This is a genomic window from Methanohalophilus sp. RSK, from assembly GCF_003722075.1.
Taxonomy (GTDB): Archaea; Halobacteriota; Methanosarcinia; order Methanosarcinales; family Methanosarcinaceae; genus Methanohalophilus.
Window position 1 is genome coordinate 1 of the sequence record NZ_RDSK01000012.1, and the last position, 112,399, is coordinate 112,399.

The following is a 112,399-nucleotide window of genomic DNA, read 5'->3' on the forward strand; positions in this document are numbered from 1 at the left end:
CGGATGATTCAGGCATATCGTCTTTAAGTTCGTCCACACCGGCCTGCATGGCTTCTGCAGCCATCATAACATGTGGAAGGAATAATTTACCCCTTTCAAAAAGGGTACCGACTTCATTCATACCTGCTGCAAGACCATTCTCAATGATGTCGGGAGCCTCGAGTTCACCACGGGCTTTTTCGACAGCAGCAAGAACCTGGTCCTTCTTGCAACTTACAATAGCGTCAGACAATTCTTTGTATAATTCTTCTTTTGTCGTTGTTACAACCTCCTTAAAAAGTTCTATAGTGGAACTATAGAAAAAACACAATCAGCGATGGATATTGGCATGTGAACACCCACCTGCCAACTCCATCAACTGCTTAATATCTATATATATTTTACGTTTTAAAGTTTAGAATTTAGATACCCAGGTCCTTGCCTGCCAGAGTGCCAGAAAGGCAATAACCAGTACAACTAACATCCACACATATTCCCCTGCAGGGACATGTGAAGAGCCAAAGAATGCTGTATATGCTTCCATTTGTGTCATTTACAAAGCCTCCTTAGATTGCGTACATACATGCATCGGAAAGTCTGGCTTTTCCATCTTCAGTGATTACATACTTGTGCAGAAGGAATCCCTTCTTGTAAGCACCTTCATCGTCGACCTTAAGATCGACTTCCTTGATGAAACCTATTGCTGCGAGTTCAATCAGGTCCATGTTCAGAGTGTCACGAGCAAAGTCACCCTGCATACCATAATCCTGCATTGCCTGCTTGATGGCCTCATAATTCCAGTATTCATTGCCATCCTGCATAATTTCCATCAATCTAATCTTTCTTGGTAAGTTAGACATTCTTGCTACCTCCTGATCACCTAAGTGTTTCGAGTTCCAGACTCTCTTCGGAGAACATTATGAAGCTACCAGCAATACAGAGAGCACCACCAACCAGCACAGTCCACTGTGGTACGTCACCGAAGAACAAAATGGTGGAAATCACAGCAAACATACCGTAGAGGTTTGCAATACCCTGACCACGTCCTACACCGATAAGTGGGAAGGATTTGTACCAGGAAACATAACAGAATCCGAAAGTGATTCCTGCAAATATGAACATGAGTATTGTCAGAGGCTGGAATACCTGGAATGCATATGTGAAGACCGGGTAACCCATGATTGCGAGCAATGGCAGCGCAATGATTATCCAGATGGCAAGTTCAGAGATGAAACGCAGATGAAGTCCGACATCGGCATTTGCAACGTCAAGACCCTTATCGGCAACAGCACCTTCAATACCCCATCCTGTTGCAGCCATAAGGCCACCAACACATCCTATCCAGCCAACACTACCGGCCTGGAGTTCGGAAATCACACCGCCACCAAAGATGGTAATACCACCGGCGATGATAACAATAATACCCATTGCTGCCCTCTTACTGATCTTCTCCCCATGCCATACATTGGCAAGTGCGGAACCAACAACAGGATAAAGCAATGCTGCAACCGCTGCGAAAGCTCCTCCGACAAATCCCATTGCCATAAAGGAACCAAGAATTGCAACCGGTCCGCCAAATACAGATGCAAATAAGAACCACTTGGAACAGGGCTGGAATGACTTGGCTGTCCTTACCATTTCACCATAGTTACCAAGCACACCATTCCATACGAACAGTGCAAGTACAACTGTCACAGCATTTAGTGCAGTAATCAATACTGCAGTAACTAACAATGCCATACTGTCGCCGCTTGTTGATGCGACTTCAGTGTACATTTCTACGAAGGGTGCAAGACCCCATACGACGGTACCTGGTATATACCAGATACCCCAAAGTACAGCACAGAAAAGTGCCCACATATATCCATTGCGGATACGTCTTCCATGTTCTGCTTGTCTTAATGCTTGTAGATCTACCAAACAAACTCCTCCAGTTCATTTACAAATATTTATAGTTGATATGGCAAATATATATAGATATTAGAGAGGTTATAAATTTGTGGGTGTATTAAACAACACACCCACGCACATCAACGGAATTATTCCATTGCTGCCTTACATTTGGTGACTGCGTCAGCTGCGTTCTCGGCGTAGATGTCTGCACCGATCTTGTTTGCCCAATCCTGAGTAACAGGTGCTCCACCGACCATTGTCTTGACGCCGTCACGTAAACCAGCTTCCTTGAGCTGTTCTTCTATCTGAGTCTGAAGGACCATTGTGGTGGTCATCAGGGCAGAAGAACCAATGATATCTGGTTTATTTTCTTTTACAGCGGTGACGTAGTCAGCTATTGGTATATCTCTTCCGAGATTGATTACATTGAAACCAGCGATCTTGAGCATGGTTGCAACGATATCCTTACCGATGGTGTGAATGTCACCTTCGATGGTACCGATTGCGATTGTACCTTTGTCTTCGGATTTTGCGCCGAGTTTCTCAAGTTCGGGGGTCAGAACTTCAACACCTGCACTCATTGCTTCGGATGCAGCAATGACGTGGGGAAGGAAAAGAGTACCCTGCTCGAACTGGTCACCGATTTCGTTCATTCCGGCTGTGAAGCCTTCCTGAATGAGTGCGACCGGATCAAGTCCTGCGGAGATACATTCTTCTGCAACTTCTACAACTGCTTCGTCATCAAAATCCATGACTGCAGCTTTTCCTTTTTCTTGTAACTCTTCCTGTGTAGCCATTTTTATTCTCCTAAAAATTTAAATTGAAACTAAATTACATTGCGTTCCTGACGTCTTCGTCTGCCCTGTCCATGACAGCCTTCATGTCTTTCATGAGGTCAGCATCTACAGGTGTAACTTCATGGTTCTTCATGACGTCAACTACCTTTTCGTGAGCAACGGTTGCAATCTCTTTGGAACCTGCTGCTTCCCAGTCACCGAACATGTCCCTGTTGATGACTTTTGGATCAGATACTCTGTCGATATAGTTCCTTGTCTGCTTGTGTGCAAGGAAGTTATTACCAATTCCTACCTTCTGGATGGATTCTACACCAAGGGTCAGTTCGTCAACAGGAATTCCCCTCATTGCGGACTTGGTCATCTCGATCATGTCATTGTCGAATACGAGCTGCTCAAGAGAGAAGGTCATACCGAGTTCAAGCATACCTGCACCATAAAGGGTGTTACATCCGGCAAATGCAGGAAGCAGGGTAGTCATTGTCTTCTCGTGACCTGCCTGGCCATCTGGGACCTTGGCATCTGCCTAGGTACCTGCAACAAAGGACGGGAGGCCATAGAACTGTGCAAGTTTACCAACTGCCGCACTGATAAGACCAAGTTCTGGTGCACCTACTGGAGCAGTACCCCTCTTCAGGTCGAAGGTTGTGGTGGAACTACCATACCATACTGAAGTACCTGGTACTACAAGCTGTGCAAGTACGATACCTGCAAGGACCTCTGCATTGTGTGTAACAAGGGTACCAGCACGGAATACCGGGGAAGAACCGCCGGACATAGCCATACTCAGAACATTTACAGGGATACCAAAGCGTGCACCCTTTATGATAACCTGACATGCGTTGCTGCTGAGTTCAAGAGGGCTGGTTGGGCAGAGAAGCATGGAGAAAATTGGTTTCTTACGGGCTTCTTCTTCGTCTCCACCATAGTAGGCATGGACCATGTCTCTGTAGTACTCAACACTATCACCGACAGGGTCAATGTGGTGGTAATGCTTGGAAGTGTTGGTCAATGGTGTGAATGTTTCGTGAACATCCTGTGCACCCTTACCTGCCCAGTCTCTGGCAGATACTGCGAGGGAGTAGTAGTCAATGTTGTCTGCCCAGTCACAGAGTTTGGCAGTGTCTGCTACATCCTGTTCAACGGAATCGACAGTCTTGTACTTACCTGGTGCTTCATAATTGCACATCTTGACACCGGTACCAAAGCAGGTCCAGTTGACCTTACCCTTATGCTCCTGCACAGTATTGTGTTTCTTATCCCGTCCCCAGAGAGTAAACTTTGAGGGACAGTCCATAAGAGCTCTGTTTACAAGGAATTCAGGGATCTTTACGACCTGATTCTTTTCATCGACTTCACAGCCGGCTTCCTTGAAAACCTGTCTTGCTTCAGCATCAGAAACCTGAATACCAGGGTTCATGAAACTTTCCATTGTTGCATAATGGATCTTTCTTAAGTCCTCTTCGGAGAAGAGATTAAGTTCGACACCTTCCAATGGGCGTGCGCCTGGATAGTAGTGTTCTTTCATTTCCTTTCGCTCCTATATTTATTCGATGTTTCGCGGTTTGGTGGATAGCCACCAACACAGGTTTACATCGGACCAGGAGATGGGTGATCCGCATCCCATGCAATTTTTTAGCCAACAAATTACGGGAAGGTAAATCCAACCCTTATTCATTGGCAAACTTACAACCTCCATAGTAAACATAACAAACTTTGCCGAATATCCGTCAAATTTGCAGTGCTGTAAGTTCCATCTCCATTACTAGCTGTCATAATCTGATTTTTAATACGCCCATATATATTTGTCGGTGAAAAACAGACTAGGGGGTCACCATTAATTATCACAAAAGGGAAAGAATAGTAGATATTATTCGATTCAGGATCTATAAATCAACTGAAAATCAATTCTATTTGTCATCGTCCCAATGTTATCAATGTTGAATCATCAATGATAACGGACACTGTTTATATCAAATCAATTTTGCAACAAAATTACATTACAAAAACAAGGCAATTTGCTCCAAAACCCCCAATAACACACAAGTATTATCCAACATATTAATATTGATTATAAAGACAATGTTGTTTCTAAATATCAATTTAGAGTACAATAGGAATACAGAATTATAAGTGACACAAACGGAAATTATAAATAAGAAGAAAAGCGCGCTCCACACGCGCCTGCTAAAAAAGAGAGATATCAGATTGTTTTGATATCAATGTCTATGTAATGAATTGCGTCCACCGGACAAATTGCAACACAGCGATGGCAGGAAGTTCCAAGGCATTTTTCACTATCATAATGCACATATTTCTTACCGCCTTCTTCCAGCGCTATAATAGCATCCTCAGGGCATTCCTCCTCACACTTACGGCAAAGAATACATTCCGGAGCCTCCTCTTCTATTACGATTCCTAGATTGCTCACAACTTCAAGGCCTTCTTTGCCTACTTCATCAATATCCTTTACAACCCTCTTTTCAATTACAGGATCCTTATAAGGCTCAGGTAATGTCGGAAGACCATACATTTCAAGCATCTGATTGTATGTTTCAATGGGCATTCCCTGAGTCCAGTAAGAAAGTTCACAAACATAGAAACTCGAAAACGTCTTGCTCTCGGCCATCATCAAATGATCGGCCTTTATTCTGTTGGCTACTTCCTTAACTTCCTCGAGACGACCTCCATCAAATACAAGCTCCCTTGCAAGTGAGATAGAAGTGTTACCAAATTGCACGATTGATTTGGAGAAATTCGGGCAGGACCCCAGTATTCTGGCTTTATCCGCATCAATATATGCACCTGTTGCACCGGACATATACATATAATCAAGGTCTTCATATGCAAGACCTGCTTCAACAAGTAAAGTCAGGTGTGCAGCACGTATCGCACCAATAGCTTTGCCTGCTTCTTCAATATCCCTGTCATAAATTTCCACACCATCGGCCAGGATAATTTTACCGTTGGGTAGATTTGGAAGTTTCTTGATTAATCCAGTATCCAGGGCAACCGAAATTGCCGCAATTACACCCGTACCGGTAATCCCTTTTGCAATTATGTCACTGGATTCTTTTACATCACCGTTAGTCGGATCAATCAGATGGGCTTTACGGGGAGACATATCCTCATCCAGAATAGTAATTCTCCAATAATCACCCTCAGGATTTACGTCGGATATTGCACCGGGACTTGCAAGCATACCACAGGATATACCCTGCCCCTCAATTGCAGGACCCGCAGCTGCACTGCCAGTAATAATCTTTTCCCCTATTTTCAGCGCCATTTCGGCATTTGTACCATAATCTGTTACAAGAGAAGGTTTTTCCTGCTCATAGAAATCAGTCTTAATCATCATTGCCAGTGCATCGGCACCTATTTCATGCTTGATTGCGGGAGGGACTATGATTTCACAATTTGGAAGAGAGATTACACCATCAAATATCTCAGAAGCATTGAAAACCCGGGCATCACGCACCACATTTTCGACACCAAGCTTCTTTTGCTTGTTTTTACCTGCATAAGCCAGATCGCGGATTTCAATGTTCTGGAAAATTGAAAGCTGTATAGGATTTCCACATATAGCAATACGTCTGATATCTGCCGGATCAACATCAAATCTTTCGATTATTTTCTTTACCGTATCCATCATTATTTCATGTGAAATATCGGGACCTACCTGAATGGAAAAATCCAGATGATCCATCACATTTCCGCCCGGCAGTGGATGGCGCATTGTAATAGCAGTCTTTAAAACATCCTTCGTATCAAGATCGATCAATTGTGCCCGAAAGCCACTTGTTCCCAAATCTAGAGCAATACCATACATGTTATACACCTCTGTTAATGCAGAAAGTAATGTAAAGAGAAGATAAAATCCGAAGATATATAAGGTTTTGTGAAGTGATCACAAAACCACACTGTTACATAATAATTAAATTGCTATACGCTGTAAATCAGCTTTTGTTCTCAAAATCAAATCCCAGCAGGAATGTACCGCTCCCACATTCGTTCTTCTCATACATCCTTTCTTTAATGTATTCATCAGTCGGGGGTGAAGGAGAAGCCAGAATTGCATCACTAACGCCTTCAATACAGCCGACAGATTCACATTCTTTAGGTGGGAGGACAACTACAAGCGGCTCCTTACTGCTATTGGCCTCCATAAGGACCCCCTTATCATAAATGATGATATTGCCTATTACAAGAGAATCAGCGGACTTTTCCACTTCTTCAAGCCTTTCAGCATCCTCAGTATCTTCACCTACTTTTTTATCTTTATGCTTTAAGATTACATTTGGGCCACAGGGCCATTCATAATCCATGTCCGTAAGGAAAGACACAAGTACGTCCATATCAAGTACTTTTTTCACACCCTGATTATCACCTCTACCCAGACCCATTAAAGTCATCTGATCAGCCTTTTCCTCCATTTTCCTTATGGTATCCCTGTCCTCTGAAGAAAGTAACTTTGTAGCACCTACACCTTTTACCTGACCCAGTTTTTCAAGAACCTGTTCTGTTATTTTATCTCTATCCAATTTGTATCCCTCATAAAAGAATGAATTTAATCTTTTTAATAGACTGCTAATAATCTCTTTCTTTTGGATATTTAAGGATGTCGAATTATTACCACTGAAAACTATAGCTAGGAACATAACATAGTGGTTTTGTAAGAATCGTGCATAACTATTATATAAGACCAGCAAACATAATTATCAGATAGAAGCATCAATCTTAACAGGAGTGAAAATATGACAGAAGTTACTGTAAACTCAAGAATCTGTGGTTACAAACATAAAATTAACGCAGAAAAAGAAGGTAAAATGATTAACGTCGATATTGCCAGTCCCTGCAAAAAAATACAGGGAATGTCAAAGATGGAAGTACCCAGAATGGAAATTTTTGACATCCGGGACAACTACATCACCAAAAGGGCACAGGAAGCACACACATGTCCGACCTGTATCGTACCCAGTGGAGCAATTCATGCCTGCCATCTGGAATCAGGATTTATTTCCAAAACACTGGCAAAAGAATCAGGTAGCGTCAGTATCGACTTTGATGAAGAAATTGATGATTAACCCAACAATACAATTATTCTCTAAAAGGAGATAAAGAATAGAATGACAATAATACCAGTTGCACCGGTTGGAAGAGTAATCAGAGAAGCAGGTGCAGAGAGAATTAGTGAAAATGCAAGTGCAGAGCTTGCCAGGATACTGGAAGAATATGGCATAAAAATATCGAATGAAGCCATTGCTCTTGCCAGGCACGCAGGAAGGAAAACCGTTAAAGAAGAAGATATAAAAATGGCAGTTGATATTGCACGCAAGACACGTGACTAAAGTTTAAACTATAAGATCCATAACACCAATCCCCACCAGTGTGGATATGGTAACTATAAAACCGGCAATCATGACCCCTGCCAGAATGGCAATAAGAGCGTGTCTGAATTTTATTCCAAAAACAAAAGCTGCTGCACAGCCGGTCCATGCACCGGTAATCGGAAGCGGGATGGCCACAAACATTACCAGTGCCATGGTCCCGTATTTTTCAAATCTCTCCGAATGGTTACGATGGGTGCGTGCAAAAAGCCACCCAAAAAACCTGTCTAAAATGTAAAAACGCCTGAGCCGGAATGAAACGGGCTCAAGAAACAATAAAAGAGGCACCACTGGAAGCATATTACCAAAAACAGCCAGAAAATATGCTTCCAGAGGGGACATATTGTATAAACCTATAGCTATTGGAACTGCACCCCTGAGCTCGGCTACCGGCAAAGCAGCCATTACTATGGTAGCAAGCCAGGAAGGCACAGTACCCAGTAAATCGATAAGATGGTTACCAAAAAGCATTCAATAACCTTATTTCTCACCTTCGATGGAGAGATGGGCAAGTAAAGCATCCAGCTGGATGCGCTCGTCAGCCCCTTCAGTTATCCTGAAATCGATTTCACCCAACACATCGACAATTGAGACAAGTTTCCGGGCAGGCATGTCAATGTCAAAGAGTGACCTGTAAACCTGACCTACAACGTCTTCCCCCGACAAACCCCTTAAAACCATTAAATCGTCGAGTTTTTTGCGAGATGAAACAAAGTTGCCTCCAAGAGCACTTTCCAAAAGGGCCTTTATTTCTTCAGGATGGGCCGTGGCAGTAATCCGATAAATACTGTCCGCATGGATACTGGTATCAAACATTGAAGCAGCCTGAACGGCGTTTATTGCTTTGCGCATATCCCCTTCTGCAACATATTTGATGGCTTCGATACCATCATCTGCAATATCCAGACCTTCCTTTTCTGCTATATGCCGACAACGTTTGCCTATTGCATCATCGGAAAGAGGACGGAACCTGTAAACCGCACATCTGGATTGGATTGGCTCAATGATCTTGGAAGAATAGTTACATGAAAGAATAAATCTGCAGTTGTTCGTATAGCGTTCCATAGTACGTCTCAATGCAGACTGTGCATCAGGCGTAAGAGCATCGGCCTCGTCAAGAAAGATTATCTTAAAATCCGCTCCACCTATTGGAGAAGTTTTTGCAAAATTCTTTATTTTGGTCCTGACCACATCAATACCGCGCTCATCCGAGGCATTCAGTTCAGTGAAATTTTCCCGCCAATCATCCCCAAAGAGTTCTCTGGCAATTGATACGGCAGTAGCTGTTTTTCCTACACCGGGCGGACCTGAAAAAAGTAAGTGTGGAAGATTATTGGTTTTTATATAGGACCGCAATCTTTCAATTGTATCTGATTGTCCCACCACATCTTCAAGCCTGTAAGGCCTGTATTTTTCAATCCATATTTCTTCTTTCATAGCTATCCTCCAAATACAAAGAGCAAGGGGGAGCAAGAATAAGAGTTAATTAGAGTTTAAATTTTCGCAAAACATGAGAGAAGATGAAGCCAGAAGTGACTTCATCTATAAATCTTTTCATAGGCAAGTTTTCCTGAAAAAGGCAACCTGAACTTTGCACCCCTCCATGCCATAATTACAAGAACAAGTGTCAGGAAGAGGGAAAAGAATCCTGCAAAATCAGCAAGCAACCAGCCTACATATGGAATCCAACCAATAAGGTAGATACCTATAGAAAGAGGCAAAAAGGTCAGCATAGACTGCAATGCATGGAATTGTACAAACCTGTTCTCCCTTTCTATAAGAAGGAATATAAGACCTGTGATCCAGAAACCTACATAACAAAGCACAGCTTCAACGTTTTCATCCAAGCCGGTAACTGTTGAATAACCAAGACGACCCATCAAATCACCTCATTTCAATACAGCCCTGTGGGCATTTTTCCACGCACTTACCACAGGATATACATTTTTCCTGATCGATCTCTGCAAGGAATTTGGTTACATGTACTGCATCCACAGGACATGCCTTCTCACAAAGTTTGCAACCAATACAACCATTTTCACATACTGCTTTTACAGTCTTTCCCTTGTCATGGGACATGCAAACTACATGCACCTTTTCAGATTCCTTTGCAAATACAAGGATATCGTTGGGACAGGATTCAATACAAAGACCGCAACTTGTACACAAATTCTTGTTAATTTTAGGTAACCGATCCTCTCCGATATGGATAGCATCGAATGGACAAGCCCGTACACAGGTTCCCCTACCCATACATCCGTAGTTGCAACCTTTTTCACCTTCAGAAAGCATCATTACGGCTTTACAATCTTCAATACCCTCATAATTGAACCGGTCTACACAGTGCACACCGCCATTGCATCTAACATAAGGGTATTCAGCTTCACCTTCGGAAACTTCCTTTCCCAGAATACCTCCTATTTCCTTTGCTACATCAAAACCGCCAACCGGACATCCGGTAAGTGGGGCATTGTCCTCCACCACATGTTCAGCGAAGTCAGAACATCCGGCATAACCACATGCACCACAATTCACGCCCGGCAGGATTTCAGTTACTTCTTCCACAAGAGGATTTACATCAACCTTGAATTTTTTGGAAGCAACAATCAACATGACACCGATTGCAAGGGTAAGGCCTCCAAGAATGGCCATTGACTGGATTAGCAGGGTTGGCATGCTCATAAGGGTATCACCTTGAAGTAATTAACAAAAGCCATCGAAAGCATTGCAGCAATCAGGAATGCCTGCGGAAGTCCCCTCATTGCAGAAGGTACAGGAAGAATTGTGGTTTTTTCCCTTATACTTGACATCATTACCATGACGATTGTATAGCCCAGCCCTGCCGATATACCAAATACAAGACTCTGCAGGAATGAATATTCATTCATAACGTTCAGCAAAACCACACCCAAAACCGCACAGTTAGTGGTAATAAGAGGGAGGTAGATACCAAGTGACCTGTACAGGGAAGGGATATTCTTCCGCACTACGAATTCAACAAGCTGCACAAGAGCAGCAATTACTACAATGAAACTGATAAGTCTCAAAAACTGAAGATCCAGTGGAACGAGAATGAAAGTATAAATTACATATGAAACAATTGAAGCCATTGTCATTACAAAAATAACAGCTCCGGACATACCTGCTGCACTCTTGGTATCTTTGGTTACACCCAGGAATGAGCACAGTCCAAGAAACTGTATTAAAAGAAAGTTCTTTATGAAAAGACCATCCATGAAAACGGCAAATAGAGCTTTTTCTACCATTTTATTCACCTCTTGCAAGTTTTTTTGCACGTCTGTGGTTGATAATAGCCATAAGAATACCTATTGTAAGGAAAGCTCCCGGAGGCAATATCATATAAGAAGCTGGAGACATCATTGGAATGCTCACTATCATCTGGCCAAACACCACAATCTGACCTGTACCCAGAAGTTCACGGATACCACCTATTGTAACCAGAGCCAGCAGGAAACCTGCAGAAATTCCCAACGCATCTATCAGGGAATAAAACATGTTATTCTTATTAGCATAAGCCTCTGCACGTCCAATAATTATACAATTTACAACGATCAAGGGAATAAAAACACCCAGTGCTGCATATAAAGGAGGTGTATAGGCCTCCATAACCATGTCCACGATTGACACAAATGTCGCAATGATCAGGATAAAGATCGGAAGCCTTACAGTGGATGGAATATAATTCCTCAAAGCAGAAACCATTAGGTTGGCTCCAACCAATACAAAAGCTGTACCAGCAGACATTCCTATCGCATTATCAACCGATGTGGTTACCGCCAGAGCAGGACATAAACCCAGTACAAGGCCAAATGTAGGATTGTCTTTTGTAATTCCACGAATGAATTCGTTGAATGCTTTACTCATACTATCACCTGTTTTACGTTTCCTGCTCCTTTATTTCATCGATCTTTGCATTAAGGGCATCCACCACAGCCTGCGAGGATATTGTTGCACCTGTAATAGCATCAACTGAACCACCGGCACTGGAAAGCTGAAGGTCACTTATGGGGAGTTGCCGGAACTGGCCCTTAAAGTGCTCTTCCATAATTTTAGCACCAAGACCAGGTGTTTCGGATTGCTTCATTACTTCCATTCCTGTAACTTTATTGAAAGAAGTATCTACCCCCCCTGCCAGTTGAATCACATCCTGAGCACCGGATTGAGTCTTGAAGAAAGCATAACCTACCACATTACCCGATGAATCCAGTGCTTTGTAATAAAGAATCTTGCGATCTCCTTCCTCACTTACCTCATTGCCATACACTGGTTCAAAATCAGAAGCAGAAGGAACTACCTGGGAGAGAGCCTCTTTTTTGGCTGCTATTTCATTCTTCTCAAGCTGCTCCTGCGTAGGTACATAGGTCAGGCCTAGCAGTAGAGATGCAATCAGACCAACAAGAACCAGCTTTCCTATGATTACTGCAATGTCTTTACGGGACTCAGTCATCAATTTTCACCCCCAGTTTTTCAAGGGGTATTTTATTCATCATTAAGCGGTATTTACGTTGAAGTAAGGATTCTTCCCCGAATGAGCGAGGCAGAGTGCTATTATCAATAAATGATGCTACACAGTTTGCCAGGAATATACCATAGAAAACCGCAAATACATAGTTTGCAAAGTGACCATATATCACAGTCAACAGGCCACAGAGAATACCATAAATTATTCTTCCGTTCTTTGTCACGGGAGATGAAGGAGAATCAATTGCAAGGAATAACACACCAAATATAAATGCACCGGTTACCACATGACCGATCTTATCCCCAATCAACAGGGCAAGCACAAGAGTTGTCAACGCATAAAAAAGCGGGATCTTCCATTCCACATATCTTTTTAAAATCAGGTATAATCCGCCAGCTAAAGCAATCGGGGATACACCGACAAGCATACCTGCTCCATTTTCAAGAAACAGATCGGATATGCCACCCAATTCGGGGAAAGATGCAGGATGCATGGCAGACCAGTAAGCCAGCTGCAGGAAAACCCAGGCAACAAGCACAGGATTGAAAATGTATGAACCTATACCGCCAAAGGCGTGTTTTCCAATAGCCACTGCAAAAAAGGCACCGACGATCGGAATCCATATAGGAGCTTCACCCGGCACCAGCAGGGCAACCATTAGCCCGATCAGTGCGGCATGGCCATTGGTTACTGTTACTTCCTTTTTGAAGGCTTTCTGTATTACCACTTCCGTAACTACCGCCATACCAATCCCTGCAAGGATAAGGGCAAGGGCATATAGTCCGAAAAAGTAAACCGATACAAGACTTACCGGCAGAAGAGCCAAAAATTTAATCCAGGTTATTTTTCTGAATGTGGTATCTTGCTTGATATGAGGGGGAGCCGATATTGTAAGAGTCATGTTATTCACTTCCGCATGCACATCCTGATTTAAGATTCGATGATTCCTTTTCAGACAGATCTTCATATGCTTTTGCAATGGCTTCCTTGGAATATTGCAACAACTGCATTATGTGTATCTTGCTGGGGCAGACCGAGGAACATCTACCGCATTCTATACAATTTTCCACATACATCTGCTTGCATTCATCAAAACGACCCTGATTTGCAAGAGCTGCTATCCTGTTTGGGATCAGGTCTACGGGGCACACATCGACACAACGGGCACAATGGATACATTCCTTTGAGATATCCTTTAGTACTTCATCTTTGCCCTGAACTATAATCGAGGTAGTCATTTTGGTAACCGGGACTTCTTCCTCATACTGTGCCACTCCCGTGATTACGCCATTTGAAATCAGTTTCGCAGGTTCACCCCTATAACCCCCACAGGCTTCGATGACATCTCTGAAAGGAGTGCCTATTTTTACCAGTAGATGCTGAGGATTATTCACCTGACCGGATACAGTGACCACGGTTTCTATATATGGCATTCCGGTATTGACCAGGTCATGAATGGCTTTTGCGGATTTTACCCCACATATAGCAACCCCTGCACTGGCCGGTGTGCAACGGAAAGGTACTTTCCTGCCTGTCACATTATAAGTGAAATATTCAAAAATATTTTTGCCGTATATCTTGTCCTGTGAAACTACGATAATATCAGTATCCTGGTCATTGAAATAATAATCAACCCTTCTTTTACCGATAAGAGGGGCCACCATTATAGTTTTACCTTCATAATCCAGCCCATCAAAGGCATCGATTGAATCCTTATCATCATTTCTCAGAACAATGACCCCCCGGCTGGCACCGGCAGCTTCCATCAACAAACGGAGCGAATCAAGCATCTGTGATGCGTATTCCAGAGGAGTTTCATAGCTATGCCCAACCCATTCAGATGCAGTGGCATTGACCAGGACTGTATCTATATCACAATCAGGAGGATTCAATACCAGTTGAGTGGGAGTACCGTAATTTTCCACGATACCTGCCTCTTTGATAGCCGAGATTAACTGTTCCTTACCGGAATCTTTGAAGGGAATGAAACTTTCACATTCTGTTTTTTCTACCGGATGGATTATCACGCTGTTTATCCTGTTGCCGGATGGATGTGAACTTTCCTCAACTGAAACCACTTCCCCGCAGACACTGGAATGGATTGCAGCACATTTATCGGAAGGACACTCACCGATCTTCTGGCCAACCTTAACAACGTCCCCCTTACTTACAAGAGGTTCACAAATATCCCCATTGTGCTGCTTGAGAGGAATTATCATTTTTTCAGGGATTGTTTCCATTACATTAATTTCTGTCATCTGGTACCAGCTCCTTAGAATGCGGGCTCCCTTTCTACCTCAGGTGGCTTTGCGCCGGGTATTGTAATATCTATGGTCTTTGCGGAGAAATTGGTTGGAGGATCGGTTTCTGCAGGATCGCTGTCATATCCCAGGGCTGCCCAATCAACCACAGGCCGCACTTCATGACAGGTCAGGCAATCCGGCCTTACCTCAAAGTGGACTTGCTGAAGGGTTTCCGAAGCAGGGACTCCATGACAGTCGTCACACATAAGGGGCTCTGCCATTCCGGTTTCGGGACCTGCTATATTGTGCCCCAGTTTATAGTGAAGATCAACCTGCCTCAGGACAGCATTCGGGTAATCCGGTGTACCGTCATTGTCACCATCATAAGTCTGCATTTCCTCAGAAGTCACATTTCCATCACCATTGGAATCAGCTGCCTTTACCTCGGGTATCGGTATCGGATCACCCTTTGAGGCACTGGTATCCGGATTGGCAAGGATATCGGGATCCTGGCCTGCGTCCCACCAGCTGCCTGTTACCACATTGAAAGGAGCAAGTTTGACATTACTGTCATTCTTGCTGTCAGGTACCTTGATCTCACTTTCCTGCACACCATCTGACCAGGCAAGTTGTGGAGTAAAGTTTTCCATTCTGTAAGAATCCACACGTTCACCTGACGACCAGTTAAAGGACTTAAGTGGTGGAGTTGTCCCGGGCAATTTCCCCCCGGGCAGGGCTGGAATATGGCACGACTGACACTCCAGGAATTCCAGGTGTGCATCTGCAATTGGGCCGTGAGAGATTCCCTCATGACAACCCGCGGCCTCACAACTTTTCATGGAACTCAGCTCACCGTGCACCGACTCTCCCTGTTCACCATTAATCTGATCGTTATCTGTTGCCGGTACGGGTATTTCACTTCCGGCAATGTTGTGTTCTTCTGTGTTGTGGCATTCCACACAGTTGACTTCAGAATGCACATCGTATTCTTCATAATCCTCTGAAGCCCACATCACAGCAGTTGTCGGGACATTCATCTCATGACAGCTGTCTATGCATGAAGTCCTGGTCGGAGCTGCGTTCACAGCATCATGGAAAGTTACAAGCATAGGCAGAGGCGTTAACACATCCAGGGTATAGGTGGCCACATGTAGAGGGTCTTGCTGGACCACAGGAATGGCGTCTTCCATAGCAGCATCGTTAGCAGCGGAGAAATTACCTGATTCAAAAGCCATTGCTCTCTTTTCAGCATCATATAAACCATATTGTTCATGACAGCTCATACAATCGATATCAACGCCGTATTCTTCCAGTTCACCTCCGCCCGGATTATATCGACCATATTCTTTGACCCACTGTTCTTCTCCCTGGACATCAACATTGTAATTGGTTAGGGGTTCCCACTGGGCGATATCCCTCTGTACATGAGAGGATTCGGCAACTTCTTCATACACACCCATATGACAGCCACCACAACTTGAGTCTGTCCATTCTCCATCTGTCATATAGTGCTGTGCAAGAAGATCGTTTCCACTGTATCCCAAATACAGGTTTATCCCTGCTAATACAAGGACTATAAATGAAACCGCAACGAGACTTGCTTTCAAACTTGCCATAAAGATCACACATTATAATTTTGCAACTTCTTCAGATACTGGTCATAATACCAATCGAGTCATTCAGGCAACAATATATTCCTTCTATATAACCTGCTTTCACATCAGACATCCGCCATTGTAGCGAGTATACAACCATAAAGCAGGAATGATGACATAGTCGTGATTTGTTATTATTAAGGCAGAACTGACCAATTGAATATATTTATAGATTTCGAATTAAGTTTAAAATAAAACACCTCATTTCCCTTCGCATGAACCCGAAATACCTGTTGATTCTTACATTAATAATCATTATAACTGTTGGGTTTGCATTCGTGCAATCCACCTCAGATGATAATTCTGAAGGATACCGTACATATAGCCAGACAAGAATGTTGATGGACACAAGTGTCACAATAACGGTTGTGGACAACAATGAAGTACATGCATATAACAGCATTGAAGATGCTTTCATGAAAATGCAAAGAGCATCCAACCTGCTTGATTCCTATAACAGTAGCAGTGAGGTCTACATTCTCAATGAGAACAAGAAAATAAAAAATGCCAGTGATGATCTAATATACGTAATCGAACGTGGAATGTACTATTCACAGATCAGCGACGGGGCATTTGACATAACTGTAAAGCCTGTACTGGACCTGTGGGCAAGCAAATTCGGACCTGATAAACCTAATATTCCCCCTACAGAAAAAGAAATAAACAACACACTTCCCCTCGTAAATTCCTCGAATATTACTATAAAAAATAACACGGTATATATTGGGAAGAATATGGGAATCGTTCTGGGAGGAATCGCCAAGGGATATACCGTGGACAGGGCAATAGAGAGCCTGCAGGAAAACGGAATTGACGACGGATTTGTCAATGCTGGTGGAGACGGACGATATATAGGAGAAAAACCTGATGGACAGGAATGGTTTGTCGGGCTTCAGGACCCGGATAAAAAAGCAGAACCTATAACCAGAATAAATGCCCGCAATATAGCTGTTGCGACCAGTGGCAACTACGAACGCTATTACAACAAATCCGCCAGCGCATCACACATAGCAGATCCTCGCACAGGCTACCCGGTTTCACACCTGATCAGTGCAACAATAATAGCTCCTACAGCCACAGAGGCAGATGCACTTGCAACTACCGTTTTTGTGATGGAGGAAGAAAAGGGACTTGAAATGATAGAAAAACTGGAAGGAGTGGAATGCCTCCTTATAAACAGTGAGAGAGAAATTACCAGATCAAGCGGGTTTGCTAAATACGAACAACTTAAAGATTGAACTGCCGAAGGGTTTCGTATACAGGCCCTTCTGGCGTCAATATACTTTTTTTCAACCTGAAATTGTCAACCGTAAATTTCCCGAATTCGACATCCTCCATCTCCTTAACGATACTGGCAAACTGGTTCATGTTGGAACGAGGAATATGTCTTATTCGTGCAATGGTTGCATGAGCGGTAAACTCGCGTTTATCAGGTTCAAAACCTTCTTTTTCAAGGTAGTATTCAACCTGCTTGTGTAAAGAATTAAAATTGCCTTCGATACCAAGCCACAATACACGCGGTCTTTTGACGCTGGGAAATACCCCCACCCCTTTAATAAGGCATATGAAAGGCTCACAGGAAATATTTTCAAGTGATTGTTCTATGTCCGCAATTTTGCCTTCATCAACTTCCCCCAGGAATTTCAAGGTGACATGAACCAATTCCGCAGGGACAATTTTCATCTTTCCCAGTTCCCTGAAACTTTCCTGTACTTCTATTACTATCTGCGTAAAATCCACAGGGAACTCCACAGCAACAAATATCCTTACCAAACAAAATCACCATAGTCAAATTAATGGTATTCTTTAATAGAATAACGACACAGAATACTAAACCTTATTTTATTATATAGACAAAAATTAATAGTAGCAAAAATATAATCTGAATAAAAGAAAATGGGGATGAAATGGACACCGCTGACATACTTGTAAAATCCGCACTTGAAACTGCAACACAAATTAAAGCCTCTGCAATAATCGTATCAGGAGATGTTGACAGGAATTTATTTCGTTGTGACCTGCCCGTCTACTTTGCTGCTAATCCATCAAGAAATGCTGTCGAAAGCCTGATACCTCTTGATGAAGAAGAAGGAAGGTTAAAACAAATTGTCAACCAGATCCAGAGAGATGCCGCGGTTTCCATAGAAGATGTAGAAAATGCAGCAGCTATTGAGCAGGCAATCGGGAATATCAAAAAAGGAAAGGTTGTAGGACTGATAATTACAGATGATTCAGGTGCTGTGATTATCCACAATATTTCAGGGAATCCACTATTAAAAGCGCTGGAAAAATTTGAACAGAGGGTCTCCCCTGAAGTAATAAGGGCAGTTCTTAAAATTGCTCTGGAAATTGCTTCCACGGGCAGGGAAGGCAGTCCCGTAGGTACAGCTTTTATAATCGGTGATCTTGAAGAAGTGATGCAGCGCTCCCACCAGATGATCCTCAACCCTTATTCAGGCCATCCTGAAGATGAAAGGAACATCTTAAAGAAAAACAACCGGGAATCCATAAAAGAATTTGCTCTACTTGATGGTGTATTTATAATATCTAAAGAAGGAGTAGTGCATGCCGCAGGTCGTTATCTGGATGTTGATGCAAAGGACATAGGGATAAATAAGGGACTGGGAGGCAGGCATGTATCAGCAGCTGCGATCACCCGGGACACCGTGGCAGTTGCAATAACTGTTTCAGAAAGTGGTGGTACTGTCCGGATGTTCATGGACGGCAAGGAAATGGCCTCTATAGAGTGTAACGACAGGGCCATCCGCAAACACTAATTAAACTTTAAATCTCAGGAGTGCGGCAATTCCACCAAGCGCTTCCAGTTTTTGCCCTGGTTCAAACTCTGTACTGAAAACCACAAGCTTGCCCTGAGAGTATTCTACATTCCTTATGAAAGAATCAATTCCTCCCCCTTCGCCTTTCTCCCGTTCATGCAGCAGGAATTCATCGGAAATGAGAAGCGTTTCAATTGAACCGTAATTGTTTGCCCGCTTAACTTCCTCTGCCCCGTAGGCAACTTTGCCATCCATAGCCATTTCCTTGAGCAGGGAATCCATGAGGGATGCTTCCCGGGCTATACGTGATTGTTCCATTATCCTGTCAACCGCACCCCTGCGCAGCACTTCCTGGAAACCAGATGTGCCTATCGAAGAAGTGTCCTCCACGATAATACCCGCCGCAAGCTCAGGATCGTTTGATTCAACATATTTGAGAAAATCATCCTTGGTAAAGCCGGGTCCTGCAACCACGACAGACTGGGAATCTGAAACCACATATTTAAGCTTGTCAAGAACCTCATTGAAAAAGACCTCTCTTAAAGTGCCTTCCCCTTTACCCGAAGACTGGCATATATGGGCATAGGATTCCACACCATAGTGGCGCACAAGCCCGATGTCGGCATCCCCCTCCTCGACTGCAACAATTATTACGCCCGGTTTTTTCGAGGATGCCTCGGCCTCATTGATCCTTTCAACCTGGTCCTTTTTCCAGCGCTTTATTATGGAAATATCAACGCCGTCCTCGACATTCAGGGTATGATAAGAACCGGCATCCATTCCGTGCTCAATTGGACCATGAATCCTGAGACGATTGGAAAACTTATGGAATTCCAGGTTTTCGACCCTGATACCAAGCCGCACAGTCTTCTTCTCGGTTTTTTCAGGGCGTATCTTGTCGTTTGAAGAATCGGATTTGCGTTTGGTCAAGGCAAATACAAGATCCCCCTTCTCGATTATGTACTTAAGATGCCAGAGGTCATCCAGGGTCTCCGGAACAACGGTGATCTCCCCTTCATTTCCTTTCAGGTTTTTTTTGGTTACTCTCATACAATCACGATTCACTCTTTGATATCAGATTCACCCGGAGGCAGTACATTGGCAATCTTGTCAGGGGATGCTATCTGTTTTACAAAATGTACATCCTTTAACCTTTCTACATATATACGGTATATTTTCTTTGCTATATCGTTCTGGTTGAATTTGCCGGGTGTCAGTTCTACCACGTGTTCACCCCACGCTTTCACAGCCGAGACAGGACCCCCAATTGCCCGGGTCTCTGGTTTGAGTTCCAGGCCCACCGCAGCCCTGACAGGCACATCACGGTAATAATTACGCTCACCACGAATAATAAAGGAACCTTTCTTGAGATACTCTCCGGATTCCGGCGTCTTTGTGACCTGTTCGGGATAGATCCAGTAGCAATCCCCGCTAAACTGCCCGCCTTTCCAGATACTTGAAAATGAAACCACGAACTCCGCTGCTTCCTGCAAGGTTGTGTCGGGAATGTCCTTTCCCTCTGTCTTGACAACAGTAATCGGGGCACCCGGTGCCTGAGTATGGAATACGAGGTCCCGTTTTTCCATGTACTTCTTTACAAGTTCCTCGTTGGTTGTGGCATCCCTGCCACCTACCACCAGGAAACCATCTGAAGAAAAGAACCATCTGAAACGTTCATACCAGTGTTTCTTATGCACCACCTTGAAATGCTTTTTAGGTGCAGCTTTTTTCTTTTGCATTGCCTTTTTCGTATCCTCGATTGCAGCAAGGGCCCCTTTACGCTTCTTTTCCAGTTTCTTGGCTTTCTCGTAATAGCGCATGGCATTCTGGGGGACTGTCAGCCGTACATCAATATTCACCTTCTTGCCGTCAAGGTCAAGCAGGACAAGACCCTGTGATCCATCGATGTTTACTATTTTTTTAGCCGTAGGCAATTCATCCTTTGCATCCGAAATTATTGACTGGATTTCTTTCCAGGAATAATCTTTTTCACGGGCACCAAGCAGGGTTTGCAGTAATTGCTCTATGTCCTGATAGTGCTCATATATCTTCTCGGCAATGGAGGTGTTTTTCTCTATATCCTTCTCAAACTTCTTAATGGCACCCTCTTGTTGTTTGAGCCTGCGCTGGAAAACATCTTCTGTTTTTTCTTTCACAGTAGCTTCCTTTTTTTGTTCCAGGGATTTTGCAGCCCTTTTGCCAAAGAAATCATCCAGTGCCTTGTTGAATGAATCATAGTAATTCTTTTCAAAATCCGTATATTTTTCCAGATCAAAAGGTACTACATCAAAAGTTTCCTTTGAATCGGGTTTGCTGACAGTACAGGGTTTTAACTGCCCTTTTTCCAGAGGGGAGAATAGGACACCGATTGCTTCAATCAATTTAGAGGCGACCTGCGGATTAACTTCCGAGGCAGGAAGGGTTTTGTCGACAACACTTCGCAAACAGACTTCTTCTGAGAGGATGCCTCCCAGATTAAAACGCGTTGCCAGGGTTCGTACTACATCCGAATCGGAATGGGAAAACACTTCACATAACTGATCCTCATTCACATCAAGAGGTGTCAACTGCGCTTCAGGGTACTGGTATATCTCACCGCTCCTGATGCGTCTGCCCTTAAAAGTAACAGGGTTCATAGGCAGAATGATTTTTCTATCGGAGTCAAGCAATATTATATTGCCCTGCCCAAATATCTCTATGACAAGAACGGTCTCATCGTCCCCTCTTTTTATACCAATCTCAATAATACGGTCAAAATCATATTGCCTGAAATAAGTTATACGCCCACCCATTATATGTTTACGTAAAAGCATAGGAAAGGATTGCGGGTTTTTAGGACTGGGAGGAATATATTCACTAAGGTGCAACCTGCTTCCGGCCTCAATTAAAAGATTGGCCTTACCTTTCTTAAAAATATAGAGGTGGATACGCAGAAGGCTCTCACCGGGCTGATAAATCTTGCCGATCTTGGAGTCGACCAGGGAATCCTCCCCTGTGCCAAGTTCCGTTGCCAGTGCTGCCACATCCGCACTTGTCATCTCTTCTTTCATAAACTGTACTAATTGGGGAAGGGGCTATAAAGTTTTGTGCAATAGATTAATATCCCCGATAAAAATTAGAGATGGAGAAGGCACTGAAGATGAACACATCAACAAAACGCTATCTCAAATCAAGGTTCCATGATTATTACAGGGAAGCAAAAATACATGTTCCCCATTCCCTGACCAAACGTGAATGGGGATTCATATCGTATGATTCCATGCCTGAAACCATGATGTACAGGCATAAAGCATTCGGTACGGGAGGAGAACTCAGAGATTATCTTGTATCAATGCAACCGGCCCATGTGTATCACTCGGTTGCCCTTTATGATTATCCCGATGCACCTACTATGAAAGAGAAAAAATGGAAGGGCGCAGACCTTATTTTTGATCTGGATGCTGATCACTTGCAGGATGCACCTACTTCCTATGCAGCAATGCTGGAAATGGTTAAAGCAGAATCGCTGAGACTGCTGGATTTTCTGGTAGATGATTTTGGTTTTGACGAAGATAATATAAAAGCCGTCTTTTCCGGCGGAAGAGGATATCATTTCCATATAACTGATCCTCTTATATGGGAACTGGAGAGTTCCCAGAGAAGGGAAATTGTGGATTACGTGGGAGGAAAGGGGATTAAATCTGAATATTTCTACCAGAAAGAATTCATGATCGGAGACCATGGAACCGGCACACGAACCTTCAATGATCGAACGGAGATACTTTCCAAGTATGTCATCAAAAATCCCGATACAGGATGGGGGAAAAGACTTGCTGAGTATATTGCCTCATATCTTGAAGAAGAAGGACAAAAGGAAGAAAAAGAACGATTTGCGGATATAAAGCACATAAAAGGATTCGGCAAAAAAACACAGCAACAGATGAACCGGATATCCAAAGACAGTAAAGCCCTGGAAGACATACGCAGAGGGAGACTGGATTTTGGGAAAATCAGGGATTTTAAAGCTATAATGGCCCGATTTTTTGATAATACGATAGACCAGCATCGTGTCACTTTGGCAGGATCGGCACAGGTGGATGAACCGGTCACCGCAGATATAAAGAGATTGATACGATTACCGGGTTCCCTGCATGGCGGCTCCGGAATGAAGGTAATTCCATTAAGTCTGGAAGACATGGAGGATTTCAAACCACTTCAGGATGCTGTTGCTTTTTCGGACAGGCCGGTAACGTTAAAAGCCATAAAACCTTTAGAAGTACAAATGATGGATCTGGATATCCGGGTTGAAGAGGGAGTACAGGAACTTCCCGAATATGCAGCGGTGTATTTAATGTGCAGAGGGGTTGCCGAATATGGATCGTACTGAACTAAAGAGTATTCTCCGCCAGGAAAACAGCTCGTCTTTAAATTCCCTTCCCTACGATTTTTATGAAAAAGTTGATGAATATATACGGGAATTGGAAGAGGAGATCAAAAAGATCAACAATCCGCGATCGGTCGAATCAAAGATTCTAGAAGACGAAATGCAAAGTGCCCTCAATGATGTGGAAACGATCTTTATCAGGAGAATCCGTAAAATAACATCCAGAGCAACCTCAAATGCATTTTCCAATATCTCATCCAGACAGGACCTTGACAAGCTCCTGGAATCCGAACACAAAGTTTTTGAGGCCACCCTTTCAGCAATTCAGGTTGCAAGATCCGAATTACTCGAACCTATCATGAACCCGCAGGATCGGCAGGACAAGGGGTTTGTGGAAGAAAGTGTAATATCCGATGAAGCACATGAAGAAGAGGAAATCGGGACCATCTCGCAGGAACTCCCTGCAGAGGAAGAAACAGGCAAAAACAATATAAGTAAGGAATACTTTGTTGTCCGAATATTGAAAGACCTTCCTACCATAAAAGCGATGGATAATCTCAATTATACACTTGCAGCAGAAGACGTTGTGGTTTTGCCTTCCATGAATGCTCAGGGACTGGTTAAACGCGGTGCTGCATATCCAATAAATCAGGAATAAAAATCAACATTAAAGGTGTGAAGATAATGAAGATCCCAAAAAGGTTCAGAACATACTGCCCTTACTGCAAAACCCATACAGAACATGTTGCTGAAAAGGTTAAAAAGGGCAGGGAATCAATGACCACACGTATCAGAAGGCAGAAGAAAAGGCATACTGGTATAGGAAACAGTGGGAAGTTCTCCAAGGTCCCCAGTGGTGACAAACCAACAAAAAGGATTGCACTGCGATACCGTTGCAGCAAGTGCAACAAGGCACATCAGAGACCCTGCTTCCGTGCAAAGAAATTCGATTTCAAGGAGTGAGCATAAATGGCCGAACCAAACAGCAGATTTTTGAAAGTAAAATGCAATGATTGCTCCAATGAGCAGGTTATTTTTGGCAGTGCAAGCCAGAAAGTAAACTGTCTTGTATGCGGCAGGACCCTTGCAGAACCAACTGGTGGAAAATCTACAATTACAACACATATACTGGAAGTACTCGAATAAAGGGATATTAATGGACAACAACAAATGGCCTGAAGTCGGTGATTTTGTAGTCTGTGCGGTAAAAAATGTCACTGACTTTGGCGCCTACACGACTCTTGAGGAATACGACGGAAAAGAAGGATTCATCCATATATCTGAGATTAAGGCAGGATGGGTCAAATATGTCAGGGATCACGTCAGGGAAGGACAGAAAATTGTCTGTAAGGTCCTGAGAGTAGATACCTCACGTCGCCATATTGATCTTTCCCTCAAAGATGTAAACGAACATCAGAAAAGGTCAAAAATACAGGAGTGGAAGAACGAACAGAAGGCTGACAAATGGCTGCAGTTCGTCGCAGAAGAAGCAAGACTCGACAAACAGCAACTTCAGGAAATAGAAGATTCTTTTTACACAGAATTCGGAAGCAAATATTCTGCCTTTGAAGAAGCTGCCATGCGCGGGGAAGATGCCTTTAGCAATCTCAAGATCAATAAAAACGTTGTTGAAATCATTGTTAAACTCGCACAGGATAATATCAAACTGCCGTTTGTGGAGATTGCCGGACATATAGACCTTACAAGTTCTGCACCGAACGGGATCGAGATCATCAAGGAGGCCTTACGGGCCGCCAGTGAAGTGAAGATGGAAGATGTCCGTCTGGATATAACATATACCGGTGCACCCAGATACCGCATAAGGGTGATCGCTCCCGATTATAAGGTTGCAGAATCTGTCCTGAAGGAATCTGCAGAAAAAGCCATCGAGAAAATAGAATATCTTGGCGGAGAAGGTGCCTTCCACAGGCATGCGGAAACTGCCAAGGCGTGATTACGATTGGGTAAAAAAATTTTGAAATGCATTTCCTGTGGGGAATACACCCTGCAGGAAACGTGTCCCAAATGCGGGGAAAGGACCATCAAACCTTCGCCTGCACGCTATTCTCCCCGTGACCCATACGGGAAATATCGCAGATTGAGCAAAAGGAATTGATTCCAATGCAGAATACAAAAATCGTGCGTCAAAATACTGAGATTGAAATTCAGGATTCTACCCTGCTTGTCGGCCTGCCGGGTGTGGGGCATGTAGGCAAACTTGTTGTTGATCATCTCATCGAGCAATTCGAAGCAGAAAAACTTCTGGAGATATATTCCACCTCATTCCCGCCCCAGGTACTTGTGGATGAAAATAGTACTGTGAGACTTGTAAGTAACGCATTCTATACATTTCAGGTAAATGGCAAGGATATTCTGTTACTTGCAGGCGACCAGCAGAGTACAAGTTCAGATGGGCATTACGAACTGTGTGACCTGTACCTGGATATTGCCGAAGAGTACGGAGTTTCCAAAATCTTTACCCTCGGAGGATTCCCAACGGGACAGCTGGAGCATGTTGATGAAGTCCTGGGTGCCGTGAATCAGGAAGACCTTACAGAAAGTCTAAAAGAGCACGGAGTTACCTTCAAGGAAAAAGAACCCAACGGCGGCATTGTTGGAGCTTCTGGACTTCTTCTTGGCCTGAGCAAATTCAGGGAGATTGATGCTGCTTGCCTTATGGGATACACATCCGGTTATCTTGTAGATCCTAAAAGTGCCCAGTCACTGATCGCTGTGCTGAGCAGTATACTTGATATCGAGGTTGATATCAGTGAACTTGAGGAACGTGCTAAAGAAATGGAGAAAATCGTGGCCAACCTCGTAGAAGCCAAGCAGCAGCAACAACAGCAACAGATGCTTCCGGAAACATCACCGAATGATGAGGACCTGGGTTATATCGGATAAGCATGTTGATCAATGCCGACCTGCACCTGCATTCCAAATATTCCATGGCCTGTTCCCCAAAGATGGAACTGCCGGTAATGGCCCGGGAAGCCGCTAAAAAGGGAATCAATCTTGTGGCAACAGGAGATTGCATACATCCCAGATGGCTTTGTGAGATCAAGGGATATGCACAGGATGACGAGACGGTCGCCATTGATGATACTTCTTTTATTCTTACAACTGAGATTGAGGACAAAAACCGGGTACACCATCTGCTGCTGGTTCCCTCCATATCCAAAGCAGAGGAACTGGCAGAAAAGATGGCCGGATACGGGGACCTCGCCGTTGACGGCAGGCCAACTCTGAAACTGGACGGAGGCCAGATCGCAGAGATTGCAGCCGATGTCGGAGCCCTCATCGGCCCCTGTCATGCGTTTACCCCCTGGACTGCCATGTATGCCTACCATGACAGCCTGGAAAGTTGCTACGGGGATATGACCGATAGTATTGCCTTCCTGGAACTGGGCCTGAGCGCTGACAGTGATTATGCGGACAGGATAGAAGAACTGCAGGATCTGACATTCCTTTCAAATTCGGATGCCCATTCCCCCTGGTCCAACAAACTGGCCCGGGAATTCAACCGCCTGGAAGTCCCTGAGGTATCCTTTGAAGGTGTGGAAAAGGCAATCCTGAGGAAAGAGGGGTATGGCTGTGTGCTCAATGTGGGTTTCTTCCCGCAGGAAGGCAAGTACAACGAGTCGGCCTGTATCAGGTGTTACCGGCATTACCCGAGGGAAGAAGCAATGAACCTGGACTGGAATTGCCGGGTTTGTGGTGGCCAGATCAAGAAAGGAGTGGCAGACCGGGTGAACGAACTGGCCAACCATGATACCCCGACACATCCTTCCCACCGTCCGGATTACCTGCACCTGATACCCCTGGCAGAGATTATCATGATGGCCCTGGGTCATGCAAGCATCAATACAAAGGGTGTGACCACTGCCTGGAAGGCTCTGGTGGAGCGTTTCGGCAGTGAGACCGCTGTGTTGCTGGAGGCCGACATCTCACAGCTGGATTTCGTGGACCCCCGGATTGTGAGAAGCATCGAGGCCTTCAGGAATGAGGACGTGGTCCTGCACCCCGGCGGAGGGGGCAAATACGGCTGGATAGAGCTGCCCGACAATTTGAAAGCAAACACAAAATCCAGTTCCCATAAAGCCGACCCCGATGACCCGACACCAGAGGCAAAGAACCAGAAAAGCCTCTTTGATTTCTAATAATTGCGCCCTTCGATACCTTTTTAAGCCATAAACTCCTTCAAGCCAAGCACATTGTGCCGGGGTGGCAGAGCGGACTAATCCAACGGCTTACAAAGTTGCCGCGGAGTCCAAACGCGGCAGGCTCGAGACCTGTTTCCCCTAACGGGGTGCTTGGGTTCGAATCCCAACCCCGGCGCTCAGACTATTTTTGAATGATTTTGAGACTGTCGGAAAAGTGGTGAAATCGAAACATTTCAAGCAATGGCTGAAAGTAAAACGCTATGCTGTGTTGCACTGTATTTAATGAATATGTTATAATTTTCTTGAATATGGGCTTTTCCGACAATCTCTCTATTGAGATTACTATTGGAAATAATGGATAAATTCAAAATCTACTTATACCTTATATTAAAAAAGTGAAAGTGATTAATGCAAAGCAGAGGATAAATTAACCACACTGCTTTCATCGGAGTTTACTACAACTGGTTTATCCCCTTTATTTTTGACAGTTTTGAACATCATTTCTACTTTTCGGGGTTTGTTTATGCAGGTGTATTCTTTATCCGAATTTTCCAATCTATAAAGGAATTGTTGTGCAAAAGATCGGCTGATACTCTGAACATCCTTAAAATCGATTGTTATATTGCCCGCATCATTTGTTTGTTTAAGTTCATCAAAGAACTGATTTGCAGAATCCCTAAGAGATAAATGTGCACTCAATTTATCCTTGATGTTAATCCGTTCTGCTTCCAGCATATTCATTATCATAACCTCTTATTCATGCAATATAATCATAAATGTTTACTTTACTTATCGGATAAGGTATCCTTAAGGACACTAAAGTACCACTAAAAGTATATAATCCTTCTGTGTTATAAAATGTTTCATCTATTTTTGATTTATGCCAGGCTCCATTTCTGGAAACTATAAAAAATTGGGCATTACAACCATTCACATAAAGGTTTGTAGTCGTGGCTAAGCCATATCCTCTTTCATCACTTTTTGTGGAACGGCCCTTCATGGCCTCTTCTATTGCCTGACAGTCATTTTGTATTGGAATATCGTGTTTTTCAAAACAAAAGGGTATCGACAATCCATCGTCATAAATCGTAATTTCAACAAATCCCAGTTTCTCATAGCGTTGTGCCATTATACTTGCATTTTCGAATTGTGAATGTTGGTAAATGTTGTCTATTAGTTCACCAATCATATAATTAAAAGCATCTTGTCCACCATAGTCAATACCGTTATTATGATGCTTACGTAATATTTCAATTACCTCTTCTGCTTCTGAATATTTTTGTGGCAAATATATTGGTGGAACATATGTTGCATTTTCAGAATATCCCTTTTTATCAACGATTGACATGTATTTTTCTACATTATAGGGCGCTGAAACGTATTCCATATCAGGGTTGTTATTTATGAAATTGATCAAAGGAAGCAAACATGTAGGGCACAAAAAAGAACAACCAGACAGATCTATAATGTTGTTTTTACGAGCAAAATCTCGAATTACACAATACTTTTGGTATTGCTCCATTATTCCAGAAGACATTGAAATTAAATAGAACGCTTGCTTTAAAATGATTGTGATATTTTGAATATGAACTGCTCTATAAATCCACTCTTTCCTTTTTTACTTTCACTCGGCTTACTATATACTTAATATTTTTATTATGACAATAAACTACCAAATTTCGACTGATGAGTAAAATGTTTATTCGGACAAATTGCCCTCATTGCAGAAGGGCATCCTATCATGAGGTAGTAGTTAAGTCTATGGAATACAAACTCACGTTTAATGATGGCAGCCAGATGTTGAGTTATCTGATAAACAATATGAAAGTAAATTTTACTTTTTAAACTCCACAAAAAACCCATTAAAAATAATGCCAGACCCCGCAATAGGAGTCCGGCATCCAGATCATCCATCCTCACTCAAACACATTATCGGTCTGCAATTCAAAGGAATCCTGCACACCATTCACATCCACGGTGTAGTTACCCTTCTCCAGACCATAGACATCAAGGGGTACGTTGATCTCGAAGGGCACGAGGGCCTGGGTACACATGGCATCCTTAGGGCGTTTGGTCGGGATATCTATATTGAAAGTGTTCCCTGTTTTTTCAGTTGTGATATTGGCCTCATCTATCACGGTACAACCATCCGACAGGTAGCCGGTGGCCTGGACACTGATCTGGACCGGGAAGGATTCCATGACCAGAATTTCTATGTTATCCACATTGGCTGTGCCGTAGATATACTCAACATCATCGCCATCAACTTCCAGTGTCAGGCTGAAAGTGTCTTCCTCACCCGTGACGTTTTCCCAGGGACGCTTGTAGATGGCATCAATCTGCTGTTTTCCGTTTTCCATTATCCTGAAGGTCCATATATGGAAACCTGCTGCACCCACAACATCCTCATTTGCCGGCGGCTCAAACTCATCTTCTACGATTTTGATGCCATCGGAGGTTGTCAGGTTCCACTGATACCCTGTTGAAGGGTTTTCCTCCAGGCGTATTGAGAAGGAATCCCCGGTGGAAGCATTCACTGTGCTGCCGTCCCACTGGCCGGATAATTCCATACCGTCGTTCAACGTGTGGGCATCCACACTTTCATTCACACCTGTACCACCATCATCCGCACACCCCAGGGAAAGGACAACTGCGGCCACCACAACGAAAAAGGCAATCAAAAGCAAGCCTGCTCCTGCATAAGTGTTAATCTTCAAGTAACCATCTCCATGTGAATACATGGCGCTTACATTATATATTTATTTTTTAAGCTGCGGACCTATTCGAACCTTTATCACTGGGTCCGCAGGGCTTCCACGGGATCGAGTTTCGAGGCCTTGTTGGCAGGATAGAGACCCGCAACCAATCCTATGACCAGGGCAATCAGGAAACCCACAACTATGAGATAGAATGGGAAAATATAAGGTAAATCCAAAAAGTAACTTACACCATAGGAAGCAGCAACTCCTAAAACTGTACCCAGCACGCCCCCGATGACACTCAGGACCACCGATTCTATGAGGAACAGGGTCAGTATATTCACACGGGTAAAGCCCAGGGACTTGAGCAAACCCACTTCCTTTGTCCTTTCAGTCACGCTAACAAGCATAATATTCATAATACCTATCGAACCCACAAGCAGGGCAATCAGTGCTACAGAGGTCAAGAGGGTTGTCAGGGCACTGGAAAGCTGATTCAGGTTATCCAGGATATCCGCCTGGTTGAAGATTGAATAGGGTTTCACATCCTCATTATCCAGTTCTCTCTCCGAAACGCCGAGACTTCTGGCAAGCCTGCGATCCACTTCATCCGAAACCTCCCTCACTGAACGGGATTCGTCAACGGTTGCGGAGATGCCCCCATAATCCTCAAGGCCCAGCATGTCATTCATTGTGTCTATCGGAATGAAAATCCGCACATCGGATTCTGCCCCGCTCTGGATGAAAGTTGTCTTGGGACTGTCAATGATCCCGATAACCTTGAAAGAGCGGGAAACTTTTGTTCCGTCCCTGCGTACAAACTCAACATCAATGGAATTATGATTGGATACTTTCTGGTCGAATTTCTCATAAGCCACATCCGAACCCAGCACTGCAACGTACTTATCCTTGTCACTGAGAAAAGTGCCTTCCGCAAACTGTATGTTCCCAATTTGCTTATAATCCGCCGAACAGCCCTGTATATCAATTTGGCGCACTGTAGAGAGATAGGTCACACTGGCAAGCTGCTGCCGGATGCCGGATACACCCTCTATTCCCGGTACACTACGTACAACTTCCAGCTGGTTGTCATAGAAAATATCGATGTCCTGACTGTAAATGACAATAAAATTCGATCCCTGCGTACCCAGTTCCTCTACGAAGAACTGGTTGAGGCTGGCACCCAGAGACACATTGGCAATAACGGCAGCAACACCTATGATGATGCCAAGGGTCGTGAGGGTGGAACGCATCTTGGAACCGCTGATGCTTCCCAGGGAAAGCCGCAAAGCTTCCTTGAAATTCAACATCTTCTGTCCACCTCACTCATAGTGCAATGCCTCCACAGGATCCATTTTTGCGGCTTTGTTGGCTGGGTAAACACCCGAGATCAGACCAACGGCAAATGAGATGCCAAAGCCCAGCAGTATGAGACTGATCGGGAAAATATTAGCAATATCAAGATAACTGTTCACCGCCATTGAAGCCGCCAGACCCAGCAATACTCCAAGGATACCCCCAAAAAGACTGATCATAACAGATTCCACGATAAAAAGGGTCAATATATCAAAATAATTGTAACCCAGAGCCTTCATCAGCCCGATCTCTTTTGTTCTTTCGGTAACCGTCACAAGCATAATATTCATGATACCTATAGAACCCACAATAAGGGATATAAGCGCAACAGCAACCAGTATGGATGTCAGGGCACTTGATAGCTGGTTTATCTGGTCCAGGATATCCTGCTGGTTGAAGATTTCATAGGGTTTGGCGTCCTCGTTATCAATATCCCTGCTGGGCACTCCCACCGAACGGGCAAGGTTTTCATCCACATCATCGGTAACCCTATCCAGGATTTCAAGGGAATCCGCCTTAATGAAAAATCCCCCTATATCGTCCCTGTGCTGCATCTGCTGCATGACAGCAAGAGGAATAAAAACACGTCCAGAAGGATCCACTTCAGGAGCTACGAAGGAGGCATCCGGGTCCTGTATGATACCCTTTACACGAAACGTCCGTGTACTTATCCCCCCATCCACATTTCTTATACTTACTTTTATGAAATTCTTGACAGATAGATTCCGGTCAAACTTATCATAGGCCACATCCGAACCGATTACAGCCACATTTCCGTCCTGACCGGTCAGAAACTGGCCATGTTCCATATTTATATTCCCCACTTCCTCATAATCGGGAAGGACCCCACTGACAGTTGCGGTACGCTCCGCTGATTGGTACTTCAGGGTCGCTGATTGCTGGTTAATAGAGGATACCGCAGCAACACCATTGGTATTCTCAACCACATTGAACTGGGAATCTCCGAATACATTGTTTTTCTGGGTAAATATAACGATAAAATTAGTACCCGATGCCCCTATTTCCTCTTCGAAGTACTGCCCGAAACTGGCCCCCAGGGATATGTTGGCAATCACAGCGGCAACCCCTATGATAATACCCAGGGTAGTCAGGGCAGAGCGCAATTTCGCACTACCTATGCTGGCAAAAGCTAACTTTATCGCCTCTGAAAGCCTGACCATACAAGATTACCCGATCATTCCTTAGGATTCCATTTCCTGCGATACATATAGACAGCAACTACCAGCAGGACAAGCCCCAACACAGCAGCCACGCTTATGGCCGTATTATTATCTTCCTGTACTTTCTCGAATTTCAGGGACCGCTCACCTGCAACAAACTCATGTTCGTTGAGACCATTACGGAAACTGGCAATAATTGTAACATTTTTGGTGCCTGTAAATTCCTTCTGGTCAGATTTGGCATCTATTTCTATAGTGAATAGTTCATCAGGGTCCATTGAACCCACGAAATAGTTAGAAGGAGAGAAACTAACCCCTTCTGCCTCAAGGCTTACGGCTACTGAGGAGAGAGCATTCGGATACACATTAGCCACATCAAATTCAAGTGTACCCTGCCCATTTTTTATTGTAAGAGGCTTTGAAGGTATCACTTCCAGTGAATCGGAATCCACCACTATCGGTACACGCCAATTATTGTTGAAGGAATGTGAGTTACCTATTGTCAAAAGGTCCAGGTAATAAGTCCCATCTTCTATATTTTTATCCACTTCGACATTATATGTTACCTGTACTGAATCCCCCGGACCGAGGACACCTTTACCTTCGTATGGTTGACTTGTTACTTCTATCAGGTCAGTTCCCTCAAGGGTTGCGGACTGGACCCTTGCATAAGTATCATAGGTTTCACCATCAATTACTATGGTGTTGGACTGGGCGTTATTCTCCAATGTAAAACTTACGGAACCCTCATCACCGGGCATGAAAACCTGGGGGTCTGAGATGACATTAGATAGTTCGACGGTTCCTTTACTGTCAAAAGTATTTGAACCCACCTTTATATCGAAAGATTCCTTTACCCATGAAAGATCACTATCTGCCCGGTAAAGCACATCGAAACTCCCCGTGCCGGTTTTAGCATTTTCGTCAACATACAACCTGTATTCATGGATTGCTGTGCGGTCGGGAGGAATCCTGCCAAAATTCTGGATTGCATTTGTTTCAGAATCCAGAGAGAGAGGATATTCCGGTTCTATTTTGATTGAAACATCCTCAGCTTCTCCAGAGGCGTAGTTTTCAACTTTTACCCACACCGATACATAATCCCCTATATCCGCAGGATACGGTTCATATTTGAGTACATCTACCCTCAGGGTCGAACTTGATGAATCTTCCGCAGCAGTAGCAGGAATCACAGCTATTGCAGAAAACATCAGCAACAAAGAAAATACAAAAAGTATCAAAAATCCGGATTTTTTCATGGTTATACCTCTATTAAGCAGCATTGGGCATAGTAACCCTGTCATCAATTAAACCGTCTTTCAAGTAAGCTACCCGGTCTGCATATTTATTAGCAAGTTGTAAGTCATGAGTGATCATAATGACCGTACGCCCCTTTCGATGAAGATCTGTAAAAATATTCATTATCCCTTCCCCTGTTTTTGAATCCAGGTTGCCCGTGGGTTCATCGGCAAGTATTATGGAAGGGTCATTCACAAGCGCCCGGGCTATTGCCACCCTCTGGGACTGACCCCCCGACAACTCGGTAGGTTTGTAATCCATACGCTCAGAAAGCCCTACTAGGTCCAGTAGTTCCCTGGCCTTACTCCTTACATCAACCCCCGGCCTTCTGTTGGCATAGGTAGGCAGTTCCACGTTTTCCAGGGCACTTAATCGTGAAACCAGATTGAAACTCTGGAACACAAAACCAATCTCCATTCCTCTCAATTTTGCAAGTTCACTATCGGAGATGCGGTTCACATTCTTTCCCATAATATAAACTGCACCACAGGTGGGCCTGTCCAGACATCCGATCATATTCATCAGGGTACTTTTACCCGACCCCGACGGACCCATGATAGCTACAAACTCCCCCTTCCTGACAAGCAGATTCACATTACTGAGTACCTTGATTGTCATATCCCCTACTTCATAATCCCGGCAAACGTTTTCAGTTCGCACGACTATAGCATCCTGCGGAGGATTTTTTTCCAGTACCATCATCCTGTTATTCAAAAGTCACAGCCCTCCGATTGAAAAATACTGATAGGATATATGGAATGATTCATAGGAATAATATCGAAGATAAAAGTCGGAGAAACACCTAGATTCGATGTGATCATTTTGTACCTCCTTTTAGCATAAAAATATGAAGAATTACCCACCATTTCTTTTTTGCACTTTTCCCTTTTAATAAAACTGTGATTGAATGGATATAAACATTTTTCTACAAGATTTTCTGAAAGGATATTTGAACTACTCCACGCTTACGCATGGAGATTCCTACGAGTTGTTATATCATTCATTGGATGCATTTGGGATACATCAAACGTCAATAACCCTGTTTGTCGTAGATTATGAGCAAAATGCTCATAGCCTGTCCAAGTGGCATAATTGGATAGGTAACGTATCATGATATTGATAGCACTGTTTCTATCTCTATCAATAACGTTACCACAATCACATGTCATATCACGTCTATATAATGGCATATTATGTTGTTTTCCACAAACATAACATGTTTTTGACGTATATCTTTCATCAATTTTAACTACTTGTTTACCTATAAGTTCTGCTTTATAGGTGAGAAATTCGATGAAACGTGATAAATAACCGTTGTTTTGTGTAGAACGATTCAACGTTTTGTTTTTCGATTTACCCATGTTTTTAACGTTGAGTTTTCCTACAATAATTGTATTGGCTTTGGTATTTTCTAACATTGATTTAGATAATTTGTGTTGCCAATCTTTTATCTGATTATTTTTCCTTCTTACCATAGTACGAATAGTTTTGTTTAATCGATGCCATTTTTTACTGTATTTTTTGCAATGGTCACGTCTTGATTGAACTGCACTGATTTTAGAATCCCAATATAAATCATATCGTGGATTGGTTATTTCAAAAAATTTTCCTTTATCATTTATCGCAGTAATCGTTTTGGTAATCCCTAAATCAATTGCTTGAAAATGATTATTTTGAACATAAGGCACATTGATTTCAGGTTCATGAGTAATGGCAATAAAAAAGTCTCCATTACCCCTTTTATCGTCATTGAATATTTCAATTTGTTTGATTTTCAAACTTGAAACATCATGACCAATATCAATTATCAAATCTTCATTATTCATTTTATGTGAAAACTGAATGGTATTCCCAACTACTTTGAAACCACTTTGATTATATGTTATTGTAAAAAAGTATTTACGACTTCTAAATTTCGGTGGTCTTGCTTTTTTGTCCCCATTTTTGTGAAGTCCAAAAAATGATTTGTAGTTGGCATCTAATTTACGCAAAACCATCTGACATGTTTTAGAATAAAGAATATCTACAACAGAGTATTGTTTTTTTAATTGTGGCAAATAGTTTTGTTGTCTTGTATATGAAATGGATTTTTTTTCATTTTTCCATGCGTCTTTTCTTTCAGATAATGCAATATTATAAAGATATGTACATGCATTGGATAACTCCCAAAGCATATTCTTTTGTAATTCCGTTGGATGAATTTTGTATTTTTTTGTTAATTGCATTATTTGCCCTGATTATCAACATATTTTTTCAACATATCCAGCGTAACCTGTCCAGTTGTAGCCAAAAAATATGACCTTGACCAGAATGCATCTTTCCCCAACTTCTCTTTTACTTCTGGAAAATTCCTTCTAATCTCTCTTGATGAAATTGTTTTGATTGCATTGATATATTTGGGTATATCCAATGTTTGTTTTGCTTTGAATATCATGTGAAAATGGTCTTTATCACACTCAATGTTGAGAATATCTACTTCATAAGTTTTACTTACATTGTATATAGTTTTTTTCAAACAATCAACTACAAGAGGATTCACCAAGGTATCTCTTCTATATTTTACACATTGTACAAAATGATATTGTAATGAATATAAAGAATGGCTACCCTATCCAGATTGTAGTTTATAGTTACAAATATATAAATGTAAATAACTTATGCAATTATATTATTGTAGCACGGCTTTCATCCCCTAACTTATGGAAGGGGATTTCTCGCCTGTTAAGTTAAATACCATTAAAACAAATCAAAACAGGATGGCCTGGAAAACTAAGTATTATATTTTTGTAACCACAGTATTGTTGCTATTAATTATCCCGGGGACAGCATCTGGAAAAAGCGATATTACTATTGAGGAAGTCTACAGTGACGTGCAGAGCTGTGATGTCAGGATAATTTCAGAAACCACCTATAATAATCTCACAATAGAAGCATCATTGTTACATGAAGGAGTTGTCATTGATACACAATCAATTGATATAGAAATGTTAACACCTGCTTCTGCGCTTACCAGAGTATTCTACTGGGAAAATGCAATACGGGACGATGGGGCTTATGAAGTACAGGTAATCGTCAAAGACGAGAATGAAGTATTTGCCCAACAGGAAAAAACGTTTGTGCATGGCCATCAGATACTTCCTGCTATAACAATTGACAGTCTGACACCCACACCAATTGGAATCGAAGCCATAATAACTCCTTATAAATCCACTCTGGTAGATATTGAATATATGCTGGTGGATGGCAACAAGGTAATAGACACAATAGAGGAAAAAGCCATTCCTGTGCATACACAACCTATCGCCCTGGACAAAAAATGGAACGTGGTACTTAAAAATAAACATGTATATCAGGGGAGACTAAAAATCAGTATAAAAGACCCCTACAGTATATCATTGCTCAAAAGCCGCTCTTTTGTGGCAGAAGAAGATGTGGAAATCAGCGATATTTACAAGGATGAGATCGGTGCAAGTGCTACGATATCAGGCATGTCCCAGGTACCTTTCAGGGGTTCAATAAGATTCACTGTTTTTGATAACAATGGAAAACCAGTAGAAAATATCGTCCAAAAATGTCCGGTCCTGCTTGCAGAAGATGATGAAACTGTAGAGGCAATCTGGGAAAATAAACTTGATCGTGGAGAATATACACTGCTAATCGAGGCTATCGGGGAATACGGAAAAGTCATAATATCAAAAGAAAGCATAATTGATGTCGAAAAAGACATTGGACCTGCCACAATAAATGAAAAAAAAGAAGAACAAACCAATGCTACACCTGCAATTGGTTCTCTTGTTTCAATAGTCCTGATTTTTCTGGCATACCTGACAAAAACAAAATATTGATCCAACCATGCCATTGAAATTTGAGCTTTTTGTTGCATTAAGGCACATTGTATACAGGAAACGGCAGACCATACTTTCCGTAGGTGCTATAGGAATTGCGGTCATGATTCTTGTTGTGTCCAATGCATTCATGGCAGGTTTTACCGATAAATTGTATGAATCAACTGTCAATGATATGGCCCATGTAACCGTTACACCGGAAGAAGACAGTGAATATATCCACCTATACAAAAATCTCCAGAGTGAACTGTATCAAATTAATGGTATCAAAGCAGTGTCCCCGTCCCTTTCAGGAGGTGCGGTATTACGCAATGAAGATAATATTAAAAACGTCTTATTAAAAGGAATTAATCCCCGTGACGAAGATGCAGTATTATCCACCAATGAGGACATAATAGGAGGAAGTTTATTCGCCCTGGCTACTTCAGGCAATACAATTGTAATCGGGGATGACCTGGCAGATGAACTTGAGGTCACCCTTGATGACACCATAGAAATATCCTTTCCGGGCTCTGAAACTAATCTTTATCGTATCATAGGGATATATGATACAAACACTCCCCTGGATTCCACACTGGTCTACACTTCCCTTCAAACAGCCCAGTCATTCTACGGAACATCTGATGTTGTCAATAGTATCAGCATAAAACTTTATGACTTCAATCGAGATAGGGAGATTGCACAGCAAATTGAAGACAAAGGTTATTCTGCAGAAGGATGGACGGAAACAAATCCTGAAATCCTACAGACCATTGCAATTGAAACCATTTCCAATAATATCATGCTGGGCTTTATTCTCCTGATAGCATCATTTGGCGTCATAAGTGCCCTGAACATGGTAGTAGTGGAAAAAACAAAGGAGATAGGCATTCTCATGGCCATGGGAACGGGCAAATCAGGCATAAGGAACATATTCATCCTTGAAAGTGGAATTCTGGGTTTTCTCGGGGCTGTCACAGGAACTATTGCCGGGATCGCAATCGCACTGTCAATCGGCAGCTATGATGTGCCCTCTGAACTTTACCACATAGATTCCATACCGGTGGTTATACGATATAATGATGTGTTACTAACCATCATCGCGGTTTTCATACTAAACCTGATTGCAGGGGTATATCCGGCAAGCAGAGCCGCAAAAATGGATCCTGTAGAAGCAATAGCAACACATTAAGCCATAGAAACAGAGGGAAAAGTGTATATACGAGACTTGCGTTAGGTTGTATAGATGAGCGGGTTTTAATCCCTTTTTTAGTACCCCCACTCCCCAGCCCGCTCATACCACCCCATTAAGCAAGCATTTTGGTATAGTAAATATAGGAGATATTAACATATATACTCTTTGCTTCTGAATTTTAAGTATGTTTAAAATTTTCAAGCGCACTTATTGCAGGGACTCAAACAGATTCTTTACATAACCTGCTAATTGTATACTTATATCTACAGAAGACATCATCGTATCAGTTTTTACTACACTGCAAGCCATACTTTCAAAAGAATTACAAAACTGTGGCTCACGGATATCTGTTACAAACACATCCAGAAAGTCATGGTAGCACCTTGCAACTTCATCTGAAGAAATACCATAACCACATGCATTCATAAGTTTACCTGCAGGACCGCTAACCGGTTCATTCCCGATAATAGGACTTATTGCAACCACATTTTTACTTTTAAGGATTTCAGGCATTCCATCAAGGGATATGATGGGCCCTATGCTTGTTATCGGATTGCTGGGGCCAATCAGGACATCGCTGTCTTCCCGAAGCTTTTCCATTACAGCAGGGGATACAGAAGCTTCACCAATTCCAACCATCTTAACTTCAAGTACATCGGGCTTGCCCTTATGCTTAATCCAGAAATCCTGGTAATGCATCCAGCCCTGGGGTGTGCGGATCATGGTGGATACCGGATTATCTGACATCGGCAGTATATTGGCCTTGATACCAAATCTTGAGCAAAGATTTGCAATTGCTTCACTAAGGGTAGCCCCATTGCGAATCATATCAGATCTCATGATATGTGTGGCCCGATCCCGGTCCCCCAGCATCATCTTCTCATCATAACCACAATCCTTCATAGCATTGAAAGTGCGGAATGTATCACCTGCTATACCCCACCATTTATCCCGGTCAATCATACCGGCAAAAAGGTAGAGTACTGTATCAATATCCGGTGTTACAAGATTACCTGATACCCACAGATCTTCGGCGGTATTCACGACAACTGTAATTTCTTCTTCGTCCATTGTCCGCATCAGGCCATCAAGGAGCTTGGGGGTACCGGTTCCACCGGAAAATATTATCATGATATTACCTCAACATTTCGCTACCAAAATCACAACATCATTATAATATGAACGGTTATTTAAAAACATGAAGGTCATGAGGGACCCCGTACACGGTCATGTTGAACTTGACGAACTTGCAGTATCCCTTATGGATACACCCCGTATGCAACGTCTCAGGAGGATACACCAGCTCGGATTGTCTAATCTGGTATATCCCGGTGCCAACCATACTCGTTTTGAACATTCACTGGGCGCACATCACCTGGCTACGACCCTTGCGGAAGAAATTGATTCCGTACAGCAATCTGAAATCGATGAACTCAGGGTTGCTGCAATGTTGCATGATATAGGACACGGCCCCCTTTCACACGTTACAGAAGGTGTCATCAAAAAATATACCCGCAGGGAGCATGAAGATGTAAAACACCTGCTGCGCAAAGGGGATATAGCAGAAGTTTGCAGCGATGCCGGCCTCAACATCTCAAGGATCGCAGACCATATTCTAGGCAAAACCTCCCTTGGACAGATAATAAACAGTGAGATTGATGTTGACCGTATGGATTACCTCATTCGTGATGCACATTACACAGGTGTTGCATACGGTCTTGTAGATCATAGCCGCCTGATCCACAAAATGCAATTCTACGAAGATAAACTGGTTGTAACAGAAGGCGGACTCAATGCGGCCGAGTCCCTGCTTGTATCACGTTTTTTAATGCATCCTTCGGTATATTTCCATCATGTGACACGCATTTCAGAAACAATGATAACAAGAGGCATCGAATATTTGATAGAGCAGGAGAAACTCAATCCCTCCAGCCTTCAGGACATGGATGATTACCGCCTGTTTGAAACCATGCGCCAGGATGGCGGTTACGCCGGTGAGATGATCAACAGGATTGATGAGAGAAAACTGTACAAACGTGCCCTCTACGTAGGGTTTGATGACGTTGATGAGAAGGTTTTGAACTATCGCAAAGCCATCCAGAGGGTAGAAAAAGAAATAGCAGAAGAGGCGGGAATTGATGAAGAAGAAATCCTCATAGATATTCCGAAATTGCCCCGGATAGAGGAGATGAAAGCATTGATCAAGGTCAATGGAAAGAAAATGACCCTTGATAAAGCCTCCCATCTTGTAGCAACTCTTGAAAAAGCACACCGTGACAACTGGAAACTTGGGGTTTATACCCCCAGGGAACACAGGGACAAGGTGAAGAAAATAGCAAACGATTTTTTCGAGGTCAAAAAACAGACCCGACAATACAAGTTAACGGATATATAAGGGGATATAAGTGGAATTTATTGAAAAAGAAACTGGGGGAAGGAAACTATCTCTAAAATGGCGCAATATTGGAGACGGTTTGCTTGTAACACTTACAGGCGGCGATGAGCATATAGGAGCAGTTGCTGTGGGCAATTCAGGTGCTTCCTCGGTCATTACCCTGCCCGGACACAGGGATGACGAGATTGCACACAGACAGGCAGGCCGCATTAACAGGAAAACCGGCAATGATACTGTTTTCCTTGTAGGGATACATTTCAACAACATACAGCCTGATGAGATCAGTAAAATCTGCGATACCGCAGAACTTATGGTTGACGAACTTATAGATATAATTGAGGAATAATATGGAAGTTGTAGTGGGAATCAGCGGGGCCTCCGGGGCACAGTACGGGATCAGGTTACTTGAAATATTTGCAGAAAAGGGAATTTATACACACCTGGTAATAACCTCTGCAGCCAGGCAAATAATACATATAGAAACAAACTGGAAGATCGAAGAGGTGGAAAAACTTGCCTGTGAGGTGCATGAGGAAAAAGATTTTACAGCTTCTGTAGCAAGCGGATCCCATCCTTACAATGCTTTGGTGATAGCCCCCTGTAGCATGAAAACTGCTGCTTCCATTGCACACGGAATCTCCGACAATCTTCTTACAAGGGCTGCTGATGTGTGTCTCAAGGAAGGCAGGAATGTCATCCTGATGGTACGGGAGACTCCCTACAGCCGAATACATCTGGAAAACCTGCTCAAACTCAAGGAATCCGGCACCCAGGTTTTACCTGCATGTCCTGCATTCTACAACAAACCGCAATCAATAGACGACTTAATTGATTTCATGGCCGGGCGGGTGCTGGATCTTCTGAATATTGATAATGATGTATATCCCAGATGGGAAGGAGAGGATAACTGAACCAATTTTCACCCTCTTCTGCGCCCTTCAATAGTTAGATATATCTAGGAGAAGTGCATTTAGGGGGGATGCCCCTATATCATGTGGGATAGTAGGGTAGCCTGGCCGATCCTCGAGCGTTTGGGACGCTTGGACTGCGGTTCAAATCCGCGCTATCCCACCACTATTCTTCATGTAACTACTAATTTTAACGAATATTTTATAAACCAGCCAGACATGGGAAAAGCTATGGCTGCCAAGAAGGTAAGATTGTTTGCCAATATCAGGGAAAAGGCCGGAACTTCCGAAGTAGAGGTCAACGGAGACACCGTTTCTGAGATATTGGATGAAATAATTACAAAATACCCGGATCTTGAAGAACTTATATTTGAGGATGGCAAAAAACTCAGAGGGTACATAAACATCCTGATCAACGGGGAAAATGTCCAGCATCTTGAAGGTACAGATTCAGCGATTACAGAAAAAGATGAAGTCGCTATATTCCCCCCTGTTTCCGGTGGATAAATAAAGATGGTGGGACAATTCCATGGAATACCGGGATGTTACCAATCTCTTTTTGCTAGGAACTGGCGGATTCCTGGGAGCTGTATGCAGATATGGTACGTCCACCATTATCCAGGGAACCCATGGAACATTTGTTGTGAACGTGCTGGGAAGTTTCTTGCTGGGGTTGTTACTGTTCTACTCTGACTATATCGGTTACCTGACCCCACACATCCGAATGTTTGCAGGCATCGGGTTTTTAGGCGCATTCACCACATTCTCCACATTCATTGTACAGACTGTGCAAATGCAGCCTGTACACGGGTTTGCAAACATAATGATAAATCTGTTACCCGGCCTATTTGCAATCTTTCTTGCAAGAGGGGTGGTAATATACATCGGAGGCGAGTGAAGTGTATCCAGCAGGCTATTTACTTGTTGGTATCGGCGGGTTTATCGGTGCAACACTCAGGTATATAATCGCGGGAATGATCCCTAGAAAGGCAGATATACCTACAGGTACACTCGCAGTAAACATAATTGGTACAACAATACTCTCATATCTTACATATTCCCATTCCCTGCAGCATCTTTACCTGTTGAATATAGGCATTCTGGGTTCATTCACCACTTTTTCCACTTTTACTTATGAATCATTTGCACTCCTGGAACAACAGTCAAACCGGAGTTTTATTACAAATATAATGCTTAACTGCATGTTCTGCATGCTCGGTGCCGGACTCGGGCAGTTAATGGCAAACTTAATTTAAAAAGAGATTGAATAAAGAAAGGGGACTATATGCAATCCAAAATACTGAAAATTTATCTTAGTGAAAATGATACATACAAAGGTAAAAGTGCCCATCAGGCCATCATCGAGTTCTTGCTTGAAAAAGATGTTGCCGGTGTCACCGCAATCAGGGGAATCGAGGGATATGGAGTACACAGTGTAATCCACAAAACAAGTATCCTCAGGCTCGGAATGGACCTCCCCATCATAGTACAGGCCGTGGATGAAGAAGAGAAGTTGCGTAATATCCTGCCTGAACTCAAGAAAGTGGCTCCTGGTGAACTCATTGTGATGCAGGATGTGGAAATTCTGGCAGGGCATAAAAGGGATTAATTACCTGTAGAGGACTATCGCCCTTCCACGCACATCTATCAGGGTAGTGGATGTGAGAGAGGCCAGTTCCTCTGCAATTGAATCCATACTTTCACCGGGAAAACTCTTGAGGATTTTAACCTTGACAAGATGATTGGCTTTAATTTGTTTTTTCAATTCAGTTACAACCGCATCATCAATTCCCTTTTTACCCAGAGTAAGAATGGGTTTCAGGTGAGTTGCTTCTGACCTAAATTTCCTTATTTTATCCTTATCCATCAAATAACACCTGCCTATAGGGACCTGCATGAAGTATATATAACTAACCTAAAGAAAAGCATTCAGTCTTCCTTGATGCCCTGAATGGATATTGAACCATCTTCCACCAAATACTCAAACCAGGGAGTGGGTTTTGAAGATATTCCTACTGCACGTAGGTAATGACTGCCGTTATCTTCCTGCACCTCAATCATACCATCATAAAGCTGTTTTAAGGTAGCAATTGTGCGGGAGTCATGCATCTGGTCTTCAAGTACGAATAAACCCAGACCTTTTATGGCTTTGATTCTGCCTGTGAACACGTGCATGAAACGAAATACCGTCTGGATATTAGAGTACATAAGAATAGTCGAGACAGAATTAATACAGAGGATATTATGAGAAATCTGGCGTTTCATCCAGAATTGTTCAAAAAACTGACTTATTCGAACACCTATACCGGTAAGGTCCACAGGACTAGAAGCACGTTTTATGTTCTCAGTATCATCAGCCGCCATGCCCAGCGTCTTGGTTACACAGTCCACAATCCCGATATTGGACACAGGTATGGTTTTGTCAAAGGAGGTGAACCATTCCAGAACATGCTCACCGGGTTCTCTTGTAGAAACAATGACCGAAGATTCTTCCTTTTTGAGACCGTTTTTAAGTATATGGTATGCAACATCTTCCTTTCCGCTCATAGGAGGGCCTATTACCATCAGATTGCTTCCTTCACGGATTTCCCCGATAATATTATCCAGTTCTTCAATGCCCAGTGAATAGGATGCCATATACTCCAGCCGAACTCTCTATTTTAATTTACTATATAAGGATAGTCCTTAATAACATTATTCCCGATAATACCCTCGGTTATTACGATCTTGCATGTTTGACTATATGCCCGGCTTCAGGAATTACGATTTTCTCAACTGCAAGTTCGACTGCCTTTGGAGAACCAGGAAGGCAGAATACAGCACAGCCCTGAATGATACCTGCAGTTGCCCTGCTCAATATTGTGGCAGACCCTATCTGATCCAGGCTTTTAAGGCGGAAAAGTTCTCCGAAGCCTTCAAGTTCCTTTTCAAATAGCGGGCAAAGGGCCTCTATAGTCACATCGGAGGCAGACAAGCCCGTCCCGCCGGTCGTAATCACAACATCGGCTCCATTAAATATCGCTGACAGGACTTCGTTCCTTATATCTGCGATATTATCTGCCACAAGACTGTAGCACAATACATTGTGATGGGCAGCCTCTATAAGATCTGACATTCGTTGCCCCGAGACATCATCCGCAGCAGAAGGCGATTCTATAGATCCATATGTATTAAAACGAGAAGTTGAGATAGTTACAAGGCTAAAGGCATATGCTTTATCAGTCCCTTTTTTATGCTCTTTGGTGCTGGAGCTCATAAAAGAACATATAGAAAACTGCATATATTATAATTCTGCTGCATACCCTTTACAAATACAACAGATGACCGATAAGACTTATAAACTACCAGGCAATATGGGGGGCAATATAAGATAGTACACCATCCCATCAATACATTAAAATATGTAAATCTCAATAAGAAACCAAAACTTTCGAGAATGGGATAATTCTACATCATTATCATTCCAAGGAGGCTTTTAGTCCATGACAAGAAAACCAGCAAGTATGTACAGGAACATTAAACAGCGCTCATATACACGCAGAAAGTACATGGGTGGTGTTCCGGGAAGCCAGGTAATACACTACGACATGGGAAATAAGACCGCAGATTTCCAGGTCAAGATGTCACTTATATCTGAAGAGAAATGTCAGATGAGACACACAGCTCTCGAAGCAGCAAGGATATCAGCTAACAGGCATATGATCTCCAAAGTAGGCCGTATCAGTTACCATTTCAAATTAAGAGTTTACCCCCACGAGGTCCTGAGAGAAAACAAACAGGCAACTGGCGCAGGTGCAGACCGTGTATCCAGTGGTATGAGAAAAGCATTCGGAAAAGCTGTAGGTACTGCAGCAAGGGTCTCTGCCGGGCAGAAGATATTCACTGTTTCTGTCAATAAGAAGAACTTCAAGCATGCAAAAGCTGCACTTAAAAAAGCAGGACAGAAGCTTCCAACACCAATAAGAATTGTTGTTGACGAAGGCGCAGAGCTGGTACAATAAAACCAGCTTTTGAGGAGGGAACACTTATGGAAGATTATGAATCCTTGCTTGACCGGGCAATGGAAAACCTGCCGGAAACCGAAACAACAGATGAACGTTTTGTAATTCCGGAACCCAAGATTTATTTTGAGGGAAAAACAACGGTACTGGACAATTTTGCACAGATCAGAAGTATCCTTAACCGTGATGCAGATCATCTGATGAAGTACCTCACAAGGGAACTGGGTACCGCCGGTAAGGTCGAAGGTGGCAAGGCCATATTCCAGGGGAAGTTCCCTGTCCAGGCTATCAAGTCCAACATAAATGCCTATGCTGATGAATATGTTATATGTTCAGAATGTAACAGGCCAGATACGGAACTTGTGAAGGTTGACAGAGTCCTTATGATGAAATGCGCCGCATGTGGTGCACACAGGCCTGTCAAAAAGAGAAAAGCCGCTGCACCCACTCCCGAAGCCGCTCTTGAAGAAGGGAAGGAATACGAAGTCAAGATTGATGCTGTTGGTTCCAAGGGAGACGGAATCGCCAAGATGGCAAAATTCACCATTTTCGTTCCTGGTACTGCCAGGGGCGATGTCTTAAAGATCAGGATCAAAAAGATCAGTGGAAACCTGGCCTTTGCAGAAAAGGCATAATTAAGGAGCAAAACCCCAATGTCAGGCGATGAAAAGGGCCAGGGGATCAATGTATTTTCGATTCCCGGCCTAAACATTGACCTCGAAAATTCAAACGGCTCTTTACAGTTAAATTCCCGGGGCCAGCTTAAATATGCCTGCTCACCTATCCTGAAAAAAATTAATGAAAGATTACGGAAGGAAAAACCCGTACATATGGGCACGGACAGGGTAATTGCTTCTACCTGGCTGCCTCCGATCCCCAGCGGTCCTTTCAAAAGGCTCCTGAGCGCTGAAGTACAACATGCATTGGGAAAAAGGGTTCCTGAAACTGTTTCTTTTGAGATCACACGACAATGCAAATGTAATTGCGACCATTGCATTATAAGTGGAGGAGAGGAAGATATTGACACAGAAACTGTCAAGAAGACCATAGATGATGCTCTTGATATGGGTGCATTCATAATTATTTTTACAGAAGGAGACCCTCTGCTCAGGGAAGATATTTTTGAATTGATAGAGTATGTCGACAAGGAACGTGCAATTGTCAATATGTACACGCCTGGAACAGACATGAATCCGCAGACGGCAAGAAAACTAAAGGAAGCCGGGCTCCATAATCTTCTGGTCAGTATATATTCTACCGATCCCGAAAAGCATAATGCGGTAAGGAAACTTGATGGAGCATTTGATATGGCCACAGATGCCATGAAATATGGCCTGGATGCCGGTTTATTAGTCACTATGTGCACTCATGCATCCCCGAAAAATATGGATGAACTCCCACAACTCTATGCTCTTGCAACAGAGATGGGAGTGAGCGAATTTTCAATCTGGGAAAGTGCTCCGAAAAAAAAGGGAGATCCTATTATCTCATCTGAGGACAGGGAAAAAGTCCTTGAAATGCACCATGAAGCCAATTCCACAGAAACCGGCCCCAGAATATTTACCAATAGTTATTTTGAAGGTGAAATGCTGGGTTGCATGGCGGCTCAGCGCTGGATGCATATCTGCGTGGACGGGTCGGTCAAGCCCTGCCCATATATCCCATTCAGTTTTGGGAACATCCAGGACCAACAATTAAAAGACATCTGGAAGAACATGAAGAAAGCACCCCGATTTGAATCAGGGGATGTATTCTGCCAGATGCAGATGCCACAATATCTTGAACTTGTGGATAAGATTCCAGATGGAGTTGTTCCCCCCTATCCGTTTGACAAAATCGAATAAATCATACCAATGACAAAATAAACCAGATAAATCATGAGGATATGCATGAATGTGAAACTAGATCCATGGGGCTCGTCAAATATCGACGACTATTCGAAATTGTTCGATGAGTTTGGAATACAGCGTTTTGATGAACTTCTGCCCGGGATCGAGCAACCCAGCGCTTACATGAGAAGGAAGATTATCTTTGGCCACAGGGATTATGACATGATAACCCGGGCTATGAAAGACAATGACCCGTTTGCGGTAATGAGTGGGTTCATGCCTTCCGGAAAAGTCCATCTTGGCGGTAAAATGGTCATGGACCAGATCGTCTGGCACCAGCAGATGGGCGGTGAGGCTTTTGTGGGTATTGCCGACAGGGAAGCATATTCTGTCAGGGGATTTTCCTGGGAAAAATGTAAACAGATTGGGATTGAAGAATATATCCTTAGCCTGATTGCCCTGGGATTTGAACCAGAGGGGCATATTTATTTTCAGTCCCAATCCAAAAATGTAAAGGACCTGGCCTTTGAACTGGGTGTCAAGGCAAATTTCTCGGAACTCAGCGCCATCTATGGCTTCAATGGACAGACAAATATAGCACATATGGTCAGTGCCCTCTCCCAGAGTGCGGATATCCTCCAGCCCGAACTGGAAGAATTCGGCGGACCCAAGCCTACAGTTGTTCCTGCCGGGGCCGATCAGGACCCGCACATGAGACTCACCCGGGGACTTGCCAACAAAATGAACATGTTCCTTATCGAGGAAAGGACGGATAAGAATAATGTGCCCTTTGTCAGTGTCCGAAGCAAGACCGCACCTGTTGATGCACTTGAAGAGGTTTCAGAGGCATTGCCCTGGGATACGAAACTGTTCGAGGGGCATGTGGATATCGTTGGCGTGGACGACCTGACTAAACTTAAGGAAATCACAATGGAAGTCGAAATGAATAACGGAGGATATGGATTCCTTCCACCGGCTTCGACCTATCATCGCTTTATGTCCGGTTTGCAGGGCGGCAAGATGTCAAGCAGTGTACCCGACAGCCTGATAGCCCTTACCGATGATCCGGATGATGCCGCCCGCAAGGTTAAGAAAGCAAAGACGGGCGGGCGTATGACCCTGAAAGATCAAAAAGAACTCGGGGGACAGCCCGACGAATGTTCTGTCTATGAGTTACTCGTATTCCATCTTAGCGACGACGACGGGGAACTGGCACAGATCCATTCCGAGTGTTTGGATGGCAGTCGCATGTGCGGAAGTTGCAAGATCCTAGCAGCAGAACGTATGGCAGAATTTTTGAAAGACCATCAGGAAAAAAGAGAACTGGCACGCGAGAGACTTGAAGAATACGGACTCTGATACTTAAAGGGAGATACTATGGAAGACCTCAATCTTACACTGAATGAAAAAGAAGCACTTCTCTTCCTCGAACAAAAAGGTACTGCAAGTCCCGCAGACATAGCCGATGAAACATCCCTGAAAATAGAAAATGCTACACAGGCCTCTTTTTTACTTGAAGAAAAGGGACTTGCAGAAGTTAAGGATGAAGTATCGGAAAAATATCACCTCAGTTCAGAAGGAACCGAATATGCCGAGAAGGGACTCCCTGAAAGGCAGGTGCTCAACGGGATCGATGGGCCTACTTCTATAAAGGATTTGCAGGAAATGCTTTCCCCCGGGATGGTGGGAATTGCTACAGGCTGGCTTAAGAGAAAAGGCTGGGCATCCATTGAGAAAGGAAATATCATACCCGCAGCAGATGTATCCGAAACCGCAGACGAGATTGCCCTGGCAAAACTCGGTGAGACGGCAGTCTCCCTTGAAGAAACCGGAATTGACCAGAAGGTTATGAAGGACCTGATCAAACGCAAACTGGTAGAAAAAGAAGAAACCAAAAGCCGTACTATCACAATTACAGCCGATGGGCAAAAAATCGCTGCATCCGGCCTCGAACTTACCGAAGATATCACTCAGCTGACATCCCGGATGCTCAAGAGCGGAGAATGGAAGAACAAGACGTTCCGTTCATATAATATCGACAAACCGCCAAAAAAAGTTTTTGCAGCAAAGGTCCATCCCTACCAGCGCCTGATAGACCAGATGCGCCAGATATTCCTGGAAATGGGATTCACTGAAATCAAGGGAGATATTATACAGAGCTCTTTCTGGAACTTTGATGCCCTTTTCCAGCCACAGGACCACCCTGCCCGGGAAATGCAGGATACATTCCATCTGGAATCCCGGTCACAGTTGCCGGGCGAATACGTGGAAACCGTATGTTCCATGCATGAAAAGGGCGGTGACATTGAATCCAGGGGTTGGGGCGGCAAATGGGATAGTGATGTCGCAAAACGCAACGTATTGCGCACCCACACCACTTCGGTCAGTATCAAACACCTGGCAGATAATCCCGAACCACCGGTCAAAGCTTTCTGTATAGACCGGGCCTATCGCCGGGAAACAATTGATCCCACACATACCCCGGAATTCGAGCAGCTGGAAGGTGTGGTAATGGACAGGAATATGTCTTTTGCCAATCTGCTGGGATGCCTGAAGGAATTCTATCACAGGATGGGATTCGAGAACGTCAGGTTCAGACCCGGGTACTTCCCCTATACCGAGCCCAGTGTCGAACCCGAGGTCTATATTGAGGAACTGGGTTGGGTTGAACTCGGTGGTGCCGGAATATTCAGGAAAGAAGTAACTGAGCCCCTCGGCATTAAAGAACCGGTTTTGGCATGGGGCCTTGGTGTCAGCCGTCTGGCAATGCTGAGATTGGGTTTGAAGGACCTGCGTGAATTATACCAGTCCGACATTGAGTGGTTGCGCCGGAGTCCGGTCTGCAAACTCTGATTCAAAGCAGCCGGGCCAGCAGTGACTTTCTGTGGAGAGAGATAAAACAAATGTCAATTGTCTCAGATATTTCATTGATCTTATTTAAAAAATAGATTTTAGAATTAAGTTTCTTTGCTTGGACAGAGAGTTCTATTCAGTAGATGTCTTTGAGTTTTTGCAAGATAAAGAAAATCCCCATATTACTCCAGTCGTAAGAAGAAGAAACAAGATCAAACAGATGCTTATCGGGAGAAAGACCAGAAAAGTTAGCACAGTATATCGAAGGAGATTTACTATTGAATCATCATACAGATGAGGATCATTGTAAGACCAGGAATTTCTACTAGAAACGTTACTATAAGATACTTTTTTACATTGACCTCATTCTTAATTAGAAATACATGGCTCTTGATCCAGAAAAAGCATTTTACCAGAGTAAAACAAGTTCCTCCTACTACCAATGAGGATATGTTCAGGTTCGATAAATTCATTCTCTTAATAGAGGATTGGCTTAGGAGAAAGCTGAGAATTCGAGTAGTATTGGAGTGTTTGAGGTGAATTATAATCGATTAAACACAAAAAAGGAAAAATTAGTGAACTACTGAATTTTTATGGCCATTTCATTTGTCTGTTCTTTGCAAGATTTATGGCATTGGCAGAAAGTATTTATTATGTGACATAGTTAGAACATAATGCAACATCATAACGATGTTAGTGGGGTTCAGCCAGTCTTGACGGAATAACTGAACCCCATGCCCGGAGGCATGATTATGTTGGCTTTGAGGATACTTAAAGTTTGGCTTATCTTGCCTCTGGAGAATGAAATTGAGGTAAGAAGAAATGAAGAATGGTAAAGGTATAAGAATAGGCTCACTTTTCATGGCGATGCTTATTTTGAGTATGGCTTTTGTTCCTGGTGTGATGGCACAAGCTGAAATATCAGAAAAAGATGAATATGTTAATACAATAGACATTACAGATGAAGTATCATTGTCTAAAGAAGACATTGTACAAAAATCAAAAAATATTAAAGTACTAAAAGAAACTGAATACGAAAAAATTGTATCAATCAATGCAGATGATGGGTCAGTTGCATATGCGATTTCTTGGGTAGATGACAAGAATCCTAAAAGAACTAATTTTGCATTTGTAAACAAGAGCGAGCTGAAATCTGTTAAAAAATTATCCTCGGAGCAATTCAACGATGATTTATTAGTTGCCTCCACAATCTCAGCAGCAAGATCTGAATTTTGGAATGGAAGTTATGTGGAATCATATGGAGATGCATTGACAGGCGGTGTTCATATATATTTCTCTCCTCGTGATGCATCATATGTTGCGAATGTGGGTTCCGCTTGTGCAGGAGCTTTGGCTGCTTCACTAGATGGAGTACTTCCATTTGCTGATATAATAGCTGCAGTGCTGGTTATTGCAATACAGACGGTATATTGGTCGGAACAAAATTCAGATGAGAGCCTGGATGTTAAAATACCTTATGCAGACGCACTTAGTTATCCCACATTAGGATTCGGTTATGTTAAAATAGGTTCTAATTGGTATAAGATTTAAATAAAGTAGCTTGACTGATTTTCAAATCAGCCTATTTAATTTTGGTGATACATATGAAGAACACTAAATTATGGGGTTTTTTACTTCAATCTTTTGTATTAATTGCAATGATTTTTTTCAGTATTTTTTTGCCACGATATGAAAATGTAACTTTTCTTGCTGTTTGGATCGGTTTTTTTTGTGGAAGTCTCTTTAGATATGCTAGTTACTATCGAAAAACCGGCAAATATTATTAATAGTTTGACTTTAAAATTTTTATAATTGGTAATAAGTTTACCTCTGGAGGGACCAGCCCCCTCCATTCCCACAATCGCATCAACAAGTGATAGCTGTGGAGTTACCACATTGTAAATATCGAGAATAACTTCACTGAAGACCAGAGGATCGGCCATCATATGTGCTTCCTTCCTGATGCGCAGGGGAACAGCACCGAACATATTTTTCACTGCGCAGGTCATCGTTGTGAGTTCATGGGTCTTGAGTTTGGGCAGGTTAATGATATAATCAGCATCCAATACGCTGTCACTCACATAGATCTCATCCAAACGCAGGGGGTTTTCAGGTTTTACTTTACTAAAACCTGCAGTCTGGAAATTTACAACTTCACCTCCACCATCCAGAGCAGCCTGCCTTATACCGGATTCCTCGAGCGCTTCTGCAGTTGCTCCGGCAGATGTAATACCGGCACAATCCCCTACCACCGGATGAGCACCCGCCTCCCTCACAATTTCACATACTGCACGAACAAGAGAGGGATGGGTCGTAGCTGCATCTTCTGGTTTCCGGGCAGCAAGCACATTGGGTTTAATCAAGATGCGCATACCTGCTTTGATTTCATCAAAACATCCAAGCAGGTCGATTGCCTCCCTGACTGCCTTTTTGGAGGCGGAATAATCCATACAGCGAACTAATGCTACCCGGTTATGACTCATTGTAGGAATTATCAGGAAAAGTGGTTAAAAGATTTATGGGACTTATGTTTATTACTTTTTATTCCCTCGACTATGCCCATTATATAGGCAGGGATTGCCCCCATAGCCGTGCACGTCTCACAGGAAGTACCCCCGCTACTTATATCAAGATGATTTGGGGCCTGTTTTATAATTGATTTTGGCAATCCTTTCCTGCCAAGTCCAACCAGGAAGAGGTAGGAATCATGATGCAATATTCCCTGTGCAGCATCCATAGCTGTCATTCGTTTTGATTCGTCTGCTCTGGAAGTGGTTGCAACAGGTTTGCCAAAATGTGCCAGAAAACCTTTTTTTGGAAGGTCCTGTACAAAAAAATGATGGTCCTCATTGAGCTGTTGCAGATAGGCTCCTGATTCTCCTATTGTTGTCTTTTCCACAACGTACCTCACAAGTTCATCTTTTTCCATATCAAAAGGAAAATCAAAAAGGGCAAGGCTAAAACCAAATATCTTGCAAATAGGGGCTGCCCGGGCAATGGCCCTATAATGGGCATCAAGGACCTTTATACGATCATAAGTGTTGACAATTCCAAGGGTCTGCATATTATTCTCTCCTCCATACCATCACATGTTGGCTACAATTTTCCAGATATTCACAGCATGCACAGTCATCCCACAATTCTTCCCTGGAAGGGCTGGTTACTTCAATAAAACCTGATTTCCTGAAAAAGGATGTTGCTGTGGTTCTTGCATATACTTCACTTCCCAATGAGAGGTTCAGGGCACTGGAGACCAGCAAAGCACCTATTCCTTTATTCCTGAATGAAGGGTGAACTGCAACACTATGTACCTCCTCAATGTAATCCCTTACAAATGCGACTGTGCCCACTATTTTGTCATCGACTCTTGCCAGTAGAAAGTCCCCTGTATCCAGATCTTGCCCATCGAGAAAATAGGTAGAGAGCAACGAGTCTATAGCTGCCCTATCACCCGCAGCTGCCTGACAAACTGTGATGTCCTGTGTAAGATGCATAATCTCTGAATCCTGTCCCTGAGGAGAGGGATTTTCTATAAATAGGTGTTGCAGATACCATCCGCCAATTATAAATACAAATCCATTTATTCCTGCCTTCAACCTTCCTTCGACCAGGAAGACGATTCTTCTCATTGTCGGGGTATAACATGTTAGAAATACTCAAGAAATCCCTGAAAAAAGCCCCTATTGTAAAACGTGGTAAATACCCCTATTTCATACATCCAATTACAGATGGTGTACCTGCAATCGATCCCAAACTGCTTGATGAGATCAGTGACTACATCATAGAGTACTGCGATATGAACGTTGACCGGATCCTGTCTATTGAAGCGATGGGAATTCCCCTTGCAACAGCAATCTCCCTGAAAACCGGCATCCCATTTTCTATCGTGCGCAAAAGACAATACCAATTGCCCGGTGAAATAAAGATATCCCAGAGCACCGGGTATTCTAAAGGCGAACTCTATATAAACGGTGTTGGAAAAGGAAACAGGATACTGCTTGTTGATGATGTGATCAGCACAGGAGGTACCCTGCGCTTTCTGGTAAAGGCCCTGGAAGAAAAAGGAGTTACTATAAGCGATATAATAGTAATTGTAGGCAGGGGAGACGGCGTACAGCAACTTGCAGAACAAGGAATAAAAGTCAAAACACTTGTGGATATAAATGTAAGTGAGGACGGGGTTTCAATACTGGAGGACACCGGTGAAACTAATTGAGAATTTTGACATTGACCTGGAATCCATTGTTAATATGATTATTCAGGAAAAAGCCACAAAGGTTGGTCTCCAGCTGCCCGAAGGCTTCAAACGCCAGGCAATGAAGATCGCAGGATATATAGAGGAGAATACCGATGCAGAAACTCTCATTTCAGGCAACCCCTGTTATGGGGCATGCGATCTTGATGTTCAACTTATCAAAGATACTGATATTGTATTCCACTTCGGCCATTCCAAGCTTGAACCTTTTGAAAATGTAGTTTATATTGAAGCACCTTCACATCTCGATATAAGTAATGTGGTTTTTCAGGCTGCAGACAAACTTAAAGGAAAAAGGATAGGCCTCCTTACGACTGTACAGCACGTGCATAAACTGGAAGAAGTCAGGAAAATCCTTGAAGAAAAAGGATTTGAAACCATTATCGGAGAAGGAGATGGAAGGATCGTGCATCCGGGACAGGTACTTGGCTGCAATTTTTCAGCTGCATATGACATAACCTGTGAAGAATACCTGTATATTGGCGGCGGGAAATTTCATCCGCTGGGTATAGCCCTTTCAACAGGCAAACCTGTACTCTGTGCTAATCCGTTTACCTCGTCTATCGAGTACATCGACCTCAAGCAAATCATGAAACAGCGATATGCAGCAATTGCAAAAACAATGGAAGGAAAGAGGTTCTGCATACTGGTGTCCACTAAACCCGGTCAGGAAAGAATGGAACTTGCCAGGAATATAAGGGACATTGCCAGGGAAAAAGGAAAAGAGGCATCAATTGTAACAATGGATCTCATAACACCCGACCAGCTCCTGCAATTCCAGGCGGATGCATATGTCAATACTGCATGTCCCAGGATTGCAATCGATGAGGCAGGGAGATTCCCGGCCCCCATGTTAACTCCCCCTGAATTTGAGATCGTACTGGGGATACGTGAATGGGAAGAACTGGTTTTTGATGAGATAAGGGAATGATAGATGAAACAGCGAAAACTCGAGATGTTACTGCAAAAGGTCAGGGGGTTTGATGACCCCGATCCTGCACTGGAACAATATGCCACACCCGCACCTCTTGCTGCGGAATTATTACATTTTGCATACATGAAGGGGGATCTTGAAGATACGGTTTTTGATATGGGATGTGGCACCGGGATACTGGCAATCGGTGCCGCACTGCTGGGAGCCCCGGAGGTCGTCGGATATGATAGTGACCCGGAAGCAATAAATGTTGCAAGAGAAAATGCCGTGTTGATGGATGTTGAAGTCGAATTTGTTAATTGCCCTATAGAAAAGGTAAATGGAAAAGCGAACACTGTTGTAATGAATCCCCCGTTTGGCGCCCAATGTAAGGGAAGTGACAGACCTTTCCTCTCAGCTGCCCTAAATGCAGGGAATACTATCTATTCGATTCATAACAGCGGAAGTTTTAACTTTATAAGGCAATACATAAAGCCATCAGTTATTACCGAGTGGTATACTACATCTTTCCCGCTAAAAAGAACATTTAAATTCCATAAAAAAGATGTAGAACAAATTGAGGTAGAAATATACAGAATAAGCTCCTTATCACATCATAATTATTGAAACCAAGAGGGATTATTATTAGGATACGCAACAAAAAGAAGGCCACAAGAAGGAAAATAAAAGGTTCTTCAAAGAAGGATGAAAAAGAAGAAAATCGAAATCCCAAAAACAAGGGCCAGCAAAAAGAAAAGAAAGAGGCCAAGGGGAAGAATCCTGAGAACCTGAAAAAAGAGAAGCCTCAAAAGCACCTCAAAGAAGAAGCTGAAAAGCACATTGAAGAGCAGTTTGTGCTGCCCGGTGATGTTGTTGGTACTAACGAAGAGTTTGAAGCCGGTGAAGGGACCTATACATTAAGAGGAAACATATATTCGACCAGGACAGGAAATGTTGAGGTTGACAGGAAAAAGCGTAGTGTTTCCGTGCGGGCTACATCCGAACTTCCACCTGTAATAAAAAAAGATGATATTGTAGTCGGCAATGTGGTGAATGTACGTGATTCAATGGCACTTGTACAGATAGCAGCCATAAAAGGTCATGGAGAAAGGGAAGTCAACAATCCGGGAATTGCCGCTATCCACATATCAAATATCAAGGAAGATTATGTCAAAAACATAGCCAATGAACTTGCCCTCATGGATGTTGTTAAGGCAAAGGTGATTGATACTGATAGCATGCGCCTGAGCATTGCCGCCAAGGAACTGGGAGTTATGTCCGCAATTTGTGGCAGATGTGGTGAACCCCTGGCTATTGAAGAGGGAAAACTGAAATGTCCCGCCTGTGGCAAGACTGAAAAGCGTAAACTTTCAGCTGATTATGGAACAGGAATTATCTAACACAACAGGGACAGGAGATTTATCATGGAACTGAAGATCATTGAGAAAAAGGATGATGAGATTAAAGTGGAAATAAAGGGAGAAAGCCACACCTTGCTGAACATGCTCAAGCATTTCCTGCTTGAAGATGAACATGTGGACATCGCAAGTTACGATATGCTTCACGTAAGTATCAGTGAACCTGTCTTCTATGTCAGGACTGATGGCAAAGATCCTGTGCAGGCAATCAGGGATGCAGCGGTGAAACTCACTGCAGAATGCGATGAGTTCACCGGTGTTTTCGAAAAAACCCTCGCATAAGCTGACAGGAGGTATGGGCTACATGTCGCTTGACGAAGATAAACTGAAAAAATTCGGGTTTATAGAAAGGGGACCAAAGGATGCCATTAATATTGACCCCCTGCAAACCGGCGGTATCCTGACAGAGGATGCACGTAAAGCCCTGCTTGAATGGGGAGACGGTTATTCAATCTGTGATTTCTGTGGTGGGGTCCTGGATCTTATAAAGAAGCCACCTGTATATGAATTTGTACATGAGGCCCTTCCCGAGTTCATAGGTACTGATGAGGTCAGGCTCACACATGGCGCCCGGGAATCAAAGTTTGCGGTGATGCACTCAATGGGTAAACCCGGAGACACTGTCGTACTTGATGGGCTGGCTCACTATTCCACATATATTGCCGCACAGAGAGCAGATCTTGCAATCGAGAAGGTGGAAAGCTCCGGCAACCCTGAATATTCTATTGATCCTGAAGACTACGGACAGGCTATCGAAAAGGTTACCAGCCAGAGTGGCAAACCTCCTGCCCTGGCTCTGTTGACTTATCCAGATGGCAATTACGGTAACCTGGCCGATGCAAAGAAAGTAGCAGATGTCTGTCATGAGTATGATGTGCCACTGCTTCTCAACTGCGCATATTCCGTGGGCAGGATGCCGATAGATGCAAAGAAACTGGGAGCGGATTTCATTGCAGCCAGTGGCCACAAGTCAATGGCCTCATCCGGCCCTATTGGCCTGCTCGGCGTGCAGGAGGAATACGCAGATACAGTTTTGAGGAAATCCCCCACTCATAAGAAAAAGGAAATCGAGCTATTGGGCTGTACCTCCAGGGGTGCTGGCCTGATGACAATGATCGCCTCATTCCCCCAGGTCGTGGAGCGTACCAAACACTGGGACGAGGAAGTTGCCAATGCCCGCTGGTTCTCGGAAAAAGTGGAAGAACTCGGACTTTTCCAGGTGGGACAGAAACCCCACAATCATGACCTGATGTTCTTTGAAACCCCGCCGTTCTATGAGATCTCAAAGACCGCCAAGAAAGGCAGGTATTTCCTGTACAAGGAACTCAAAAAACGAAATATCCATGGTATAAAGGGTGGCCTTACCAAATACTTCAAACTGAGTACCTACCAGGTTGGCAGGGACAATCTGTCCTATGTGGTTGACTCCTTTGAGGAGATAATCGACAAATACACTGAAGAATGAGGGGCAGAGGGCAATGCCTTCTCCCACGAAACCTTTATTATCTACAGGACCTATAGAATTTTATGAGCGGCTGTGGTTTAGTGGCTATGACCTGAGCTTCCCAAGCTTAGAACCCGGGTTCGAATCCCGGCAGCCGCATTTTATTTTGACTTAATTGCTCATAGCATGCAATTCGTGTGCACCAGGATTATCTTGCATAATGAAGATTTCTGCAAAATCAAGCCCCAATAATATATAAAGATTTGAACCAATTGTACAGTATGGGGAAAATTACAACTAAAGAGTTAGTGAAAAACTTGAACAACTACAAGGTAATTGATATAAGATCCATTGATGCCTATAATGGATGGAAAGAATGTGGAGAGATAAAAGGTGGACATATAAAAGGTGCAAAATCACTGCCTTATAAGTGGCTACACTATATTGACTGGATAGAGATTGTCAGGAATAAAGAAATTTTGCCGGAAGATTCCCTGGTAATTTATGGGTATGACCCACAGAAGGCAGAAAAAGTAGCAAAACAATTTGAAAGGGCCGGATACTCAGATATAACTGATTTCAACGATTTTTATGAATGGGCAGAAAAAGATTTGCCCATGGAGCATCTTGAAAGATATGAACATCTGGTTTCAGCAGATTGGCTTAACCAGTTGATCACAACAAATAATGCTCCGGAATACAACAATAATAAATTCGTTATCTGTCATTCTCATTACAGGAACCCCTCGGATTATGATGAAGGCCATATTCCCGGAGCAATCCCAATTGACACAAATTGCCTTGAATCTCCAGAGACATGGAATCGCCGCTCACCCGGGGAACTAAAGGATGCACTGGAAGAGGCAGGCATAGCACATGACACAACAGTCATACTTTATGGAAAATTCTCTTCACCAAATAATGATGATCCGTTCCCGGGAAGCAGCGCAGGCCATCTCGGTGCAATGAGATGTGCTTTCATCATGCTTTATGCAGGCGTGAAAGATGTGCGCATACTCAATGGCGGTCTTCAGTCATGGCTGGATTCCGGTTATGAAATAACTACAGTTCCTTCTAAAAACAAGAAAGTGTCTTTTGGAGTTGACATACCGCAAAAGCCGGAAATTGCTGTTGATCTTGAAGAAGCAAAAGAGATTCTTGCATCCCCTGACAAGAACCTGGTGAGTGTCAGAAGCTGGAGAGAACACATTGGAGAAGTAAGTGGATACAATTATATTGAAAAGAAGGGGAGGATTCCGGGAGCAATATTCGGAGATTGCGGGACAGATGCCTACCACATGGAAAACTACAGGAACCTGGACCATACCATGCGTGAATACCATGAAGTTGCATCAAACTGGAAAAAAATTGGAATTACTCCTGATAAGCGCAATGCATTTTACTGTGGAACTGGCTGGAGGGGCAGTGAAGCCTTCCTTAATGCATGGCTTATGGGCTGGGATAAAGCAGCTGTCTATGACGGCGGATGGTTTGAATGGAGCAATAATAACCTTCCTTTTGAAACCGGGGTCCCTAAACAATGATCATAGACGATTTTATGCCAAAAGTTGGAGAAAGTTCTATCAGGGAAGAGATGATAGCTTGTCTAAGAACTAATCCTAAAACACTTCCTTCCATGTTTTTCTACGACCATCATGGTTCGGAATTGTTTGAGATGATCACTAATTTAGAAGAATACTATCCTCCAAAAATTGAGATTCCATTGCTCAGGTCAACTGCCCAAAAATTGAAACGAGAATTGAAAGACTCCGATCTTGTAGAGCTGGGAAGCGGAGACTGCTCCAAAATTTCTGTATTCCTCGATGAAATACCTGAAGAGATTCGCCAGACCATAGTGTATTACCCGGTTGATGTATGCAAACAAGCTATAGAGAAATCTGCCTGTAATCTTCAGGACAGGTATCCTGAAATGAATATCCATGGGATTACTGCTGACTTCCTTGGGCACATTGAAAAAATCCCTGCAAAAAGGAGACGATTCTTCTGTTTCTTCGGAAGCACAATCGGTAATCTTACTGAAGTACAGGCAATGAAATTCATGACAGACCTTGGCAAAGTCATGAATAATAACGACAGGCTTCTTCTGGGTGTGGATATGGTAAAAGATATTGACATCATCGAAAAAGCCTATAATGATAGTCAGGGGATTACTGCGAAATTTAATAAGAACATACTGAATGTTGCAAATGATCACCTTATGACTGATTTCAATCCGGAGGAATTTGAGCATGTTGCATTCTTCAATAAAAAATATTCCCGAATCGAGATGCACCTGAAGGCAAAGAAAGACCTGGAAGTAACAAGCCCCTTCTTAAAAGATCAGATAGTATTCAAAAAAGGCGAGACCATTCACACAGAGAACTCTCATAAATATACTGTTGACGGTATCAATAAAATGGCAAATGCTGCAGGGCTTTCTGTAGAAAGCATCTTTAACGATGATAAGAAATGGTTCTCCCTTGTTGAAATGGTGAAACAATGACAGGTTTTGCAAAAGATTTCCCAATACTTGAACAAAAAGTCTATGGAAAACAATTGGTTTATCTTGATAATGCGGCAACAACCCAGAAACCAAACTCCGTGATTGATACCATATCTGATTTTTATAGGACAGATTACAGTAATATCCATAGAGGTGTGCATTACCTGAGTGAAAGGTCCAGTGAGAGGTATGAAGAAGCAAGGAAAAAGATAAGTGACTTCATCGGTGCTCGCAACCCCGGTGAAGTGACATTTACTGCCGGGACTACCGATTCCATTAATCAGGTCGCACGTTCGCTTGAACCTTCCTTAAAGGGAAATGAAGTCCTGGTAACCGGTGTGGAACACCACTCAAATATCGTTCCCTGGCAGATGGCAGGAGCGAAACCAAGGGCAATTGAGATGGATGAGGATTGTAATTTGCTGTTGGACTCTATAGATATCACAAAGAAGACAAAATTGATTGCTATAAGTCATGTCTCAAATGTTCTTGGTTCTGTAAACGATATCAAGAAGATAACTGAAATTGCAAAGGATCATGATGTCCCGGTCCTGGTGGATGCAGCCCAGTCGATACAGCATCTACCCCTTGACGTAAAAGATATCGGTTGTGACTTTTTGGCTGCTTCGGGCCACAAGATGTATGCATCAACTGGAGTAGGGGTGCTTTATACAAGCGATCGCTTCAGTGACCTCATGCCGGCAAAAGGCGGAGGAGGGATGGTTGATAAAGTAAGTCTTGAAAAAACAACATATCAAGAGCCTCCTTTAAGATATGAAGCAGGCACACCGCACATTGCAGGAGCAATAAGCATGGGTGCAGCAATTGATTACATGCAAAAAATTGGTCTGGATAAAATAGAAAAGCATGAGAGTGACGTTTATTCTTACGCAAGAGACAGACTGCTGGAAATGGATAATGTGACTGTTTACGGAAATACTGACCGGATGTGCGGATCAATCTCCTTTAATATGGACCAGATCCACCATTATGATGCAGGCCTGATAATGGATAAGATGGGAGTAGCTGTGAGGACAGGGCATCATTGTGCCCAACCATTGATGAAATCCTTCGCAATAGAAGGTACAGTACGAGCAAGTTTTGCATTGTATAATACAAAAGAAGATGTGGACAGGCTTATTGAAGGGATTGAAAAAGTAGAGATGATGTACACGTGACAGATGCTATCCAGGATGAAATAATAAGGGAATTTGATGGTCTTGAATGGCTTGACAAGTATGGCCTACTTATCGCTTCGGCCAAAAAACTTGAACCCATGGATGAAGATTCCAGAACCGACGAAAATTCAATCAGCGGATGCCAATCCAAGGTCTGGATTCAAAGTTATAAGAGAGATGGCAAACTGAACTTTAATCTCGATAGTGATGCCATGATAACCAAAGGGATTATGGCCCTTTTACTCAGGGTCGTAAACAATCGGTATCCTCAGGAGATTGCAAATATTAATCTTTACTTTATTGAAGAAATCGGATTGAAATCAAATCTCTCACCCGCCAGATCGAATGGACTGGAGTCGATCATCAAGAGGATAAAAGAAATCGCTAAGAATGAGGCTCTGAAGGATAATGTTTGATAAGATAAATAATCCGGACAGTATTCCCAAACTTAGAAACCGGATTCGAATCCCAGCAGGTATATCTTATTTTTTCAGGCATTCTCAACGCCAGATATTCTCCCGTTTTTCAGAAAGACAATCCTATGACACACTTTTCTCAAGACGTCGATGTCATGTGATATCAATAGGTATGAAACGCCTTTTTCTTGCTGAATTTTCTCCATAATTCTTAATACCTGAGCCTGTACAGAAACATCCAACATTGATGTCGGTTCATCAGCTACAATGAATTCTGGATTTATAGAAAGAATACGTGCAAGTACTACCCTTTGTATCTCCCCTCCACTAAGGTGGGCAGGATAGCGAGCAAGATGTTCCCGTCTCAAACCTACAAGATTTATTAATTCTTCAACTTTATTTTCAAGAGAACACTTGTCATCCCAACCATGTATTTTCAAAGGCTCTACAAGACTATCAAATGCTTTCATTCTCGGATTAAGAGATATCTCAGGATGCTGAAAAATCATCTGGATTTGAGGACGTACTTTTTTCTTTTCCCGACGACTCATTGCCTGTAAATCCTTCCCTTTGAAAAAAATACTTCCTGAATCAGATCTTTCCAAACCTGCTATGCATCTGCCCACCGTAGTTTTGCCAGAACCACTGCTCCCAAAAAGTCCAAGAGTTTCTCCTTTTTTTACATCAATATCAATACCATTAAGCACCTTGTTGTCTTCGAAGGTTTTGACAAGATTTTTTATTCTCAGTAAAGGTGGCATCGGACAACTCCTCCCTTAATACTTTTTGTAGCGGGCCTCTCGGTACCACATTTATCAGAGCGCAAATTACATCTCGTATAAAAAAGACACCCATCTGGCAGATCAATCCTGCTGGGAGTATGTCCGTGTAGGGGGATAAGACCATTACGTGGAAGGGCATTCAAGAGGGCTTTTGTATAAGGATGAGAAGGAATTTGCAATATATCTGTTACCGGCCCGACCTCTACGATTTGCCCTGCATACATTACTGCAACCCTATCACATATTTCCAGTGCAAAATCAAGGTCATGAGTTATTACAAGTATAGAGTTGCCATGCTCCCCCTTCATATGTCTGAATAAATCTAAAGTGCCCTTTTTTGAAAAAGAATCAAGACCTTTTGTTGGCTCATCTGCTATAAGAAGACTGGGTTTATAGGAAAGGCACATTGCTGCAAGAAACCTCTGTTTCATTCCTCCTGAAAGTTCATGAGGATGATTTTCAAGAATGCGGGCTGGTTCTTTCATCAAAAGGTTTTTCAGCATCCCCAATACACTCTTTATACCTTCTTTTTTATTAACCCCCATAACTTCAAAGACCTCAGCGACCTGTATTTTATTTTTGAGCAAGGGATTCAGGGAACCGGCAGGATTCTGGGGAATTAAAGATATTTCTCTGCCCCTTATTTGCCTCATATTCTTATTATCGAGTGATAATAGATCTTCGGCTCCAAAAGATATGCTGCCATTCACAACAGCATTCGAAGGAAGTAACCGAAGAATAGCCTGTCCTATTACAGATTTTCCTGAGCCGCTTTCCCCGATTATACCAAATGTTTCTCCTTTTTTCATTTCAAAAGAAATATCATTGACAGCTTTTACAGAGCCATTTTCAGTTAAAAAATCAACACAAAGAGAACTGACATTTAAGTAACTCACAAATATTCACCACCTGTATCATTAGGATCAAAAATATCCCTTAAACCCTCACCAATTATACTGAAGATTATAACGACCATTGTAATTGCCATACCCGGAAAAATTGTCTGATAAGGGGAAGTGCGCATGAATTCCTTTCCTGCACTCAACATTGCGCCCCATTCAGGTATATCCGCAGGTAAGCCAATCCCTAAGAAATTAAGAGCAGCAATCGAAAGAAGAACATGACCGATATCTATGGTCGCCAGAATAATTACAGTAGCAACAGAATTGGGAATAAGATGCTTTCGCATTATATGGAAATCACCGGCACCAATTATTTTTGCCGATAGGACGTATTCATTTTCCTTTATAGATAATACCTGTCCACGCATCAGACGGGCATATTTGGCCCAGTGAACTACGGATAATGCAAGAATTAAATTTATAACACCACCTCCCAGGAAACCCATTATGGCTAATGCAAAAACAATACCCGGGAAAGATAGAAATATATCTATAATTCGGGAAAGTGTTTCATCAATAATACCACCATAATAACCGGAAATACAGCCAATTAATACGCCTACAAAGAGTGATATTGCTGAAACTCCGGCTGCAATGGAAAGAGATGTGGTAGTTCCTGCAGCCAGTCTGTTGAGAATATCTCTACCTAAATAATCAGTACCCAAAGGATGCTCTGCAGAGGGAGCAAGATTTTTGTTTGTTAGGTCAATAGCGTTCGGATCAGAAAGAGCCAGTAGCGGATAAGAAATTGCAACCACAACTAGTAAAGCAAGTAACAAAATTGATATGGTCATATCTTTCCGTCTAAATATTTTTCCGGTCATACTCTCCTTTTTTAATGATAAGACATAACTTTTATTTTGCAAACATGTAATTTCCAATATGATCACCCATACCTGATTCTTGGATCCAAATAGATATACACAAGGTCGACTATGAAATTGACAATCAAGAATAGAAAAACAATGACAATAATGCAGGCCTGTACAACATAAAGGTCACGAGCGAATATGGAATTCACGAGTAAACTCCCGATACCTGGCCATGCAAATACCGTTTCTATTATTACCGATCCTCCAAGCATGGCTCCCATCTGAAAACCGAGCACTGTAACTACAGGTAGCATAGCATTTTTAAGAGCATGTCTGCTTATGATTTTGTTGACTGACAGTCCTTTTGAGGTTGCAAACTTTATGTAATCCTGTCCAAGAGTTTCAAGCATACTGGTTCTTGTAATTCTCATTATAGAAGCCAGTGAATGGATTGAGAGAGCAAATGCAGGTAAAATCAGATTCTCGAGACTCCCGTACCCTGCGACAGGTACCATTTTCAAATATACAGAAAATATAAGAATTAAGATAAGGCCTACCCAGAATCCGGGCATTGAAACACCAAAAAGAGTAAGAAAACGCAGTAGATGGTCTGCTGTTTTGTTTTCCTTGAGTGCAGCATATATACCAAGGGAAACCCCACCTACAACTGCAATAGCCATACTAGATAATGCAAGAATAATGGTTGCAGGAAGCCGTAGTAACAAGAGGTCCAGAACAGGTTTATGATAAACAAATGACATTCCCAGATCACCTTCAAAAATTCCTCCCTTTAGCCAATCGATAAACTGGATATATAGAGGATCATTAAGATTGTATATTTCCGAAAACTGTGCCAGTTGTTCCTGGGTGGCGGATTCCTCAAGACCGATGAAAGTATGCTTTAAAATCATCTCAGATGTTCCACCGGGAACCACATTCATCAAGAAGAATGTCAATGCAAAGACTGCAAAAAGAGTGATTGCCATAAAGACCATTCTTTTAAAAATATACCTGTACATTTTTTTAAACATCCAGTATGTATAAAAAGAAGGGAGAAGCTTTAAACTTCTCCCGGGGAGGACTTTCACTGTGCTATGTACATGCCGGCATTGATCCTGTAATCATGAGCAGTAGGATCGAAGACATAATTTTTGACAGAGTCCTTTTTGACTATAGCACAACCATAGTAGGCAATCAGGATTTTTGGCTGCTCTTCGTACACGATTTCCTCAACTTGATTGAATTTCTCATATCTTTTGTCAAGGTCTCGTATGTATTTTGCTTCCTCTACAAGAGCATCAACTTCTGCGTTTGAATATCCAGGAGTATTGTCAGGACCATTGGATGTATACCAGTTATTCAAAACATAGAAAGGGTCTGGCACCATCGCAATATTATATGCAGCCAGAACAAGATCCCAGTTGCCACTTTCCCTCTTATCAGATATTGCACCCCATTCGAGTACTTTAGGCGAAACAGATATTCCAACATCCTTAAGCTGGGCAGCGATTGTTTCGGACATTGGAGGAAGACCGGGCCTTGCTGCATAGGTTAGAAGTTCGAGTTCAAGAGGTGTCCCGTCTTTATCACGGATGCCATCCCCATCAGTATCAGTCCATCCAGCCTGAGAGAGTAATTCATCGGCCTTGTCAAGATCCTGTTCGTAGGGCTTTAAATCTTTGTTAGCCCAGGTCATCGAAGGAAGGAACGGACCGGCTGCAGGTGAACCTACATTATAAAGCACATGTTCTACGATGTCGTCTCTGTTTATCGCATAGGATATGGCTTTTCTAACCCTAACATCAGACAGAGCTTCATCTTCAAGATTTGTATCCATCTTATAAACACGGGGAGTGGAATATTTTTCCACATTTATACCCTCAATAGCATCAATGCGATCAGTTTCACTATAGGGTACATCAACTGTGAAATCAAGTTCCCCATTTTCGATTGCCATAGCCCTAGTATTTGGATCGGGCATACCTTTTAGCACCATTTTATCAAGACCCACGGAGCCCCCCCACCAATTTTCATTCTTTACCACTGTAAGTACACGTGTCTGCTCATTGAAAGATTCAAAAGAATAAGGACCGGTTCCTATAGGTTTGACAAAATTACCATCCTCATCCAGGGAATTCTCACTGATTATGGAAGTATCAGGATAGTGCATAACACCAGCAAGGATTGGATTTGTCTCTGTTGTTTTGATTTCAAGAGTATGATCATCGATTACCCTTATTGAATCAATTGCTGACATGGATTTCACCCTGGGATTCTCATTCATTGTCCTTTCCAGAGAAAATTTCACATCCTCAGCAGTCATCATTGATCCATCGTGGAAACTGACATCTTGTCTGAGGTCAAATCTCCATGTCAAATTGTCTACCTGCTCCCATGTAATAGCAAGTCCCGGCTCCAATGAAAAATCAGGATTTGCTGCTACGAGGGTTTCAGTTACAGCCGCTTTTTCGCAGATTACAGTACCTGCAGATGCAGGATCAATATTTTCAATGTCCCACATCTCACCCAATGTAAGAGTCTGTTCTGAAGAAGATTCTTCTGTAGGATTGTTATCACTATTTGTAGTCTGACTACTGTCCGTACATCCTGACATCAGGACTGGAACAGCAAGTATAGACATTACTAACAAAACTGAAAGAATTTTATTTTTCATATTCTCACCTGTTCATTTTTTGCCGTAAAGTAAATAATATGCATAATTGTAGCGAAGTCGTTTCCTGAAAGGCATGTATTTTTTCTGGATCTGTCTGATATATCCCAGATCCAGATGATCTATGTCTTTAAAACCAGTCTTTTCCATGTAACCATGTGCCCTTTTGAGAGGAGTACCCCCCATATTTGGCAATTGAGATTGTAATCTACCGGAATAGAAACCAGCCCAAGGATTTCTTTTTTCCACCAAAAGGGTAAGTATGTCACTTGTGAAATTGCGCATTTTAGTATTGAAAGAACCGTCATTCCAGATTCCGTCGATTACGAATACTTTCCCCTCCTTGCCTAGAACACGTTTCCAATTTGAAAGGGCGGTATCCGGGTTAGGAAGAGTCCACAGGAGATGCCGGTTAAAAACAAGATCAAATGTATCATCATTAAAAGGAGGATTTTCCGCATCTCCTATTTCAAATGATATTTCAAAATCTTTCTCTTTGGCCTTTGAACGAGCTCTTTCTAACATTTTCTGCGAGAGGTCGATACCAGTTACATTATGTCCCATTTCAGCAAGCAAAAAGCAAAGGTCCCCAGTACCACAACCGACATCCAGTACTTCCAGCGGTTCTTTTTCTGATAATACTTTTATGAATGCCTGTTTCCATGCCTCACGTTCTTCCTCTGTTTTTATGAAGTGACCATGCTGGTTATCATAAGTAGATGCAGACACATCCCACTTGGATGTAATTTCTGTTTTTAGATCATTGCTAGTCATACTATTTGGAATAAATGATCAATTTATTATTAATAATTAACTGATTTGTAACACTTAAATATAAATTAATATATTTTTGTATTACTAAACACGTAATTTAATCTTATACATATTATGAGATGTTATAGTTAATAAAACAAATAGCAATAACACAGCCAACAAGAATATAAATTATTAATCGTTATAAACATCTGCAGATAACTAGAGGTTGAAACAATGGAAGACGACTACGATGAACTCGACGATGTAATTATGCAGAAACCATCAAAAGGTGAATCTGTCAAAAAAGAGCATGACATGTTGAATAAGGCTGCATCCCATCCACTAAGAAGGGAAATAGTCAAAACTATAGGTGCTTTTGGGATCAACACAGATGAATTGTCCGCAAACCTTGATGAAGAGCCTTCTGTACTGAAATACCACATCGATTTTTTGCTCAACGGGGAACTGGTCAGGATTGAAAATGATGAATACAGGCTGACAGACAAGGGCATTGAGTTACTTTCCGACTGCCAGTCCGGTAAATCAAATCCTAAATGTTAACATTGGTTTGTAAACTTTCCAGATATAAATTTCCACAAACCTCTTTAACTTAAAAACCAATAAGAATTATGGAGGAGTATCATGAGTTGTGCAATTTGCGGAGCAGAAACAGACAGTGAATACTGCAAGAAGTGTGAAAAAATTCTGGATGAGATCATTCACCGTGTAGGGGAAGAACGCTGGGGTGCAATGGATGATTGCAGTTACATTTACCCTATGGTCAAAAGGGCTGCAAAAGGGGAACTATCGATCAACGATATAATTAATGCAATGGAAGTAGAAGACTAAGTTCAATACAGGGGAGTGAGATATCATGAGAGAATTTACACCGGATGGCCTGGGCAAATACAACGGTAAGGACAGGGATGAGATATATGTTGCCTATAAAGGCAATGTCTATGATGTGACAAACAGTGAATTATGGATGGACGGAGATCATCAGGGCATGCATGAGGGGGGTATCGACCTTACAGAAGAAATGGACGAGGCGCCTCATGAAGATGACGTGTTCAACGAATTCGAAGTGATCGGCATACTTGTAAATAACCATTGAGAAGACATGAGGGAAGTTTTCTGTGGAATAATCCCCTCTTTTTTTCCTTAAACGGAATTTCTGCTGGCTGAAAGGACAAGATATATAAGACCATCAGCAGACTCCAGAGTATGGACAAATACAGGCTAATCTGCCCAAAATGCGGCAAAACTTATGGCAAATATGACATGCTATGCCCCCTTGATGGCTCCTTTTTAAGAACTGAATATTCAAAAAGGCAGTTTGAGCCCTGTGACCTTCCCGGAATATGGAAATTCTACAATTGGTTGCCTGTGGAAGGCATAATCAAAAAAGGCAGCAGCAAAACGATAACCTACAAAAGTGAGGGGTTTGCCGACAAACTCGGCCTTGAGAACCTTTTCATAAGCTTTAACGGTTACTGGCCTGAAAAAGAAGCCTATATGAGAACCTGCAGTTTCAAAGACCTGGAAGCATATCCCACTATGCAGAGGGTAACCGAGCAGAAAAAAGAAAGGATACTGGTAGTTGCCTCCGCTGGCAACACTGCCCGGGCCTTTGCACATGTATCCTCTATAACCGGTCTTCCTTTGCTTCTGGTAGTTCCTGAAAATGCTATTGAAAAACTCTGGATACCCGCAGGATCGACATCATCAATCTGTGTTGCAGCGGTAAAAGGGGATTACTATGCCGCTATCTCCATTGCCGCACAAATAACCGATAGGGAAAAATTCATGCCGGAAGGAGGTGCCAAGAATGTGGGACGCAGGGATGGGATGGGAACGGTAATGCTGGATGCAACACTTACCATGAAGCGTCTGCCGGACCACTATTTCCAGGCGGTGGGTAGTGGAACCGGCGGGATTGCTGCCTGGGAAGCAGCTATGCGCCTGAAAATGGACGGCAGATATGGAGATGAATTACCACAGTTACATCTTGCCCAGAACCTCCCCTGTGCTCCATTGATCCACTTACATAAGGGAGTTCCTGTGGACCCGAAATGTCCTGAAGGAATGTATGACCCCGTGTTGTTTAACCGCAAACCTCCGTATGCAGTTGGTGGGGGAGTAAGAGATGCCCTTGAAACTACAGAAGGGGACCTGTACGGGATTACCAATAAAGAGGCAGAGGAAGCCAGGTTGCTATTTGAAGAACTTGAAGGCATTGATATAATGAATTCCGCAGCTGTGGCCACAGCCGCCCTGATTAAAGCTGTCAGGGATACAAAGGTGTCAAAATCAGATCTCATAATGCTCAATATCACCGGCGGAGGAGTAAAAAAGGCTTTAAAGGAACTTGCCACCATCAGACTTGAACCTGATCTCGTAGTATCCCCTGAAGACAGTGACGCGCCTGCTAAGATCATACAAAGAACTGAAGATAAATTCGAATAAAGGAATGAGGCTACATGGACCCATCCCAGGAAGTGTTCAAGGCTATAAAGGAATCAGGCATTGATTTTATTGTCAGTGTACCGTGTGCCAATCTCCAGAAACTCATTCCCGTGGTCGACAGTGACCCGGAAATCATCCACGTTCCCGCCACCAGGGAGGAGGAAGGTATAGGAATCTGCGCCGGGGCCTATATGGGAGGGAAAAGACCGGCCATAATGATGCAAAACTCCGGTATGGGTAATTCCATCAATGCCCTGGCATCTCTCAATCGTCTATACAACATTCCATTACTGATAATTATAAGCCACAGGGGAGTTGAAGGAGAGCCCATCTGCGCCCAGGTACCAATGGGTGAAAAAACACCTCTCTTGCTCGAAGTACTGGATATCCCTGCATACAAACCAAATCTTGCACAGGCCAGGGAAACCATCGAGAAAGCCACTCAAAGAGCCTTTGAAGAAGGAAAGCAAGCAGCTATCCTGTTGAGCATAGGTTTCTGGAGGGAATCATGATACGCTACGGTGCACTTGAGATTCTTGCTGAAAAAGAGGGAGATAAAGATACTCTGATCATTGCAAACATCGGATTCCCCTCAAAAGAATTATACAAAATATGTGACAGAAAGGCAAATTTCTACATGCTTGGTTCAATGGGCCTTTCTTCTTCCATCGGCCTCGGGCTTGCCCTGGCAAGACCGGACAGGAAAGTTATCGCAATCGACGGGGATGGTTCGGTCCTGATGAATATGGGAAGCCTGGCAACAATAGCCAACCAGCATCCGGATAATTATCTCCTTGTAATCATCGATAACGGTGCATATGGTTCAACGGGCAATCAAATAACCGCAACCGCAGGATTGACCGACCTCAAAGAAGTTGCTTAGGGAGCCGGTGTACAAAATGTTGCCATGGTGTCCGATGAGTCAGACCTTAAAAAGAAACTGGATACAATGGATAACGGTGTCCTGGTAGTAAAGACCGAACCCGGCAACAAGAAAGTGCCTGTAATAAAACTATGTCCTGCAGATATAATTAAGCGGTTTATGGAGATATCCTCTCCACCATCCCATTCAGGATGAAATTTCCATTCTTTATACTGTCCCTTAATTTTTCAGCCATTATGAGTGCACGTTTACGATCGGACTGGCGCACCACGATTGGCACATCCATATTTTTCCCTTCATAATCGAATTTAAGACTGCCCAGGTCTGCCTTGAAAACATCGCTACATAGAGTGGAGCAGAGACCGCAGTTAAAGCAAGTATGCCTGTTCAGTACTACTTTGTCCCCGTTGAAATAGATTGATTCCATAGGACATTTTTCCATGGGTTCACAGACATCACATCCACGACATTTGCCGGGATTGAAAGCTACCTCAAGATCTACATCTTTCCAGGCATCTGCATAACTTGTCATTGCAACCTTTACCCTGCGATCAGCATCCATCACAGGAAGCGGGATTTCACTATCTGTTTGCCTTATAGCATCGTATACTGAATCATCAACCACAGGCACTGCAACTGCCCAGGAAACAATGCATTCCGGCCCTGCAGACGTAGCAAAACCCCCCATATAATCAGCCACCATGGAATGCATATCCGCAGTTGCTATCAAATTGGGTTTTTCCGGACTGCTGCGCGTCCCTGAACCCAGTATGAACCCTTCAGCACCATTGAAAAGAATGCGACTTCCCACACCGATACCATGGAGCTGCGGGTCATTCTTCACAGGATTTATTTGCCCACATCCCGACAGGGTGGCTTCAGTGGCATCAGGTGCAAAGGTGGTTGCATGAAAAATCGTGGAAACAGGAGACGAGGAGAAGTTCACAAAAGCACTGTAATTCTTAAATGCATGACGTGTTGCAAACAACTGGGCATAAGGCATATCCTCAAGGGACACTGTATCTGAATATTTCTTCCCTTCATCGGTAACTACATCGACATCCACAGGATTGCCTTCCACAATATCCCGGAAAAGGTGGCCTCCTCCGTAATTTTCCCGGTCATCGCTGTGTGCAGTACCAAAAACCATCAAATCCAGTATACCCAACCTTTCATTGGGACAGGGGCCCACATGGGCATCCACACCATTCATTGTTACTGAAGATGCACGGGTGAATTTTTCAGGAGTCTCCACCGGGAATGAGAGAACTGCATAAGTTCCACTCATAATTGCCCTGGTCGCAGCAGTCACCACATCAACATCCTCAAAACCGACACTATCTCCTGAATCGATCATATCACAAAGTTCCTGAGAGGTGAGAACTGTTGCATCTTTACGGTTAATTTTCTCAAGAATGTGCCCTACTTCACGGTCCATATTATTCCTCAGTATCTTTTGTGTTTTTTTCACTTAGATCCGTGAAAAAGTCCCCTATTTCTTTCATATCTTCATGACTTCCCAGTAACACAAGAATATCCCCTTCCAGAATACGTACATCTCCTCCGGGATTTGTGATAATTTCCAGCCCTCTTCTGATTGCCAAGACTGTAATCCCGAATCGTTGCCTGAGGGAAAGATCTTCAAGGGTCATCCCTACCACATCAGCCCTCAGAGGCACACGGAGTGAAACTATGTTCACATCCGGGATATCAAACTGCATTTTCTCATAATTTAAAGGGTTATGTGAAATACTACGAAACATGTCATATCCATCAGCTCTGGCATCTTCTATAAATTTTTTTATTTGATCCTCCGGAACAAGGTAACGTCTGAGCAGGCGGACAAATATTTCCACAGAAGTTTCAAATTCTTCCGGAATAACCTCATTAGCCCCCTGTTCATAGAGTGGACCCATCTCCTGCAAATAACGTGTTCGTGCAATGATATGAATATTGGGATTTATTTCCCTTGCAAGCCAGATTACTCTGCGGGTTGCCGTTGCATCGGAAATACCAACAATCATTATTTTTGCCGAATCAATATCCGCCTGTTCAAGTACACCTTCCTGGGTTGCATCTCCATAAAAAATAGTTTCTCCTTTTGAAATACCTTCTCTTACACTCTCTGGATTGGTTTCAATAACCAGATACGGAATACCCGCTGCCTTTGCAGCTTTTGCCACTGTTTTACCATTGAAACCAAAACCTACGATGATAAGATGGGAAGACATTTTTTCCTTTTTATCGTACATCTTTGTGACATCTTTACGGGCAAAGCCGCACTTGAGCTTATGTGGTAGAGGAAGTTTGAGAATATTGGCAGCCACAGTGGGAGAATAGGAGATGGAAAAGGAAGTAACTGCCATTGTGAGAATGGAAATATCCAGAAACATTTGGTATAGGTAGTTGTCCAGGAGACCATACTCAACCCCGAATTTTGAAAGGACGAAAGAGAATTCACCCACCTGGGCAAGTGCCATACCGGTGAGAATGGAACTGCGAAGGGGATACCCCAGAACCATAGAAACAAAACCACTGACAAAACCTTTGAATATCATGACACTTACAGTGAGAAGCAATATCAATAATGGATTATCCAGGAAAAATTGTACATTAAGCAACATACCTATTGATACGAAAAAAATACTCAAAAAAACATCCTTAAAGGGCAGAATATTGTTCAGTGCCTGATGACTGTATTCAGATTCAGATATTACAAGGCCTGCAAGGAAGGCTCCCAATGCCAGGGACAGTCCCGCACTGTAAGTAAGCATAGCAATAGACAGGCATATGACAATCACAGACAGCAGGAACAGTTCAGGATTACGGGTTTTGGCAATGTGATATAGAATATGGGGAATAAGCCATCTGGCAAAAAACATTATGAATATAATAATTGCCAGAGATTTCAGAAGAATCATAAAAATTGAGTTTGCATCATTTCCACCAACCCCTGCCAAAAACGGAGTTGCCACAATCATTGCCACTACAATGACGTCCTGAAACAATAATATAGAAAGGATTGTGCGACCGTGCAAGCTATGCAATTCGGCTCTTTTTTGGAGTGTTTTGAGCACAATTGCTGTACTACTTAGAGAGATCAAAAACCCCAGGAAAAGGGATTCACTGAAACCAAAACCAAGATATGTAGCTGCAAAAAGAGTTCCAAGGGTTGTAAAAAGAACCTGAAGTCCTCCTCCAAGTACCACAGAACGCTTCATATTCCAGAGTTCTTTTAAAGATAATTCAACTCCAATGGTAAACAGCAAAAGAATAATGCCTATCTCAGCAAGGATATTGATATTATCTGGATTATTTATGAATCCCAATCCATAAGGACCCACTAAGATACCAGTTATTAAAAAACCGACTATAACAGAAATATGAAGTTTGTTACATATATAAAGCACAAAAATAGATATACCAAAAATAATAATGATATCATTGAGTATTGCCGACTCCATAAATATGAATTATGTGAAGATATCTAATAAATATATTCATTTCATGGTGGTTTTGAACCTAAAACCAAAAGCGACCTGATTCTTTCAAAATTCAGTGCTTTTTAAAAAAACAAAAATCTCATATTATTTGGCACCATAGATTTGATAGAAGTGTTTTTTATTAATATATCCATGGAGGTCGGATGATAGAAGACATCAAAGAAACTACAAAGGAAGTAATACAGGCAGTGCTTCCTTTAACTGTAGCAGTATTTTTTCTCATGGTCATAATTGGAATGAATCATGATATGTTCCTGTCTTTTTTCATGGGTTCATTATTGGTCATATTGGGTATGATCCTTTTTCTTCTAGGTGTCAAAATCGGTATGCTTCCCATTGGGGAATCAATTGGTTCTGAATTATCAAAACATAATTCTTTATTGTTCATCCTTGGTTCTGCATTCATATTATCATTTATGGCAACTGTTGCAGAACCCGATGTGAGGGTACTAAGTTCAATGATTGATTCGGTATCAGAAGATAGTATCTCTCGCAATGTACTGATTCTCTCAATTGCCTCAGGGGTTGGATTTTTTGTGGCCGTATCTATGTTGAGAATCACTTATGGTGTCCCGATTAAATATCTATTTACCGTTGGGTATCTGATAATTCTGATATTATCCTTTTTTACAAATCCCGACTATCTGGCCATAGCTTATGATGCAGGTGGGGTAACTACAGGTCCCATGACAGTACCTATAATCCTTGCACTTGGAATAGGTACAGTGTCTGTACTCGGAGATAAATCTGCACTTACCGAAGGCTTTGGACTGATAGGACTTGCTTCTATTGGACCCATTATCTCAGTAATGCTTCTGGGGGTACTTGTGCCTTGACTGCCATTGAACACAGCCAGGACCTATTAGCCGTGGTTCTTGAAGTTCTTGAAGCACTGCTGCCACTTGTTATCTTTTTCCTTGTATTCCAGTTATTGTATCTGAAATTTCCCTCATCATATTTCCTAAAACTTATGGCAGGTCTTTCAATAACTGCGATGGGAATGATCCTGTTTCTCTATGGAGTTTACAACGGATTTTTCCCGGTTGGTTTGGAGATTGGGAGTTATTTTGGACAAATAAAATCCAAGTGGATTTTGATACCAGTTGGTTTTGTGCTGGGATTTCTGGCAACTTTTGCAGAACCCGCTGTTAGAGTATTATGCTACCAGGTAGAGGAGTCATCAAGTGGATACATTAAATCAAATTTAATGCTTTATACCTTATCTGTAAGTGTTGCTGCATTTGTTGCCATCGCAATGACCAAGCTAGTTTATGGAATACCTTTCCTTTACATAATAGTTCCAGGTTATCTGCTTGTCCTTGTACTATTATGGTTTTGTGATAAAGATTTTATAGCAATTGCTTTTGACTCGGGAGGTGTGGCAACCGGACCAATGGCTGTGACCTTCCTTATGTCAATGGCTGTAGGTGTGGCCACATCCCAACCTGATAGCAATCCCATAGTGGATGGATTTGGGATGATTGCATTGATAGCGCTGGCACCTATTATATTTGTCATGATGTTAGGTGTATATATGAGATACATAGGAGGAACTGACAGTGAATAATGATGTGGATGATCTTGTCCTTATAGTGACAATCGTGAAAAAAGGATGGGGAGATACTGTTATAAATGCATCCCGTAAAGCAGGTTCAAAAGGCGGAACAATTATTTTCGGACGGGGTACAGGTGTACATGAAAAGAAACATTTTCTTGGTAATTTAATTGAACCTGAAAAGGAAATAGTATTAACAATTGCCGAATCTGCAAATGCCGATAACATATTGGAATTTATCAAAAAAGACGTGGGTCTTGACAAACCTGGCTGTGGGATGGGATTTGTAGTACCGGTTGACAAAGTATTTGGAACCGCTCACATATTATGCGAACTGGATCCAGAATGTGAACACCAATACACAGATACAAAAGATTGAAAACCATTTAATTAAAACAGATGACTCTATGATTTATTTTACAACCGCAAAAATATTATGCATTGCTCAAGGGAAAATTAATGGGAATCGCTTTTGTAAGATTCAACCCCCAGAATACCAGCAATCTCCAATCCTTCACTGCCAAGTTCAGAAAGACGGTTGAAAATTTCACTGCGATCCACGTATTTTTCTGTGCGTGTTCCATCTTCTTGCTCGATCTTTATGGTAATTTCACCTTTCACATATCCTCTTTCACGACATTGGGTTATAATGTCTGAATACTGTTCTGCAACGGCCTTTAAGCAGTCAAATATCTCGTTACTGAAAATGGCATTCTCATCCCCGGCCATCAAATTGACAAGTTTGCGGGAAGCAATGTTGTACCGGGCAAATTCCACAAGGTTATTGACAAGTGAATCTATCTCTTCGAGGGTTATTGATTTAAAAAGCGCAGGATCGGCAGTAATATCAGTATCATCAAAAATCACGGAATACTCATCGCCGTCTGAAATGATCATCAGAGAATGGTCTGCCTTTTTATTGCTGAAAGAGACTTCCACGTACTCATTGCCATCATATTCAAACGATTTCAGTAAATACTCGGACAGGTCTTCCATTTTGATCTTTTTTTCCTTGGATATTAATCCGGCACGTGCCCAAGTAGGGATAAAAAGGGTATCAATCAAATCTTTTATCGCAACAGAAGACCTGTTATAGCTTAATTCAAAGAAAGATTGCATAGACCCCAGGGTTGTGATCTTCTTGCCGGTTAAATGGCCATTTTCAGCTTCCATGGAATAGCTTTCATGAGAACCATAAATTCCGCCTTCAAAAAGAGGATTCAACATAGAAAGGACCTGACTGCCAATAGAATTCATGAATTTGTTATAGTCATTTCTTTCCTTTTCTATAGAGATGTTTACCTGTTCCAAACCTTCATGTGCAGCTCTGTCACAGGCTTCCAGGACTGATTTTTTATATTCATCCAGGTATTGGCCGGCAAAATCAGAATTAAGGGATTTGACACATTCCATAGTTTTATCATTGGAACTGTTCAGTTCCTCCAGTGCCTTCTCCAGAGAATCGATATTTTTGCGATAGTTTTCATTTTTTTCAATCGCTTCCTTTTCTACAGGAAGAACTTTGGAACAGGCATCTACAAAGTTCTTTAAATCCTCAATGAAATCCCGCTGTACAGGCAGATCAGTAGAATCCTGAAATGTATATTTCATGTTTCCCCCAGTTTAATGCTAAATATCTGCCTGCAAACATTATATATGTTATTGTGGGATTACAGGAGAACTTCCCTGACAGGTGCAAGTAACAGGCCCATGTATTTTACAGCACCATTTTTAAGATCCATTGGGTGCAGGGTTCCGTCTTCAAAGATCTTTTCAAGTTCCTCGTAACCATTGCATGTAAGATTGCCGCCAAATTTTTCAGGCCTTTCGAACACTATTTCTTCATAACGGGGTAATATATGGTAGCGGAAGAGCTGTAATACAGGATTATCGACTATCTCCCCAGCAGGACAGAAAGCTTTTTTCATCTTTTTCTTGATGGCTGCTTCATCATCATCCACTGAAATGTAATTGCCCTTGGAAGAAGCCATTTTATCGCCGTCAAGTCCCAGCAGGATTGGAGTATGGAGACATGTCGGTGCCTTGTAGCCCATTCCAGGCAGTCCTTCACGGGCAAGCATGTGAATCTTACGCTGGTCGATACCACCCACAGCTACATCAACATCAAGCATAGCAATATCAATGGCCTGCATTATCGGATAGACCATCTGGGAAACCCGCGGATCATCCATTGTTCTTCCGACCTCATCCATACTGCGGCGAGCCCTGTTCAGGGAAGTGGTACAGGTGAGTTTGAGTACATTGAGCATATATTCCTCACCCAGCTGGAAATCCGATCCATAAACAAAATTGGTTTTATCGGGATCAAGTCCCAGTGCAAGGAAGCATCTTCTGTTGTAATCAGCAATTTGTTTTACTTCTTCCATAGTACCTTTTTGATTCAGGAAAGCGTGTACATCTGCAAGGAGTACCGTGATATTGAAGCCGGCCTTCTGAAGGTCGATCAATTTGTTTACGGTAAGCACATGGCCCATATGTATCTTACCGCTTGGTTCGTAACCGGTGTAGGCAGAAGGCTCTGCTTTTGCTTCCATCAGTTCATCCAGTTCCTTCTCTGTAACAATTTCCTGAGCATTCCTTTTAACAAGATCTATTCTGTCCATGGAGTCACCGCATAAGATAATTTAACTGATAATAAGGTCAATAATTGTGCAATCTCTATTCAATCCAGAGATATATGTCTTTTGAGGAAATTATCTCCCTCTGCTGTACTGAAAAGAGGCAAATCCCAATCCTGGGAGATACGTGAACGTGTGGAACGTGTCTTTTCCTCCAGAAGAGGATTATATCCTTCTATTGGATATTTTTCCCTGTATACAGCCACACCTCGCCTTTGCCATGCAGGTTTCTTTGCCAGATTTGTGCCTCTTTCAAACATCATCTCATGTATGTCCTGTGATTTTTTGCCATGCATGACTGAAGCTGCACTCTTTCTGTCCATACCTTCCTCGACAAGAGTGTAATAACCATAAGAACTAACAAAATTGCGCCAGGCTTCCTGTTGTCGCCACTGCATATATTCATTAAAATGGTCATTGCATACAGGAATCACGCGACAGTCAAAAGCCACAGGTTCCGCAATTCCTGAAAAAAGGGTAAAAGCGCTGCTCAAAAATGAAGGCACAACCGAATCCAGTTTCTCCACTCTTCTGTCAAAGGGCAAATCAGTGAATACAATGCTTGCCTCATCAGAAAAAGTGTATGCAAAAACCGGGTTCATGTTGCTTTTTTTGAAAAACAACTCTATTGAATCGGCCATACAGGTGGCAAAGAAAAGATCATAGGGTTTTTCAAACCCTTCTTTTTTCAGGGTACGCTGGAAGTTCCTGCCATCTACGCGAAGAATTACCGGAGATACACAACGCAAATCTGCATAGATCTCTCGCTCTTTCATGAGATGATCAGTCTTCTACTTGCTCTTTTTTCCTGAATTTGCTGACAACATCCCTGATAAGAACAATGTCCCCGCTTGTGACTACCCATCGATAGGGAATTATGACACCCCTTGTAGGCACATCGAAAAAATCACGACTGATGCCGGAAAGAGCAAGACCACTTATTACTCCCTCGTCCACGTTCATTACAAGATCGTCAACTTTACCCACATAAGTACCGAGGTTGGTATATACGTTTAACCCAAAGAGTGATGTAATATCTGCGCGCATGTTATCCCCTGTTATAGTTGTATATTGTATAAGAATTTACGTTGGTCATATATATAAATACATTTTCTTAAATGATATATATTCTGGCAAATTTAATTACATGAGCTGAATCCATCATATAAAATATTGGTGACATTAATGCTTACAAGTACTTATATTCATATCCCGGGCATCGGGAAAGGAACCGAGAGGAAGATATGGTCCGGTGGAATTACCACATGGAATGATTTCCTGCAGAATAAAAGCGCAATAAGCCTCCCGGGTTCCAAAAAAGATAAAATTGCAATGGAAATTGAAAACTCCATCGAAAAACTTGAGATACGCGATATTCCTTATTTTGCAAAATCGATACCTACAGCCGAACACTGGAGAGGATTCCGTAATTTTTCGGACTCTGTAGCCTACGTAGATATTGAAACCACAGGGCTTTCACCTTCATCCTCTAAAATAACTGTCATCGGGGTTTATGATGGAAAAGATGTGAAAAGTTTCGTGCGGGGCATAAATCTGGAAGAAATAGTACAGGAGATGGAACAATACGATTTCCTGGTGACTTTCAATGGTGCGCGTTTTGACCTGCCTTTCATACAGCGAGAGTTTCCACAGATCACAATGGAACAAATGCATACCGATCTTATGTACCCTTTAAGGAGAATAGGGTTGAAAGGCGGACTCAAAAATATAGAGCATATGCTGGGAATCAACCGCTCCGAAGAAACTGAAGGTATGGACGGTTTTGAAGCCGTGCGCCTGTGGAAGGAATATGAAAAGGGAAATGAGGAAGCCCTGGATTTGCTTCTTGAATACAACCGAGAAGATATAGTGAATCTGGAAACTATCCTGGAGATTACATATGACAGGTTCGTTGAACACTGCTTTCAGGGGTGTACACCACAGAAATGAGTGAAAATGTTGTGCCGGGACATCCGGACATATCGGATTTTCCCCACATGCCCGGCGTATACCTGATGAAGGACGCAAATGATACCATTATCTACATCGGTAAAGCCAGGGACCTGAAGAAAAGGGTCAGCCAGTACTTCCAGGCTGACAAAAACAAGAGTCCAAAAACAAAGGTCCTTGTTAGCAAGATCAGGGATATCGAATACATAGTTACATCCACAGAAGTTGAAGCCCTTATCCTGGAAGCCAACCTGATCAAAAAGAACAGGCCCCGGTACAATATCAGTCTGAAAGACGATAAACGGTATCCCTATGTGAAGGTAACCATCAATTCCAGATACCCGCGCATATACCTGGTCAGACGCAGGTTAATGGATGATGCTGTCTATTTTGGACCATACACCAGTGTAAAGCCGGTGCGCACTACCCTTGACCTGATATCCCAGATATTCAAAATCCGCAGGTGTCACGGCAATCCCACACAGAAGAAAAGGCCCTGCCTGAACTATCATATAAATCGTTGCATGGGACCCTGTACAGGAGATGTTGATGCGGAAGAATACAGGGATAATGTGAAAGCGGCAGTAAAGTACCTCAGGGGGGACACCGGTGACCTGCTGGGCAAACTCAGACAGCAAATGCAGGAATACGCAGAAAAGCAGCGATATGAGGCAGCTTCGGTTATCCGGGACCAGATTGAAGGTTTAAAAGAACTTGCAAAACAGCAAAGGACAACCGCAGGGGTCGATGACAGGGATGTTATCGGGTTGCATGTGGATGAGAAGGACATTTATGTGCAGCTCTTCTACGTGAGAAACGGCAGCATGGTGGGACGGGCGGATTTTGAACTGAACCGGGGGAAAAGTACGTCCTCTGAAATTATTGCCGAATTCATTAAGCAATACTATCAGGATTCCCCTGTACCTCCCGAAATTGTTGTACCGGAAATGCCTCCGGAGGAAGAAGTAATCCTGAAATGGCTGTCTGAAAAGGCTGGCAGGAAAGTTACCCTGAACATTCCCAAAATAGGAGAAAAGAAAAAACTCTTTGATATGGCGATGAAAAATGCCACAATGGCCGGGGAGCGGGCAAACACGGAGAAAGCAAAAAAGGAAGGGACATTGAAAGGGCTCGGGACGCTGCAGGAAAAACTGGGAATTGGTACCCTGCCCCGACATATAGAAGGTTTTGACATATCCAATATATCAGGAACCGATCCGGTAGCTTCGATGGTGGTTTTCAAAAATGGTACACCTTCAAAAGCGGATTACAGGCATTACAATATCAAAAGTGTTGAAGGAATTGATGATTTTGCCATGATGGCCGAAGCTGTCGACAGGCGATACTCCCGCATGAAAGAAAATAAACAAGCCATGCCGGACCTCATACTTATAGACGGAGGAGAAGGCCAGATCAACGCCGCAAGCCGGGAATTACAAAAACTGCAGATGAATATACCGATAATCGGCCTTGCCAAAAAATTTGAGCATATAATTTTTCCAGACACACATCCCCGTAAACTGCTGATTCTGCCAAAAAAATCCCCTGCACTAAAAATACTCATGCAGGTAAGGGACGAAGCACACAGGTTTGCAGTGGCTTCCCACAGGAAAAGAAGGTCAGCAAGACTTTCCCATTCCGAACTGGATGGGATTGAAGGAATCGGGGAAAAGAAAAAGAAAGAACTTCTGCAATATTTCGGTTCTGTGGAAAAGGTCAGGCAGGCTGATGAAAAAGAGATCGCAGGAGTTGAGGGAATCGGAAAAGCACTTGCAAGGCGTATTGCCGAAAAACTCAGGGAACAAAAGTGAGCACGACAGCTATATAAAAAATACTGTAGTAGTTTACTGTAAGGGGGATTAGATAATGAGTTACAACAAGATGCTTATTTCCATTGACGGTTCCGGTTATTCGGAACAGGTGCTTGAAGCAGGGATGGAAATTGCAAAGGGTTTGGATAGTCGTGTTTACATTGTTTATGTGGTACATCCCGGTTCATCCCTTCTGCCAAATCCTGATTCCTGGAGTCCTTCTCGCCGGGTGCTGGAGGAGATGGGCAAAGATGCATTCAGGAAGGCAATGGCTATTGCGAAAGATAAGGGTTTGTCCTGCGAGACAAAAATGCTGGAAGGATACCCGTCAGATAAGATTATGGATTTTGCTGAACGAAAGAATGTCGATATGATCGTCATTGGTTCCAAAGGTCGGCAGAGTACCAAAAAATTCCTGCTTGGCGGCGTTGCGGAGAAAGTCATACGCAATTCCAAAAAACCTGTATACGTGGTCCGTTGAAAATATTCTTAAATACTATGCCTGCGCGGTTAGTTTCAGGTGATGCAGATAGCATTGATAAGTAAAGAGCTCGCACAGGCCAGATCGGACCTTTCTGCTGTAGAGGCATATCCTTTTGAAGAACTGGTTGATATAATCAAAGATGTGGGTTTTGAATGCAGCAGGTGCACACGCTGTTGCACCCGCGACTACAATGATCATGTTTTCCTGCTGGAGAAGGATGTTGAGAGAATCGAGAGGGTCGATCCTTCAAAAATTACACCTGCGCCTTATTTCGATTACTGTGATAACAAGGGCAATTTCTATGTACAGGGATATGCCCTGACCTACAAGGATGACGGGACCTGTGCTTTCCTGGGAGAAGATGGGCTGTGTACCATATACAAACAGAGGCCCTCAATATGCAGCATATATCCGTATATGCTCAATCGCGAACCCGACAGGAGGGGCAAGCTCCTGTGGAGACATGTGGCAGGCCTGAACGAGCACGGTTACTATCACTGTGAAATGACTGAGAAGGATGCCATGCAAATGGCAAAAGATGTGGGTGAATATGAAACCGGCTTCCTGCAGCACCGAATAGATTTCCTTACTACCTTGCTCTCCTACTTCAGGGAAAACAAGCTTAAACCTTCCCAGAGACAGTACGAAAGACAGATGAAAAAATACAATTCAGGGAAAGAAATTGTCGTTAACGTGTACCACTGCGGACAATTTCATACTCATCATCTTGCAGATAAAAGTTAAGCCCACTTTCCTGTCAATTTCCCATCCAGTGCCAGTTTACCCAGAAGTTTATTTACATCCGGTTCAATCGGTGCAGGAACTATATTTTCATAAGGTGTCGAAGGCAGTGGGGTCAGGTAATGAGCTCGCACCTTGCCCCCTTTACTGATTATCCAGTTGATCATATCCAGGGTGATTCGCTGGTCCTCTTCGTTTTCACCGGGAAAACCGAATATGAAATCCACCATCGGCACTATGTTTTTGTCCACACAAAGCTCAACGGCATTAAAAATATCTTCACTGTTATGTCCCCTGCGAATTTGCCTGAGGATGCTATCACTGCCTGATTGGCCACCCAGACTTATACTTTTGTTTGTGCAGTATTTATCCACCAGTTCCAGCGCATCCTCTGTAACGAATTCAGGACGCACTTCCGAGGGGAAAGTGCCAAAATAAATAGTCTTTCCCTCAAGTTCTGCAAGGGAGGCAAGTAATTTCTCAACTTTATCCAGCCTTGGATGAATCCCGTCACCTCCGTAGGCAAAAGCATTTGAAGAGGTGAATCTCAGGTCATTGTAACAGCATGCATAACGAACAATGGAATCAATACTTCGATGACGCATCTTGTGACCGAAAAGCCTGGGAGTCTGGCAATATTTACAATTCCAGGGACATCCCCTGCTGATTTCTATTGGTGACCGGGGGCCATCACAGTCAAAACAGGGATAATCATCAAGATTTACCGGTTGCCGGGAGGGCGTGTACACAATACTACCGCCTTTTTTGTAGGCAATCCCGGCTACTTTTGAAACATCTCCCCCCATCTGCAGGGTATCCACAAGTTGTGGCAGGGTTTCTTCTCCTTCCCCGATTACCACATAATCAAAAAACCCAAGAGTTTCTTCCACTGAGCCTGACGGGTGCGGCCCTCCTGCTATATAGACAGAATCGGTTTTTGAAGAAGATACTTCCGTAAATATGCTTCTTTTTTGTGCGGTAGAAAAACTGTACACCATTATGCCGTCAACCGGATGCCGGGCAAAACCAGCATTTTCAAGCAAGGGATAAAGGGTCGCCAGACTGTATGAGTTCTTTCGATGCCATCGGAGATTTATATCCACTCAATTCACTTCCTTATACAGTAACTATAGTAAAAGGAACCGGTGTGAAACACAACAGGCCCAGCACGAAAGTAACTATTCCCAGCAGCATCCTTTTGCCGCCAAGTTCGTGCCTGTCTTCCATTGGCCGGGGATGGCCTGCGGCAGCAAAAAGGAAGAGTAAAATCGCCCAGAAAAACCAGATTCCGGCATTTTGACCCATTACAGTACCTATATAAATGGCTATCAATCCGAGTAGAACCGGCATTGCTGAAGAAATGTATTTCGCTTTTTCACCAAGCATTGCACGCATGGCATGCCCCCCGTCCAGCTGACCCGAAGGTAGGAGGTTGAGCAAGGTGACAAACATTCCCACCCAGCCGGCAAAAGCCACAGGGTGAATGGTTTGGCCACTGGAACCCATTAACCATTGCAGGAAGGCAAATAGGGGAGGCATCTGCAAGTCTATCATAAGGGTGCCGGGTGCCTGAGAGAACTCCACAGGAGGTTGCATCAAACCTATGATCGTAACAATTACTGAGGCCACAAGCCCTACAAGGGGGCCTGAAACTGCCACATCAAACAAGGATATCCTGTCCGGTATCATTCCCTTGTGCTTGATAACCGCCCCCATTGTTCCGATTATGGAGGGAAAAGGAATGAAATAGGGCAGGGAAGTTTGCATGCCGTGCCTGCGAGCTGCGAGGTAGTGTCCCATCTCATGTGAGCCCAACACACCCATTATAGCGATAGTAAAAGGCAAACCTTCAAAAGCAGAGAGCGGATCTGCAATTACATCCGCCCCAAACATGCTTGCACCTGCAAACATGGTTGTGAAAAAAGTGGCTATTGCCAGCACAGCGTTTATCCATACTCTGTCTTTTCCTTGTTTGAAAGGAACCGCTGCAATTACCTCTTCACCTAACTTAGATTCAATAGCAAGGTTGTAACCTCTGGAGGCAAACTGAACTGTGAGGGATTCCTGTATAATCTTGCGGCTAACCCGTGGCATTCCATAGAAATAGACCGATCCAGCATGGTAGTTCACCTCATATACCCTGAAAAAAGGACTTACCTGAAGATACATCCAGTCAATAAGCTGTTTGACCTGAGGGTCTACTGAAGGTTTCCGTTTTAAGCCCATCTTAATCCTTTGTTTCCAGCCAGCCTTCATTTCCGTTTATGCTAACTTTCATACCATCCTTCAGCATCTCAAATGGATTACTTTCCAGGCTGTCAACCAGAGGGATTTCGGATATGATCGCTCCCACAGCTACTATTGGTTCACATTCCAGGTTTACCATTGCAACCGGAGCAACACCATTTTTGAAAAGCTGGTATATTACATAGGAACCCACTGTCGAACCTTTCCCATGAGGAAATATCAATACCTTGCCAGCTATATTTTTCCCGAAAAGACAATGCTCTGGATCAACGATCTTACCTGTTTGCGGGTCTACGTTGCCCAGAAATGATATGGGGTCTTCTGAAAGCAATACTTCACCGCCAGTACTTCCTTTTGAGATACCCCTGCCTTTAATCCGAATGGGCTCCACCCCCTTTTTCCATGCATTTTTCAATATTGGCGATTGTTGCGGCCACCTTGCACATTCCCGGCAGGTATGCATAGGCTTTTCCGGAATTTACTGCCATGTGAGAGAACTTATCGGTTGCAGGGGAGACTACCATACATGTGTCACAGAGAACCTTTGCACCACTTTTCTCGATACTTTCTACAAGCTTGGGATTGGACGCAGCAACTTCCCTGGAAGTAAATATCCAGACATTGTTGTCCACGACCTTACCTTCAAGCTTTGCAGCAACATCTTCCAGTTCTTCCGGTGAACAGTGAGGACAACCCACAGCAGCGCTGTCACATTCTGTAATTCCATCACCTGATACTGTTTCATAAACTTCATCTATCTGGCTTCTTTCAATCGTCAATTGCTCCTCAGGCAACTCGAAATCTTTCCTGCAGCTTTCAGGAGTGACGCCTTCCACATGATAGAGGGCTACCGCACCTGATGCAGCCATTGCAGCACCCAGTGCTTTGAGCTGGTCCCTGTGGGGTGTAGATTGCATCCTGAACAGGGGCACACGTTTACCTGCTGCTTTGCCTGCGATATAGCCCAGGACTGCATAATCTGAAGGCTCCAGTTCACAGTCCACGGATATCATAAGTTCAGGTACCCTGTTTTCATCCAGATGATAGCCATAGTTTGCAGTTTTACCCAAAAGAGCTGCACAAAGAGCAGAAGGACCACCTTCACGGTTGGTACGGGCCCCGATAACGGAGTTGGCGTAGGATACAGCCGAGGATTCACTCCAGGCAAGATGATCACCGTAAGTTGCCGAGAAACTTTGCAGGTAATACGGTGTGCATGTACACTGGACCTCTATACCCAGATTCCTGTATGCTTCGATGATCTCCTGCTGCTTTTCGGCGAATTCGGCGGATACTCCCATCTCCTGCCATCTTTCAAGATCCATGCCGGCAGGGTTGAGGATGGAAGGTACCTGCACCCTGCCTTCAAGATCGGAGATCCATTCCAGACCGGCATCACCCATCGTTTTATAGGAGACACCTGCAATCTGGGCACTTTTAATGGGAATCAGGCGGTCTGCCTCATAGATATCACCCAGTGCGACCAGGATTTCCATGGCCTTTTGCAGGGTAGGGCCGCTTTCTCCAGCCATTATTCTTTCTTCTTCAGGTGTGAGATACATATAATAAACCTTCAAATATGATCAGTAAATGTTTTTTGGCATCGTTGCTCTTTCAAATTTCTCATTCTCTGCCAGCACCTTTGTGGCATCAATACCCATTTTAGTAGTGGTACCGTCCAGAGCACCCCGCGGATCAAGAGAGCTTCCCCGGACTCCGGGGATTATCATAACATCTGAATCCGCCTTCACACGTGTTGCCATTGCAAATTCGATGTCGTCGCTGTCAAATATATCTATATCCTCATCCACAACAATCACATGTTTGAGACTGGTATGGGCGGCAAACGCTGCCATAATGGCGTTTTTTGCATCCCCCTCTGTCTGCTTTTCAATCTGGACAATAGCATGAAGGTAGCAACATCCCCCTTCGGTCAGAATTACATTTTTTACTTTTGTAACTTCTCCGACAGCCCCGTAGATACGGGGTTCATAAGGCACACCCATCATCAACAGGTGTTCGGGACCTGCGGGCAGTATTCCGTGATATATGGGGTCTTTACGATGCCATATTTTTGTAACCGTTATGACAGGCTCCTGGCGTACAAGGTCATAGGTACCCGTGATATCCACAAATGGGCCTTCATCTGTCCTTTCTTCGGGATAGATGTAACCTTCCATGACAATTTCAGAATGTGGGGTCTTTATACCATTGTCACATTCAAAAAGTTCCACGGGATTACCCATCAAGGCAGCCGCATAATTAAACTCCTTACCTTCCCCAACCCGTGTGGCGGATGCAAAAGCAACCGCAGGATGCGGGCCCAGTACTATGGAAACAGGCAATGGATCACCATTGTTTTCAGCCTCCTTTTGCAGAAGATATGTATGTCTTGGAGGTACCAGACGCGCAGCCAGTTTATTTTTCCCTACAACCATCAGGCGATGGATCGAGGCATTTGTCACACCATCATATTCGGAAACAACTATTCCTGCCGTTATATAAGGGCCACCATCTTTCTCAAAATGTGTCATTATAGGAAGAGAATTGAGGTCCACTTCCTCTACACAAACTTCTTGTGTAGGAGAAGAATCCACAATCCTTATTTCGCCATCCGGCTGTATCCCGGAAAGACTCTGGATAATATCACTTCTATTGACATTAAGCATTGCTCCCAGCTCATCCCTGCTTCCCAATACGTTCATGATCGCCCGGTGACCATTAATATTTTCGAAAAGGACCGGTCCGGAGGTGTTTTTCGCAATCATTGGTGCCTCGTACTCGGCATTCACCTTTTCTTTGATTACGGTAAGCCTGCCGGAAGTACGGATCCTGTCAAGAAAATCTCTGAGGGTCATTGGTTATACTATAAAAAGGGATGATAAATACATATTGCCATTAAAAGGTTTAAGCTCCCATCAAATAACTGCGGGAAACAGGATAATGGAAAGGAGGTTGACAGGAGCCCACCGATATTCGGCAATTGAGGGAATGGTACCGGTATTATAAATACCATCTATTTTGCATCACGTGTGTAATCCAGATAGCTAACAATATCAGTACTCAAATCCATCTGCTTCATTGATATTTTTGAGTACTTGTGCAATCAATAGCTGCACTTCCTCAGAATGAGATTCGGATAATTTCCCCCCTTCAATCTTGAGCAGTTCTCCTATATCATCTATCATACTATGGATCATGGTAAGCATTTCTTCCTGGCCTATCAGGCCTGCATAATATGCATAAAAAAAAGTTGTGCCACTCCGCCTGACTTTTTTCTTGAAGGCTGAATGGGCATTGGATACTTCCTGCCTGGAATACGGACTCTCTGCAAAGGGCACAATATCCGGCAGGTTTTCCCCTATCCAGGTCATTTCCGAGTGGTCGGATACATTTTTGAAATCCGCACAGAGACGAGCAATCATCCATTCACGCGCGGTCAAATGAGTTGTAGATTTAAGGTACCTGTTAACTTCAGAGTATGTCTTGTTTTCCATTTTCTTGAATTTCTCATACCTATTCATGCTGATACCTTCTTTGTATTGCAACCACTATAATACTCATTGCTGTAATGTTTTAATAGTTTTTTCATAAGAAAATGAAACAAGGTAAAAACATCCCACTCTGCACACAGGTATCCACGCATGAGATCAAAAAATAAGAGGAAACGTCTACAGGGAAGGCCTGTATCCCGTGAATTCAGGGAAATATTTCATCCAGTTTATTCCTTCCCGCAATGACATCATCCAGAGAAAAGACCTCAAGATTGAATATTCCGCCAAATCCTGACAATTCTTCAAGTACGGTATAATCGATGCAACCCGAACCCGGCCCAAGGTGTGCATCTCCGAAATAATCACCTTTACACTCCCCGTAATTATCGTGCACGTGCACATGGACGACATTTTCTGCAAAATGTCTTGCAAAATGCCTGAGCAGACCACAGTCTCCCCTGCAGGTCAGATTGGCATGTCCCACATCAAAAGTGATACCAAGTGAAGGAGAATCAACTTCAAGAACTGCCCTTACGACTTCCTCTGCACCGCAGCAGAGATTATCAGGAGCTGTATTCTCCTTATTTTCAAGTCCCAGTACCACACCCCTATCCGAAGCAAAGGCGGCCAGTTCTTTCAGGTTTGCAATCATTTTGTTGAAAGATTTTTCATACTCTGCTCCGTAAGTTCCTGGATGGATGACAACCGCATGGGACCCAATCTCTGTGGCAAGATCAATGGACTCTTCCATGAGCCTGAAATCCTGTTTATCCATGGCTGCCGTATCAACCACAAGATCAGAGGGATAGGTTGGTACATCGGCAAAATAAGGAGCATGGATCGATGTTTCCAGATCACAAGTGGACAATTCATCAAGGATTGAAGAGAGCCGCTCCCTGTCCAGTGTTATCCCATTATATACACCAAGCCTGGGAATATAGAGTTCAACAGAATCAACATGTTCATCGAGTTCGGGCAGCGGGGCTGCAAAGGAAGATGCACCAATCATACAGATTACTGTTCTGCAAGCGATTAATAATCCTTTTGGTAAGGCAAAGATAGCAAAATACTTATTGTAAATATCGGATAAATGCTAGCGATGAAACTCTACGTGCCGCATGTGGGACATATGGAAGGCTTGCAGGAATTGCTTGCAGATCCATCCAAAATATATTCTGTCTACATGGCGGGCTCACCTGATTATATTGGTACCGGCAGGACAAACCTGAGTGCACCCACTCTGGAATCCATAGCAGAACAAACCGAATACGCCCATGAGAAGGGAGTTAAGATCGATATGGTCCTCAACAATTCCTGCATGGGAGGCCAGCAGCTTACACCTGAGGGAATATCAGAGGCTTTACGGTCGATGACATCGAAGTATTCGAAGAACATATCCTTAAGTTCCTGGAAGATGCTACCCTGAAGCTTGGGATCGAACCCACATTCCTTTTTGCCAGGCCGGCACAGCAGAAGTAGCTTCACTCAATGCAAGAATGCTCTGCGGCCGCTGCTACAGGGATTTTGCAAGAGGCGAGGGGAAACAGCCCCGTCCTGACATATATATTCTCAAACTCGAAAAGAACAAATAAATCGATTCCGGGAGACAAATCCGAAAGGTTTATGAATTATATTAAATAATCCAAACCCACCTTAGATGAGTCTATGTTATAATTCATAACATACGGAACAAACTCCGATAAGTTGTTCTACAATAATACATGGATTTATTACAATTAACTAAAAAAGGAGGATAAAAGATATGGAACCACTCATAGGAATGGGTGTGTTGGCACTGATGGGTGCAGCGGCAACTATCGCCGGTGCATCGGAAGATCTGGAATCTGATGTAGGATCCCAGAGTAACCCGAACTCCCAGGTACAGCTGGCACCCCAGATGATGTATCCACACAGGATTTTTAACAAAGCCATTTCAGGTGAACCACCCTCCAATGCCTTAATGGCAGCGGTTGGAGGTGCATCTGCATCGGTGCTTATGGGCGCCTACAGTATGTCAGTGGTCTTTGCCATCGCAGTTGGAGCCCTCATTGCAGCCGGTATACACGGCACTTACGCAACAACTGCATATTTGGGAAGGAGCGCAAGCCAGAAAAGATTCAGACAACCCATATATCTTGATATGGTCCGTTCACACGTACCTGTTATGATGGGATTTGCCTATATTACCACATTTTGTATCCTTGTAGTGTCATATCTCATGACATCTGTTCTCGGACATCCTTTCCCGCTTACCCTGCTTGCATTCATATGGGGTATCACAGTAGGAGCAATCGGTTCTTCTACAGGGGATGTGCACTATGGTGCTGAGCGTGAATTTCAGAATGTAGAATTCGGGTCCGGGCTCAATGCTGCAAACTCCGGTAACATCGTAAGGAAAGCAGAATGCGGACTGAGAAACGGTATCGATAATTCCTGGTTCTGTGCCAAATTCGGTGGCCCTGCAACCGGACTCGCTTTTGGTATGACCGTATTTCTCAGCGGCTGGATTACTACAATATTTGACCCTTCACTGGGTGCCAATATCGGCTGGCTATCAATAGTCGTCGGACTGGCAATCATACTTATCCTGATATTATGGAACCGCAGACTGGAAGTTTTCGCACGTAACCAGTATGGTCCGTACAAAGAAGATGAAGAGGTGACTGCATGATAGATATTGCAGGAGTACTGGCAGCCAATTTCCTATACGTGATCCTCATCACACTTGGAGGAGTGCTCGTATCCGGAAGTGTCCACTTCGTACCTGTGGGTGGTGCACCCGCAGCAATGGCCCAGGCTACAGGTATCGGAACAGGTACAGTACAGCTCGCTGCCGGTGCAGGTCTTACAGGACTTGTAACAGCAGGCGCAATGCTTAATCTGACGGACAGTATGGCCCTGATCCTTGCAGCCGGCATGGTCGGTGCAATGATTATGATTGGCGTAACTATGATAATCGGAAACCTTGTATACGTCTACGGTGTGGGAGTACCTCCCGCTTCAGCAAAGGTAGATTATGACCCAATCACAAAGGACAGACAGGATATCTATGTATCACAGGGTACCGAAGGACACGGTATTCCAACTGTATCATTTGTAAGTGGTATCATCGGAGGAGGTCTGGGTGGTATCGGCGGTGCACTTGTTTATTATTCCCTGATGAGTATTGCAAATGGCATGGCTTCAGCAGACTTTGTAGGTCTTGCAGCTATTTTCGCTGTGGGAATTTTCTTCGTAAACGCTGTAATACCGTCCTACAACATAGGAGGTACTATCGAAGGATTCCATGATCCTAAGTTCAAGAAGTGGCCAAAAGCAGTAGTAACATCTTTAATTGTCACATTTATGTGTGCAATTGTAAGTGTAATTACAATAGGAGGTCTGTAAAATGTCTGCAGGAGGAAGTGGCGGAGGTGCCGCACAGGCAATTCCCCAGAATAAACTTATCGCTTTCGGAGCAGCAGGCGGACTTATTGCAATTTACCTGAGCTATTTCATGGTACAGTTTGCAGGACCGGCCTTCTCATTCATAGGCGCCCTTGGTGCAATTTGTGCCATCGTATGGGGCGCAGCTGCAGTACGCAGAGTTGCCAGTTATGGACTTGGTACAGGCGTACCTTCCATCGGTATGCTCGCTCTGGGTATGGGAGTTGTGGCAACAATGTTTGGCCTCGCAGTCGGAGGTATTGCCGGACCCATAGTTGCTTTCGTAACCGCAATGGTTATCGGCCTGGTCATCGGTGCCCTTGCCAACAGAATAATCGGAATGGGCATTCCCATAATGGAACAGTCCATGACCGAGATCGCAGGTGCAGGTACTCTGGCTATTGTCGGGCTCAGTACAGCCATGACAGGCACTTTCATGTTTGATGTTGTTCTGACAGAGGTAATATCTACAGGCTACATCGCATTGATTTTCATCGCTGGAGGTATTGCAATTCTTCATCCGTTCAATGCAAATCTGGGACCCGATGAAAAACAGGACAGGACCCTTTCCACTGCATTCGAGAAAGGTGCTATAGCAATGATAATGGCCGGTATCGTCTCTGCAGTTTCAGCCGGTGCATCCGCTGCCCCCACAATCGTTATCGGACTGGCCATATGGTATGTTTCTTTCAGCCAGTACAACAAGTATGTTGTCAGGGACGCATATGATGTGGTTGGAACAGGTCTCCTGCCAAAGGAAGAGGAGGAATCGGAATGAGCATGGTACATGTTGCACCTGAAGTACATTTAGTACTGGATCCAATGTCATCCCTGCTTGCAGCAGAACGGGATGATGTGATTCAATATTCCATGGATCCAGTAATGGAAAGAATAGATAATCTTGATAATATTGCAGATGACCTTGTGAATTCCCTCGCCCCGGACAGGCCACTTCTGAATTCCTTCCCGGGAAGAGAAAATACATCATACAGTGCAGGTATCTACAGCAACCTGTTCTATGGCGTCGTTGTAGGACTGGTATTCTCAGGAATTCTGGCAATTGTGATCTACATGCTTAGCATGACCGGAGGATTGTAAAATGGCAGAAAAGAGAGAACCGGCACCCGGATGGCCAATCCTCAAAGGAGAATACGAGGTAGGAGATCCGGAAAACTGTGTTGCAGTAATTACCCTGGGTTCACACCTGGAGGGAGGACCCATGCTGGATGCAGGAGCTTCTATTGCAGGCCCCTGTAAAACAGAAAATCTGGGCCTGGAAAAAGTTGTATCCCATATCATTGCAAACCCCAATATCAGATATCTGGTCGTAACCGGGTCTGAAGTAAAGGGACACATAACAGGTGAAGCATTCATAATGCTGCACAAGAACGGTGTCAGTGATAACAGGATCGTGAATGCCAGTGGTGCTATACCCTATGTAGAGAACCTGACTGAAGAAGCTGTACAGAGGTATCAGGAACAGGTCGAATGTATCGATCTTATTGGTACTGAAGACATGGGAGTTATCACCGGTAAGATAAAGGAACTTGCAGCCAAGGACCCAGATGCTTTTGATGCAGATCCCCTTGTGATAGAAGTCGGCGGTGAAGCAGAAGAGGAAGAAGAAGTCGGTGGTCTTAAACCAATGGCATCCGAGATCTCTGTAATTCGTGGCAGGATCCTTGATGTCGAAAGGGAAATGGCCAGGATCGGAGAGTTCAATAAATTCCATGCCGGTGTCCACGCAGGCAAGATTGAAGGAATAATGATCGGACTTACCATTACATTGTCCCTGCTTGGCCTGATATTATTCGGGAGGTGAATGATATGGCGGAAGAAGAATATGGAAAAGGCGTACCAATGGTCATTGAACCAAAGATGGGCGCCATTGATCGAGTGGTCGAAGATATCCGTTACAGGGCCCAGCTGATTTCCAGAAGTCAAAAACTTGATTCCGGTGTATCAGCCGCAGGAATCGTCGGTTTTACAATCGGATTTCTTTTTGCACTGATAATGGTAATCATACTACCACTATTGGTATGGCAGGTGATTTAAGATGGCTGACGAACAAGCAAGCAACAATATTCCAGCCGTAGTGGTGGACTCGGACGATTTTGACGAAATACTCAAGAGACTCAATGAAATCGACGAGAAAATCGAGTTTGCCAACAGTGAAATCACACAGAAGATAGGCAAGAAAGTAGGAAGGGATATAGGAATACTCTATGGAGCAGTTGCAGGCATATTGATGTTCTTGCTCTATATCTCGATATCACCGATACTTTTCTAAAATAGAGGTAATAACATGTTCAAATTTGATAAGAAACAGGAAGTATTCGAGGTCGGAAATGTCAAATTCGGCGGACAGCCTGGCCAATACCCAACCATCCTGGTCGGGTCAATGTTCTACAACAGGCACAACATTGTCACTGACGAAGATACAGGAGAATTCGACAGACCAGCAGCAGAAAAACTCTGGGACAACATGCTGGAGATGGCAGAAACTACAGGAAACCCCTGTGTCAACCAGATAGTGGGTGAAACCCCGGAAGCCATCAAGAAGTACATAGACTGGTTTGTTGAGTACGATGAAAAGACTCCGTTCCTGATAGATTCTTCAGCAGGAGACGTTCGTGCTGTAGCAGCTGATTATGTTACAGAGATTGGTGTTGCTGACAGGGCAATCTACAACTCCGTCAACGCCAGTATCCATGAAGATGAAATTGAAGCGGTCAAGAGAAGTGACATTGAAGCATCCATCGTACTTGCATTCAATGCAGTTGACCCCACCCTTAAGGGTAAGATCGAAGTACTCGAAAAGGGTGCATCCGGTCAGACACAGGGTATGCTTGATATCGCCAAAGACTGTGGAATCACAAAACCTCTTGTCGATGTTGCAGCAACTCCCCTTGGTGCCGGTGCCGGTTCATCCATTCGTGCAGTAATTGCTGTAAAGGGCCACTTTGGCCTGCCTGTAGGCGGAGGTTACCACAACATGGCCTCAGCATGGGACTGGATGAAAACATACAAAAAACAGTTCGAGACCAAGGAACAGCGTAAGGCAATCTACATGCCTTCCGATATTGGTACAAATCTCGTGCCACAAATCCTCGGGTCCAACTTCCAGCTTTTCGGTCCAATCGAGAACACAAACACCGTGTTCCCGGCAACCGCAATGACCGATATCATCCTTGCAGAAAATGCCAAGGAACTCGGTCTTGAGATCGAAGACGAAAACCATCCAATCAACAAACTGGTCTGATTTTACGACCAGTTTTACTTTTTCTTTTCTTTTTTAGCACACAAATCTTCTATTGCACAAACCTCACAAGCCGGAGACAGCGGTTTGCACACCGTTTTCCCAAACTGGACAAATAGTTCGTTAACTTCTCTCCAGTAAGACAGAGGAACCTGTTTTTGTAACTCAATTTCAGTCTGTTCAGGGGTCGTGGTTTCCACAAGACCCAACCTGTTTGAGATCCTGTGTACATGAGTATCCACTGCGATTGCTTTTTCCAAAAAAGCATAAGAGAGTACACAATTTGCGGTCTTTCTTCCAACCCCGGGCAGTTTGAGTAACTCATCCATAGAAGCAGGGACCTGTGAATCATATTCATCTATAAGTATCCGAGAGATCTCTTTAATCCTGCCGGCTTTCACCCTGTAAAAACCCACATCCCTGATAAGGGCTTCAATATTTTCTATATCTGCATCCACCATCCGGATAGGAGTAGAATAGTGCTCAAAAAGTCTCCTGGAAGCAACTTCTGTAACTTCATCCCTGGTGCGCTGGGAAAGAACGGTTGATATCAATATGTAAAAAGGGTTCCTTTCAGTGGAAAAGTATTCATGGAGATAAAGGGGTTTCAACCTGTCGAATATTTCTTCCGTGTCCATGGACAATCCAATGTTATACAAAATAATAAGATTTGCCTGATGGAAATTACACCTATGGAAAATTCAAATAGTGGCCTCCAGCTGACAATCTACTCCGGCAACTTTGCCCCTGTCAAGGAAAAAAGGCAGGCACAGCTGGAACAGGGTTATAATTACATCCGGTATTCTGATGTGCCTGCCGAGGACGATGTGGAAGTGACCTATACATCCCTCTACAGTTACTGAGTGCCCTGCACTCAGTCTTTTTTATTTACCAAGTAAATTACAGAAATCCGAACAATCCATTTCATTGAGATTTATGCCGACATCCTCTGCAGAATAGCCCAGTGAGAGCGCCAGCAACTGGGAATAGTGAATTACCGGGATGCCAAATTCCCTGCCTTTGCCTGCAAGGGACACCTGCCCCGCATCAAACTGCATGTGACAGAAAGGACACGCTTCCACGATGCAATCTACATCTGCATCTTCAATCTTGCCCAGTTTGTGTTCGGTGATTGCAAGAGCCGTTTCACCCAGAGCTGACCTGACACCTCCACCGGCACCGCAGCATTCCATCTTATCGGGATAATCCACACTTGTGCAGCCCAGCGCTTCCACCAGTTCATCAAAAACAGAAGGATGCTCCACGCTGGCAGTAGCCCTGCTTGATGAAGGTTTAAGCATATGGCAACCGTAATGGACGGCCACTTTCAGATCTAGGGGCCTGACAATTTTTTCTTTTATTTTTTGCACACCGATTTCAGAATACAGGAATTCGATGATATGGCGTACATCAATGGTACCGTCAAAATGGCGACCTATTTGTGACAGGTGGCTGTTGGTCTGCTCTTTCAGAAGAGAGTTGTTCTTCAGTTTGAGATTGGCATCCGCCAGGGACCCATAACAACCGTTACAGATTGTCAGGACATCCCTGTCATCCGTTTCCGACAAAGTGATGTTCCTGGAAGCCAGGGCCAGCCAGGTGGGCTCATCGAACGAGCGGAATACACCGGGTGCCGGACAGCAGGATGCCCCATCCAGCTCTTTCCAGTCAATGCCCAGGGTTTCAAGGCAAATACCTGTGGCTTTTTCGATTCCGGGATAGCGGTTGGGCACAAGACAGCCCAGGAACAGGGATATTCTCATCATTCTTTCCTCCCTGTAATTTCCCCGAAACCACAACTTGCAAGCAGGTGCTTTACATCTTTCAGGTCATCGGGATGGCTGTGGACCGTGGAAGGCAGGGAGTTCAGGCCCAATTGCATGCGTTTTTCTTTGTGAGTGTCATCAATAGGGACAGCATGGCCATGTTCCTGAAGCAGATAGGCCACATGCCTGTGTCGCTCCAGAATCAGCCCCTCATGGGCAGCAATACTTCGCACAGCGAGTATGACATCCACAATTGCAATACCCCTGGGACACCTCTCCTGACAGTTGTAGCAGGTCGTGCACATCCAGAGAGATTCATCGCAGATGGCCGCATGATCCCTTCCGATCTTACGTACAAGCCGCCTGACGTTCAGACTGGCCTGCCTGCCGGAAGGACAGCTACCACTGCATACGCCACACTGCATGCATTTCAGGACATTGAAATCCTCTATAACCTCCTCAATTGAAGGGGCACCTGCCATGATTATGTTCACCTACCTGCAAGTAGATTTTCATTTGTTATAAAGATGAGGCAAACGACAACAATTGTTTTCAGAGGAGATGTACAGAATCTTTCTCAACTTTCTTTTCCAGCTCGTCCCAGCTAGTGGCATTCCGTACACAGCCGGGGTCAGGTCCCTGTACATCATTGAAATAACCGAATGCACGTGCTCGGCATCCCCCGCAAACCTTCACATAGTCACATTGAGAACACTGCCCTTTAAAGGCATCCCTCCGGCGCATTTTTGCAAGAAAATCACTGTTTTGCCACACATCCACAAGGCTGTTGTACCTGATGTTTCCCAGTACTTCAGGCAGGAACACACAGGGAATAATATCCCCGTTTGGCTGGAGGCCGCAGTACAGGCGGCCACCTCCGCAGCCCCCCACAAACTCCGCAAGAAATTCAACTTCGTCTGCCCATTGTTGATCCTGTCCGATCGAATCAAAATGGGTCAATGACGATATTGAATGTTTCCCACCCATGCAGACCCGTGAAAACTGGGGAGCCGTGGAAAGGACATTGATATTTCTTTTTTCCCCTTCTGTGGCCAGTTTCTCAAGAAGGGATTCACGCTGCTGAGGGGACAGGTCCTTATTCATGATCTCCTTTCCTCTTCCCGCGGGGATGAAATTGTAGTGCATAAAGGTGCCGGCACCCAGTGATTCAGTGATATCAATCACTTCCATCACCTCATCAAGGTTCTGGGAGGTAACAGTCATCGCTACTTCAGTGCTCAGGCCTGCATCCACTGCATTTTTGATGCCCTTCAGGGTCTTATCGAAGGTTCCATCCAGTCCACGGAATTTATCATGGGTTTGCCCAGTGCCGTCCAGAGAGACCTGGACAAAGGAACAACCAAGCTCTGCCAGTCGCTTTGCCCCTGCAGCCGTTAGCATTGTACCGTTGGTCGCAAGAGCCAGTCCCATATTCCTCTGACGTATCCTTTCAGCCACTTCAAAAAAATCATGCCGCATAAGAGGCTCTCCTCCTGACAGGGAGATATAGGCAACCCCTTCATCTGCCAACCTGTCCACAACTTTGAGCCTTTCAGCTGTGGTCAATTCGTCCGGTGTGGGCCTGCTAATGGCACTCTGGTAACAGTGTCTGCAATGAAGGTTGCATGCATTGGTAGAGTTCCAGACGACCAGGAAGGGTGCATAAGAAGTGAAGGGCTTCTGTGGGCCCCACAAACCTATACCTGCCAGAGTAGAGACAAGTCCTTTACGCCAGTAACCCACCTTCATATTGGACTTTATATTATCCTCTGTGATGCCCGTTTTATTGACAACCTGTCCAATTACACCCCTCACCATTTTGCCGACAATTCGCTCCTTCAGACCAAGGGCATTCCCTGTATCCCACCCGTACAATTTCAGGATTCTTTCCATTCGCCGCATGTTATACGGCCCGACAGCGACCTTACTGAGAATTTTACGCGTAGCAGGATTACCCAACCATGTTTCCACAAGAGAGGCCATTTCTTCGGTCTGTGTTTTGGATGAATGATCCATAATTTTCTACTACCCCTTTCTATGTGAAATGAGATGATTTAATTGTTTTTTCATATCTGCCTGTATACAGTAGTTATATTTATATATTACTAACACGGTAAGTGGTTACTGCCTTCCTGTGAAAGGTGAGAGAAATGAAACATAAGCCAGAGATACAGACCAAAGAAGATGTACTTGAAGCGGTCGTCGAAAATGATGTAAAGTTTATACGTACCCAGTTCACCGACACTATGGGAATGATCAAGAGCTGGGCAATTCCTTCTGAGGACCTGGATGAGGCATTCGATGAAGGAGTGATGTTCGATGGTTCTTCGATCGAAGGTTTCACCCGCATTGAGGAATCGGACATGATGCTCATGCCCGACCCTTCAACATTCCGTATCCTGCCCTGGAGACCAACCGAAGGAGCTGTTGCACGTATCATCGGGGATGTAAAATTGCCGGATGGCAAACCCTTCGAAGGAGATCCACGTTACATTCTCAAAAAGACCCTTAAGGAAGCCCAGGACATGGGATATTCCATGAACGTGGGACCGGAACTTGAATTCTTCCTGTTCAAACAGGACAGTGAAGGCAATCCCACAACCGAACTTACCGATAAAGGCGGTTACTTCGACTTTGCACCCCTGGATATGGCCCAGGATGTGCGCAGGGAAATTGACTATGCCCTGGAACACATGGGATTCAAGCTCGAGGCATCACACCACGAAGTTGCCCCCTCACAGCACGAGATCGATTTCCGGTTCTCGGATGCCCTTACTACAGCTGATAATGTAATCACATTCAGGTATGTGGTCAAATCCATAGCAAACCACCACGGTTATTATGCAACCTTCATGCCGAAACCACTCTACGGTGTAAACGGCTCAGGAATGCATGCCAATCAATCCCTGATGTCACAGGATGGCGAAAACGTGTTCTTTGACCCGGATACTCCAAACCAGCTCTCAGACATAGCCAGGTATTACACTGGCGGACTGCTGGAACATATCAGGGAATTCGCGGCAATAACCAACCCAACTGTCAACTCTTACAAAAGACTCGTGCCAGGATATGAAGCGCCCATCTACATAACCTGGTCGGACAGTAACCGCAGTTCCCTGATACGTGTCCCGTCAACCAGGGGCAAGGGTACAAGGGTAGAGCTCAGATGTCCTGATCCGGCATGTAATCCATATCTTGCCTTTGCAACCATGCTTTCTGCTGGCCTGGATGGGATCAAGAACAAAACCGACCCTGGAGAAGCAGTAACCCACAATATCTTCAACCTTTCCGGACAGGAGAGAGAGGACATGGGAATCAATTCCCTTCCAGGAAGCCTCAAGGAAGCGATAGACGAGATGGCAGGCAGTGAATTTGTTAAAAAGACCGTGGGAGACCACCTTTTCAACAACTACCTCTGTGCCAAGAATAAGGAATGGGATGATTATAAGGCGCGGGTACACCAGTGGGAACTGGATACCTACCTTGGCGTACTTTAAGCAGGGATTTCACAGGAAATCCCGCCCAAATTTTTTCCGATACATACACTTTATACACACTTTTACATATCATAACAAGGTGATGCCGATGTGCGGGATAATAGGAGTTATTGACAGACAGAAACAAAAAATGAATGGTTCGGGAATCAAGGAAGCCCTCAGCCTTATGAATGAACGTGGCAGCGGCGAAGGCGCAGGTTATGCCGCATATGGCATATACCCCGACTTTGAGGACTGCTATGCCCTGCACATATTCTTTGATAACCTTGTGGAACCAAAATCAAAAGTTGATGATATCATCCAGAAGTGGGGACGCGTCGTCCACCAGGAAGAAATTCCTACAAAGGAACAAACCAACCTGAAAAGGAGTCATGTTCCCTGGAGATACTTCTTCAAACCCTATACTGATCTTATGACCGGAAGTCTCACACCAGGCGAAGATATCGTCAAACGTCTGGTCATGGAAATTAATTCATCCACAATCGAGGGAGCCCTGGTTTTTTCCTCCGGGAAAAATATGGGAGTATTTAAGGCCGCCGGGTGGCCCGAGGATGTGGCAAATTTTTACAAAATTGAAGAATATGAAGGCTATATATGGCTGGCCCATAATCGTTATCCCACCAACACCCCGGGATGGTGGGGTGGTGCACATCCCTTTAACCTGCTGGACTGGTCAGTGGTGCACAACGGGGAAATCACTTCCTATGGGACAAACCAGAGATATGTGGAAAGCAATGGTTACCAGTGTACAATGTATACAGATACCGAAGTGGTTGCCTACCTATTCGATCTGCTCGGCAGACATCACAAGTTACCATCAGAGATCATTGTAAAAGCAATGGCTCCACCCTTCTGGGATGAGATTGATGAAATGGAAGAGAAAGAGCGTGAACTCAACAAAGCAATCCGCCTGACCTACGGTCCGGCTCTCATGAACGGCCCCTTCGCAATAGTTGTGGCCACCCATGACGGTATAGTGGGGTTCACTGACAGGATAAAACTCAGGCCACTGGTAGTTGGAGAACACGGTTCGAGATTATACATCTCCAGTGAGGAAGCCGCAATCCGGACCATGGACCCCCAGGTGGAGGACATCCACATGCCGGGTGCTGGTGAACCGGTGATCGGGAGGGTTGTAACATGAGCCTGGGCAGCGTACCCCTGAAATACCGCATACAGATCGACAGGCAGCAATGTATGCAATGTATGAGATGTGTGGATAATTGCTCCTATGGTGTATTCCGGGAAGAGGATGACGGTAATATCCTGATCGATTCACGCAAGTGTACAGCATGCCACCGTTGCATTTCAATGTGCCCGCGGGATGCCATCAACCTAAGTGAACGGCCTGTTGATTACCGCAGCCATCCCCTGTGGACTCCGGAAGCCAGAGAGGATGTCATAAACCAGTCACGAAGTGGCAGGATCGTCCTGGCAGGAATGGGAAATGCCAAGGATTACCCTATAATCTACGACAGGTTGGTGCTGGATGCCTGTCAGGTTACCAATCCGAGTATAGACCCCCTGCGCGAACCTATGGAATTACGTACATATTTGGGGCAAAAACCCTCAAAACTTGATATACGGAAGCAGGAAAATGGGGAGATTGAACTCAATACAAAACTATCCCCAAACCTGGAATTGCAGACCCCGATAATGATCGGACATATGAGTTATGGTGCTATCAGCCTCAATGCCCAGTTAAGTCTTGCAAAGGCAGCAGCCAAAACCGACACATACATGGGAACCGGGGAAGGTGGCCTGCATAAGGACATTTATCCGTATCAGGATAATATGATCGTGCAGGTGGCCTCCGGACGGTTCGGTGTGGATATCAATTATCTTGAGAGAGGAGCCGCTATCGAAATCAAGATTGGCCAGGGAGCAAAACCTGGCATCGGCGGACACCTGCCTGGTGAGAAAGTGTGCACGGATGTTTCCTGTACACGAATGATACCCGCAGGCAGCGATGCAATAAGCCCCGCCCCCCACCATGATATCTACAGCATAGAGGATCTGGCACAGCTGGTAAGAGGCCTCAAGGAAGCAACCGAATGGAAGAAACCGGTTTTCGTAAAAATTGCAGCTGTGCATAATGTCGCAGCTGTGGCGGCTGGTATTGCAAGATCCTCGGCAGATGCTGTGGTTATAGACGGTTTCCGTGGAGGCACCGGCGCATCTCCGAAGGTGTTCAGGGACAATGTGGGCATACCTATCGAGGCAGCGATTGCCAGTGTCGATCAGAAACTCAATGATCAGGGTATCCGTAACAAGGTATCGGTAATTGCCAGCGGAGGAATACGCAACAGTGCAGATGTTGCCAAATCTATAGCCCTTGGTGCAGACGCAGTTTATATCGGAACCGCAGCCCTGATTTCAATGGGATGCCGGGTTTGTGGAAATTGTTACCGTGGTTTGTGTCCCTGGGGGATTGCCACCCAGCGGGAAGATCTTGTCAGCCGGCTTGACCCGGAAGTTGAGTCCGAACATGTTGCAAATCTAATTAACTCCTGGACCCTAGAGCTCAGTGAACTCATGGGTGCAGCCGGAATCAACAGTATAGAAAGCCTGAGAGGTAACCGTAGCAGGCTGCGTGGCTATATGCTGGATGAAGGCACCCTGGATGTGCTGCAGGTAAAGCCTGTGGGGGCCTGATCAAATGGAACCAGTACGCATAGATGCAAGAGGACTCCATTACACACCCCTGAATCAGCAGATACGCAGAGCTGTTTCAGAGGGTGCTACTGAGATTAGCGTGGATAATGTACTTGGCCAGCGATTCATAGCAGATGGATTGAAAGGAGAAGTTACCATCCGGATCAACGGTGTTCCAGGTGGCGACCTTGGAATGTTCATGAACGGTCCCACCTGTATCGTGAAAGGCAACTGCGACCATGCACCTGGCAATACAATGGACAATGGTAAAATCGTTATCCATGGCAGTGCAGGAGATGCCGTGGCCCACAGCATGAGAGGCGGCAAAGTTTTCGTGAGAGATGATATAGGCTACAGAGGAGGCATCCATATGAAGGAATATGGAGAGGAACATAAACCCATCCTGGTTGTTGGAGACAATGCCTGCTCATTCCTGGGAGAATACATGGCCGGGGGAATTATAATCGTCCTGAGCAAGAGTGGCAATACTTTTGGAGGCAGAGGTGTTGGCAGTGGAATTCACGGTGGCGAAATCATCCTTAGAGGCAAATTGAAAGAAAGACAGCTTGGCGTGGGTGCCAGGATCACAGAATTCACAGAAGAGGATCTGGAAAAGATAAATCCTTATATTGAAGAGTTTTGCGAATATTTCGAAATTGACCCGGAAAAATATCTGGATACAAAATACACAAAAGTAGTCGCGTCAAGCAGCAGGCCTTTTGCAGGCAAATATGTCTGGGAGTGATATAATGACAAATTACCTCGATCTTAAGGAAAAAGTCTGGGATACAAATCGTTGCAGCGGATGCGGGGGTTGTGTGGCGGTATGTCCTGCAGATGCCCTGTATTTCAAGAAGGGAGAAGAATCCATAAGACCTTCCAGCAATGGCTACTGCAAGGATGCCAATGATGGCGTTCCCTGCGGTGCATGTTATGACATATGCCCTCGCATAGAAGGAGAAATGCCCGAAAGTAGCATGTCCAGGGAAGAATACATGGCTGCAAAGGCAGGTTTTCAAAACCCGGGAAAGCAAAGTGGAGGAGCGGTTTCTGCGATTCTGTATGACAGTCTGGAGAGGGGTATTGTTGATGCTGTTGTAACTGTAACAGAAGACCCCTGGACCCTGAAACCAAAATCCACAGTCATCACATCCGGTGAGGCCTTGATAAGCAGCGCAGGGAGTCGGTACAACTGGTGGGTCCCTCTGCTTGCAGCCCTTAAGGAAGCCGTAATCGGGAAGAAGTGCAAGAATATAGCAATTGTTGCCCTGCCCTGTGCGGCCCGGGCAGTGGAGAAGTTGCGTAAAAGTGGCAATGAATTGCTTGGACCCTTTGCAAAATCAATCAAATACGTAATCGGCCTGTTCTGTACAGAGAGCTTCGATTATGAAAAACTCATGGAAGGCAAACTCAAATCAGAACTGCAGATCAACCCACTGGACATCGAACGCATGGATGTACGGGGAAAACTTGTTGTCAAACTCAAGAATGAGGATATCAGCATTCCCCTGAAAAATATCGAAGATACTATTCGTCCAGGTTGTCACATATGCAAGGATTTCGATGCCCTCTATGCTGATATTTCAGCAGGTTCTGTAGGAAGCCCGGCAGGGTATACAACGTTGCTTTTGCGCAGTGATGCGGGTAAACTGGCAGTTGACAGAGCTATTGAAAGTGGCAGATTAGTTGCAACAGATGAAGCTGACCCTGCAGTTGTCACAAAATACAGGGATAAAAAGCAGCAAAAATGAATGAAAAAGCAGCTAATCACTGCTTTATTTTACTCTTTTATGGATATTGTAGATATCCAAATACTTTCAACCTGCCTGCACCAATTTATAATAGCATGATTTGCATATACCAGCGGGGAGAATACGATGGGCGTCTATACTGTAACCGGGCTTAACAACTATATCAAAAATGTGTTAACTTCTGAAAAGGCCCTGCAGCAAATCTGGGTAGAAGGAGAAATATCCAACCTCACAAAACACCGATCCGGGCATTACTATTTTTCCATAAAAGATGGAGCAAGCCAGGTAAGCTGTGTTAGTTTTCGCTCCACAAACCGCAAATTAAAATTTGAACCTGAAAAGGATATGAAAGTGCTGGTTTTTGGATCGGTAAATGTTTACACCGTTCGTGGACAGTACCAGCTACAGGTGCTGGACATCCGCCCGGATGGTGTGGGCGAATTGTATAAAGCATTCGAACAACTCAAAAAAAGACTTGAAGGAGAGGGTTTGTTTGCTCCCGAACACAAAAAGCCCCTCCCCCGTTATCCCCGCAAGATAGGAGTTGCCACATCTGCCACAGGCGCAGCTATACACGACATACTGCATGTACTACAAAGACGCTATCCTGTAGATATCCTGCTCTGCCCGACAACTGTCCAGGGAGAGGCTTCCGCAGATAGTATCATAAGATCGCTGGAATTGCTCAATCGTACAGATGCAGACCTCATTATTGCCGGCAGGGGAGGAGGTTCCCTTGAAGACATGTGGCCATTCAATGAAGAAAAGGTAGCACGTGCCATCTACAATTCCAGACTACCCGTTATAGCGGCAGTCGGGCATGAAACTGATTTCACAATATCAGATTTTGCAGCAGATGTGCGTGCACCCACCCCCTCAGCAGCCGCAGAAATTGCAGTGCCCGACAGGACAGAAATGGTGAAGCACATCGATGGCCTCAGGCAGAGAATGGAATCTGCACTCAAAAACCATATTCTGAACCAGAAAAAACACCTTGAATACCTTTCAGGCCGAATTAGTCCTGATAGATACAGGGAACTGCTCAACCAGCGCACCCAACATCTGGATGAGGTGACATATCGCCTGGCATCCAGAACAGAATATATACTGCAAGCTAAAGTTGCAGAACTAGGCGGCCTTGCAGGGCGATTGAATGCCGTAAGCCCCCTTAATACCCTTGAACGTGGATACTGTGTGGCACAGTCCGATGAAGGGGGAACCATAACCGGTGTTATTGATATTAAGAAGGGTCAGAATTTACAATTGAAATTCAGGGATGGCTGTTGCAGAGTGGGACATAAAGAAAATTTGGATGAGGGATGTTAAATTGTCATCAAACACTGAAAACAAAAACTTTGAAGATAGCCTGCTCGAACTCGAGGATATTGTGGAAAGACTTGAAAACGGACAGATTTCCCTCCAGGAAAGCATGGAAATGTTCGAGAGAGGAATAAAACTTGCAGGTATCTGCAATCATATTCTGCAAGAATCTGAACAACGCATAGAGCAACTCATAGAAAGAAACGAAGAAATTGAGACCTGTGATTTTGAACAGGAAAACTGAAACAAGCCTGTTTAACTTCTATGCATAACGAAATCAAGAAAGTATAAGTAATTCTTTATTCATAAGAACTTATGATGAGTGAATTGAGGGAAATCCCCTGCCATATTGATGGCATGGACGAAATCGTGGGTGGTTTCAAGTCCCCTTCGATCATTCTTATTGCGGGGACAGCTGGTGTAGGTAAGACAACTATGGCACTGCAGATGCTGTCAAATGCAGCAAAAGCCGGCGAAAAAACCCTGTACATACCAATTACAACGGAAAATTCTGATCGGCTGAAGATGTACCTGTCCACTTTTGAATTTCTGGAGGAATCCGTGGAAGTACATGAGATAAATAGGCCTATTGCAGAAAAAGATCCGCTAAGCACCCTTATCGAAATGGACAATACTATATCATCCATAAAACCAGACAGACTTGTAATAGACCCTATCACACCCATAGGATTTGGATTTGTGGAACAGGAAAGAAGGCGTTTCTTCTACACCCTGGACTCAATGGTGCGTGAATCCAACTCCCTGGTGTTTTTGACAGGCGAGTTAATGAAAGATGAAATTCACAATTATGTGGTCAGCCACCTTGCAGATGGAATAATTTATCTGTCCAGAACCAACCAGGGCATGCAAACTTCCAACCAGATGGAAATTCTCAAGATGACAGGAGTTAAACCCCCCTACAGTAATGAGTGCATGACTCAGAAATTCAATTATCAGGTGAGCACACGCGGATTCAGTGCATACCCAAATCTGAAATACGAGGAACAGGCTCCAGAAGATAAAAAAGTTGACACTGGCATAGATGAATTTGACAAAATATTAAACGGAGGCGTCCCGAAAGGAAGTTCTCTTCTTGTAGGAGGAGAACCGGGCACCGGGAAAACCATAATGGGATGGCAATTTATCCAGCAGGGGCTCGAAAACGGGGAAAACTGTGCTATCATCACCTTTTATGAAAGTGTAGACCAGATAATAAAGGCCACAGGTGATCTTGGCTGGGATCTGCAACCCTATATTGACGAAGGAAAACTTAGTATAATCACGTATGATACCGAAAACGTCTGTTATGCAGAATATTCCAACCGTATAAGTAATATTGTAGAGGAAAAAAAACCTGCCAGACTGCTAATAGATGGCCTTGTGAACGTGGAAATCACAATAATAGATCCTGTTAAGAGAAGAGGATTTTTGCATTCCCTTGTAGGTTACCTGAAAAGCCATAATGTTACGACACTTTTTACCACGGAACTTTTCGGCGGGGCTGAAAAAATAAGGAGCAAGGAGTCGTCTTTTATACTGGATAATGTAATCCTGCTTAAACAGACAGATACTGAAAAAGGAATGAAAAGGCAGTTCCAGATCATTAAATCAAGGGGGACCGCCAGTGAACCCCTTATAAAAGAATATGAAATAAAGGAAGGCGGAATTGAGATAAGATAAATCAGAGATTTTGCACTTTCCTCTCAATTGTTGTACCAAGTTCTGTAAGACTGCACTTGCCTTCTTTTTCCACTACAAGTTCCTTTTCCATCAGCTCTTCCACCAGTCTATTGACAGAAGGCTGTGCAAGATGCATATTCTTTGCAATACGGGATGTCTCGAGTTCACCTTTAGAAGCCAGCATTTCAAGAAGTTTTTGTCGATTCGTATTCCCTGTTACAAAACCCATTATTTCCTCCATAAAATCACCGTTTAATATTAAGTTTACAGCTATAATTAACTTTCTTCAATATTGAAGAACGCATCTGCAGGGGAATAATTTTATAAGTATCAAACCACATTTAGGGGTGGCAGGCTAGTCTGGGTAGGTCGGCGTCACCTGTAACCCGAAATCGCCGATATGCGGGAGACGAAGCTGAAGGAAGTCATCAGGATTATTTTTAAGCCTGTGACCTCAACTAAGAAACTCCGTCCTGTTTGGATGATGTTGCTAGAGAGGTTGGTTGGAGAATCGGCCCTCTATCTTTACCGCGGAAACCGGTCGAGGCCCGGAAGGGAGCAGACTTACCGTGAACATACATCGCTCTCAGGGTTGCGGGGTGGAGGCGAGGTCACAGTCCCCTGGAAAATGAGAATGATGGCAACCGGATGCATGCCTGCCACTTTATACAAGGAAAAAGTTATATACATGACTGGCTTATGGAGTGCATTACCCGGGACGAGATAGCCAAGCCCGGTATGGCGCAGGATTGCTAATCCTGTGGTGCTCGCCACCTCGGGGGTTCGAATCCCCCTCTCGTCGTTAATTATTATTTCCAATCATTTTATCAATGAAAACATAGAAAGTTAATACATGTCAGATAACATGAAAAAAATCCCGGTTATCCAAAGACCTGAGCCTAAAGAAGAAGCTCCTTCCTGTGGCGGTTGTGATTCAAAAGGAAATTGCAATCACTGGGGAATTAAGCCAGGTTCTGAAAAAGAGGAAGTATACCGCAACGTATTAATTTATCTTACAATGGGAATTGTTATCATAATTACAGCTCTGCTTATAAAGACCTTAATTTCATCATTTTAAAAAAGAATTATTTGTAAGGAATACACATTTTCCTGCCACATGACAAACAGATTATACACACTGTTCCTTTTTTCAACCGTACCTTGGAACTGCTACCCGGTACAAGATAAGAATTACAACTACGACACACCCTTCTGCGAAGGGATGCAGGCAAACGGATCCTGTAGCGCATACCGATCCTGCGTGCAAGTGTAACATACCTGTCACTTCTGTGAGGGTGTACACTGTATGATGCTTCTGCAAGCTTGAAAAGGCGTTCAATTCTCTGTTTTGCCAGGTCTTTCATTAAATTTTTCTGCTTTTTTCGGGATTTAGACACACAAACTACCTCTAATATTCAAGAATCCATATTATTTTCAAGAATAATTACCTTTGCTTTACTTCTTTTTTCTACAAGTGTTTTAAAGAGATCCACGTCGGCGTCCGTCCCCTCAACACTTCCATAATGCATTGGTATGACATAAGATGGCTTTATACATGAAACTGCTTCTGCGGCTTGCTTTTCATCCATAGTATAATTTCCTCCTATAGGAAGCAGGACGATATCAGCTTCAATGGAAGCCATTTCATCGATCAAATCTGTATCCCCGGCATGATATATCCGCAAGCCTTCCAGCTCAACCACATAACCCACACCTTCACCGGGCGGATGGAAGGATTTGTCTGTATTATAAGCTGCAACTACCTCTATATTCAATCCCTTTATTGCAAGTTCGTTTTTGAGGATATCCCCAACTTCAATTCTTCTTGCATCGCCCCGAAACTGCAGACTGCAACTTGTAGGAATAAGGGTAGTAGCACTACTTTTCCTGACCTTCTGAATATCCTGAGGGGAACAGTGGTCAAAATGCTCATGAGTAATAAGCA

Annotated in this window: 131 protein-coding genes, 4 tRNA genes, 1 other RNA gene and 3 pseudogenes (1 of these 139 cut by a window edge); 76 read left to right on the plus strand and 63 right to left on the minus strand. The window is 43.6% G+C overall.

What is annotated here, in order from left to right:
• From EFE42_RS04575 to EFE42_RS04605, 8 genes and pseudogenes are all read right to left on the minus strand, one after another.
• Positions 1-232, minus strand: a 232-nt coding sequence (locus EFE42_RS04575; protein ID WP_199724072.1) for a B12-binding domain-containing protein, incomplete at its 3' end; no start/stop codon positions are given.
• A 162-nt stretch (positions 233-394) separates the two neighbouring features.
• Positions 395-532 carry a hypothetical protein gene (locus tag EFE42_RS10615; protein WP_199724086.1) on the minus strand — a complete coding sequence of 46 codons (138 nt, stop codon included), beginning with the start codon at positions 530-532 and terminating at the stop codon, positions 395-397.
• A gap of 13 nt (positions 533-545) precedes the next feature.
• Complete coding sequence (locus tag EFE42_RS04580) at positions 546-839, minus strand: hypothetical protein (RefSeq protein ID WP_123136144.1); 294 nt, start codon at positions 837-839, stop codon at positions 546-548.
• A 16-nt stretch (positions 840-855) separates the two neighbouring features.
• Positions 856-1,839 (minus strand): hypothetical protein, encoded by a 984-nt coding sequence (locus EFE42_RS04585; RefSeq protein WP_123136385.1) that lies wholly within the window; start codon positions 1,837-1,839, stop codon positions 856-858.
• A 179-nt stretch (positions 1,840-2,018) separates the two neighbouring features.
• The gene (locus tag EFE42_RS04590; RefSeq protein ID WP_123136145.1) at positions 2,019-2,669 is read right to left on the minus strand and encodes a B12-binding domain-containing protein; all 651 of its coding nucleotides are present in this window, start codon (positions 2,667-2,669) and stop codon (positions 2,019-2,021) included.
• Positions 2,670-2,703: 34 nt separating this feature from the next.
• Positions 2,704-4,194, minus strand: a pseudogene (gene mttB, locus EFE42_RS04595) ([trimethylamine--corrinoid protein] Co-methyltransferase).
• Positions 4,195-4,869: 675 nt separating this feature from the next.
• Positions 4,870-6,495, minus strand: a complete 1,626-nt coding sequence (locus EFE42_RS04600; RefSeq protein WP_123136146.1) for a methylamine methyltransferase corrinoid protein reductive activase — start codon at positions 6,493-6,495, stop codon at positions 4,870-4,872.
• Positions 6,496-6,622: 127 nt separating this feature from the next.
• Positions 6,623-7,207 carry a hypothetical protein gene (locus tag EFE42_RS04605; protein ID WP_123136147.1) on the minus strand — a complete coding sequence of 195 codons (585 nt, stop codon included), beginning with the start codon at positions 7,205-7,207 and terminating at the stop codon, positions 6,623-6,625.
• A 213-nt stretch (positions 7,208-7,420) separates the two neighbouring features.
• Between EFE42_RS04605 and EFE42_RS04610 the strand changes: the two genes are divergently transcribed.
• Both EFE42_RS04610 and EFE42_RS04615 read left to right on the plus strand, forming a co-directional pair.
• Positions 7,421-7,750, plus strand: a complete 330-nt coding sequence (locus EFE42_RS04610) for a DUF6951 family protein (protein WP_123136148.1) — start codon at positions 7,421-7,423, stop codon at positions 7,748-7,750.
• 30 nt (positions 7,751-7,780) lie between these two features.
• Positions 7,781-8,014 carry a histone family protein gene (locus EFE42_RS04615; protein ID WP_370448666.1) on the plus strand — a complete coding sequence of 78 codons (234 nt, stop codon included), beginning with the start codon at positions 7,781-7,783 and terminating at the stop codon, positions 8,012-8,014.
• A 3-nt stretch (positions 8,015-8,017) separates the two neighbouring features.
• Here EFE42_RS04615 and EFE42_RS04620 read toward each other — a convergent pair whose 3' ends face one another.
• The 10 genes from EFE42_RS04620 to mmcA all read right to left on the minus strand — a co-directional run bounded on the left by EFE42_RS04620 (position 8,018) and on the right by mmcA (position 16,395).
• Entirely contained in the window at positions 8,018-8,524 is a 507-nt protein-coding gene (locus EFE42_RS04620) for a small multi-drug export protein (protein ID WP_123136149.1), read from the minus strand.
• A 9-nt stretch (positions 8,525-8,533) separates the two neighbouring features.
• Positions 8,534-9,490, minus strand: coding sequence for a replication factor C small subunit (locus tag EFE42_RS04625; RefSeq protein ID WP_123136150.1), 957 nt, complete (start codon positions 9,488-9,490; stop codon positions 8,534-8,536).
• Between the two features lie 101 nt (positions 9,491-9,591).
• Complete coding sequence (locus EFE42_RS04630; RefSeq protein WP_123136151.1) at positions 9,592-9,933, minus strand: DUF4870 domain-containing protein; 342 nt, start codon at positions 9,931-9,933, stop codon at positions 9,592-9,594.
• A gap of 4 nt (positions 9,934-9,937) precedes the next feature.
• Positions 9,938-10,735 (minus strand): Fe-S cluster domain-containing protein, encoded by a 798-nt coding sequence (locus tag EFE42_RS04635; protein WP_123136152.1) that lies wholly within the window; start codon positions 10,733-10,735, stop codon positions 9,938-9,940.
• Positions 10,732-11,319, minus strand: a complete 588-nt coding sequence (rnfA, locus tag EFE42_RS04640) for an Rnf electron transport complex subunit RnfA (RefSeq protein ID WP_123136153.1) — start codon at positions 11,317-11,319, stop codon at positions 10,732-10,734. The genes EFE42_RS04635 and rnfA overlap by 4 nt, the downstream gene beginning before the upstream one ends.
• Position 11,320: 1 nt before the next feature.
• Positions 11,321-11,938, minus strand: a complete 618-nt coding sequence (gene rnfE / locus EFE42_RS04645; RefSeq protein WP_123136154.1) for an Rnf electron transport complex subunit RnfE — start codon at positions 11,936-11,938, stop codon at positions 11,321-11,323.
• A 13-nt stretch (positions 11,939-11,951) separates the two neighbouring features.
• Positions 11,952-12,521 carry an Rnf electron transport complex subunit RnfG gene (gene rnfG, locus EFE42_RS04650; RefSeq protein ID WP_123136155.1) on the minus strand — a complete coding sequence of 190 codons (570 nt, stop codon included), beginning with the start codon at positions 12,519-12,521 and terminating at the stop codon, positions 11,952-11,954.
• Positions 12,514-13,437: an Rnf electron transport complex subunit RnfD gene (rnfD, locus tag EFE42_RS04655; RefSeq protein ID WP_123136156.1), complete on the minus strand. Its 924-nt coding sequence runs from the start codon at positions 13,435-13,437 to the stop codon at positions 12,514-12,516. The genes rnfG and rnfD overlap by 8 nt, the downstream gene beginning before the upstream one ends.
• 1 nt (position 13,438) lies before the next feature.
• Positions 13,439-14,794, minus strand: a complete 1,356-nt coding sequence (gene rnfC, locus EFE42_RS04660) for an Rnf electron transport complex subunit RnfC (protein ID WP_123136157.1) — start codon at positions 14,792-14,794, stop codon at positions 13,439-13,441.
• Between the two features lie 14 nt (positions 14,795-14,808).
• Entirely contained in the window at positions 14,809-16,395 is a 1,587-nt protein-coding gene (gene mmcA, locus EFE42_RS04665; RefSeq protein WP_123136158.1) for a methanogenesis multiheme c-type cytochrome, read from the minus strand.
• A 254-nt stretch (positions 16,396-16,649) separates the two neighbouring features.
• Between mmcA and EFE42_RS04670 the strand changes: the two genes are divergently transcribed.
• On the plus strand, positions 16,650-17,672 hold the full coding sequence (locus tag EFE42_RS04670; RefSeq protein WP_123136159.1) for an FAD:protein FMN transferase: 1,023 nt from the start codon (positions 16,650-16,652) through the stop codon (positions 17,670-17,672).
• Here EFE42_RS04670 and thpR read toward each other — a convergent pair.
• The gene (thpR, locus tag EFE42_RS04675) at positions 17,662-18,207 is read right to left on the minus strand and encodes an RNA 2',3'-cyclic phosphodiesterase (RefSeq protein ID WP_123136160.1); all 546 of its coding nucleotides are present in this window, start codon (positions 18,205-18,207) and stop codon (positions 17,662-17,664) included. The genes EFE42_RS04670 and thpR overlap by 11 nt on opposite strands.
• Positions 18,208-18,341: 134 nt before the next feature.
• Between thpR and EFE42_RS04680 the strand changes: the two genes are divergently transcribed.
• Positions 18,342-19,211, plus strand: coding sequence for a diadenylate cyclase (locus EFE42_RS04680; protein WP_123136161.1), 870 nt, complete (start codon positions 18,342-18,344; stop codon positions 19,209-19,211).
• Here the strand turns inward: EFE42_RS04680 and EFE42_RS04685 are convergent, their stop codons facing one another.
• Both EFE42_RS04685 and rqcH read right to left on the minus strand, forming a co-directional pair.
• Entirely contained in the window at positions 19,212-20,261 is a 1,050-nt protein-coding gene (locus EFE42_RS04685) for an mRNA surveillance protein pelota (RefSeq protein ID WP_123136162.1), read from the minus strand.
• Between the two features lie 11 nt (positions 20,262-20,272).
• Positions 20,273-22,261 carry a ribosome rescue protein RqcH gene (gene rqcH, locus EFE42_RS04690; RefSeq protein WP_123136163.1) on the minus strand — a complete coding sequence of 663 codons (1,989 nt, stop codon included), beginning with the start codon at positions 22,259-22,261 and terminating at the stop codon, positions 20,273-20,275.
• 89 nt (positions 22,262-22,350) lie between these two features.
• Between rqcH and priS the strand changes: the two genes are divergently transcribed.
• The 9 genes from priS (at position 22,351) to EFE42_RS10485 (ending at position 27,912) form a co-directional block, all read left to right on the plus strand.
• Entirely contained in the window at positions 22,351-23,577 is a 1,227-nt protein-coding gene (priS, locus tag EFE42_RS04695; RefSeq protein WP_123136164.1) for a DNA primase catalytic subunit PriS, read from the plus strand.
• Positions 23,564-24,232 carry a hypothetical protein gene (locus EFE42_RS04700; protein WP_123136165.1) on the plus strand — a complete coding sequence of 223 codons (669 nt, stop codon included), beginning with the start codon at positions 23,564-23,566 and terminating at the stop codon, positions 24,230-24,232. The genes priS and EFE42_RS04700 overlap by 14 nt, the downstream gene beginning before the upstream one ends.
• Positions 24,233-24,258: 26 nt before the next feature.
• Entirely contained in the window at positions 24,259-24,537 is a 279-nt protein-coding gene (locus tag EFE42_RS04705; protein ID WP_013038141.1) for a 50S ribosomal protein L44e, read from the plus strand.
• Between the two features lie 6 nt (positions 24,538-24,543).
• Positions 24,544-24,720, plus strand: a complete 177-nt coding sequence (locus EFE42_RS04710; protein ID WP_096711947.1) for a 30S ribosomal protein S27e — start codon at positions 24,544-24,546, stop codon at positions 24,718-24,720.
• A 10-nt stretch (positions 24,721-24,730) separates the two neighbouring features.
• Positions 24,731-25,528: a translation initiation factor IF-2 subunit alpha gene (locus EFE42_RS04715; protein WP_123136166.1), complete on the plus strand. Its 798-nt coding sequence runs from the start codon at positions 24,731-24,733 to the stop codon at positions 25,526-25,528.
• 6 nt (positions 25,529-25,534) lie between these two features.
• Positions 25,535-25,690, plus strand: a complete 156-nt coding sequence (locus tag EFE42_RS04720) for an RNA-protein complex protein Nop10 (protein WP_013038144.1) — start codon at positions 25,535-25,537, stop codon at positions 25,688-25,690.
• 5 nt (positions 25,691-25,695) lie between these two features.
• Positions 25,696-26,478, plus strand: coding sequence for a proteasome assembly chaperone family protein (locus EFE42_RS04725; protein ID WP_123136167.1), 783 nt, complete (start codon positions 25,696-25,698; stop codon positions 26,476-26,478).
• A gap of 2 nt (positions 26,479-26,480) precedes the next feature.
• Positions 26,481-27,734, plus strand: coding sequence for a TIGR00375 family protein (locus tag EFE42_RS04730; protein WP_123136168.1), 1,254 nt, complete (start codon positions 26,481-26,483; stop codon positions 27,732-27,734).
• Positions 27,735-27,792: 58 nt separating this feature from the next.
• Positions 27,793-27,912: transfer RNA gene (locus EFE42_RS10485), tRNA-Ser, on the plus strand.
• Between the two features lie 230 nt (positions 27,913-28,142).
• Here EFE42_RS10485 and EFE42_RS04735 read toward each other — a convergent pair.
• The 9 genes and pseudogenes from EFE42_RS04735 to tnpA form a co-directional block, all read right to left on the minus strand.
• Positions 28,143-28,478, minus strand: coding sequence for a hypothetical protein (locus EFE42_RS04735; protein WP_123136169.1), 336 nt, complete (start codon positions 28,476-28,478; stop codon positions 28,143-28,145).
• Positions 28,479-28,494: 16 nt separating this feature from the next.
• On the minus strand, positions 28,495-29,274 hold the full coding sequence (locus EFE42_RS04740; RefSeq protein WP_148039252.1) for a hypothetical protein: 780 nt from the start codon (positions 29,272-29,274) through the stop codon (positions 28,495-28,497).
• Between the two features lie 379 nt (positions 29,275-29,653).
• Positions 29,654-30,454, minus strand: coding sequence for a protease inhibitor I42 family protein (locus EFE42_RS04750; RefSeq protein WP_158599192.1), 801 nt, complete (start codon positions 30,452-30,454; stop codon positions 29,654-29,656).
• 77 nt (positions 30,455-30,531) lie between these two features.
• Positions 30,532-31,746 (minus strand): ABC transporter permease, encoded by a 1,215-nt coding sequence (locus EFE42_RS04755; protein ID WP_123136173.1) that lies wholly within the window; start codon positions 31,744-31,746, stop codon positions 30,532-30,534.
• Positions 31,747-31,758: 12 nt separating this feature from the next.
• Complete coding sequence (locus EFE42_RS04760) at positions 31,759-32,973, minus strand: ABC transporter permease (RefSeq protein ID WP_123136174.1); 1,215 nt, start codon at positions 32,971-32,973, stop codon at positions 31,759-31,761.
• A gap of 14 nt (positions 32,974-32,987) precedes the next feature.
• A complete protein-coding gene (locus EFE42_RS04765) occupies positions 32,988-34,232 on the minus strand; it encodes a COG1361 S-layer family protein (RefSeq protein WP_123136175.1) in 1,245 nt (414 codons plus the stop codon).
• 13 nt (positions 34,233-34,245) lie between these two features.
• On the minus strand, positions 34,246-34,974 hold the full coding sequence (locus tag EFE42_RS04770; protein WP_370448667.1) for an ABC transporter ATP-binding protein: 729 nt from the start codon (positions 34,972-34,974) through the stop codon (positions 34,246-34,248).
• A 263-nt stretch (positions 34,975-35,237) separates the two neighbouring features.
• Positions 35,238-36,497 carry an RNA-guided endonuclease TnpB family protein gene (locus EFE42_RS04775; RefSeq protein WP_123136176.1) on the minus strand — a complete coding sequence of 420 codons (1,260 nt, stop codon included), beginning with the start codon at positions 36,495-36,497 and terminating at the stop codon, positions 35,238-35,240.
• Positions 36,497-36,817, minus strand: a pseudogene (tnpA, locus tag EFE42_RS04780) (IS200/IS605 family transposase); the annotation flags it as partial. The pseudogene tnpA and the gene EFE42_RS04775, both read right to left, overlap by 1 nt.
• Before the next feature lie 256 nt (positions 36,818-37,073).
• Here tnpA and EFE42_RS04785 point away from each other — a divergent pair.
• Positions 37,074-38,117 carry a hypothetical protein gene (locus EFE42_RS04785; protein ID WP_158599193.1) on the plus strand — a complete coding sequence of 348 codons (1,044 nt, stop codon included), beginning with the start codon at positions 37,074-37,076 and terminating at the stop codon, positions 38,115-38,117.
• 7 nt (positions 38,118-38,124) lie between these two features.
• Positions 38,125-39,288, plus strand: coding sequence for an ABC transporter permease (locus EFE42_RS04790; RefSeq protein ID WP_123136178.1), 1,164 nt, complete (start codon positions 38,125-38,127; stop codon positions 39,286-39,288).
• Positions 39,289-39,498: 210 nt separating this feature from the next.
• On the opposite strand, the gene cofD is transcribed toward EFE42_RS04790, so the two are convergent.
• Entirely contained in the window at positions 39,499-40,422 is a 924-nt protein-coding gene (gene cofD, locus EFE42_RS04795; RefSeq protein WP_123136179.1) for a 2-phospho-L-lactate transferase, read from the minus strand.
• A 67-nt stretch (positions 40,423-40,489) separates the two neighbouring features.
• Between cofD and EFE42_RS04800 the strand changes: the two genes are divergently transcribed.
• The 8 genes from EFE42_RS04800 to EFE42_RS04835 all read left to right on the plus strand — a co-directional run bounded on the left by EFE42_RS04800 (position 40,490) and on the right by EFE42_RS04835 (position 44,203).
• On the plus strand, positions 40,490-41,686 hold the full coding sequence (locus EFE42_RS04800) for an HD domain-containing protein (protein ID WP_123136180.1): 1,197 nt from the start codon (positions 40,490-40,492) through the stop codon (positions 41,684-41,686).
• Positions 41,687-41,696: 10 nt separating this feature from the next.
• Positions 41,697-42,032, plus strand: a complete 336-nt coding sequence (locus EFE42_RS04805) for a hypothetical protein (RefSeq protein WP_123136181.1) — start codon at positions 41,697-41,699, stop codon at positions 42,030-42,032.
• Between the two features lies 1 nt (position 42,033).
• On the plus strand, positions 42,034-42,597 hold the full coding sequence (locus tag EFE42_RS04810) for a UbiX family flavin prenyltransferase (RefSeq protein ID WP_123136182.1): 564 nt from the start codon (positions 42,034-42,036) through the stop codon (positions 42,595-42,597).
• Positions 42,598-42,682: 85 nt separating this feature from the next.
• Positions 42,683-42,760 (plus strand) — tRNA-Pro (locus EFE42_RS04815).
• Between the two features lie 65 nt (positions 42,761-42,825).
• On the plus strand, positions 42,826-43,101 hold the full coding sequence (locus EFE42_RS04820; RefSeq protein ID WP_123136183.1) for a ubiquitin-like small modifier protein 1: 276 nt from the start codon (positions 42,826-42,828) through the stop codon (positions 43,099-43,101).
• Positions 43,102-43,123: 22 nt separating this feature from the next.
• Positions 43,124-43,492, plus strand: coding sequence for a fluoride efflux transporter CrcB (gene crcB, locus EFE42_RS04825; RefSeq protein ID WP_123136184.1), 369 nt, complete (start codon positions 43,124-43,126; stop codon positions 43,490-43,492).
• A gap of 1 nt (position 43,493) precedes the next feature.
• Positions 43,494-43,850, plus strand: coding sequence for a CrcB family protein (locus EFE42_RS04830; protein WP_123136185.1), 357 nt, complete (start codon positions 43,494-43,496; stop codon positions 43,848-43,850).
• A gap of 29 nt (positions 43,851-43,879) precedes the next feature.
• Complete coding sequence (locus EFE42_RS04835) at positions 43,880-44,203, plus strand: DUF190 domain-containing protein (RefSeq protein WP_123136186.1); 324 nt, start codon at positions 43,880-43,882, stop codon at positions 44,201-44,203.
• Here EFE42_RS04835 and EFE42_RS04840 read toward each other — a convergent pair whose 3' ends face one another.
• The 3 genes from EFE42_RS04840 to EFE42_RS04850 form a co-directional block, all read right to left on the minus strand.
• Positions 44,204-44,461 (minus strand): YhbY family RNA-binding protein, encoded by a 258-nt coding sequence (locus tag EFE42_RS04840; RefSeq protein WP_072360618.1) that lies wholly within the window; start codon positions 44,459-44,461, stop codon positions 44,204-44,206.
• A gap of 62 nt (positions 44,462-44,523) precedes the next feature.
• Positions 44,524-45,231, minus strand: coding sequence for an ATPase domain-containing protein (locus EFE42_RS04845; RefSeq protein WP_123136187.1), 708 nt, complete (start codon positions 45,229-45,231; stop codon positions 44,524-44,526).
• An 82-nt stretch (positions 45,232-45,313) separates the two neighbouring features.
• On the minus strand, positions 45,314-45,850 hold the full coding sequence (locus tag EFE42_RS04850; protein WP_123136387.1) for a molybdenum cofactor biosynthesis protein B: 537 nt from the start codon (positions 45,848-45,850) through the stop codon (positions 45,314-45,316).
• A 226-nt stretch (positions 45,851-46,076) separates the two neighbouring features.
• Here EFE42_RS04850 and EFE42_RS04855 point away from each other — a divergent pair, with 226 nt between their 5' ends.
• The 6 genes from EFE42_RS04855 (at position 46,077) to EFE42_RS04880 (ending at position 52,828) form a co-directional block, all read left to right on the plus strand.
• Positions 46,077-46,595: a 50S ribosomal protein L16 gene (locus EFE42_RS04855; protein ID WP_123136188.1), complete on the plus strand. Its 519-nt coding sequence runs from the start codon at positions 46,077-46,079 to the stop codon at positions 46,593-46,595.
• Positions 46,596-46,621: 26 nt separating this feature from the next.
• Entirely contained in the window at positions 46,622-47,230 is a 609-nt protein-coding gene (locus EFE42_RS04860; protein WP_123136189.1) for a translation initiation factor IF-2 subunit beta, read from the plus strand.
• Positions 47,231-47,248: 18 nt separating this feature from the next.
• Positions 47,249-48,439, plus strand: a complete 1,191-nt coding sequence (locus tag EFE42_RS04865; RefSeq protein ID WP_123136190.1) for a radical SAM/SPASM domain-containing protein — start codon at positions 47,249-47,251, stop codon at positions 48,437-48,439.
• Positions 48,440-48,484: 45 nt separating this feature from the next.
• On the plus strand, positions 48,485-49,783 hold the full coding sequence (locus EFE42_RS04870) for a tryptophan--tRNA ligase (protein ID WP_199724088.1): 1,299 nt from the start codon (positions 48,485-48,487) through the stop codon (positions 49,781-49,783).
• Between the two features lie 18 nt (positions 49,784-49,801).
• Complete coding sequence (locus EFE42_RS04875; RefSeq protein WP_123136192.1) at positions 49,802-51,277, plus strand: phenylalanine--tRNA ligase subunit alpha; 1,476 nt, start codon at positions 49,802-49,804, stop codon at positions 51,275-51,277.
• An 822-nt stretch (positions 51,278-52,099) separates the two neighbouring features.
• On the plus strand, positions 52,100-52,828 hold the full coding sequence (locus tag EFE42_RS04880) for a hypothetical protein (protein ID WP_233564722.1): 729 nt from the start codon (positions 52,100-52,102) through the stop codon (positions 52,826-52,828).
• A gap of 98 nt (positions 52,829-52,926) precedes the next feature.
• On the opposite strand, the gene EFE42_RS04885 is transcribed toward EFE42_RS04880, so the two are convergent.
• Genes EFE42_RS04885 through EFE42_RS04895 form a run of 3 tightly spaced genes read right to left on the minus strand, consistent with a single transcriptional unit; the run spans position 52,927 to position 54,906 of the window.
• On the minus strand, positions 52,927-53,760 hold the full coding sequence (locus tag EFE42_RS04885; RefSeq protein WP_233564723.1) for a DUF362 domain-containing protein: 834 nt from the start codon (positions 53,758-53,760) through the stop codon (positions 52,927-52,929).
• Between the two features lie 11 nt (positions 53,761-53,771).
• Positions 53,772-54,341, minus strand: a complete 570-nt coding sequence (locus tag EFE42_RS04890; RefSeq protein ID WP_123136193.1) for a DUF531 domain-containing protein — start codon at positions 54,339-54,341, stop codon at positions 53,772-53,774.
• Position 54,342: 1 nt separating this feature from the next.
• Positions 54,343-54,906, minus strand: coding sequence for a GNAT family N-acetyltransferase (locus tag EFE42_RS04895; RefSeq protein WP_123136194.1), 564 nt, complete (start codon positions 54,904-54,906; stop codon positions 54,343-54,345).
• A 14-nt stretch (positions 54,907-54,920) separates the two neighbouring features.
• Here EFE42_RS04895 and hpt point away from each other — a divergent pair, with 14 nt between their 5' ends.
• The 11 genes from hpt to EFE42_RS04950 all read left to right on the plus strand — a co-directional run bounded on the left by hpt (position 54,921) and on the right by EFE42_RS04950 (position 63,404).
• Entirely contained in the window at positions 54,921-55,493 is a 573-nt protein-coding gene (gene hpt, locus EFE42_RS04900; RefSeq protein WP_123136195.1) for a hypoxanthine/guanine phosphoribosyltransferase, read from the plus strand.
• Complete coding sequence (gene dph2, locus EFE42_RS04905) at positions 55,480-56,463, plus strand: diphthamide biosynthesis enzyme Dph2 (RefSeq protein ID WP_123136196.1); 984 nt, start codon at positions 55,480-55,482, stop codon at positions 56,461-56,463. Before hpt ends, dph2 begins: the two co-directional genes overlap by 14 nt.
• A 3-nt stretch (positions 56,464-56,466) precedes the next feature.
• Positions 56,467-57,072 carry an METTL5 family protein gene (locus EFE42_RS04910; RefSeq protein ID WP_123136197.1) on the plus strand — a complete coding sequence of 202 codons (606 nt, stop codon included), beginning with the start codon at positions 56,467-56,469 and terminating at the stop codon, positions 57,070-57,072.
• Positions 57,069-57,845 (plus strand): exosome complex RNA-binding protein Csl4, encoded by a 777-nt coding sequence (locus EFE42_RS04915; RefSeq protein WP_123136198.1) that lies wholly within the window; start codon positions 57,069-57,071, stop codon positions 57,843-57,845. Before EFE42_RS04910 ends, EFE42_RS04915 begins: the two co-directional genes overlap by 4 nt.
• Positions 57,846-57,869: 24 nt before the next feature.
• The gene (locus tag EFE42_RS04920) at positions 57,870-58,145 is read left to right on the plus strand and encodes a DNA-directed RNA polymerase subunit L (RefSeq protein ID WP_123136199.1); all 276 of its coding nucleotides are present in this window, start codon (positions 57,870-57,872) and stop codon (positions 58,143-58,145) included.
• Between the two features lie 22 nt (positions 58,146-58,167).
• Positions 58,168-59,328 carry an O-phospho-L-seryl-tRNA:Cys-tRNA synthase gene (pscS, locus tag EFE42_RS04925; RefSeq protein ID WP_123136200.1) on the plus strand — a complete coding sequence of 387 codons (1,161 nt, stop codon included), beginning with the start codon at positions 58,168-58,170 and terminating at the stop codon, positions 59,326-59,328.
• Between the two features lie 66 nt (positions 59,329-59,394).
• A tRNA-Gly gene (locus tag EFE42_RS04930) sits at positions 59,395-59,466 on the plus strand.
• Between the two features lie 122 nt (positions 59,467-59,588).
• Positions 59,589-60,851, plus strand: a complete 1,263-nt coding sequence (locus EFE42_RS04935; RefSeq protein WP_123136201.1) for a rhodanese-like domain-containing protein — start codon at positions 59,589-59,591, stop codon at positions 60,849-60,851.
• Complete coding sequence (egtD, locus tag EFE42_RS04940) at positions 60,848-61,810, plus strand: L-histidine N(alpha)-methyltransferase (protein WP_123136202.1); 963 nt, start codon at positions 60,848-60,850, stop codon at positions 61,808-61,810. Before EFE42_RS04935 ends, egtD begins: the two co-directional genes overlap by 4 nt.
• Positions 61,807-62,988, plus strand: a complete 1,182-nt coding sequence (locus tag EFE42_RS04945; RefSeq protein ID WP_123136203.1) for an aminotransferase class V-fold PLP-dependent enzyme — start codon at positions 61,807-61,809, stop codon at positions 62,986-62,988. The genes egtD and EFE42_RS04945 overlap by 4 nt, the downstream gene beginning before the upstream one ends.
• Positions 62,985-63,404, plus strand: coding sequence for a SufE family protein (locus EFE42_RS04950; RefSeq protein ID WP_123136204.1), 420 nt, complete (start codon positions 62,985-62,987; stop codon positions 63,402-63,404). The genes EFE42_RS04945 and EFE42_RS04950 overlap by 4 nt, the downstream gene beginning before the upstream one ends.
• Before the next feature lie 74 nt (positions 63,405-63,478).
• On the opposite strand, the gene EFE42_RS04955 is transcribed toward EFE42_RS04950, so the two are convergent.
• The 6 genes from EFE42_RS04955 to EFE42_RS04980 form a co-directional block, all read right to left on the minus strand.
• Positions 63,479-64,165, minus strand: a complete 687-nt coding sequence (locus EFE42_RS04955; RefSeq protein ID WP_123136205.1) for an ABC transporter ATP-binding protein — start codon at positions 64,163-64,165, stop codon at positions 63,479-63,481.
• Entirely contained in the window at positions 64,150-65,082 is a 933-nt protein-coding gene (locus EFE42_RS04960; RefSeq protein WP_233564724.1) for an ABC transporter ATP-binding protein, read from the minus strand. The genes EFE42_RS04955 and EFE42_RS04960 overlap by 16 nt, the downstream gene beginning before the upstream one ends.
• The gene (locus EFE42_RS04965; protein WP_233564725.1) at positions 65,079-65,882 is read right to left on the minus strand and encodes an ABC transporter permease; all 804 of its coding nucleotides are present in this window, start codon (positions 65,880-65,882) and stop codon (positions 65,079-65,081) included. Before EFE42_RS04965 ends, EFE42_RS04960 begins: the two co-directional genes overlap by 4 nt.
• A 92-nt stretch (positions 65,883-65,974) precedes the next feature.
• The gene (locus EFE42_RS04970; protein ID WP_233564726.1) at positions 65,975-66,931 is read right to left on the minus strand and encodes an ABC transporter permease; all 957 of its coding nucleotides are present in this window, start codon (positions 66,929-66,931) and stop codon (positions 65,975-65,977) included.
• A gap of 53 nt (positions 66,932-66,984) precedes the next feature.
• Complete coding sequence (locus EFE42_RS04975; protein ID WP_123136208.1) at positions 66,985-68,574, minus strand: ABC transporter substrate-binding protein; 1,590 nt, start codon at positions 68,572-68,574, stop codon at positions 66,985-66,987.
• Positions 68,575-68,586: 12 nt separating this feature from the next.
• Positions 68,587-69,345 carry a class I SAM-dependent methyltransferase gene (locus tag EFE42_RS04980; protein ID WP_123136209.1) on the minus strand — a complete coding sequence of 253 codons (759 nt, stop codon included), beginning with the start codon at positions 69,343-69,345 and terminating at the stop codon, positions 68,587-68,589.
• A gap of 216 nt (positions 69,346-69,561) precedes the next feature.
• Here EFE42_RS04980 and EFE42_RS04985 point away from each other — a divergent pair, with 216 nt between their 5' ends.
• The 7 genes from EFE42_RS04985 to EFE42_RS10750 all read left to right on the plus strand — a co-directional run bounded on the left by EFE42_RS04985 (position 69,562) and on the right by EFE42_RS10750 (position 72,871).
• Positions 69,562-69,888, plus strand: coding sequence for a winged helix-turn-helix domain-containing protein (locus EFE42_RS04985; protein WP_123136210.1), 327 nt, complete (start codon positions 69,562-69,564; stop codon positions 69,886-69,888).
• An 81-nt stretch (positions 69,889-69,969) separates the two neighbouring features.
• The gene (locus EFE42_RS04990) at positions 69,970-70,176 is read left to right on the plus strand and encodes a hypothetical protein (protein WP_123136211.1); all 207 of its coding nucleotides are present in this window, start codon (positions 69,970-69,972) and stop codon (positions 70,174-70,176) included.
• Positions 70,177-70,201: 25 nt separating this feature from the next.
• Positions 70,202-70,441 (plus strand): cytochrome b5 domain-containing protein, encoded by a 240-nt coding sequence (locus EFE42_RS04995; RefSeq protein WP_123136212.1) that lies wholly within the window; start codon positions 70,202-70,204, stop codon positions 70,439-70,441.
• A gap of 110 nt (positions 70,442-70,551) precedes the next feature.
• Positions 70,552-71,793, plus strand: a complete 1,242-nt coding sequence (locus EFE42_RS05000) for a cysteate synthase (RefSeq protein ID WP_123136213.1) — start codon at positions 70,552-70,554, stop codon at positions 71,791-71,793.
• Between the two features lie 14 nt (positions 71,794-71,807).
• The gene (comD, locus tag EFE42_RS05005; RefSeq protein WP_123136214.1) at positions 71,808-72,305 is read left to right on the plus strand and encodes a sulfopyruvate decarboxylase subunit alpha; all 498 of its coding nucleotides are present in this window, start codon (positions 71,808-71,810) and stop codon (positions 72,303-72,305) included.
• Positions 72,302-72,676 (plus strand): thiamine pyrophosphate-dependent enzyme, encoded by a 375-nt coding sequence (locus EFE42_RS05010; RefSeq protein WP_233564727.1) that lies wholly within the window; start codon positions 72,302-72,304, stop codon positions 72,674-72,676. Before comD ends, EFE42_RS05010 begins: the two co-directional genes overlap by 4 nt.
• 24 nt (positions 72,677-72,700) lie before the next feature.
• Positions 72,701-72,871, plus strand: a complete 171-nt coding sequence (locus tag EFE42_RS10750; protein ID WP_233564728.1) for a hypothetical protein — start codon at positions 72,701-72,703, stop codon at positions 72,869-72,871.
• Here EFE42_RS10750 and EFE42_RS05015 read toward each other — a convergent pair.
• Positions 72,834-74,114 carry a methanogenesis marker 16 metalloprotein gene (locus EFE42_RS05015; protein WP_123136215.1) on the minus strand — a complete coding sequence of 427 codons (1,281 nt, stop codon included), beginning with the start codon at positions 74,112-74,114 and terminating at the stop codon, positions 72,834-72,836. The genes EFE42_RS10750 and EFE42_RS05015 overlap by 38 nt on opposite strands.
• A gap of 1 nt (position 74,115) precedes the next feature.
• Positions 74,116-76,140 (minus strand): cation:proton antiporter, encoded by a 2,025-nt coding sequence (locus tag EFE42_RS05020; RefSeq protein ID WP_123136216.1) that lies wholly within the window; start codon positions 76,138-76,140, stop codon positions 74,116-74,118.
• A 182-nt stretch (positions 76,141-76,322) separates the two neighbouring features.
• Here EFE42_RS05020 and EFE42_RS05025 point away from each other — a divergent pair, with 182 nt between their 5' ends.
• The 3 genes from EFE42_RS05025 to EFE42_RS05035 are packed head-to-tail and all read left to right on the plus strand — an operon-like array spanning position 76,323 to position 78,113.
• Positions 76,323-77,015: a DUF1538 domain-containing protein gene (locus EFE42_RS05025; protein ID WP_123136217.1), complete on the plus strand. Its 693-nt coding sequence runs from the start codon at positions 76,323-76,325 to the stop codon at positions 77,013-77,015.
• Entirely contained in the window at positions 77,012-77,746 is a 735-nt protein-coding gene (locus EFE42_RS05030) for a DUF1538 domain-containing protein (RefSeq protein ID WP_123136218.1), read from the plus strand. The genes EFE42_RS05025 and EFE42_RS05030 overlap by 4 nt, the downstream gene beginning before the upstream one ends.
• Complete coding sequence (locus tag EFE42_RS05035; protein ID WP_072360669.1) at positions 77,739-78,113, plus strand: P-II family nitrogen regulator; 375 nt, start codon at positions 77,739-77,741, stop codon at positions 78,111-78,113. The genes EFE42_RS05030 and EFE42_RS05035 overlap by 8 nt, the downstream gene beginning before the upstream one ends.
• Before the next feature lie 77 nt (positions 78,114-78,190).
• Here EFE42_RS05035 and EFE42_RS05040 read toward each other — a convergent pair whose 3' ends face one another.
• From EFE42_RS05040 to EFE42_RS05055, 4 genes are read right to left on the minus strand one after another with little or no spacing between them, the layout of a single operon-like run.
• Positions 78,191-79,345 (minus strand): hypothetical protein, encoded by a 1,155-nt coding sequence (locus tag EFE42_RS05040; protein WP_123136219.1) that lies wholly within the window; start codon positions 79,343-79,345, stop codon positions 78,191-78,193.
• 59 nt (positions 79,346-79,404) lie between these two features.
• Positions 79,405-80,358 carry a tyrosine--tRNA ligase gene (locus EFE42_RS05045; RefSeq protein WP_123136220.1) on the minus strand — a complete coding sequence of 318 codons (954 nt, stop codon included), beginning with the start codon at positions 80,356-80,358 and terminating at the stop codon, positions 79,405-79,407.
• A gap of 59 nt (positions 80,359-80,417) precedes the next feature.
• Positions 80,418-81,149, minus strand: coding sequence for a tRNA(His) guanylyltransferase Thg1 family protein (locus EFE42_RS05050; RefSeq protein ID WP_123136221.1), 732 nt, complete (start codon positions 81,147-81,149; stop codon positions 80,418-80,420).
• A gap of 7 nt (positions 81,150-81,156) precedes the next feature.
• A complete protein-coding gene (locus tag EFE42_RS05055; RefSeq protein WP_123136222.1) occupies positions 81,157-81,420 on the minus strand; it encodes a PRC-barrel domain-containing protein in 264 nt (87 codons plus the stop codon).
• A 138-nt stretch (positions 81,421-81,558) separates the two neighbouring features.
• On the opposite strand from EFE42_RS05055, the gene EFE42_RS05060 reads away from it, so the two are divergent.
• From EFE42_RS05060 to EFE42_RS05075, 4 genes are read left to right on the plus strand one after another with little or no spacing between them, the layout of a single operon-like run.
• The gene (locus EFE42_RS05060) at positions 81,559-82,323 is read left to right on the plus strand and encodes a ribonuclease H-like domain-containing protein (RefSeq protein ID WP_123136223.1); all 765 of its coding nucleotides are present in this window, start codon (positions 81,559-81,561) and stop codon (positions 82,321-82,323) included.
• Entirely contained in the window at positions 82,320-84,134 is a 1,815-nt protein-coding gene (gene uvrC, locus EFE42_RS05065; RefSeq protein WP_123136224.1) for an excinuclease ABC subunit UvrC, read from the plus strand. Before EFE42_RS05060 ends, uvrC begins: the two co-directional genes overlap by 4 nt.
• 55 nt (positions 84,135-84,189) lie before the next feature.
• The gene (locus tag EFE42_RS05070) at positions 84,190-84,615 is read left to right on the plus strand and encodes a universal stress protein (protein ID WP_123136225.1); all 426 of its coding nucleotides are present in this window, start codon (positions 84,190-84,192) and stop codon (positions 84,613-84,615) included.
• 42 nt (positions 84,616-84,657) lie between these two features.
• Positions 84,658-85,362: a YkgJ family cysteine cluster protein gene (locus EFE42_RS05075; protein WP_123136226.1), complete on the plus strand. Its 705-nt coding sequence runs from the start codon at positions 84,658-84,660 to the stop codon at positions 85,360-85,362.
• Here EFE42_RS05075 and EFE42_RS05080 read toward each other — a convergent pair.
• The 7 genes from EFE42_RS05080 to EFE42_RS05110 all read right to left on the minus strand — a co-directional run bounded on the left by EFE42_RS05080 (position 85,359) and on the right by EFE42_RS05110 (position 92,109).
• Positions 85,359-86,462: a TIGR04013 family B12-binding domain/radical SAM domain-containing protein gene (locus EFE42_RS05080; protein WP_123136227.1), complete on the minus strand. Its 1,104-nt coding sequence runs from the start codon at positions 86,460-86,462 to the stop codon at positions 85,359-85,361. The genes EFE42_RS05075 and EFE42_RS05080 overlap by 4 nt on opposite strands.
• 13 nt (positions 86,463-86,475) lie before the next feature.
• A complete protein-coding gene (locus EFE42_RS05085; protein WP_123136228.1) occupies positions 86,476-87,585 on the minus strand; it encodes a site-2 protease family protein in 1,110 nt (369 codons plus the stop codon).
• A 1-nt stretch (position 87,586) separates the two neighbouring features.
• On the minus strand, positions 87,587-87,997 hold the full coding sequence (locus EFE42_RS05090) for a DUF126 domain-containing protein (protein ID WP_123136390.1): 411 nt from the start codon (positions 87,995-87,997) through the stop codon (positions 87,587-87,589).
• Positions 87,978-89,168: an aconitase X catalytic domain-containing protein gene (locus EFE42_RS05095; RefSeq protein WP_123136229.1), complete on the minus strand. Its 1,191-nt coding sequence runs from the start codon at positions 89,166-89,168 to the stop codon at positions 87,978-87,980. Before EFE42_RS05095 ends, EFE42_RS05090 begins: the two co-directional genes overlap by 20 nt.
• 21 nt (positions 89,169-89,189) lie before the next feature.
• The gene (locus EFE42_RS05100) at positions 89,190-90,464 is read right to left on the minus strand and encodes a UbiD family decarboxylase (protein WP_123136230.1); all 1,275 of its coding nucleotides are present in this window, start codon (positions 90,462-90,464) and stop codon (positions 89,190-89,192) included.
• 198 nt (positions 90,465-90,662) lie between these two features.
• Positions 90,663-91,130 carry a DUF5806 family protein gene (locus EFE42_RS05105; protein ID WP_123136231.1) on the minus strand — a complete coding sequence of 156 codons (468 nt, stop codon included), beginning with the start codon at positions 91,128-91,130 and terminating at the stop codon, positions 90,663-90,665.
• A 175-nt stretch (positions 91,131-91,305) separates the two neighbouring features.
• Positions 91,306-92,109, minus strand: a complete 804-nt coding sequence (locus tag EFE42_RS05110; RefSeq protein ID WP_123136232.1) for a sugar phosphate isomerase/epimerase family protein — start codon at positions 92,107-92,109, stop codon at positions 91,306-91,308.
• A 90-nt stretch (positions 92,110-92,199) separates the two neighbouring features.
• On the opposite strand from EFE42_RS05110, the gene EFE42_RS05115 reads away from it, so the two are divergent.
• The 10 genes and pseudogenes from EFE42_RS05115 to mtrH all read left to right on the plus strand — a co-directional run bounded on the left by EFE42_RS05115 (position 92,200) and on the right by mtrH (position 97,788).
• Positions 92,200-92,526 carry a hypothetical protein gene (locus EFE42_RS05115; RefSeq protein ID WP_233564729.1) on the plus strand — a complete coding sequence of 109 codons (327 nt, stop codon included), beginning with the start codon at positions 92,200-92,202 and terminating at the stop codon, positions 92,524-92,526.
• Positions 92,508-92,692 (plus strand): annotated as a pseudogene (locus EFE42_RS10490) (DUF5402 family protein). Before EFE42_RS05115 ends, EFE42_RS10490 begins: the two are co-directional and overlap by 19 nt.
• A gap of 170 nt (positions 92,693-92,862) precedes the next feature.
• On the plus strand, positions 92,863-93,771 hold the full coding sequence (mtrE, locus tag EFE42_RS05120) for a tetrahydromethanopterin S-methyltransferase subunit E (RefSeq protein ID WP_123136233.1): 909 nt from the start codon (positions 92,863-92,865) through the stop codon (positions 93,769-93,771).
• A gap of 5 nt (positions 93,772-93,776) precedes the next feature.
• Entirely contained in the window at positions 93,777-94,487 is a 711-nt protein-coding gene (gene mtrD / locus EFE42_RS05125; RefSeq protein WP_370448668.1) for a tetrahydromethanopterin S-methyltransferase subunit D, read from the plus strand.
• 1 nt (position 94,488) lies between these two features.
• Complete coding sequence (mtrC, locus tag EFE42_RS05130) at positions 94,489-95,304, plus strand: tetrahydromethanopterin S-methyltransferase subunit MtrC (protein WP_123136235.1); 816 nt, start codon at positions 94,489-94,491, stop codon at positions 95,302-95,304.
• Positions 95,301-95,624 (plus strand): tetrahydromethanopterin S-methyltransferase subunit B, encoded by a 324-nt coding sequence (locus tag EFE42_RS05135; protein ID WP_123136236.1) that lies wholly within the window; start codon positions 95,301-95,303, stop codon positions 95,622-95,624. The genes mtrC and EFE42_RS05135 overlap by 4 nt, the downstream gene beginning before the upstream one ends.
• 1 nt (position 95,625) lies before the next feature.
• Positions 95,626-96,348 carry a tetrahydromethanopterin S-methyltransferase subunit A gene (mtrA, locus tag EFE42_RS05140; RefSeq protein ID WP_123136237.1) on the plus strand — a complete coding sequence of 241 codons (723 nt, stop codon included), beginning with the start codon at positions 95,626-95,628 and terminating at the stop codon, positions 96,346-96,348.
• Between the two features lie 5 nt (positions 96,349-96,353).
• A complete protein-coding gene (locus tag EFE42_RS05145; RefSeq protein ID WP_013038218.1) occupies positions 96,354-96,581 on the plus strand; it encodes a tetrahydromethanopterin S-methyltransferase subunit F in 228 nt (75 codons plus the stop codon).
• A 1-nt stretch (position 96,582) separates the two neighbouring features.
• Positions 96,583-96,816 (plus strand): tetrahydromethanopterin S-methyltransferase subunit MtrG, encoded by a 234-nt coding sequence (mtrG, locus tag EFE42_RS05150; protein ID WP_123136238.1) that lies wholly within the window; start codon positions 96,583-96,585, stop codon positions 96,814-96,816.
• A gap of 15 nt (positions 96,817-96,831) precedes the next feature.
• Positions 96,832-97,788 carry a tetrahydromethanopterin S-methyltransferase subunit H gene (mtrH, locus tag EFE42_RS05155; RefSeq protein ID WP_123136239.1) on the plus strand — a complete coding sequence of 319 codons (957 nt, stop codon included), beginning with the start codon at positions 96,832-96,834 and terminating at the stop codon, positions 97,786-97,788.
• A gap of 14 nt (positions 97,789-97,802) precedes the next feature.
• On the opposite strand, the gene nth is transcribed toward mtrH, so the two are convergent.
• On the minus strand, positions 97,803-98,423 hold the full coding sequence (gene nth / locus EFE42_RS05160; RefSeq protein WP_123136240.1) for an endonuclease III: 621 nt from the start codon (positions 98,421-98,423) through the stop codon (positions 97,803-97,805).
• Positions 98,424-98,477: 54 nt separating this feature from the next.
• Between nth and EFE42_RS10620 the strand changes: the two genes are divergently transcribed.
• Positions 98,478-98,648: a hypothetical protein gene (locus tag EFE42_RS10620; RefSeq protein WP_199724089.1), complete on the plus strand. Its 171-nt coding sequence runs from the start codon at positions 98,478-98,480 to the stop codon at positions 98,646-98,648.
• Positions 98,649-98,669: 21 nt separating this feature from the next.
• Here the strand turns inward: EFE42_RS10620 and hdrB are convergent, their stop codons facing one another.
• From hdrB to EFE42_RS05180, 3 genes are all read right to left on the minus strand, one after another.
• Positions 98,670-99,551 (minus strand): CoB--CoM heterodisulfide reductase subunit B, encoded by an 882-nt coding sequence (hdrB, locus tag EFE42_RS05170; RefSeq protein ID WP_123136242.1) that lies wholly within the window; start codon positions 99,549-99,551, stop codon positions 98,670-98,672.
• The gene (hdrC, locus tag EFE42_RS05175; RefSeq protein WP_123136243.1) at positions 99,548-100,033 is read right to left on the minus strand and encodes a CoB--CoM heterodisulfide reductase subunit C; all 486 of its coding nucleotides are present in this window, start codon (positions 100,031-100,033) and stop codon (positions 99,548-99,550) included. The genes hdrB and hdrC overlap by 4 nt, the downstream gene beginning before the upstream one ends.
• Before the next feature lie 70 nt (positions 100,034-100,103).
• Positions 100,104-101,567: a radical SAM/SPASM domain-containing protein gene (locus EFE42_RS05180; RefSeq protein WP_123136244.1), complete on the minus strand. Its 1,464-nt coding sequence runs from the start codon at positions 101,565-101,567 to the stop codon at positions 100,104-100,106.
• 134 nt (positions 101,568-101,701) lie between these two features.
• On the opposite strand from EFE42_RS05180, the gene glnA reads away from it, so the two are divergent.
• The 8 genes from glnA to EFE42_RS05220 all read left to right on the plus strand — a co-directional run bounded on the left by glnA (position 101,702) and on the right by EFE42_RS05220 (position 110,454).
• Positions 101,702-103,048, plus strand: a complete 1,347-nt coding sequence (gene glnA / locus EFE42_RS05185; RefSeq protein WP_123136245.1) for a type I glutamate--ammonia ligase — start codon at positions 101,702-101,704, stop codon at positions 103,046-103,048.
• An 88-nt stretch (positions 103,049-103,136) separates the two neighbouring features.
• The gene (locus tag EFE42_RS05190; protein WP_123136246.1) at positions 103,137-104,192 is read left to right on the plus strand and encodes a glutamine amidotransferase family protein; all 1,056 of its coding nucleotides are present in this window, start codon (positions 103,137-103,139) and stop codon (positions 104,190-104,192) included.
• Positions 104,189-105,703, plus strand: a complete 1,515-nt coding sequence (locus EFE42_RS05195) for a glutamate synthase-related protein (protein WP_123136247.1) — start codon at positions 104,189-104,191, stop codon at positions 105,701-105,703. Before EFE42_RS05190 ends, EFE42_RS05195 begins: the two co-directional genes overlap by 4 nt.
• A 4-nt stretch (positions 105,704-105,707) precedes the next feature.
• Positions 105,708-106,448 carry a hypothetical protein gene (locus EFE42_RS05200; protein WP_123136248.1) on the plus strand — a complete coding sequence of 247 codons (741 nt, stop codon included), beginning with the start codon at positions 105,708-105,710 and terminating at the stop codon, positions 106,446-106,448.
• A 4-nt stretch (positions 106,449-106,452) separates the two neighbouring features.
• A complete protein-coding gene (locus EFE42_RS05205) occupies positions 106,453-107,454 on the plus strand; it encodes a Coenzyme F420 hydrogenase/dehydrogenase, beta subunit C-terminal domain (protein ID WP_123136391.1) in 1,002 nt (333 codons plus the stop codon).
• Positions 107,455-107,580: 126 nt separating this feature from the next.
• Positions 107,581-108,780: an exodeoxyribonuclease VII large subunit gene (gene xseA / locus EFE42_RS05210; RefSeq protein ID WP_123136249.1), complete on the plus strand. Its 1,200-nt coding sequence runs from the start codon at positions 107,581-107,583 to the stop codon at positions 108,778-108,780.
• 1 nt (position 108,781) lies between these two features.
• Complete coding sequence (locus tag EFE42_RS05215; protein ID WP_123136392.1) at positions 108,782-109,018, plus strand: exodeoxyribonuclease VII small subunit; 237 nt, start codon at positions 108,782-108,784, stop codon at positions 109,016-109,018.
• Between the two features lie 71 nt (positions 109,019-109,089).
• Positions 109,090-110,454 (plus strand): ATPase domain-containing protein, encoded by a 1,365-nt coding sequence (locus tag EFE42_RS05220; RefSeq protein ID WP_233564730.1) that lies wholly within the window; start codon positions 109,090-109,092, stop codon positions 110,452-110,454.
• Position 110,455: 1 nt separating this feature from the next.
• On the opposite strand, the gene EFE42_RS05225 is transcribed toward EFE42_RS05220, so the two are convergent.
• Complete coding sequence (locus tag EFE42_RS05225; RefSeq protein ID WP_072360737.1) at positions 110,456-110,695, minus strand: winged helix-turn-helix domain-containing protein; 240 nt, start codon at positions 110,693-110,695, stop codon at positions 110,456-110,458.
• 107 nt (positions 110,696-110,802) lie between these two features.
• On the opposite strand from EFE42_RS05225, the gene ffs reads away from it, so the two are divergent.
• From ffs to EFE42_RS05240, 3 genes are all read left to right on the plus strand, one after another.
• Positions 110,803-111,116, plus strand: an RNA gene (ffs, locus tag EFE42_RS05230) — signal recognition particle sRNA.
• Between the two features lie 55 nt (positions 111,117-111,171).
• Positions 111,172-111,256: transfer RNA gene (locus EFE42_RS05235), tRNA-Ser, on the plus strand.
• 51 nt (positions 111,257-111,307) lie between these two features.
• Positions 111,308-111,532, plus strand: a complete 225-nt coding sequence (locus EFE42_RS05240; RefSeq protein WP_148039254.1) for a hypothetical protein — start codon at positions 111,308-111,310, stop codon at positions 111,530-111,532.
• Between the two features lie 7 nt (positions 111,533-111,539).
• Here the strand turns inward: EFE42_RS05240 and EFE42_RS05245 are convergent, their stop codons facing one another.
• Positions 111,540-111,851: a ribonuclease P protein component 4 gene (locus tag EFE42_RS05245; protein WP_123136252.1), complete on the minus strand. Its 312-nt coding sequence runs from the start codon at positions 111,849-111,851 to the stop codon at positions 111,540-111,542.
• 18 nt (positions 111,852-111,869) lie between these two features.
• Positions 111,870-112,399: the 3' portion of an MBL fold metallo-hydrolase gene (locus EFE42_RS05250; RefSeq protein WP_123136253.1), read on the minus strand. The gene runs 142 nt beyond the window's last position; 530 of the gene's 672 nt are visible here — the last part of the coding sequence; its start codon lies off the right edge, out of view; the stop codon is at positions 111,870-111,872.

Bases quoted from the DNA above. Each gene is read 5' to 3' on its own strand.
- EFE42_RS10615 (WP_199724086.1), bottom strand. From the start codon at position 532: ATGACACAAATGGAAGCATATACAGCATTCTTTGGCTCTTCACATGTC.
- EFE42_RS04580 (WP_123136144.1), bottom strand. From the start codon at position 839: ATGTCTAACTTACCAAGAAAGATTAGATTGATGGAAATTATGCAGGAT.
- EFE42_RS04585 (WP_123136385.1), bottom strand. From the start codon at position 1,839: ATGTGGGCACTTTTCTGTGCTGTACTTTGGGGTATCTGGTATATACCA.
- EFE42_RS04590 (WP_123136145.1), bottom strand. From the start codon at position 2,669: ATGGCTACACAGGAAGAGTTACAAGAAAAAGGAAAAGCTGCAGTCATG.
- EFE42_RS04600 (WP_123136146.1), bottom strand. From the start codon at position 6,495: ATGTATGGTATTGCTCTAGATTTGGGAACAAGTGGCTTTCGGGCACAA.
- EFE42_RS04610 (WP_123136148.1), top strand. From the start codon at position 7,421: ATGACAGAAGTTACTGTAAACTCAAGAATCTGTGGTTACAAACATAAA.
- EFE42_RS04620 (WP_123136149.1), bottom strand. From the start codon at position 8,524: ATGCTTTTTGGTAACCATCTTATCGATTTACTGGGTACTGTGCCTTCC.
- EFE42_RS04625 (WP_123136150.1), bottom strand. From the start codon at position 9,490: ATGAAAGAAGAAATATGGATTGAAAAATACAGGCCTTACAGGCTTGAA.
- EFE42_RS04630 (WP_123136151.1), bottom strand. From the start codon at position 9,933: ATGGGTCGTCTTGGTTATTCAACAGTTACCGGCTTGGATGAAAACGTT.
- EFE42_RS04635 (WP_123136152.1), bottom strand. From the start codon at position 10,735: ATGAGCATGCCAACCCTGCTAATCCAGTCAATGGCCATTCTTGGAGGC.
- rnfA (WP_123136153.1), bottom strand. From the start codon at position 11,319: ATGGTAGAAAAAGCTCTATTTGCCGTTTTCATGGATGGTCTTTTCATA.
- rnfE (WP_123136154.1), bottom strand. From the start codon at position 11,938: ATGAGTAAAGCATTCAACGAATTCATTCGTGGAATTACAAAAGACAAT.
- rnfG (WP_123136155.1), bottom strand. From the start codon at position 12,521: ATGACTGAGTCCCGTAAAGACATTGCAGTAATCATAGGAAAGCTGGTT.
- rnfD (WP_123136156.1), bottom strand. From the start codon at position 13,437: ATGACTCTTACAATATCGGCTCCCCCTCATATCAAGCAAGATACCACA.
- rnfC (WP_123136157.1), bottom strand. From the start codon at position 14,794: ATGACAGAAATTAATGTAATGGAAACAATCCCTGAAAAAATGATAATT.
- mmcA (WP_123136158.1), bottom strand. From the start codon at position 16,395: ATGGCAAGTTTGAAAGCAAGTCTCGTTGCGGTTTCATTTATAGTCCTT.
- EFE42_RS04670 (WP_123136159.1), top strand. From the start codon at position 16,650: ATGAACCCGAAATACCTGTTGATTCTTACATTAATAATCATTATAACT.
- EFE42_RS04680 (WP_123136161.1), top strand. From the start codon at position 18,342: ATGGACACCGCTGACATACTTGTAAAATCCGCACTTGAAACTGCAACA.
- EFE42_RS04685 (WP_123136162.1), bottom strand. From the start codon at position 20,261: ATGAGAGTAACCAAAAAAAACCTGAAAGGAAATGAAGGGGAGATCACC.
- rqcH (WP_123136163.1), bottom strand. From the start codon at position 22,261: ATGAAAGAAGAGATGACAAGTGCGGATGTGGCAGCACTGGCAACGGAA.
- priS (WP_123136164.1), top strand. From the start codon at position 22,351: ATGAACACATCAACAAAACGCTATCTCAAATCAAGGTTCCATGATTAT.
- EFE42_RS04700 (WP_123136165.1), top strand. From the start codon at position 23,564: ATGGATCGTACTGAACTAAAGAGTATTCTCCGCCAGGAAAACAGCTCG.
- EFE42_RS04705 (WP_013038141.1), top strand. From the start codon at position 24,259: ATGAAGATCCCAAAAAGGTTCAGAACATACTGCCCTTACTGCAAAACC.
- EFE42_RS04710 (WP_096711947.1), top strand. From the start codon at position 24,544: ATGGCCGAACCAAACAGCAGATTTTTGAAAGTAAAATGCAATGATTGC.
- EFE42_RS04715 (WP_123136166.1), top strand. From the start codon at position 24,731: ATGGACAACAACAAATGGCCTGAAGTCGGTGATTTTGTAGTCTGTGCG.
- EFE42_RS04725 (WP_123136167.1), top strand. From the start codon at position 25,696: ATGCAGAATACAAAAATCGTGCGTCAAAATACTGAGATTGAAATTCAG.
- EFE42_RS04730 (WP_123136168.1), top strand. From the start codon at position 26,481: ATGTTGATCAATGCCGACCTGCACCTGCATTCCAAATATTCCATGGCC.
- EFE42_RS04735 (WP_123136169.1), bottom strand. From the start codon at position 28,478: ATGAATATGCTGGAAGCAGAACGGATTAACATCAAGGATAAATTGAGT.
- EFE42_RS04740 (WP_148039252.1), bottom strand. From the start codon at position 29,274: ATGTCTTCTGGAATAATGGAGCAATACCAAAAGTATTGTGTAATTCGA.
- EFE42_RS04755 (WP_123136173.1), bottom strand. From the start codon at position 31,746: ATGTTGAATTTCAAGGAAGCTTTGCGGCTTTCCCTGGGAAGCATCAGC.
- EFE42_RS04760 (WP_123136174.1), bottom strand. From the start codon at position 32,973: ATGGTCAGGCTTTCAGAGGCGATAAAGTTAGCTTTTGCCAGCATAGGT.
- EFE42_RS04765 (WP_123136175.1), bottom strand. From the start codon at position 34,232: ATGAAAAAATCCGGATTTTTGATACTTTTTGTATTTTCTTTGTTGCTG.
- EFE42_RS04770 (WP_370448667.1), bottom strand. From the start codon at position 34,974: ATGATGGTACTGGAAAAAAATCCTCCGCAGGATGCTATAGTCGTGCGA.
- EFE42_RS04775 (WP_123136176.1), bottom strand. From the start codon at position 36,497: ATGCAATTAACAAAAAAATACAAAATTCATCCAACGGAATTACAAAAG.
- EFE42_RS04790 (WP_123136178.1), top strand. From the start codon at position 38,125: ATGCCATTGAAATTTGAGCTTTTTGTTGCATTAAGGCACATTGTATAC.
- cofD (WP_123136179.1), bottom strand. From the start codon at position 40,422: ATGATAATATTTTCCGGTGGAACCGGTACCCCCAAGCTCCTTGATGGC.
- EFE42_RS04800 (WP_123136180.1), top strand. From the start codon at position 40,490: ATGAAGGTCATGAGGGACCCCGTACACGGTCATGTTGAACTTGACGAA.
- EFE42_RS04810 (WP_123136182.1), top strand. From the start codon at position 42,034: ATGGAAGTTGTAGTGGGAATCAGCGGGGCCTCCGGGGCACAGTACGGG.
- EFE42_RS04820 (WP_123136183.1), top strand. From the start codon at position 42,826: ATGGCTGCCAAGAAGGTAAGATTGTTTGCCAATATCAGGGAAAAGGCC.
- crcB (WP_123136184.1), top strand. From the start codon at position 43,124: ATGGAATACCGGGATGTTACCAATCTCTTTTTGCTAGGAACTGGCGGA.
- EFE42_RS04835 (WP_123136186.1), top strand. From the start codon at position 43,880: ATGCAATCCAAAATACTGAAAATTTATCTTAGTGAAAATGATACATAC.
- EFE42_RS04840 (WP_072360618.1), bottom strand. From the start codon at position 44,461: ATGGATAAGGATAAAATAAGGAAATTTAGGTCAGAAGCAACTCACCTG.
- EFE42_RS04845 (WP_123136187.1), bottom strand. From the start codon at position 45,231: ATGGCATCCTATTCACTGGGCATTGAAGAACTGGATAATATTATCGGG.
- EFE42_RS04850 (WP_123136387.1), bottom strand. From the start codon at position 45,850: ATGAGCTCCAGCACCAAAGAGCATAAAAAAGGGACTGATAAAGCATAT.
- EFE42_RS04855 (WP_123136188.1), top strand. From the start codon at position 46,077: ATGACAAGAAAACCAGCAAGTATGTACAGGAACATTAAACAGCGCTCA.
- EFE42_RS04860 (WP_123136189.1), top strand. From the start codon at position 46,622: ATGGAAGATTATGAATCCTTGCTTGACCGGGCAATGGAAAACCTGCCG.
- EFE42_RS04865 (WP_123136190.1), top strand. From the start codon at position 47,249: ATGTCAGGCGATGAAAAGGGCCAGGGGATCAATGTATTTTCGATTCCC.
- EFE42_RS04870 (WP_199724088.1), top strand. From the start codon at position 48,485: ATGAATGTGAAACTAGATCCATGGGGCTCGTCAAATATCGACGACTAT.
- EFE42_RS04875 (WP_123136192.1), top strand. From the start codon at position 49,802: ATGGAAGACCTCAATCTTACACTGAATGAAAAAGAAGCACTTCTCTTC.
- EFE42_RS04880 (WP_233564722.1), top strand. From the start codon at position 52,100: ATGAAGAATGGTAAAGGTATAAGAATAGGCTCACTTTTCATGGCGATG.
- EFE42_RS04885 (WP_233564723.1), bottom strand. From the start codon at position 53,760: ATGAGTCATAACCGGGTAGCATTAGTTCGCTGTATGGATTATTCCGCC.
- EFE42_RS04890 (WP_123136193.1), bottom strand. From the start codon at position 54,341: ATGCAGACCCTTGGAATTGTCAACACTTATGATCGTATAAAGGTCCTT.
- EFE42_RS04895 (WP_123136194.1), bottom strand. From the start codon at position 54,906: ATGAGAAGAATCGTCTTCCTGGTCGAAGGAAGGTTGAAGGCAGGAATA.
- hpt (WP_123136195.1), top strand. From the start codon at position 54,921: ATGTTAGAAATACTCAAGAAATCCCTGAAAAAAGCCCCTATTGTAAAA.
- EFE42_RS04910 (WP_123136197.1), top strand. From the start codon at position 56,467: ATGAAACAGCGAAAACTCGAGATGTTACTGCAAAAGGTCAGGGGGTTT.
- EFE42_RS04920 (WP_123136199.1), top strand. From the start codon at position 57,870: ATGGAACTGAAGATCATTGAGAAAAAGGATGATGAGATTAAAGTGGAA.
- pscS (WP_123136200.1), top strand. From the start codon at position 58,168: ATGTCGCTTGACGAAGATAAACTGAAAAAATTCGGGTTTATAGAAAGG.
- EFE42_RS04935 (WP_123136201.1), top strand. From the start codon at position 59,589: ATGGGGAAAATTACAACTAAAGAGTTAGTGAAAAACTTGAACAACTAC.
- egtD (WP_123136202.1), top strand. From the start codon at position 60,848: ATGATCATAGACGATTTTATGCCAAAAGTTGGAGAAAGTTCTATCAGG.
- EFE42_RS04945 (WP_123136203.1), top strand. From the start codon at position 61,807: ATGACAGGTTTTGCAAAAGATTTCCCAATACTTGAACAAAAAGTCTAT.
- EFE42_RS04955 (WP_123136205.1), bottom strand. From the start codon at position 64,165: ATGCCACCTTTACTGAGAATAAAAAATCTTGTCAAAACCTTCGAAGAC.
- EFE42_RS04965 (WP_233564725.1), bottom strand. From the start codon at position 65,882: ATGACCATATCAATTTTGTTACTTGCTTTACTAGTTGTGGTTGCAATT.
- EFE42_RS04970 (WP_233564726.1), bottom strand. From the start codon at position 66,931: ATGTTTAAAAAAATGTACAGGTATATTTTTAAAAGAATGGTCTTTATG.
- EFE42_RS04975 (WP_123136208.1), bottom strand. From the start codon at position 68,574: ATGAAAAATAAAATTCTTTCAGTTTTGTTAGTAATGTCTATACTTGCT.
- EFE42_RS04980 (WP_123136209.1), bottom strand. From the start codon at position 69,345: ATGACTAGCAATGATCTAAAAACAGAAATTACATCCAAGTGGGATGTG.
- EFE42_RS04985 (WP_123136210.1), top strand. From the start codon at position 69,562: ATGGAAGACGACTACGATGAACTCGACGATGTAATTATGCAGAAACCA.
- EFE42_RS04990 (WP_123136211.1), top strand. From the start codon at position 69,970: ATGAGTTGTGCAATTTGCGGAGCAGAAACAGACAGTGAATACTGCAAG.
- EFE42_RS04995 (WP_123136212.1), top strand. From the start codon at position 70,202: ATGAGAGAATTTACACCGGATGGCCTGGGCAAATACAACGGTAAGGAC.
- EFE42_RS05000 (WP_123136213.1), top strand. From the start codon at position 70,552: ATGGACAAATACAGGCTAATCTGCCCAAAATGCGGCAAAACTTATGGC.
- comD (WP_123136214.1), top strand. From the start codon at position 71,808: ATGGACCCATCCCAGGAAGTGTTCAAGGCTATAAAGGAATCAGGCATT.
- EFE42_RS05010 (WP_233564727.1), top strand. From the start codon at position 72,302: ATGATACGCTACGGTGCACTTGAGATTCTTGCTGAAAAAGAGGGAGAT.
- EFE42_RS10750 (WP_233564728.1), top strand. From the start codon at position 72,701: ATGGTGTCCGATGAGTCAGACCTTAAAAAGAAACTGGATACAATGGAT.
- EFE42_RS05015 (WP_123136215.1), bottom strand. From the start codon at position 74,114: ATGGACCGTGAAGTAGGGCACATTCTTGAGAAAATTAACCGTAAAGAT.
- EFE42_RS05020 (WP_123136216.1), bottom strand. From the start codon at position 76,140: ATGGAGTCGGCAATACTCAATGATATCATTATTATTTTTGGTATATCT.
- EFE42_RS05025 (WP_123136217.1), top strand. From the start codon at position 76,323: ATGATAGAAGACATCAAAGAAACTACAAAGGAAGTAATACAGGCAGTG.
- EFE42_RS05040 (WP_123136219.1), bottom strand. From the start codon at position 79,345: ATGAAATATACATTTCAGGATTCTACTGATCTGCCTGTACAGCGGGAT.
- EFE42_RS05045 (WP_123136220.1), bottom strand. From the start codon at position 80,358: ATGGACAGAATAGATCTTGTTAAAAGGAATGCTCAGGAAATTGTTACA.
- EFE42_RS05050 (WP_123136221.1), bottom strand. From the start codon at position 81,149: ATGAAAGAGCGAGAGATCTATGCAGATTTGCGTTGTGTATCTCCGGTA.
- EFE42_RS05055 (WP_123136222.1), bottom strand. From the start codon at position 81,420: ATGCGCGCAGATATTACATCACTCTTTGGGTTAAACGTATATACCAAC.
- EFE42_RS05060 (WP_123136223.1), top strand. From the start codon at position 81,559: ATGCTTACAAGTACTTATATTCATATCCCGGGCATCGGGAAAGGAACC.
- uvrC (WP_123136224.1), top strand. From the start codon at position 82,320: ATGAGTGAAAATGTTGTGCCGGGACATCCGGACATATCGGATTTTCCC.
- EFE42_RS05070 (WP_123136225.1), top strand. From the start codon at position 84,190: ATGAGTTACAACAAGATGCTTATTTCCATTGACGGTTCCGGTTATTCG.
- EFE42_RS05075 (WP_123136226.1), top strand. From the start codon at position 84,658: ATGCAGATAGCATTGATAAGTAAAGAGCTCGCACAGGCCAGATCGGAC.
- EFE42_RS05085 (WP_123136228.1), bottom strand. From the start codon at position 87,585: ATGGGCTTAAAACGGAAACCTTCAGTAGACCCTCAGGTCAAACAGCTT.
- EFE42_RS05095 (WP_123136229.1), bottom strand. From the start codon at position 89,168: ATGTATCTCACACCTGAAGAAGAAAGAATAATGGCTGGAGAAAGCGGC.
- EFE42_RS05100 (WP_123136230.1), bottom strand. From the start codon at position 90,464: ATGACCCTCAGAGATTTTCTTGACAGGATCCGTACTTCCGGCAGGCTT.
- EFE42_RS05105 (WP_123136231.1), bottom strand. From the start codon at position 91,130: ATGAATAGGTATGAGAAATTCAAGAAAATGGAAAACAAGACATACTCT.
- EFE42_RS05110 (WP_123136232.1), bottom strand. From the start codon at position 92,109: ATGATTGGTGCATCTTCCTTTGCAGCCCCGCTGCCCGAACTCGATGAA.
- EFE42_RS05115 (WP_233564729.1), top strand. From the start codon at position 92,200: ATGAAACTCTACGTGCCGCATGTGGGACATATGGAAGGCTTGCAGGAA.
- mtrE (WP_123136233.1), top strand. From the start codon at position 92,863: ATGGAACCACTCATAGGAATGGGTGTGTTGGCACTGATGGGTGCAGCG.
- mtrC (WP_123136235.1), top strand. From the start codon at position 94,489: ATGTCTGCAGGAGGAAGTGGCGGAGGTGCCGCACAGGCAATTCCCCAG.
- EFE42_RS05135 (WP_123136236.1), top strand. From the start codon at position 95,301: ATGAGCATGGTACATGTTGCACCTGAAGTACATTTAGTACTGGATCCA.
- mtrA (WP_123136237.1), top strand. From the start codon at position 95,626: ATGGCAGAAAAGAGAGAACCGGCACCCGGATGGCCAATCCTCAAAGGA.
- EFE42_RS05145 (WP_013038218.1), top strand. From the start codon at position 96,354: ATGGCGGAAGAAGAATATGGAAAAGGCGTACCAATGGTCATTGAACCA.
- mtrG (WP_123136238.1), top strand. From the start codon at position 96,583: ATGGCTGACGAACAAGCAAGCAACAATATTCCAGCCGTAGTGGTGGAC.
- mtrH (WP_123136239.1), top strand. From the start codon at position 96,832: ATGTTCAAATTTGATAAGAAACAGGAAGTATTCGAGGTCGGAAATGTC.
- nth (WP_123136240.1), bottom strand. From the start codon at position 98,423: ATGGACACGGAAGAAATATTCGACAGGTTGAAACCCCTTTATCTCCAT.
- EFE42_RS10620 (WP_199724089.1), top strand. From the start codon at position 98,478: ATGGAAAATTCAAATAGTGGCCTCCAGCTGACAATCTACTCCGGCAAC.
- hdrB (WP_123136242.1), bottom strand. From the start codon at position 99,551: ATGATGAGAATATCCCTGTTCCTGGGCTGTCTTGTGCCCAACCGCTAT.
- hdrC (WP_123136243.1), bottom strand. From the start codon at position 100,033: ATGGCAGGTGCCCCTTCAATTGAGGAGGTTATAGAGGATTTCAATGTC.
- EFE42_RS05180 (WP_123136244.1), bottom strand. From the start codon at position 101,567: ATGGATCATTCATCCAAAACACAGACCGAAGAAATGGCCTCTCTTGTG.
- glnA (WP_123136245.1), top strand. From the start codon at position 101,702: ATGAAACATAAGCCAGAGATACAGACCAAAGAAGATGTACTTGAAGCG.
- EFE42_RS05190 (WP_123136246.1), top strand. From the start codon at position 103,137: ATGTGCGGGATAATAGGAGTTATTGACAGACAGAAACAAAAAATGAAT.
- EFE42_RS05195 (WP_123136247.1), top strand. From the start codon at position 104,189: ATGAGCCTGGGCAGCGTACCCCTGAAATACCGCATACAGATCGACAGG.
- EFE42_RS05200 (WP_123136248.1), top strand. From the start codon at position 105,708: ATGGAACCAGTACGCATAGATGCAAGAGGACTCCATTACACACCCCTG.
- EFE42_RS05205 (WP_123136391.1), top strand. From the start codon at position 106,453: ATGACAAATTACCTCGATCTTAAGGAAAAAGTCTGGGATACAAATCGT.
- xseA (WP_123136249.1), top strand. From the start codon at position 107,581: ATGGGCGTCTATACTGTAACCGGGCTTAACAACTATATCAAAAATGTG.
- EFE42_RS05220 (WP_233564730.1), top strand. From the start codon at position 109,090: ATGATGAGTGAATTGAGGGAAATCCCCTGCCATATTGATGGCATGGAC.
- EFE42_RS05225 (WP_072360737.1), bottom strand. From the start codon at position 110,695: ATGGAGGAAATAATGGGTTTTGTAACAGGGAATACGAATCGACAAAAA.
- EFE42_RS05240 (WP_148039254.1), top strand. From the start codon at position 111,308: ATGTCAGATAACATGAAAAAAATCCCGGTTATCCAAAGACCTGAGCCT.